The sequence below is a fragment of the Bacteroides sp. AF29-11 genome, assembly GCF_003602895.1.
Classification (GTDB): Bacteria; Bacteroidota; Bacteroidia; order Bacteroidales; family Bacteroidaceae; genus Bacteroides; species Bacteroides uniformis.
The window spans coordinates 173,387-288,729 of record NZ_QTLY01000006.1 but is presented as its reverse complement, the minus strand read 5'-3'; the positions used below and the strand labels follow the sequence as shown (position 1 = coordinate 288,729).

Annotated in this window: 75 protein-coding genes, 1 tRNA gene, 2 pseudogenes and 1 riboswitch (2 of these 79 running past the window's edge); of the genes and pseudogenes, 43 read left to right on the top strand and 35 right to left on the bottom strand. The window is 44.1% G+C overall.

Annotated features, from left to right (window positions below; genetic code table 11):
• From DWZ03_RS12105 to radA, 5 genes are all read right to left on the bottom strand, one after another.
• A protein-coding gene (locus DWZ03_RS12105) for a TonB-dependent receptor (protein WP_061412073.1) crosses the window boundary here: on the bottom strand, positions 1-617 show its beginning. Its footprint begins 1,840 nt before the window's first position; 617 of the gene's 2,457 nt are visible here — the first part of the coding sequence; its start codon is at positions 615-617; the stop codon falls past the left edge of the window.
• A 264-nt stretch (positions 618-881) separates the two neighbouring features.
• A complete protein-coding gene (locus tag DWZ03_RS12100) occupies positions 882-1,493 on the bottom strand; it encodes a helix-turn-helix transcriptional regulator (RefSeq protein ID WP_005828517.1) in 612 nt (203 codons plus the stop codon).
• Positions 1,494-1,583: 90 nt separating this feature from the next.
• On the bottom strand, positions 1,584-5,576 hold the full coding sequence (locus tag DWZ03_RS12095) for a two-component regulator propeller domain-containing protein (protein ID WP_057097260.1): 3,993 nt from the start codon (positions 5,574-5,576) through the stop codon (positions 1,584-1,586).
• Between the two features lie 93 nt (positions 5,577-5,669).
• Positions 5,670-7,292 carry an NAD(P)/FAD-dependent oxidoreductase gene (locus DWZ03_RS12090; RefSeq protein WP_120130141.1) on the bottom strand — a complete coding sequence of 541 codons (1,623 nt, stop codon included), beginning with the start codon at positions 7,290-7,292 and terminating at the stop codon, positions 5,670-5,672.
• Between the two features lie 5 nt (positions 7,293-7,297).
• Positions 7,298-8,665: a DNA repair protein RadA gene (radA, locus tag DWZ03_RS12085; protein ID WP_044467715.1), complete on the bottom strand. Its 1,368-nt coding sequence runs from the start codon at positions 8,663-8,665 to the stop codon at positions 7,298-7,300.
• Positions 8,666-8,786: 121 nt separating this feature from the next.
• Here radA and DWZ03_RS12080 point away from each other — a divergent pair.
• A pseudogene (locus DWZ03_RS12080) lies at positions 8,787-9,327 on the top strand (beta-class carbonic anhydrase).
• 10 nt (positions 9,328-9,337) lie between these two features.
• Here the strand turns inward: DWZ03_RS12080 and DWZ03_RS12075 are convergent.
• Positions 9,338-10,375: an asparaginase gene (locus tag DWZ03_RS12075; RefSeq protein ID WP_005834979.1), complete on the bottom strand. Its 1,038-nt coding sequence runs from the start codon at positions 10,373-10,375 to the stop codon at positions 9,338-9,340.
• 448 nt (positions 10,376-10,823) lie between these two features.
• Here DWZ03_RS12075 and thrA point away from each other — a divergent pair, with 448 nt between their 5' ends.
• The 4 genes from thrA (at position 10,824) to DWZ03_RS20010 (ending at position 16,358) form a co-directional block, all read left to right on the top strand.
• Complete coding sequence (gene thrA / locus DWZ03_RS12065; RefSeq protein WP_005828504.1) at positions 10,824-13,256, top strand: bifunctional aspartate kinase/homoserine dehydrogenase I; 2,433 nt, start codon at positions 10,824-10,826, stop codon at positions 13,254-13,256.
• Positions 13,257-13,277: 21 nt separating this feature from the next.
• Positions 13,278-14,537 carry a cofactor-independent phosphoglycerate mutase gene (locus DWZ03_RS12060; protein WP_008665992.1) on the top strand — a complete coding sequence of 420 codons (1,260 nt, stop codon included), beginning with the start codon at positions 13,278-13,280 and terminating at the stop codon, positions 14,535-14,537.
• Positions 14,538-14,607: 70 nt separating this feature from the next.
• On the top strand, positions 14,608-15,909 hold the full coding sequence (gene thrC, locus DWZ03_RS12055) for a threonine synthase (protein ID WP_035450267.1): 1,302 nt from the start codon (positions 14,608-14,610) through the stop codon (positions 15,907-15,909).
• A gap of 311 nt (positions 15,910-16,220) precedes the next feature.
• A complete protein-coding gene (locus DWZ03_RS20010; protein ID WP_165859861.1) occupies positions 16,221-16,358 on the top strand; it encodes a hypothetical protein in 138 nt (45 codons plus the stop codon).
• A gap of 36 nt (positions 16,359-16,394) precedes the next feature.
• Here DWZ03_RS20010 and DWZ03_RS12050 read toward each other — a convergent pair whose 3' ends face one another.
• Both DWZ03_RS12050 and DWZ03_RS12045 read right to left on the bottom strand, forming a co-directional pair.
• Complete coding sequence (locus tag DWZ03_RS12050; protein WP_120130138.1) at positions 16,395-16,718, bottom strand: type II toxin-antitoxin system RelE/ParE family toxin; 324 nt, start codon at positions 16,716-16,718, stop codon at positions 16,395-16,397.
• The gene (locus DWZ03_RS12045; RefSeq protein WP_165860120.1) at positions 16,703-16,870 is read right to left on the bottom strand and encodes a hypothetical protein; all 168 of its coding nucleotides are present in this window, start codon (positions 16,868-16,870) and stop codon (positions 16,703-16,705) included. Before DWZ03_RS12045 ends, DWZ03_RS12050 begins: the two co-directional genes overlap by 16 nt.
• A 69-nt stretch (positions 16,871-16,939) precedes the next feature.
• On the opposite strand from DWZ03_RS12045, the gene DWZ03_RS12040 reads away from it, so the two are divergent.
• Positions 16,940-17,848: a DMT family transporter gene (locus tag DWZ03_RS12040; RefSeq protein ID WP_005834988.1), complete on the top strand. Its 909-nt coding sequence runs from the start codon at positions 16,940-16,942 to the stop codon at positions 17,846-17,848.
• Here DWZ03_RS12040 and DWZ03_RS12035 read toward each other — a convergent pair.
• The 3 genes from DWZ03_RS12035 to DWZ03_RS12025 are packed head-to-tail and all read right to left on the bottom strand — an operon-like array spanning position 17,808 to position 21,455.
• Positions 17,808-18,485, bottom strand: a complete 678-nt coding sequence (locus DWZ03_RS12035) for a thiamine diphosphokinase (RefSeq protein WP_120130136.1) — start codon at positions 18,483-18,485, stop codon at positions 17,808-17,810. The two genes, DWZ03_RS12040 and DWZ03_RS12035, sit on opposite strands and share 41 nt — an antisense overlap.
• Positions 18,486-18,492: 7 nt before the next feature.
• Positions 18,493-19,143, bottom strand: coding sequence for a nicotinamide riboside transporter PnuC (gene pnuC, locus DWZ03_RS12030; protein WP_005834990.1), 651 nt, complete (start codon positions 19,141-19,143; stop codon positions 18,493-18,495).
• Positions 19,143-21,455 carry a TonB-dependent receptor gene (locus DWZ03_RS12025; RefSeq protein ID WP_005834991.1) on the bottom strand — a complete coding sequence of 771 codons (2,313 nt, stop codon included), beginning with the start codon at positions 21,453-21,455 and terminating at the stop codon, positions 19,143-19,145. Before DWZ03_RS12025 ends, pnuC begins: the two co-directional genes overlap by 1 nt.
• Before the next feature lie 33 nt (positions 21,456-21,488).
• A riboswitch (TPP riboswitch) is annotated at positions 21,489-21,585 on the bottom strand.
• 105 nt (positions 21,586-21,690) lie between these two features.
• On the opposite strand from DWZ03_RS12025, the gene DWZ03_RS12020 reads away from it, so the two are divergent.
• Positions 21,691-22,560 carry a mechanosensitive ion channel family protein gene (locus DWZ03_RS12020; protein WP_034528887.1) on the top strand — a complete coding sequence of 290 codons (870 nt, stop codon included), beginning with the start codon at positions 21,691-21,693 and terminating at the stop codon, positions 22,558-22,560.
• Between the two features lie 127 nt (positions 22,561-22,687).
• Here DWZ03_RS12020 and DWZ03_RS12015 read toward each other — a convergent pair whose 3' ends face one another.
• A complete protein-coding gene (locus DWZ03_RS12015; RefSeq protein WP_005828479.1) occupies positions 22,688-22,930 on the bottom strand; it encodes a hypothetical protein in 243 nt (80 codons plus the stop codon).
• A 129-nt stretch (positions 22,931-23,059) separates the two neighbouring features.
• Between DWZ03_RS12015 and DWZ03_RS12010 the strand changes: the two genes are divergently transcribed.
• On the top strand, positions 23,060-23,602 hold the full coding sequence (locus DWZ03_RS12010) for a hypothetical protein (protein WP_005835008.1): 543 nt from the start codon (positions 23,060-23,062) through the stop codon (positions 23,600-23,602).
• A gap of 48 nt (positions 23,603-23,650) precedes the next feature.
• Here the strand turns inward: DWZ03_RS12010 and DWZ03_RS12005 are convergent, their stop codons facing one another.
• Both DWZ03_RS12005 and DWZ03_RS12000 read right to left on the bottom strand, forming a co-directional pair.
• Positions 23,651-24,058 (bottom strand): pyridoxamine 5'-phosphate oxidase family protein, encoded by a 408-nt coding sequence (locus tag DWZ03_RS12005; protein ID WP_005835009.1) that lies wholly within the window; start codon positions 24,056-24,058, stop codon positions 23,651-23,653.
• Between the two features lie 76 nt (positions 24,059-24,134).
• A complete protein-coding gene (locus DWZ03_RS12000; protein ID WP_057097257.1) occupies positions 24,135-24,950 on the bottom strand; it encodes a helix-turn-helix transcriptional regulator in 816 nt (271 codons plus the stop codon).
• A gap of 127 nt (positions 24,951-25,077) precedes the next feature.
• Between DWZ03_RS12000 and DWZ03_RS11995 the strand changes: the two genes are divergently transcribed.
• The 3 genes from DWZ03_RS11995 to DWZ03_RS11980 all read left to right on the top strand — a co-directional run bounded on the left by DWZ03_RS11995 (position 25,078) and on the right by DWZ03_RS11980 (position 27,984).
• Entirely contained in the window at positions 25,078-25,527 is a 450-nt protein-coding gene (locus tag DWZ03_RS11995; protein WP_057282188.1) for a hypothetical protein, read from the top strand.
• Positions 25,528-25,761: 234 nt separating this feature from the next.
• Complete coding sequence (locus DWZ03_RS11990; RefSeq protein ID WP_005835016.1) at positions 25,762-25,971, top strand: winged helix-turn-helix domain-containing protein; 210 nt, start codon at positions 25,762-25,764, stop codon at positions 25,969-25,971.
• Positions 25,972-26,607: 636 nt separating this feature from the next.
• On the top strand, positions 26,608-27,984 hold the full coding sequence (locus DWZ03_RS11980; protein WP_044468692.1) for an MATE family efflux transporter: 1,377 nt from the start codon (positions 26,608-26,610) through the stop codon (positions 27,982-27,984).
• 49 nt (positions 27,985-28,033) lie between these two features.
• Here DWZ03_RS11980 and DWZ03_RS11975 read toward each other — a convergent pair.
• From DWZ03_RS11975 to DWZ03_RS11965, 3 genes are all read right to left on the bottom strand, one after another.
• Positions 28,034-28,109 (bottom strand) — tRNA-Lys (locus DWZ03_RS11975).
• Between the two features lie 94 nt (positions 28,110-28,203).
• Positions 28,204-29,319: an AI-2E family transporter gene (locus tag DWZ03_RS11970; RefSeq protein ID WP_057282121.1), complete on the bottom strand. Its 1,116-nt coding sequence runs from the start codon at positions 29,317-29,319 to the stop codon at positions 28,204-28,206.
• A 22-nt stretch (positions 29,320-29,341) separates the two neighbouring features.
• The gene (locus tag DWZ03_RS11965) at positions 29,342-29,947 is read right to left on the bottom strand and encodes a thymidine kinase (protein ID WP_005828444.1); all 606 of its coding nucleotides are present in this window, start codon (positions 29,945-29,947) and stop codon (positions 29,342-29,344) included.
• Between the two features lie 244 nt (positions 29,948-30,191).
• Here DWZ03_RS11965 and DWZ03_RS11960 point away from each other — a divergent pair, with 244 nt between their 5' ends.
• From DWZ03_RS11960 to DWZ03_RS11940, 5 genes are all read left to right on the top strand, one after another.
• Positions 30,192-33,473: a SusC/RagA family TonB-linked outer membrane protein gene (locus tag DWZ03_RS11960; protein WP_243634960.1), complete on the top strand. Its 3,282-nt coding sequence runs from the start codon at positions 30,192-30,194 to the stop codon at positions 33,471-33,473.
• Positions 33,474-33,488: 15 nt separating this feature from the next.
• Positions 33,489-35,525 (top strand): RagB/SusD family nutrient uptake outer membrane protein, encoded by a 2,037-nt coding sequence (locus DWZ03_RS11955; RefSeq protein ID WP_117689282.1) that lies wholly within the window; start codon positions 33,489-33,491, stop codon positions 35,523-35,525.
• Positions 35,526-35,658: 133 nt separating this feature from the next.
• Positions 35,659-37,548 (top strand): FAD-dependent oxidoreductase, encoded by a 1,890-nt coding sequence (locus tag DWZ03_RS11950; RefSeq protein ID WP_117689281.1) that lies wholly within the window; start codon positions 35,659-35,661, stop codon positions 37,546-37,548.
• On the top strand, positions 37,548-39,353 hold the full coding sequence (locus DWZ03_RS11945; protein WP_120130130.1) for a heparinase II/III family protein: 1,806 nt from the start codon (positions 37,548-37,550) through the stop codon (positions 39,351-39,353). The genes DWZ03_RS11950 and DWZ03_RS11945 overlap by 1 nt, the downstream gene beginning before the upstream one ends.
• A 33-nt stretch (positions 39,354-39,386) precedes the next feature.
• Positions 39,387-40,565, top strand: coding sequence for a glycoside hydrolase family 88 protein (locus DWZ03_RS11940; RefSeq protein ID WP_117689279.1), 1,179 nt, complete (start codon positions 39,387-39,389; stop codon positions 40,563-40,565).
• 156 nt (positions 40,566-40,721) lie between these two features.
• Here DWZ03_RS11940 and DWZ03_RS11935 read toward each other — a convergent pair whose 3' ends face one another.
• Both DWZ03_RS11935 and DWZ03_RS11930 read right to left on the bottom strand, forming a co-directional pair.
• Positions 40,722-41,858: a glycoside hydrolase family 43 protein gene (locus tag DWZ03_RS11935; RefSeq protein ID WP_120130174.1), complete on the bottom strand. Its 1,137-nt coding sequence runs from the start codon at positions 41,856-41,858 to the stop codon at positions 40,722-40,724.
• 12 nt (positions 41,859-41,870) lie between these two features.
• Positions 41,871-42,278 (bottom strand): LacI family DNA-binding transcriptional regulator, encoded by a 408-nt coding sequence (locus tag DWZ03_RS11930; protein ID WP_120130128.1) that lies wholly within the window; start codon positions 42,276-42,278, stop codon positions 41,871-41,873.
• A 137-nt stretch (positions 42,279-42,415) separates the two neighbouring features.
• Between DWZ03_RS11930 and DWZ03_RS11925 the strand changes: the two genes are divergently transcribed.
• On the top strand, positions 42,416-46,366 hold the full coding sequence (locus DWZ03_RS11925; protein WP_120130125.1) for a hybrid sensor histidine kinase/response regulator transcription factor: 3,951 nt from the start codon (positions 42,416-42,418) through the stop codon (positions 46,364-46,366).
• Between the two features lie 10 nt (positions 46,367-46,376).
• Here DWZ03_RS11925 and DWZ03_RS11920 read toward each other — a convergent pair whose 3' ends face one another.
• Complete coding sequence (locus DWZ03_RS11920; protein WP_120130122.1) at positions 46,377-47,669, bottom strand: acetylxylan esterase; 1,293 nt, start codon at positions 47,667-47,669, stop codon at positions 46,377-46,379.
• Positions 47,670-47,702: 33 nt separating this feature from the next.
• Complete coding sequence (locus DWZ03_RS11915; protein ID WP_119958174.1) at positions 47,703-49,124, bottom strand: sialate O-acetylesterase; 1,422 nt, start codon at positions 49,122-49,124, stop codon at positions 47,703-47,705.
• A gap of 255 nt (positions 49,125-49,379) precedes the next feature.
• Here DWZ03_RS11915 and DWZ03_RS11910 point away from each other — a divergent pair, with 255 nt between their 5' ends.
• From DWZ03_RS11910 to DWZ03_RS11870, 9 genes are all read left to right on the top strand, one after another.
• Complete coding sequence (locus DWZ03_RS11910) at positions 49,380-51,380, top strand: glycoside hydrolase family 97 protein (RefSeq protein WP_119958175.1); 2,001 nt, start codon at positions 49,380-49,382, stop codon at positions 51,378-51,380.
• Positions 51,381-51,388: 8 nt separating this feature from the next.
• On the top strand, positions 51,389-53,185 hold the full coding sequence (locus DWZ03_RS11905; protein ID WP_117689285.1) for a glycoside hydrolase family 2 protein: 1,797 nt from the start codon (positions 51,389-51,391) through the stop codon (positions 53,183-53,185).
• 4 nt (positions 53,186-53,189) lie between these two features.
• Positions 53,190-55,397, top strand: coding sequence for a glycoside hydrolase family 3 N-terminal domain-containing protein (locus DWZ03_RS11900; protein ID WP_120130120.1), 2,208 nt, complete (start codon positions 53,190-53,192; stop codon positions 55,395-55,397).
• A gap of 60 nt (positions 55,398-55,457) precedes the next feature.
• The gene (locus DWZ03_RS11895) at positions 55,458-57,605 is read left to right on the top strand and encodes a polysaccharide lyase family 8 super-sandwich domain-containing protein (protein ID WP_229081974.1); all 2,148 of its coding nucleotides are present in this window, start codon (positions 55,458-55,460) and stop codon (positions 57,603-57,605) included.
• A 189-nt stretch (positions 57,606-57,794) separates the two neighbouring features.
• Positions 57,795-58,337, top strand: coding sequence for a hypothetical protein (locus tag DWZ03_RS11890; protein WP_034523325.1), 543 nt, complete (start codon positions 57,795-57,797; stop codon positions 58,335-58,337).
• Positions 58,338-58,350: 13 nt separating this feature from the next.
• Entirely contained in the window at positions 58,351-59,025 is a 675-nt protein-coding gene (gene rsmI, locus DWZ03_RS11885) for a 16S rRNA (cytidine(1402)-2'-O)-methyltransferase (protein ID WP_008665787.1), read from the top strand.
• Positions 59,026-59,059: 34 nt separating this feature from the next.
• Positions 59,060-59,938 carry a hypothetical protein gene (locus DWZ03_RS11880; protein WP_005835026.1) on the top strand — a complete coding sequence of 293 codons (879 nt, stop codon included), beginning with the start codon at positions 59,060-59,062 and terminating at the stop codon, positions 59,936-59,938.
• Positions 59,939-60,024: 86 nt separating this feature from the next.
• Positions 60,025-60,723, top strand: a complete 699-nt coding sequence (locus DWZ03_RS11875; protein WP_120130117.1) for a YjjG family noncanonical pyrimidine nucleotidase — start codon at positions 60,025-60,027, stop codon at positions 60,721-60,723.
• Between the two features lie 52 nt (positions 60,724-60,775).
• Positions 60,776-61,441 carry a MarC family protein gene (locus tag DWZ03_RS11870; protein WP_008665785.1) on the top strand — a complete coding sequence of 222 codons (666 nt, stop codon included), beginning with the start codon at positions 60,776-60,778 and terminating at the stop codon, positions 61,439-61,441.
• Between the two features lie 59 nt (positions 61,442-61,500).
• On the opposite strand, the gene DWZ03_RS11865 is transcribed toward DWZ03_RS11870, so the two are convergent.
• Together DWZ03_RS11865 and DWZ03_RS11860 are read right to left on the bottom strand one after the other, a co-directional pair.
• The gene (locus DWZ03_RS11865) at positions 61,501-63,018 is read right to left on the bottom strand and encodes a RagB/SusD family nutrient uptake outer membrane protein (RefSeq protein WP_117963565.1); all 1,518 of its coding nucleotides are present in this window, start codon (positions 63,016-63,018) and stop codon (positions 61,501-61,503) included.
• A 17-nt stretch (positions 63,019-63,035) separates the two neighbouring features.
• Positions 63,036-66,071 carry a SusC/RagA family TonB-linked outer membrane protein gene (locus tag DWZ03_RS11860; RefSeq protein ID WP_243634959.1) on the bottom strand — a complete coding sequence of 1,012 codons (3,036 nt, stop codon included), beginning with the start codon at positions 66,069-66,071 and terminating at the stop codon, positions 63,036-63,038.
• Positions 66,072-66,524: 453 nt separating this feature from the next.
• Between DWZ03_RS11860 and DWZ03_RS11855 the strand changes: the two genes are divergently transcribed.
• The 4 genes from DWZ03_RS11855 (at position 66,525) to DWZ03_RS11840 (ending at position 74,146) form a co-directional block, all read left to right on the top strand.
• Positions 66,525-67,715: a site-specific integrase gene (locus DWZ03_RS11855; protein ID WP_008665770.1), complete on the top strand. Its 1,191-nt coding sequence runs from the start codon at positions 66,525-66,527 to the stop codon at positions 67,713-67,715.
• A gap of 859 nt (positions 67,716-68,574) precedes the next feature.
• Complete coding sequence (locus DWZ03_RS11850; protein ID WP_081027245.1) at positions 68,575-71,541, top strand: SusC/RagA family TonB-linked outer membrane protein; 2,967 nt, start codon at positions 68,575-68,577, stop codon at positions 71,539-71,541.
• Between the two features lie 31 nt (positions 71,542-71,572).
• Positions 71,573-73,162, top strand: coding sequence for a RagB/SusD family nutrient uptake outer membrane protein (locus DWZ03_RS11845; RefSeq protein WP_117713634.1), 1,590 nt, complete (start codon positions 71,573-71,575; stop codon positions 73,160-73,162).
• A gap of 30 nt (positions 73,163-73,192) precedes the next feature.
• Positions 73,193-74,146, top strand: coding sequence for a hypothetical protein (locus DWZ03_RS11840; protein WP_005824271.1), 954 nt, complete (start codon positions 73,193-73,195; stop codon positions 74,144-74,146).
• 95 nt (positions 74,147-74,241) lie between these two features.
• Here the strand turns inward: DWZ03_RS11840 and DWZ03_RS11835 are convergent, their stop codons facing one another.
• A complete protein-coding gene (locus tag DWZ03_RS11835) occupies positions 74,242-75,462 on the bottom strand; it encodes an ATP-binding protein (protein WP_120130172.1) in 1,221 nt (406 codons plus the stop codon).
• Between the two features lie 417 nt (positions 75,463-75,879).
• Here DWZ03_RS11835 and DWZ03_RS11830 point away from each other — a divergent pair, with 417 nt between their 5' ends.
• The 6 genes from DWZ03_RS11830 to DWZ03_RS11805 all read left to right on the top strand — a co-directional run bounded on the left by DWZ03_RS11830 (position 75,880) and on the right by DWZ03_RS11805 (position 87,103).
• Positions 75,880-78,897 carry a SusC/RagA family TonB-linked outer membrane protein gene (locus tag DWZ03_RS11830; RefSeq protein WP_262483733.1) on the top strand — a complete coding sequence of 1,006 codons (3,018 nt, stop codon included), beginning with the start codon at positions 75,880-75,882 and terminating at the stop codon, positions 78,895-78,897.
• 28 nt (positions 78,898-78,925) lie between these two features.
• Positions 78,926-80,566, top strand: a complete 1,641-nt coding sequence (locus tag DWZ03_RS11825; protein ID WP_044468828.1) for a RagB/SusD family nutrient uptake outer membrane protein — start codon at positions 78,926-78,928, stop codon at positions 80,564-80,566.
• 409 nt (positions 80,567-80,975) lie between these two features.
• Complete coding sequence (locus DWZ03_RS11820) at positions 80,976-81,560, top strand: zeta toxin family protein (protein ID WP_034523328.1); 585 nt, start codon at positions 80,976-80,978, stop codon at positions 81,558-81,560.
• Positions 81,547-81,738, top strand: a complete 192-nt coding sequence (locus tag DWZ03_RS11815; protein ID WP_005835040.1) for a hypothetical protein — start codon at positions 81,547-81,549, stop codon at positions 81,736-81,738. Before DWZ03_RS11820 ends, DWZ03_RS11815 begins: the two co-directional genes overlap by 14 nt.
• Positions 81,739-82,541: 803 nt before the next feature.
• Positions 82,542-85,484, top strand: coding sequence for a SusC/RagA family TonB-linked outer membrane protein (locus DWZ03_RS11810; RefSeq protein ID WP_120130111.1), 2,943 nt, complete (start codon positions 82,542-82,544; stop codon positions 85,482-85,484).
• A 20-nt stretch (positions 85,485-85,504) separates the two neighbouring features.
• Positions 85,505-87,103 (top strand): RagB/SusD family nutrient uptake outer membrane protein, encoded by a 1,599-nt coding sequence (locus DWZ03_RS11805; protein ID WP_120130108.1) that lies wholly within the window; start codon positions 85,505-85,507, stop codon positions 87,101-87,103.
• A 324-nt stretch (positions 87,104-87,427) separates the two neighbouring features.
• Here the strand turns inward: DWZ03_RS11805 and DWZ03_RS11800 are convergent, their stop codons facing one another.
• A complete protein-coding gene (locus DWZ03_RS11800; RefSeq protein WP_005835055.1) occupies positions 87,428-88,747 on the bottom strand; it encodes an ATP-binding protein in 1,320 nt (439 codons plus the stop codon).
• Positions 88,748-89,359: 612 nt separating this feature from the next.
• Here DWZ03_RS11800 and DWZ03_RS11795 point away from each other — a divergent pair.
• The 7 genes and pseudogenes from DWZ03_RS11795 to DWZ03_RS11760 all read left to right on the top strand — a co-directional run.
• Positions 89,360-92,371: pseudogene (locus tag DWZ03_RS11795) on the top strand (SusC/RagA family TonB-linked outer membrane protein); the annotation flags it as partial.
• A 25-nt stretch (positions 92,372-92,396) separates the two neighbouring features.
• Positions 92,397-94,025, top strand: a complete 1,629-nt coding sequence (locus DWZ03_RS11790) for a RagB/SusD family nutrient uptake outer membrane protein (protein WP_225982625.1) — start codon at positions 92,397-92,399, stop codon at positions 94,023-94,025.
• A 31-nt stretch (positions 94,026-94,056) separates the two neighbouring features.
• Positions 94,057-94,833 carry a hypothetical protein gene (locus DWZ03_RS11785; RefSeq protein WP_118275138.1) on the top strand — a complete coding sequence of 259 codons (777 nt, stop codon included), beginning with the start codon at positions 94,057-94,059 and terminating at the stop codon, positions 94,831-94,833.
• Between the two features lie 187 nt (positions 94,834-95,020).
• A complete protein-coding gene (gene hflX, locus DWZ03_RS11780; RefSeq protein WP_009037207.1) occupies positions 95,021-96,277 on the top strand; it encodes a GTPase HflX in 1,257 nt (418 codons plus the stop codon).
• Positions 96,278-96,378: 101 nt separating this feature from the next.
• The gene (locus tag DWZ03_RS11775; protein WP_165859860.1) at positions 96,379-98,370 is read left to right on the top strand and encodes a DUF4954 family protein; all 1,992 of its coding nucleotides are present in this window, start codon (positions 96,379-96,381) and stop codon (positions 98,368-98,370) included.
• Between the two features lie 132 nt (positions 98,371-98,502).
• Entirely contained in the window at positions 98,503-100,143 is a 1,641-nt protein-coding gene (locus DWZ03_RS11770) for a fumarate hydratase (RefSeq protein ID WP_005824254.1), read from the top strand.
• Between the two features lie 371 nt (positions 100,144-100,514).
• Positions 100,515-101,672 (top strand): acyltransferase, encoded by a 1,158-nt coding sequence (locus DWZ03_RS11760; protein ID WP_118275136.1) that lies wholly within the window; start codon positions 100,515-100,517, stop codon positions 101,670-101,672.
• 47 nt (positions 101,673-101,719) lie between these two features.
• Here the strand turns inward: DWZ03_RS11760 and DWZ03_RS11755 are convergent, their stop codons facing one another.
• From DWZ03_RS11755 to DWZ03_RS11710, 10 genes are all read right to left on the bottom strand, one after another.
• A complete protein-coding gene (locus tag DWZ03_RS11755) occupies positions 101,720-103,360 on the bottom strand; it encodes an amino acid permease (protein ID WP_044467866.1) in 1,641 nt (546 codons plus the stop codon).
• Positions 103,361-103,408: 48 nt separating this feature from the next.
• Entirely contained in the window at positions 103,409-104,734 is a 1,326-nt protein-coding gene (locus tag DWZ03_RS11750; RefSeq protein WP_117689245.1) for a TolC family protein, read from the bottom strand.
• Positions 104,731-107,763, bottom strand: coding sequence for an efflux RND transporter permease subunit (locus DWZ03_RS11745; RefSeq protein WP_117689244.1), 3,033 nt, complete (start codon positions 107,761-107,763; stop codon positions 104,731-104,733). Before DWZ03_RS11745 ends, DWZ03_RS11750 begins: the two co-directional genes overlap by 4 nt.
• Positions 107,764-107,803: 40 nt before the next feature.
• A complete protein-coding gene (locus DWZ03_RS11740; RefSeq protein WP_005835084.1) occupies positions 107,804-108,886 on the bottom strand; it encodes an efflux RND transporter periplasmic adaptor subunit in 1,083 nt (360 codons plus the stop codon).
• 121 nt (positions 108,887-109,007) lie between these two features.
• Complete coding sequence (gene rsgA / locus DWZ03_RS11735; protein ID WP_120130102.1) at positions 109,008-109,940, bottom strand: ribosome small subunit-dependent GTPase A; 933 nt, start codon at positions 109,938-109,940, stop codon at positions 109,008-109,010.
• Between the two features lie 106 nt (positions 109,941-110,046).
• Positions 110,047-110,607: a ribosome recycling factor gene (frr, locus tag DWZ03_RS11730; RefSeq protein WP_005824243.1), complete on the bottom strand. Its 561-nt coding sequence runs from the start codon at positions 110,605-110,607 to the stop codon at positions 110,047-110,049.
• A gap of 113 nt (positions 110,608-110,720) precedes the next feature.
• Complete coding sequence (gene pyrH, locus DWZ03_RS11725; protein WP_005835090.1) at positions 110,721-111,431, bottom strand: UMP kinase; 711 nt, start codon at positions 111,429-111,431, stop codon at positions 110,721-110,723.
• A gap of 83 nt (positions 111,432-111,514) precedes the next feature.
• Positions 111,515-112,030 (bottom strand): nucleoside 2-deoxyribosyltransferase domain-containing protein, encoded by a 516-nt coding sequence (locus DWZ03_RS11720; RefSeq protein WP_005824239.1) that lies wholly within the window; start codon positions 112,028-112,030, stop codon positions 111,515-111,517.
• Positions 112,031-112,052: 22 nt separating this feature from the next.
• Positions 112,053-112,991 (bottom strand): DMT family transporter, encoded by a 939-nt coding sequence (locus tag DWZ03_RS11715; protein ID WP_005824237.1) that lies wholly within the window; start codon positions 112,989-112,991, stop codon positions 112,053-112,055.
• A gap of 88 nt (positions 112,992-113,079) precedes the next feature.
• Positions 113,080-115,343, bottom strand: the 3' portion of a protein-coding gene (locus tag DWZ03_RS11710; RefSeq protein ID WP_120130099.1) for a heavy metal translocating P-type ATPase. 259 nt of this gene lie beyond the right edge of the window; the window shows 2,264 of its 2,523 coding nt (coding positions 260-2,523); the start codon falls outside the window, past its right edge — the gene reads right to left on this strand; the stop codon is at positions 113,080-113,082.

Genomic DNA, 115,343 nt, shown 5'->3' with positions numbered 1-115,343 from the left:
AAGAATCCTCCTTGATAATCGTAAAAACCTCCGGTGGAAAAGGCGAACCGTTCCGAAAGGCGGTGATAGTGGGTCAGCGAGGTATTATAGGCATTGTACGTACCTGCCCCCATGCGGAAGTCCGTCCCCTGGTAGGAGAAGGGCGATTTGGTGTGCACCTTAATCAATCCGCCCATGGCATTGCGCCCGTAGAGCGTGCCCTGCGGACCGCGTAGCACGTCGATGCGCTCTACGTCGGCATAGCTGAAGTCGAAGGCTGACTTGTCTATATAAGGTATATTGTCTACATAAAGTCCTACGGAGGGAGTGTTGATGCGCGAGCCGATGCCGCGGATATAGACTGCCGAAGTCAGTCGCGAGCCGTAGTCGGGGATAAACATATTGGGCACTACGGATGTCAGATTCTTGATGGAGTTCACCTGTGCGTTCTGCATGTCCTGCTGCGAAAGCAGGGTGACGGCGGCGGGCTGCTCGCGCAGTTTCCGGTTTTCTTTGGGGGCGGCAATGACGGTTATTTCCTCTACATCCACCACTTTCAAGGTGTCTGCCTCTTCGGCAAGTACGTTGCCGGTTGCCAGGAGGCAGAAGATACCGGTCAAAATTCTATATCTATTCATAAACTGGTTTTTTAGCGCCTGCAAAGTAAAGGGATTCTTGCGGAAGGGACAATCCTCATTTATTAGGATTTCGTTCCTGGAGTGCTAATCTTAAATCGTTCCATCATGCGGAAAATATCGTTCCTCCGTGGGGTAAAAATCGTTCCACCATGGTGGAACGATTTTTACCCCACGGAGGAACGATTAGATGTTGGCACATTAGCACACTAATTGGGGCGAAGTTTTTCTGAAAAGACTTCGCTTCTGATGTATCCGGTTGTAGGATTATATTCTGTCCGCTTCCACATATCCGTGCATCACGGCATAGATAGTCAGCCCGGACACGGACTTGATACCCAGCTTCTCGGTGATATTCTTGCGGTGTGAGATGACGGTGGTCAGGCTGATGTTCAGTTTGTCGGCAATCTCCTTGTTGATGAGACCTTTGGTAATCAGCACCAGCACTTCTATTTCGCGGGCGGAAAGGTCGTGCCCGGCGGCTGTATTTATTGCCATATCCGAGTGTCTGGCGGGTGCCGGCTTTCCGTGGTTTTGTCTGTATTGGTTTCCGTATTGGCGCAGCTGCAGAATGTTTTTTGCCAGATTTTGTTCGTCCTGATAGATGTTTAGCGTCGGCATGCCCGACAGTTGGGGGACGGTTTCACCATTGACCAGCACAATGGTTTTGGGCTTGCGCTCCAGAAAGAAAGCGGTATGCTCGAAGTAAATCTGTGAAGAGATGAAATAATGTACATACATGTCAGGCGTATCATCCATCAGTTCGCCAAAGGAACGGAAAGAGCGGATGATGGCTGTCGGGATGATTTCCTCCAGCAAGTTCTGCAGTCCCAGACAGGAGAGGGTGTTGGAGTCGACGATTGCTATTTCAGGAGTCATTCTCGTTTTTTTTGTTTCTGCAAAAATACGGATTATTTTTTAGGGTTTGTCTGTGCGGGGCTGCAAAATGAAAAATTCTCCTATGCAGAACTATTCTCCCTCTCCTTTTGGGGAGCGGGGAGTGTCTCCTTTCGCATATTGGCTGGGGCTGACATTGAAATATTTCTTAAAGACTTCCCGGAAGTATTTCCCATCGCAGAAACCGGTTCTTTCTGCTACTTCAGTCACGGAATATTTCCCTTCTTTCAACAGCTCGGCAGCATGTTTCAAACGGATATTCCGTACGAAATCTGCCGGTGCCTGGCCGGTCAGCGCTTTCAGTTTACTGTAGAAACTGGTACGGCTCATATTCAGGAGCGAGCACAATACGTCCACTGTGAAATCGGGATTATCCATGTTCTCCTCGATATGTCTCTTTACATTCGACATGAATTTCCAGTCGAGACTGTTGGAGCAAGTGGTAGTTGTGGAGGGCTCTTCTTCTGTATTGATTTCCAAATTCGCATATCTCTTGCGCAGCAATGCGCGGTTGGCAAGCAGATTGGCAATGCTGGCTTTCAGTATGTTTATGCTGAAAGGTTTTACAATATATTCGTCCGCACCGATATGGAGTCCTTCGAGAATGTTCTTTTCATCTCCCAGTGCCGTCAGCAGTACTACCGGGATGTGGGATGTTTCAATATCGTTCTTGATGGCGATGCATAATTCGTCGCCTCGCATTTCCGGCATCATGATGTCGGAAAGAATCAGTCCCGGCCAGAATTGTTTTACAATGGTCAGCGCTTCCTTGCCGTTGTTGCATACTTGTACATTGTAAATCGGAGAGAACGACTGGAAGAGATAGTTGCGCAGCTCGTCATTGTCTTCTACAATCAAGATGCGATGCAGTTTGTCATTGTCTTCAGTCCGGAGTTCTCCGGCAAGTTTCAAAGGAACGGTGGGGACATCCGGTTCATAGAAGGTCTTCTTATCCTTAACGGACAGAGTGAAGTTCTTGAACTGTTCTTTCTCTTTGGGAAGGATGATTCTGACAGTACTGCCTTGGCATTCGGTGCTCTCAATGTATATTTTTCCATTGTGCAGGCTTACCAGCTTCCGCACCAGCATCAGACCGATACCGCTTCCCGTTATTTTGGAGTTGATGGCATTTGTTCCACGGAAGTGCATCTTGAACAGTTTTCTTTGTTCTTTGGCGGGAATTCCTATTCCATTATCTTTGACTTCTAGTCTCCAGGAGCTTTTCATGTCATAAACAGAAATGAGTATATCGCCATTTTGGGGAGTATACTTCAGAGCATTGGATATGACATTTTCCAGGATAGAGTCCATCTTCTCTTTGTCGAACCATACATTCATGTAGCTGAAATTGCTTTCGTATCTGAAAGTGATATGTTTTATGGTGGCATAGGTCTGGAAATTGTTGTATATCTCCTTGATGTAAGTATTCAATTCATATTCTGCTATGTACAGATGAGGGGAATATACTTCTGCCCGTTCAAAGTTTATCAGATTGGTAGTCATGCGCAGGAGGGAGTTGACATTTCTCAGTGCCATGTGCATATTGTTGGTCTCGGCTTCGTTCAGTGTCTTGTTTTCAAGCATTTCTTCCAGAGGTGCCTTTATCAGTGTCAATGGCGTGCGGATATCATGCGCGGTATTGACAAAGAAACGGGTTTTCTCATCGGATATCTTTTTCTGTTTTCTCAGTGCCATGACACGGAAACCGACAACGGACATCAGTACTGTCAGCAGGACATAGCAGGCTATGGCCCAAAAACTGAACCAGACGGGGCGCGCAATGCTGATGTCGATGCTTCGCTCTTCAAAATAAAGATAAGGCTCTTCCTTGGATACCGCCCGTATGTAAAGTTTGTAATCGCCCGAGGCAAGGTTGGTGAAGCGGAGATGCCCTTCTTCACCCAGGCGGTTCCAGTCATCGTAAAAGCCTTCCAGCTTCCAGTAGAAAGTGACATTGTCCGGCGCGTCATAATTGATGGATGAAATACTGAGGGAAAAAGTGTTCTGGTTATATTTCAGCTTTAACCGGTCTGTCTGGTTGATGTTTTCCTTCAAGGGGGAATTCGGACTGCCGGGAAAGACTGTCTGATAGAGTATCTGAAAATCGCTGAGTATCATAGGAGAGTAGATGTACTTGGGCAAACGGGTTCCTTCGGGAAACTCGATGGCTCCGTCTGTGCTGCCAAAGACAAAACCCTTGTTCTTGCGTAGCGTTCCGGAAGAGGCACTGAAGCAGGAGGACATCAGCCCTTGCTCTTTAGTCCAGTTGTGGAATGTCTTCTCCGTAGGGTGGAAACAGCTGATTCCGTTTTCGGTACTCATCAGGATATGCCCGTCCGACTCGGGGAGTATGGTGTAGATGTTGTTTGAAATCAAGGCACAATTGTCCTTGTGATAATGCTTGAACGTACTGTCCTTTGCGTTGTAGACAACCACTCCGGAGCCGTTTGTTCCTATATATAGAGAGAGGTCTTCCGCTTGGTAAAGTGTGTTGATGTAGGTCGTCTCTTCCTGCAAGGCGACATATTGGAATCTACCCGACTCTTTGTCCAGCAGATACAGTCCGGCACTTGTCCCAATCCACATGTGTCCGTCGTCCTTTTCTGTAATGGCGGTGACGGAATTTATTCCGGGATACAGACGGACGGAATTCAGGGACAAATCGAAGCACTTCAGATTATAGAACCCTCCGGACCAGATATATCCTTTGGAGTCTTTTACAATGTCGCGGATATACTTGTCAGGACGAATGTTGTCCGGATTGAGCAGGTAAGGGGAGAAATATTCTACCGAGAGTGTCCTTTTATTTATTTTGTATACTCCCGAAGTATATCCTCCTGCCCAAATAATGCCGGGTGATACCTCGCATAGCGTAATGAAGATGTGATTCTTGTTTTTCAGTTGATGGTCGAAGGAGCTCAGGAATGAATGCCACTGCCCGGTTTTCGATTGATAAAGGCTGATTCCGTTACTTGTTCCGAACCATAGGTCTCCGTCACTGTCTTCAATGACAGAGTGTACCTGGTCGTTGACCAGCGATTGTCTGTTTCCGATAGAATGCTTTATCCAGTTGTAGCTTTTGTACCGGTTGTCTATAATGGTAATTCCTTCCGGGTAGTTGGCTATCCATATCCGCTTTTCTTCATCAATATAAATGTCATTGATGTTATTGCTGTTCATCTCATTGTGGCTTTTGTAGCTGGAGACGATGTACGGTTCCGAGATACACGAGTTCATGTTGATTTTGTGTATACCCATACCTTCTGTCGCTATCAATAGCTCTGTCTGGTTCAGAGGCTTGATTCGGGCAATGTTTACATCGCTCAAATCCGTATTGGAGTGTATAATCCGTTGTTGCCGTATGTCGTAGGCAAAGACGCCTTTTTCAAAAGTACCGATGAAAAGTCTTTGTGATTCTTGGTGGAAATAGAGTGAACTGATTTGGGCCTGGATTTTGTCAAGAGGTTCAAGAGGGACAATCTGCAATGTCTCATTTTCGAGTTTGACATATCGCAATCCCTTGTCGGTACCCATGAAGAAGTGGTTATTGTCCACTTGTTCGATACTTGTAATGCTGCTTTTCAGTTCATTGGACATTTGATGGACCTCTCCGGTTTGTGTGTCGTAGAGAGCGATGCTGTATCTGCTGCAGAGCCAAATCCTGTGATTGCAGTCCATATAGCCGTAGCTGATATTGACCGGTGTCTTGGGCAGTTTATATACTCTGTTGAACACATCGTGTTCTTGGTTGTATTGAAAAATGCGACCGGCTTTACCTATGACCCATAATTTCCCTTTCTCTTCAAAATATAGCCAACCGAGATGGATGGGGAAACTTGACTCTTTGTTTTCTTCTATTAATTTATAATGCTTGATGTCTTTTCCATTGTACCGGTCTATGCCTTCGTTGGTGAGGAACCACATGTAACCTACCGAATCCTTTTGAATGTCGAAGATTCTGCGGTTGCTCAATCCGTTTTCCACCCCTATGTATTTATATGTTTGCGCCGTAGCTATGAGAGGCAAAAGGAATAGAAAGCATACAATGTTTATGATGAACCTCATAATAAATACAATATAACAACATATATGTGATAATAGTTTACAAATTAAACGAGAAAAAGTGAAAAATCAAAATTTGGATGTAAATATTATAGCTTAATCAAAGAATGCCTTTGCCGCTTCCGCACATCGTTCGCCGTCAATTCCGGCAGAAACAATGCCTCCGGCATATCCGGCGCCTTCTCCGCAAGGGAACAATCCTTTTACGCGTACATGTTGCAGTGTCTCCTTGTCTCTTGTTATGCGTACCGGCGCCGAAGTACGGGTTTCCACTCCAATCATTGTCGCCTCGTTCGTCAAGAAACCACGGCTGTATTTCCCGAATAGCTGGAAACCTTTGCTCAGGCGTTCTGCAATGAAAGAGGGCATCCAGAAGTGGAGAGGTGAGGAAACCAGTCCCGGTGCATACGAAGTTTCCGGCAGGTCGTAACTCAGTTTTTTCTTAGTGAAGTCTGCCATTCTCTGTGCCGGTGCTGTCTGCTTCATATTGCCTTGTTGCCAGCAGAGGCGCTCCAGATACTCTTGAAAATACATCATGCTTAATTGGGAATTGACGGTTGGCAATTGACAATTAGCCGCGCTGTCGTGCTGCATAGAAATTGTAAATTGTAGATTGTCAATAGTAAATTGCTCTATGTCTTCCGGGCGTAGCTCTACCACCATTCCCGAATTGCTCCAACGGGAACCGCGGTTGCTGGGACTCATCCCGTTGACTACAATCTGCTCGGGACCGCTGGCGGCGGGCACAACGAAGCCGCCGGGACACATGCAAAAGCTATATACTCCTCGTCCGTCCACTTGGTTTACAAAACTATATTCGGCGGCAGGCAGATATTTTCCCCGTCCGTTCCGGTTGTGATATTGTATTTGGTCTATCAAGGTGGCAGGGTGTTCTAGTCGTACGCCTACGGCAATGCCTTTAGCTTCAATCTCTACATTGTTGGCGGCAAGCCAGCGGTATACGTCCCGGGCAGAGTGACCGGTGGCAAGTATCACCGGGCCAAGGAAAGTCTTGCCGGTATTTGTTTCAATGCCTTTGACTTCATCCTTCTCTATGAGCAGGGCGTCCATGCGTGTTTCAAAGTGGACTTCGCCACCGCACTGGATGATAGTGTTCCGCATGTTTTCAATAACACGCGGCAGTTTGTCCGTACCTATGTGCGGATGTGCATCTACCAGTATGGAAGTGGAGGCTCCATGTTGGCAGAAGACGTTCAGAATCTTGTCTACATTGCCACGCTTCTTACTGCGTGTGTACAGCTTGCCATCCGAGTAAGCTCCGGCACCTCCCTCTCCGAAGCTGTAATTGGACTCCGGGTTGACGAGTTGCTGGCGGCTGATTTGCGCCAAGTCTTTCTTGCGTTCCCGTACGTCCTTTCCACGCTCCACAATGACGGGGCGCAGACCGAGCTCTATCAGTCGCAGGGCGGCGAAGAGTCCTCCGGGACCGGCGCCTACCACTACTACTTGGGGCTTTCCTTCTACATTATTATATAAGGTATGTTGGTATTCATCCTCTTTTGGCATTTCGTTCAAGTAGGCACGCACGTTGAGGTTGACGTAGATGGTCCGCTGGCGGGCATCGATGCTACGCTTCAAGATACGCGCTGCGGTTATCTCCCGTGCATTCAGTCCTTTTTCGTGTATTAAGTACTCTTTCAGGCGTTGCTCGTTTGCCGCTACTTCGGGCAATACGCGTAGTTGGTATTCTTGTATCATAACGATTATCCGAATAAGGCACGGAATGCCTCTTCTACCTTCCGTACCGGTATTAATTCTATTTTTATCTTTTGGGTATTGAGTCCCTGCATATTATACTTGGGAAGTATAAAACGCTTGAAGCCAAGTTTCTCTGCTTCTCCGATGCGCTGCTCAATGCGGTTTACCGGGCGTATCTCTCCCGACAGACCTATTTCTCCTGCCATGCACACCTCTGGCTCTATGGCCGTGTCCATGTTGCTGGAGAGGATGGCGCTGATGACGGCAAGGTCTATTGCCGGGTCGTTCACTTTCAATCCACCGGCAATATTGAGAAATACATCTTTCTGTGCCAGTTTGAAGCCTACACGTTTTTCCAATACGGCCAGCAGCATATTCATGCGGCGGATGTCGAACCCTGTGGCAGAGCGTTGTGGGTTACCATATACGGCACTGCTGACCAATGCCTGCGTTTCGATGAGGAACGGTCTGATGCCTTCTATCGCGGAGGCGATGGCTATGCCGCTCATACCTTCATGGTCCTGGCTCAGCAGTAGTTCGGATGGGTTGCTCACCTGCCGTAATCCATCTTGCCGCATTTCGTAAATACCCAGTTCGGCAGTGCTTCCGAAGCGGTTCTTGATGCTACGCAGGATGCGGTACATGTAGTGCTGGTCGCCCTCGAACTGGAGTACGGTATCCACGATATGTTCCAGTACCTTGGGGCCGGCTATGCTTCCTTCCTTATTAATATGCCCGATGAGGATAACCGCCGTATGCGTTTCCTTGGCAAAGCGCAGGATGGAGGCGGAACATTCCCGTACCTGGGCGATGCTTCCCGGCGACGATTCAAGGGTTTCGGTAGAAATCGTCTGTATGGAGTCGATGATGACGATGTCCGGGCGGATGTTCTTGATATGGACGTAAATCTGTTCCAGGGAAGTTTCGCATACGATGAGGCAATCACTGGAAGCACTTGTCAAGCGGTCGGCACGCAGTTTCAATTGGCGGGTACTTTCTTCGCCGGAGACGTAGAGGATGCGTTTTTCCGGTATGCGGAGTACGGTTTGTAGCACCAGGGTGGATTTCCCGATGCCCGGTTCGCCGCCAATCAAAACAAGAGATCCTTGTACAAGACCACCACCTAGTACCCGGTTCAGTTCGGCATCATGGAGGTCGATGCGCGGTTCGTCATCGGCTACAATTTCATGGAGGGTTATGGGTTTGGCTTTGGCGGTCTCTATGCCCGATACGGGACGCTTGTTCACCACTTCTTTCCGTACCACCTCTTCCACATACGTGTTCCACATTCCGCACGACGGACACTTGCCTACCCATTTGGGAGAGTCTTGTCCGCAGTTGCTGCATACATAAACCGTCTTCTCTTTAGCCATAGTTGTGCATTCTCTTCTAAAATGATTGCCCAAAGGTACAATTTTTCGATGCAGGGCTTGCAGACTCCCATAGAGTTTTTTTATTTTTGTGAGTAGAAAACAATAACATGTTATAAAAGCCATGATAGAAGATATTCTTGCATACAACAAGCGTTTTGTAGCCGAGAAGGGGTATGAGAAATACATCACGAATAAATACCCGGATAAGAAGATTGCCATCCTCTCTTGTATGGATACCCGTTTGACCGCTTTACTGCCGGCAGCCTTGGGCATCAAGAACGGCGATGTGAAGATGATAAAGAATGCGGGTGGAATCATTTCACATCCGTTCGGTAGTGTCATTCGTAGCCTGATGGTGGCCATTTACGAGTTGGGCGTGACGGAAGTGATGGTTATTGCCCACTCCGATTGCGGTGCGTGCCACATGAGCAGCGCCCAGATGATAGAGCATATGAAGGCCCGGGGCATCAAGCAGGAGACGATTGATATGATTCGTTTCTGCGGAGTGGATTTCGAGTCTTGGCTGTAGATTCGAAGATACGGAGAAATCGGTAAAAGGTACGGTGGAAGCTATTATCAATCATCCGCTGATACCGAATGATATCAATGTCAGCGGTTTCATAATAGATTCTGTGACGGGAGAATTGACCCCGGTGCAGTGATAGTTGTGCTTCACACGGTAATTTCCCCTGCCAGCGGTCGTCCCATCAGTTCGCGTATTTCGGCAGGTGGATAATCGTGCCCCAGAAGGAACATCAGCTTGGTTACGGCAGATTCCGTTGTGCTGTCATATCCGCAGACAACTCCTGCCTGCATCAGTTGGTAACCGGTTTCATAGCGCTCCATTTCAACAGTGCCGGCACTGCATTGGGTGACGTTGACAATGATGATGCCTTGTTCGCAGGCATCATGCAGGCGGCGTAGAAACCATTCCTTTCGGGGAGCGTTGCCGGAACCGTAGGTTTCGAGGACTACGGCCTTCAGTCCTTTAGTGGCAAGTATGGCTGCCACGACATTTTCCTGAATACCTGGAAAAAGCTTCAGTATGGCGATGTTGGTATCAAGCAGATAATGAGGCTCCAGTTCGTGGGGAGTGCCGTGCGTATGAATTTGCACATTATTATATTTAATATGTATACCGGCGGAAGCGAGTACCGGATAATTGAAGGAACGGAAAGCATTGAAGTTCTCCGCGTTCATTTTGGTGGTACGGTTGCCGCGCATCAGGTGGTTTTCGAAGAAGATGCAGACTTCGGGTACGATGGGCTGTCCGTTGGAGTGGCGGTCGGTGGCTATTTCGATGCTGGTCAGCAGGTTTTCCTTGCCGTCTGTGCGGAGCACGCCAATGGGCAGTTGCGAGCCGGTTAGGATGACGGGCTTGTTCAGCCCTTCAAGCATGAAGCTGAGTGCAGAAGCTGTGTAGGCCATGGTGTCTGTGCCATGCAGGATGACGAAGCCTGTATATTGGTTGTAGTTGTTGCTGATGATGCGTACCAGTTTGCGCCAGGCATCGGGGTCCATGTCCGAGGAATCCATGGGCGGGTCGAATTGATAAGTGTCGATACGGAACGCAAATCTCTGAAGTTCGGGAACATGTTTCTGCAACTGCTCGAAGTTGAAGCTTTCCAGGGCGCCGGTTTCTGCATTCTCTATCATTCCGATAGTTCCACCGGTGTATATTAGCAAAACGGAAGTGTTTTCTGGGTTCATGCGCACTTTTCTTTCATGTTTTCCATGCAAATATAATGATATATATTGAGAATGATAGCAAAATGTTAGAAAAGAATAAACGGATATACAGAAAAAAGGTATGGAAAGTGTGAAAGTGTAAGCCGTAAGTTGTGCATATTTCTTGCCTTTTTAGAGGCTTTCTGCATTTTTATCGCAAAAAAGTCGCAAAAAGTGATAGATTGAATGTTTTTATTGTTACTTTTGCAACACTTATCATAAATGATAGAAACAAGAGACTATGAACAAGTACTATCAACATACAGTCACATCCATGTGGACCATGACCCTTAGGGGTTAGGGATAGTATTTTGTGTTTCTACGTGTTACACCATTTTCAAGCAGTTTTTCCATTTAATTAAAGTCAATGCAAGCCGTAGCAGCTTGTTTCCGACACATTGTATCAACCATCTCAACAATATAAAGAGAAATGAAAGTAATGAAATTCGGCGGAACGTCCGTAGGTTCCGTGAACAGTATTTTGAGCGTCAAGAGAATTGTAGAAGCAGTCGATGAACCGGTTATCGTGGTGGTGTCCGCATTGGGCGGCATCACGGACAAGTTGATAAACACCTCTAGAATGGCGGCAGCCGGTGATGCTTCTTACGAGAATGAGTTCCGGGAGATTGTCTATCGTCATGTGGAAATGATTAAGGAAGTGATTCCGGCAGGCGAGGCGCAGGTTGCCTTGCAACGCCAGATTGGTGAGCTGCTCAACGAGCTGAAGGACATCTTTCAGGGCATTTATCTGATAAAGGACCTTTCGCAGAAGACGTCCGATACGATTGTGAGCTATGGCGAACGTCTTTCATCTATCATCGTTGCCCAGTTGACGGGAGCGGAGTGGTTTGACTCACGCAAGTTTATCAAGACGGAAAAGAAGCATTCCAAGCATGTGCTGGATACGGAGCTGACAAATTCGTTGGTGCGCGAGACATTCAGTAGCCTGCCCAAACGCGTATTGGTTCCGGGTTTTATCTCCACAGACAAAATGACGGGAGAGGTAACGAACCTGGGTAGAGGTGGCTCTGACTATACGGCGGCAATCATTGCTGCTGCACTGGATGCCGACAGTCTGGAAATCTGGACGGATGTAGACGGATTCATGACAGCTGACCCGCGTGTGATTTCCAGGGCATACACTATCAATGAATTGAGCTATGTGGAAGCTACGGAGCTTTGTAACTTCGGTGCGAAAGTGGTCTATCCGCCTACAATCTATCCGGTTTGCCACAAGAATATCCCCATTCTGGTGAAGAATACCTTCAATCCGGAGGGTGTGGGAACTGTCATCAAGCGAGAGGTTTCCGACCCGCAAAGCAAGGCCATCAAGGGTATTTCATCCATCAATGATACGAGCCTAATTACAGTGCAAGGCCTTGGTATGGTAGGTGTCATCGGTGTGAACTACCGTATCTTCAAGGCGCTGGCAAAGAATGGCATCAGTGTGTTCCTTGTGTCCCAGGCTTCTTCGGAGAATTCAACGTCTATCGGTGTGCGCAATGCGGATGCTGATCTGGCTTGCGAGGTGCTGAACGAGGAGTTTGCCAAAGAAATAGAGATGGGAGAAATTTCTCCTATTCAGGCAGAAAAGAACCTGGCTACCGTGGCCATCGTAGGCGAGAACATGAAGCATACGCCGGGTATTGCCGGAAAGCTGTTCGGTACGTTGGGGCGTAACGGTATCAATGTGATTGCTTGTGCGCAGGGTGCTTCGGAAACCAACATCTCGTTTGTAGTGGACAGCAAATCATTGCGCAAATCGCTGAATGTCATCCATGATTCTTTCTTCTTGTCGGAATATCAGGTACTGAATCTTTTTATCTGCGGCATAGGAACCGTAGGCGGCAGCTTGATAGAGCAAATTCACAGCCAGCGCCAGAAGCTGATGCAGGAGAACGGCCTGCAGCTGAATGTAGTGGGCATTGCCGATGCAAACAAAGCCATGTTCAGCCGCGAAGGTTTCGATTTGGGACGTTTTCGTGAAGAACTGCAGGAGAAGGGAAAGGACAGCTCTCTGGAAACGCTGCGTAATGAGATTATCGGTATGAACATCTTTAACTCTGTCTTTGTGGACTGTACGGCAAGTGCAGGCGTGGCTTCCCTTTACAAGGACTTGCTGCTGCACAATGTTTCGGTAGTGGCTGCTAACAAGATTGCTGCTTCTTCCGAATACGAGAACTACCGTGAACTGAAACAGATTGCCCGCCAACGCGGTGTGAAGTACTTGTTTGAAACCAATGTAGGCGCCGGACTCCCCATCATCAATACCATTAACGACCTTATCCATAGCGGTGATAAGATATTGAAGATTGAAGCCGTGCTGAGCGGTACGTTGAACTATATCTTCAATAAAATCAGTGCCGACATTCCTTTCAGCAAGACCATTAAGATGGCGCAGGAGGAACGTTACTCCGAGCCCGATCCGCGTATCGACCTCAGCGGAAAGGATGTTATCCGCAAACTGGTGATTCTGGCACGCGAGGCCGGTTACTGTTTGGAACAGAGCGATGTTGAGAAGAACCTCTTTGTGCCCGATGACTTCTTTGAAGGCTCCCTGGATGACTTCTGGAAGAAAGTGCCGAGCCTCGATGCCGATTTCGAAGCCCGCCGCAAGGTGTTGGAAGCCGAGAACAAGCATTGGCGTTTCGTAGCCAAACTGGAAAATGGCAAAGCATCTGTCGGTTTGCAGGAAGTCGGCGCCAACCATCCGTTCTACGGGCTGGAAGGCAGCAATAACATCATCCTGCTGACCACGGCACGTTATAAGGAATATCCGATGATGATACAAGGCTACGGAGCCGGTGCGGGTGTAACGGCTGCGGGGGTATTTGCGGATATTATGAGCATTGCAAACGTTTAATCCAAATCGTAATATAGAAAGATGAAACACATCATTATATTGGGTGATGGTATGGCCGACTGGCCCGTGAAGGCTCTGGGAGGCAAAACCTTGCTGCAGGCGGCTGCAACTCCCTATATGGACAAGCTGGCACGCATGGGACGTGTGGGAAGGCTGGTGACGGTGGCCGAGGGATTTCATCCCGGCAGTGAGGTGGCGAATATGTCCGTTCTGGGCTATAACCTGCCGAAGGTGTACGAAGGCCGCGGTCCATTGGAGGCGGCGAGTATCGGTGTGGACTTGCAGCCGGGTGAGATGGCGATGCGCTGCAACATTATCTGCATCGAGGGAGACAATATCAAGAATCATTCTGCCGGGCACATTACTACAGAGGAAGCGGATGTGTTGGTAAAATACCTTCAGGAGCATTTGGGTGATGACCGCGTGCATTTCCATACGGGCGTGCAATACCGCCATCTGCTGGTAATAAAAGGAGGGGACAAGCGCATTGACTGTACGCCGCCCCACGATGTCCCTTTGAGGCCTTTCCGTCCGTTGATGGTGAAGCCGATGGAGGGTACGGAGAATATTTCGGTCCCCGAAGGCGGTGCAGAGCTTACTCCGAAGCAGACTGCCGATTTGATTAATGATTTGATTCTCCGTTCGCAAGTGTTGCTGGAAAACCATCCGGTCAACATGAAGCGGAAGGCCGAGGGTAAGGACCCTGCCAATAGCATCTGGCCGTGGAGTCCCGGTTATCGTCCGCAGATGGAGCGCCTTTCAGACAAGTTCCCGCAGGTGAAGCGTGGTGCTGTGATTTCTGCCGTGGATTTGATTAACGGCATCGGCTACTATGCCGGATTGCGGCGCATCACCGTAGAAGGTGCGACGGGGCTTTATGATACCAACTATGAGAATAAGGTGGCTGCCGCCCTTGATGCATTGCGGACGGATGATTTTGTCTACCTGCATATCGAGGCCAGTGATGAGGCCGGTCACGAAGGAAATGTCCCCTTGAAGATTATGACGATTGAGAATCTGGACAGCCGTGCCGTAGGTCCTATCTACGAGGCTGTGAAGGATTGGGAGGAACCCGTTGCTATCTCCGTATTGCCCGACCATCCCACTCCCTGCGAACTCCGTACGCATACGGCCGAACCTATCCCGTTCCTCATTTGGCATCCGGGTATCGAGGCTGACGAAGTACGGACATTTGATGAAGTGGCAGCCTGTGAAGGCAGTTACGGACTGATGAAAGAAGACGAGTTTATTAATGAATTTATGAGTTCCACCACAGAGTAACACAGAGTTTCACGGGGTTTTATTTATAGAGAATTCTGTGAGACTCTGTGGTGAATAAAAAAATACCGCAATGAAATATTATAGCACCAACAAACAAGCCCCCGAAGCCACTCTTGAAGAGGCCGTGGTAAAGGGGCTTGCCGCAGACAAGGGGCTTTTCATGCCCTTTACAATCAAAACTCTGCCACAAGAGTTTTACGATAGCATCGATACACTCAGCTTTCAGGAGATAGCCTATCGCGTGGCAGATGCTTTCTTTGGCGAGGATGTTCCTGCCGATACGCTGAAACAGATTGTTTATGACACACTCAGTTTCGATGTCCCTCTGGTCCGGGTGACAAAGAATATTTATTCGCTTGAGCTGTTCCATGGTCCGACGCTTGCCTTTAAGGATGTAGGCGGTCGCTTCATGGCGCGTTTGCTGGGATACTTTATCAAGAAAGAGGGCAAGAAGCAAGTCAATGTGCTTGTTGCTACCTCCGGTGATACGGGTAGTGCCGTTGCCAATGGTTTCCTCGGTGTGGAAGGCATACACGTCTATGTGCTCTACCCGAAGGGAAAAGTCAGTGAAATCCAGGAGAAACAGTTTACTACCTTAGGGCAGAATATCACGGCCATTGAGGTCGATGGCACGTTCGACGATTGCCAGGCTCTGGTTAAATCCGCTTTTATGGACGGGGAACTCAACGAGCACCTGCAACTGACCAGCGCCAATTCCATCAACGTGGCGCGTTTCTTGCCGCAGGCATTCTATTACTTTTATGCCTATGCTCAACTGAAGCGTGCCGGTAAGGGAGACAATGCCGTCATTTGTGTACCCAGTGGTAACTTCGGCAATATCACTGCCGGCCTCTTCGGCAAGCGTATGGGACTACCCGTGGAACGCTTTATCGCTTCCAACAACCGCAATGATATCTTCTTCCAATATTTGCAGACGGGTGTTTATACACCGCGTCCCAGTATCGCTACCATTGCTAACGCGATGGATGTGGGCGACCCGAGCAACTTTGCCCGCGTACTCGACCTTTACGGAGGCAGCCATGCCGCCATCTCTGCCGAAATCAGCGGTGCCACTTATACCGACGAGCAGATTGCCGAAACTATGCGGGAAGTGTGGAAGAAAGACCATTACCTACTCGACCCGCACGGAGCCTGCGGCTTCCGGGCCCTGGCCGAAGGACTGAAACCCGGCGAAACGGGTGTATTCCTGGAGACGGCCCATCCGGCGAAGTTCAAGGATACAGTGGAGAAGATTATCGGTGAAGCGGTAGAGATACCTGCCAAGCTTCAGGCTTTTATGCGCGGTGAGAAGAAGAGCCTGCCAATGTCGAAGGACTTTGCAGACTTCAAGCAATATCTGATGCATGTATAAAGAATGGGACGTCAGTAAAGAAAAACACCGGATTGCTTGACATTGCCTTTCGGATGTTGTATCTTTGTAACTGCAATCTTAGTTCAGATTCAATTTTAAATTAGCATAAAAGGAGAGGCGTCGCTTCTCCTTTTTTGTTGTGTTCTTCCGTCACTTCATTAGCCAAAGCTTAGGGTTTACTCTCCTAAACCGGTGCTTTACAGATTTAATCCTCCACTTCAGCAAGCGGAATGGCAGGCATTTGCTTGGAAAATCCCGGCGGTTTTGACGAAAAGCTCGGATGTTTTTGACGAAAAGTCCGGATATTTCGGATGAAAAGCTCCGAGCTTTCGGATGATATGTTCAGCGCCGACAGATGGTGTGTCGAGGATAAACAGATGATATGTTCGGGACGGATACATGGTTTGTTCCGGCTATATGAACGGACGATCATGCGTCTGTTCCGTTAATCTTCCATAAATCTGCTCTTGACAAGATTGACTGCTTTATTCTGTATCGGGTTCTTCCCGGATGAGGTCTATCATGCTGCCCAACTTATGATGGTTGTTCCATAACACAAGCACTTCTATCTTCCGGAGACTGTGCCGGTAAAGAAGCGTATAGTCGGGATGCGGGATGGTGTACCGTATGTTCTCTGCTTCGGTGGGCTGTCCGATAAACGGATTCAGCGTGACACGGTACAATGCATTTTGGAACAAGGTGTACAGAGCCCCGCCACACCGTTTGTTGCCATCTCTTTCTTGCGAGGAAATCAGCAGGTCCTTCAGAGCTTCTTTGGCAAGTGGCGACCAGATTATTTGTTTAGCCATGCTTCCACCTCCTTACTGATTGTGACATCCTCTTGTCCTTCTCCCTCATCCAGTTGCCGGCAGGCTTTCTTAAGGTCATGGCGTAGCCGGGTGGAGAATGCGAGGACTTGCTTTGTTTGCTGGGACGATTGCTCTTCTTTAACTTTTGCCATAACGTTATCTCCTTTTTCCTTAAAACATTTCAAAGTAATGAATTGTTTGAGGGGAAAAATACGAAGCTGATGAAAGATAAGAAACTGGAAGCCAATCTCAGTATGGTTGCATCGCGCGTCATGGCGGGGTTGAATATGAATGGATTGAAATTTCTGCTCCCTTTGTGGCTGGGTGCATTGACAGGTGTCACGGTGCGTTGTGTCTTTGCTGCCGTGGCATTTTGGATAACAAGCTGGTTTGTAAAGGAGGCACCGGTCACAAGGCGGCAGCGGATAGGGCTGTTCTGTCTGGGAGCTTTCGGACTCTACGGGTTCATGTTCTGCTATCTGCTGGGCATCAGTAAGACGACTCCGGTTTCCAGTGCCATCTTCAACTCCATGCAGCCCATTTGGGTCTTTCTGATATCTGTCTTTTTCCTGCACGAAAAGGCTACGCTGATGAAGATAATCGGCATAGCGCTGGGTTTTGGCGGTGCGTTGTTGTGTATCCTTACGCAAGGCAGTGATGACCTGGCGCACGATGCGTTTACGGGCAACATGCTCTGTATGGTGAGCTCGCTGGTCTTTGCCGTTTACCTGATTGTGAGCAAGAAACTGCTGGAAGAGGTCGGGGTAGTGACGATGATGAAGTACATCTTTGGCGGTGCGGCAGTAACGGGATTGATTGTGTCGTCCATTATAGGCTGGGATGCACCCTTGCTTACGGATGCCTTGCATGGGGAGTGGCACTGGGTGCCGTGGGCGGTGCTGGCGTTTGTGCTGGTTTTCCCTACTTACCTCAGTTACTTTCTGGTTCCGGTGGGCTTGAAGTATCTCAAGACGACGGTTGTAGCCATGTACAGCTATCTGATACTGGTGGTGACTACCGTTGTTTCCCTCACCTTGGGGCAAGACCGTTTCAGTTGGACGCAAGCCGCTGCCATTGCCATGATTTGTATCAGCGTGTACTTTGTTGAAGTGGCGGAAGCGAAGAAGTAGTGACGAATACCAGGTATTCCCCTTCCGCCTCGATGGTGAATTCTGTACTGGTGCATTCGTTGAGTGTGCCTTGCCACCAGTTGGTGAAATCGCTGAGGGGATAGACCAGTCCTTTGCCATGCAGACCGTGTGCAGTGAAGTTGATGATGGATACTTGCTGTCCGGGATGGCTTGGGAAGGTGCGGGTACCCCGGCAGGGGATGAAGATGCCGTAATCGGTATAGGTACGTACATCGGCTCCGGCACGGAGATAGTCGATGAGCAGGCTGATATTTCCCAGTGTATGGTCTTCACGTTTGCCCGTGGCACCGATGATGGCGATACGGCGTTTGCCTTTCGCCAGCAGGAAGTTGACGGCTTTAGTCTGGTCGTTGGTCTCCTGGTCGCTGATACGGTGTAGGATATGTCCGAACTCCCGGCGGTTTTCATCACTGAGGGAGTCACCGTCGCCGATGATTACGTCGGGAGTATGGCCCCGGCGGATGTATTCGTCCGCTCCGCCGTCGCAACAAACCACGTAAGGCGCTTCCGCCAATATCTTTAAAGGTAGGGGACTTGCAGGATATTCCCCATTCGCCAAAACTACGGCATCAATAGTTAATAATTGCTCGTTGCTCGTTGATAGTTCGTCTTTCATGTCTTTCTTAATCCCTAATCTCTAATCCTTCATCCTTGTTCATCATTTTCCTCCATTTGAAGTAGCCAAAGATAGCTATAATTGTGTAAAGGGCATATAGTCCGGCTGTAAAATCAAGTCCTTTGTAGATGTACAGTCCGGCGCTAACGGCATCTACCGCAATCCATGCCCACCATTGCTCTACATATTTCCGTGCCAGCATCCACATGCCGGCTATGCTCAGTGCGGTGGTGAAGGAGTCCAGCCAGGGCACATTGCTGTCCGTGAAGTTTATCAATATCCAGGCAATGCCAAGCAGAGCGGCGATGAATACGGCGGTAAGCGGCAGCAAGTAGCGCGCCGGCATATGGGTGATAGGAAGTTCCAGTTTTTGTTCTTCTGTTCTTGTGTCCTCTCCTTTCTGTCCTGCACCTTTCCGCCGCAAGATAGTCCGGCGCAGAAATGCTCCGTACTTCCACATCATCCAGCCGTAGATGGCAGCACCCAGATAATAGATGTTGATGCCGAAGTCTGCATACAGCCCCGCATCATAGTAGACAAAAATATAGACGGCAGGCATAATGATGCCCGCTATCCAAAGATAAATGCTTGCCCGGTACTCCAACCAGAGATAGAGAATCCCGACCACAGTGCCTATAATCTCAAGAGTATGTTCCATCAGAAATTGATTGCTATATGTCCCAATACATTCGTTCCCGCCTGGGCAGCGTAGCCGGCATAGTTGTAACGGACTTTTCCTCCGTTGTCGTCGTGATAGTATCCGCTGCCTGCGTATCCGTTGTTTTCGTATTCTTCATTGAACAGATTGTAGATGGTGCACCCTACGGTTACCGACTTTACTTTAGGCAACTTGAAGGTATAGGACAGATTCAGGTTGCTTACGAAATAAGCATCCAGTGTGCACTCCTCTCGCTTGGCGTTACTCATGTATTGCTTGCTGATATATTGTGACTGCAACGAGGCCTCGAATCCCTTGAACGTATAGCCGAAGCGGTTGTTCAGTATGAAGTCGGGAGAGAATGCGATGGGGGTATCCCCGTGTTTGATGACCCATGCTTCCGACCCAGCCTCCTCGTTTTCAAAAAGTGTCTCGGTAAAGTTCTGCACACGGTTCTTGCTGAGTGTGGCATTGATGTCCCATTGCAAGCCGCAGTCCAGTTTGATGCCAGCCATCAGTTCAATACCCGTACGGTAGCTGTCGGGCACGTTGCTGGCCATGGCTTCGCCTATCTCGTTCAGCTCTCCCGTCAGTACCAGCTGGTCTTTATAGTCCATATAGTAGAAGTTGGCACCCGCATGGATCCATGAGTTGGCGAAGGTATATCCCAGTTCGTAGTCGAACAAACGCTCAGCCTTGGGATGTTCGGTGAAGTAGCCGTCGGTGTAGTTGTTGCGCGTAGGTTCTTTATGGGCTACGCTGAACGAACCGTATAGGCGGTGGTTGCGGTCGATTTGCCAGGACAGTCCGGCTTTCGGGTTGAAGAAGTCGAAATCTTCGTCAATGTCCAATTTTTGCATTCCCGGAGTGGCGGCAGTCCAGTTGTACTTGTCGTTCAGTCCGTTTATCTTGTAGTTGATGTGGCGGTATTGCAGGTCGAGGTAGGCGCTGAGGCCGCTTACCAGTTCATAATTGACTTTCAGATAAATATTTCCGTCGTTCTTTGTGGCGTTGTTGCGGTAGTAGTCGTGGTCGGGGTTCAGTTCGCCGATATAGTTCTTTACCCAAAGCACTTTTCCGAAGTGGTCGCCGTCATAGCGGTTCAGTGCACCGCCTAGCGAGGCATGCAGACGGTCGGCTTTGTAGCTTACGGAGAAGATTCCACCGCCAAACCAGTTGTCCATTGCCTTCTTGCGGATAAGGTCGCTTACTTCTACCTTGCCGCCATTGTATTCGAAAGGAGACATGCCGTACTCTGCTAACGAGCGTTCACCTTTATATTCTTGATAGTATCCGTCGCCTTTGGTGTAGTGCAGGCCGATATTCAGGTTCCATTGTGGGGTGAAATTGTGGTTGAATAGCAGCTGGTAATTCTTTTGCGTATAGTTGTCGGTCTGGTCGTCATAGAAATGCAGTGCACCTCCTTCGTCCGTGAGGTAATGCTTCTCGCCGTTGTCGTCTTTATAATATTCTTTGTTGTATACATGGCCGTCCCGGTCGGTGGCGTACATGAATCCGCAGGAATTATAACGCCGTCCGTAACGTTCCATCTCTTCCTTGCTGGCATAGTTCCATGCGTGGTAAGTGCGCTCTTTGCCGGCAAAGGTTATCAGCTTGATAGAGGTGTTGTCATTGTAGTACCCTCCTTGCAGGTAATAGGAGTTCAGTCCCACAGACGCCCGGTCTATATATCCGTCTGTACTGATGTTGGAGAGCCGCGCGTCGAACGACCAATGATTGTTGATGAGTCCCGTTCCCACTTTCACCGTCTCCTTGTGCGTATGGAAGGAGCCGTAGGAACCGTTGAATTCTGCATAGGGTTTCATGGAGAAATCACCCGTCTGCATGTTGATGCTGGCACCGAAAGCTCCTGCACCGTTCGTTGAGGTACCAGCTCCGCGTTGCACCTGCATATCCTTGACGGAGGAGGCGAAATCCGGCAGGTTGACCCAGAATACCGTGTGGCTTTCCGCATCGTTGATGGGAATACCGTTAGCGGTGACGTTGATGCGTGTGCCATCTGTTCCGCGGACTCTCAGTGTGGTGTAACCCACCCCGGCACCGGCGTCGCTGGTAGTAATGGCGGAGGGTGTCATACTCAACAGATACGGCAGGTCTTGTCCGAAATTCTGTTTTTTCAGTTGTTCTTTGCCTATATTGGTGAATGCCACCGGTGTGCTGTTTGTGGCACGTGTGGAGATGACTTCCACTTCCTGCAGGTTTATCACCCGCAGACTGTCTTGCTCTTGTGTCTGCGCACAGACACCCAGTGCTGCCATAAGGAGGCAGGTCGCCATTGCATGTCTCTTCATTTGCAATTGTTTCGTTTAGATGAATACAGAAAAGGGGAACTTTTCTTCTTTTCCCTCCGCCGGCATTACCCGGATCAGGTTAATGGGTATGATCTCAGCCCGTCGTATTAGGGCACCCCTTAGTTGAAATCGGGAGCAAAGGTAGGAGTTTTCGTCGAAAGTGGCAAGTTAAGTGAACGAAAGTCAGAGTTATTTGTTAATTTTGCAGCATTAATTTTAAAAAAAGAGTATAGTTATGTTATCATCTTTATTCATGGCAGCCTTTGCTGCCCAAGTTGCTGACGATGGTTTCAGCAAACTGCAGATATTCCTTCAGCAATTGATAGATTGGGGCGTAAGTGCCGGTGGACGTATTATTGGAGCTGTCATCATCTTTGTGGTAGGACGGTTCTTGATTTCCTTTCTTAGGAAAATGCTGGCGAGGTTATTGGCAAAAAGACATGTGGATGCCAGTATCCAGAGCTTTGTGAAAAGTTTAGTCAATATCTTGCTGACCATTCTGCTGATTATTGCCGTTATCGGCAAATTGGGAGTGGAAACTACTTCTTTTGCAGCTTTGTTGGCATCTGCCGGTGTGGCTATCGGTATGGCACTTTCCGGAAACTTGCAGAATTTTGCGGGTGGATTGATTGTACTGTTGTTCCGTCCTTTCAAGGTAGGCGACTGGATTGAAAGCCAGGGAGTGTCCGGAACGGTACGTGAGATTCAAATCTTCCATACGATTCTGACCACAGCCGACAATAAGGTAATCTATATCCCTAACGGTGCGTTGAGCAGTGGTACAGTGACTAATTACAGCCGTGAGGATACGCGTCGTGTAGATTGGGTGATCGGTGTAGAATATGGTGAGAATTATGACAAGGTAGAGAGCACCGTGCGTCGTATCATCTCCGAAGACAGCCGTATCTTGAATACTCCCGAACCGTTTGTAGCTCTTCATGCCTTGGATGCCAGCAGTGTGAATGTGGTGATTCGTGTTTGGGTGAAGAGCGGAGACTACTGGGGCGTTTATTTTGATATGAACAAGAAGATTTACTCCGTATTCAATGAGGAAGGTATCGACTTCCCATTCCCGCAGTTGACGGTGCATCAGGCGAAAGACTGAGTGGGCTACAAGTTTCAATTTATTAGCTATCAGCCACTATAAGTTACGGGCTACAAGTTGTCCTGCAGTATGATAATGCAGGACAACTTGTAGCCCGTAACTTAATAGTAGTCGGTAACTCCGTAGTTTATTTATAACTTAATTCTGCCTCTATTTCTTCGCAGACATCTTGTTCCAGGTTGAGCAGCTGATTGATTTCTTTTCGTTTTTCCAAATCCGTGAAATAGCTCTCCACTACTGCATAGATGTTGAAGCCGGTTGTGGAACCCGCAGCCAAATCCAATGACTCAACCATTTTCTCTACTGCTTGATGAATGCGTTTCTTACTGATAAAATGCAGTTCATTACTATGAATTAAGCTCTTTTCCATGATATTTTCTGTTTTAGTTATTGTAGTTATAACATTCTATCAAGCAAGTTAGTTCATGTAGATTGAACAGACTTGACAGTCGACCGAACGATATTTCTTTTTATATTTGCCAAAAATATAAGCGCGGCAATGAAAGAACTGTTTATAAAAATACTCCGTTTTCTGATGTTTGTACTGGTCGTAGCTTTGGGCTGCATCGGATATAACATCTATGAAGATACGTTGGCTGCTGTGTGGATACCCGTAGGGGTAGGACTTGTGGTGGCAGTCGTTACACTTCCTCTATATAAAAAATGGATATGGCTGACAACGATGGAGCAAAAGGCAGTGAATATATTGTGTCATGTGGTGTGCGTGGGTGTCATCAGTTGTTCGCTTTTTCTGGTAGGGAATTATCAGATGGCGGCTCCTGCTTCGACAAAGGAGGTGACGGTCACCGTACTTGAGAAGCTGATAAAAGAACATGAAAAGAGACGTAAAGTAGGCAAGCATCGTTATGTGTCGGACGGAGTACGTAAGGAGTATTACTTAAAGGTGGCTTTCGAGGATGGAGCGATAGAGACCTTGCATGTTTCCACAGCCACATACAACAAAGCACGAAAAGGCAAACCGAAAGTTCTGACTTTGCAGAAAGGAGGTTTCGGATTGCCGGTGATAACGAAGGGGCTATAGTTTTCATCCCCCCATGCAAGACATCAGATGAGGAACTGAATGCTCTTCTTAAAGATTTCTGCGTACAAAATGTCCGTCAATCCAAATGGTGGCATGGTGTCCTTTGAATTTCAGTAATACATAATTGGGATCTGTCGGGCCTTTGCTGAAGTGTGCGCTGAACCACTCTTGCCACATTTCCTGCTTGGTGGCTTCGTCTTCTATAATCTCCACCTCACCGGTGAGCACTACGCTGTTTCCTTTTTCCTGAAAGCACAAACCTGCTTTCGGATTGGCTGCAAACTCCTTTGTTTTAAGACTGTCTTTGCCGGTCGCCAACCATACGGTTGTGGCCCCTTCCGACTTGATGTTGCTCATTGGAACGGGGCGGGGATATCCCTCTTGGTTGATGGAAGTGATGACGACGGTTTCGCATCTTGCCAAGATTTCTGCTGCTTTCTCGATTAATGTTGCCATATTGGATGTTTTTATTGATTTGATTGCTGCAAATATGGGCATGGTAATAGGAAGAGCTATTGTAAAAAATCGACTTTTATGTTTTCACATAACTCAAAGTCCCTTCTTCCAATGGAGCGGAAGTGAGAAGCTGGCTTGGCGCGTTGCCGGACATCTTTTTGATTTCTTTTGAGAGATGGGAAACATCATAATATCCTGCTTTGATGGCAACGGACAGCAGATTGTCGAAAGAGGTACTTCGCAACAAGTCTACAGCATGTTTGAACTTCATAATCCGACTGTACTCTTTGGGTGTAAGTCCGGTGTGCTGCTTGAATTTCCGTTCGAAATGGCGTTGGCATAGGCAAGTCTCCTCCGCTAACCGGAGGAGTGACAAGTCACCCTTGCATCGGTTGATTTGCTGTATGGCGAACAGCATGCTCCGTTCTGTTTTTGGACTGTATCGGCATAAGGCTTGAAGCAGGAAGTTTTCAATAAAGACCAAGTGTTCTTGAATGGTTCCCAGTTCACCCAGTCTCTCTGCAAAAGAGTGGGTAAAGAGGCTAGTAAGCTCATCGGCGTTTAACCGTAAGTTGGTGAGCTCCTGCAAAGGGAGGTCCATGAAGCGAAGTATTCCGCAAGGCAGAAAACGGATTCCCAGCATATGGACTGTTACCGTATGGGTCACCAATTCGGAATATTTGGTCATGGCTCCAATGAAGTAGGCATGGTAGGGCTGCATAACGAGGCTGTCGTGTACGGCCTTAGGAGCTTCACCCAACGTGAATATAAAGTCAGTGCATCCGTCCGGCAGGATATTGATGTGCATGCCGTATCCGGGTTGTCCTTTAAACTCCCAATATTTGTCAATATAGGGGGAGAGCAGGGGGCTGGGATGATATTCTTTGTACATAGGTTGTAAAGATAGGAATAAACTTCGAAGATAGGGAAATCCCTATGTATAAATAGAGAGAATCACGGAAAAGGAGATTTTTATCATACTACATTTGCTGTATGGATAAATACTAAAACTTTCTATTATGAAAAAGATGTCAGTTGTTTTAGGCTTGTTACTCGCTGTCTTGGTGATGGGCTGTGGCATTTATGAGAGCTACGGGTTTGATTATAAGCAGTTGAGCAGCATTGAACGTGGTATGAGCTTTAAAGAGGTGTGTACCATTTTAGGAGAGCCTGCATTTAGAGATTTGAATAAGGAGGGAGAGGCTTGGACATTCCGTGCTTATACTCCTGCGGGGTGGTCGGCTGTCAAGGTGTGGTTCAAAGACGGAAAAGTGGACGAAATGAAGAGCTATCTGGAGGATACTTATCCGGTTACCACTTCGCGGGACAAAAGTTTCATGGACGAGAAAAAAGAATCTTCCGACAAGAGTAGCGAAACAAAGGTAATAGTTTCGCCGGAAGGGAAACATTACATCAAAATGGGCTCGGTAGTAGTCACTCCCGAAGGCAAGCATATAATAGTACCTTGATTATACCAGCATAATCGTTTCCGGATATAGTATAATGTGAATATACCTTTCTATAAAGTGCTGATATTTATAAAGTTCTATATTTTTTGCAGATTTTAGGTATATGTAGTTCAAAGAATGTTATCTGAAATGAAAAGAATGGGCAATGTTTGTCATTGCTCTGTCTTTATCTTATATTTGAGTAGATAATATAGGATATCATTTTAAGAAAGGAACTAATAATAAGATAATAATATGAAGAATATTGAGAAGGCGACCAATAATATGAAAATGGTATATTCCATTCTGTGCAATCTTAAGAAGTGTACAATCTTTGAATTACAGAAACTGACGAAGTTCAGGGATGTGGATTTGTGTTTGGCCTTGGGGTATCTGCTGCAGAATAACCAGATTTATCAGAAGCGTATTGATAACATGGTTTACTATGGAGTCGTCGCAAAATGAAAAGATATACAATAGGTTTACCACACATTTTGCTTACATGCTTGCATGGTGCTTTCTAATTGTTTGTTATATCGCGTTTTACGGTATGTAAGCAGACGCTATGCAAGTATGTAGGCAAACTTTGCTTGCATGCTGTTTTTTCTTGTGCAAATGGCTGGTCTTCTTTCCGCAAAGAACGGCTCTTTCTCCTACTAAAAGCTTATTAATGACTATTGTGCACGGTTGTGATGCAGTTTCTTCACTATTGTGGTACGGCTTCTTCATGCTTGTGGAGAAGTCGTACCACAATAGTGCGCATGCCTAACTATCATTTATTCAGTGTATTGACAGCCTATGTTAGAGCAATGAAAGACTGATAGACTGTCTTTCATTGGCTGTGTGTCTACCTTCAAAAGAGTGATATGGTAGTGGATAATGTTCATGTTTTGCTGCTTTTTCAGTGAAAGAAATCATGAATATTTGGATACTTGAAAAAGAAGTCCCACCTTTGCACGCGAATTAGAAAACCAAAAGAGTTTTGTAATCCTCATCGGAGGGCTGTAAAAATGCCGGATAAGATGACTGGGTAAAACCAATCATTTTATCCGGCATTTTTTTGCTTTTGGGCAAGACAATAACCTATAAATATAGTTGAACATGAAAAGAGATGCAATTGATTTGAGTACACTGAATGTGTTTACATTGTTTCGGAAATATTTTGTTCCTACGTTGCTGGGTATGCTCAGTATGTCGGCCGTAACAGCGATTGACGGGATATTTGTCGGGCATGGAGTAGGTAGCGACGGGATTGCGGCCGTAAATATCTGTGTCCCTTTACTGATGCTTTTTACGGGAATCGGGCTTATGGTTGGTGCCGGGTGTTCTGTGGTCGCTTCTATCCAATTGTCGAGAGGCAAAAGCAAGTCTGCTCGGTTGAATGTGACACAAGCATTACTGTTTGTAACGATTGTTGCTTTGATACCCTCTGCTTTGATGATGGCTTTTCCGGCAGAAACAGCCCGGATGCTCGGCTCTTCCGAACATCTGTTGCCTATGGTGACGGATTATCTGCTGTGGTTTGTTCCGTCATGGGTCTTTCAGATATGGATAACGGTGCCGCTGTTCGTCATTCGTCTGGACGGTGCTCCAAAGCTGGCTATGTTGTGCAGCCTGATTACGGCTGTAATCAATGTGGTGCTCGACTGGCTGTTTATCTTTCCTTTTGGCTGGGGAGTCATGGGAGCAGCATTTGCCACTTCCATCAGCATCATGGCCGGCGGACTGGTGGCGATGGTCTATCTACTGTTTTATGCTCGGCATTTGCGTTTACAACCACTCAAATGGAGTGTCAAGAGCCTGCGGCTTTCCGTGCGGAATATTGGTTACCAGTGCCGTATCGGTCCTTCTGCCTTATTGGGAGAGGCAACGCTTGCTGTTCTTATGTTCGTCGGGAACCAGGTATTTATGTCCTATCTGGGGGACGATGGCGTAGGGGCATTCGGTATAGCGTGCTATTATATTCCTTTTGTTTTCATGGTAGGTAATGCTATTGCACAATCTGCCCAGCCTATTATCAGCTATAATTTCGGACTGGGCTACAAGGAAAGAGTGATGGCGGCGGAACGTATTGCGTTGCTGACGGCTGTGGTCTGCGGTGTGGTTGCAACGGTGGCATTCACTGTTTATCCTTATCTGCTGGTTGGCCTTTTCATCAGTCTTGACAGTGAAGCGGCGAAGATAGCGATACACGGTTTCCCCTATTTTGCAAGCGGCTTTGTCTTTTTCATTGTGAATATTGCTGTGGTAGGTTATTTTCAGAGTGTTGAAAGAATAAAGCCAGCTACGATTTTTGCTTTGTTGCGTGGCTTTGTTTTCCTTATTCCGAGTTTTATTCTGTTGCCGAAGTTCTTGGGTGTGTCGGGAATCTGGTTGGCAATGCCACTCTCGGAGGCTTTGACAATCATTGTGATTCTGCTTTTTGTTCTGAAGCATCGGTATGCTTATAAAGTTTCCAGCCAACTCATTACGTCGTAGGTGCCTTTAAAAGAAAAGCAATTATCTATTTTAGATAATTGCTTTTCTTTGGTGAACCGCTTGGGGCTCGAACCCAAGACCCCAACATTAAAAGTGTTGTGCTCTACCTGCTGAGCTAGCGATTCAGACCTTATTGCTGTTAAGCGGGTGCAAAGATAGGTACTTTTGTTTAAAAAACAAATGGATTAAGGGAAAAAGTTTTGGGAACGACTTCTGTTTTTACTCTTCTTGTTGATTATCAGTCTGTTCAAACTTATGAATTTTTTCTCTGTTTATGATGAAACGTTGATAGTAGGAGAGCATAAGGGTGGTAAGCGGAAGTGCTATAATCATACCCAGCATACCCATCAATGAGCCCCAAATTGATAAAGACAGTAGGATGATGGCAGGGTTCAGGCCCGTAATCTTCCCCATGACACGCGGTACGATGAATCCGTCTTGAATGACTTGTACTATTATGAATACAGCAAGGGCTGATGCAATGATAATCCAGAAGTTCCCTCCCGTATCCGCTGCTTTCAGTATGGCCAGCACGATGGTAGGTATAAAGCCGATAATCTGCAAATAAGGCACTAGGTTTAAAGCGCCGATGAACAAGCCGAGCCCAATGGCCAGTGGGAAATCAATAATCAGAAAACCTATACTGAACAGAATACCTACACACAATGCCACGAATGCTTGTCCGCGGAAGTATCTGTTCATGCCGTCTTTTACATCGTTCATCACACTGACTACGAAAGGCCGGTATTTTTGCGGTACCAGGTGGGTCCATCCTTCGGCAATGCTTTCGTAATCCAGCAATATGAAAACTATATAGAGAAGAATGAGGAAGAAAGTGAAGAAGCTGAACAGCAGATTGACGGATTCTGACAACAAGGACCAGAGCCGGGGAACGGTTTCCTTGATGGCGTTCAGCATATTCTCTTCCTTGAACAATTGGGTGACGAACTGGGTGTCTATGTTCTCACGGAGGAATTCAGAGAGTGTTTTGGGCACATTGCCGTCGTGGGTTCCGTTGGAAAAGTAGTCTATTACCAAATCTTTTACCCTGACGAATTCGTCCATCATGGGAGGCACAAGCAGATAGAAGGCGGTTCCTCCTACAATCAGAATACTGAACAAGGCGCAGAAAATGGATATGACCCGGTTCTTGAGCCTTAATCTGTACTGGAAGAAGGTGACCAGGGGGTAAATCAGATAGGCTATGAGCCATGCGATGAAGAATGGCAGCAATACGCCGCTCAAACGCTTGAAGAGCATAAGGATGCCGATAATGATGACACCGAGTATGACACCGCGGATAAAACTGTCGAATGTAATCTTTTTGCGTTCCATAATGCTCTGTTTTTTGTATTTGTTAATGACCGCTTTCCTTTTGGTCGGCTTGGATGGCTTGCTGATAGCACTCTCGGCATAGCGGTTCATACTCTTCGGTTTCCCCCAGCAGTACTTGTTTGTCGTTCTTGACGGTACGGTGGGAGAACGAGGCGAGTTGGCCGCATTTCACACAGATGGCATGTACTTTGGAAACTTCGTCTGCAATGGCACACAGTCCCGGCATAGGACCGAATGGAATACCCCGGAAGTCCATGTCCAGTCCGGCAACAATGACGCGTATACCATTGTTGGCAAGCTGGTTGCATACATCAATCAGGCCACTGTCAAAGAACTGGGCTTCGTCAATGCCCACTACATCTATCTCTGAAGTGAAGAGCAGAATGCTGGCAGACGAGTCGATGGGAGTGGAGGCTATGGAATGACTGTCATGCGATACGACATCGGCTTCGGAATAACGGGTGTCTATGGCAGGCTTGAATATCTCTACGCGTTGTTTGGCAAATTTTGCCCGTTTCAGTCTCCTTATCAGCTCTTCGGTTTTGCCGGAGAACATGGAACCGCAAATGACCTCAATTCTTCCCCTGCGTTTGGTTTCCTGTATATGATCTTCTGAAAATAATACCATGTTTTCAAGTGTTATATTTAAGCGCAAAAGTAATCTTATGCACTTTAAGTTGAGCGTGGCAAAGATAATAATTCTTTTTCATCTATAGTCTAGTCGCATCGCTTTATAAACTCTTTACGGTTTTGGCTGATATATTTTACAGACTTTTCTTTTGAAAACGTTCCCGGTGATTTAACTGGAAATTCTTTTATTTTATCGGCAAAGATTAGACATTTGTGGCATCATTAAATCATATAAGATACTTATGAAAGAAAATTTATGGCATTGTCTGATAAAAGCACGCAGACAGAAATTAGCGCAAACATTAGTTTGGCTGGCTGTATTGGGGGCAACTCCCATGCTGGCGGCAGAAACATCGACTACTGGAGTTGCAACCGTAGAGCAAGCTGGTACCATTACTGTAAAAGGGCATGTTGCAGACTCCGCAGGAGAGGCATTGATCGGTGTGTCTGTGGCAGTAAAGGGAGGAAGTACAGGGGCCATCACGGATTTGGATGGTAATTACTCTTTGAATGTCCAAAAAGGAAAAACGCTGGTATTTTCTTATATCGGTTATAAGGTACAGGAAATTGTAGTAACCGGGAATGTTCTGAATGTTACGATGAAAGATGATTCGCAAACATTGGACGAGGTGGTTGTTGTGGGTTTCGGTACACAGAAAAAGGTGAATCTGACAGGCTCGGTAGGAGTCGTAGATTCCAAGTCTTTAGAAGCGCGTCCCATTACTAACCTTTCTCAAGGGTTGCAAGGGGTAGTTCCTGGATTGCAGATCTCATTTACGAGTGGTGAACTGAATCAGAGTGGGAGCATGAATGTACGTGGCACCGGTACAATCGGTGATGGTTCTTCTGGCAGTCCCTTGGTGCTGATTGATGGAATGGAAGGAGACTTGAATTCCATTAACCCTCAGGATGTAGAAAATATCTCTGTTTTGAAAGATGCTGCAGCATCATCCATTTATGGTTCCCGTGCACCGTTTGGTGTTGTCTTGGTTACTACTAAAAGTGGTTCTAAGGGAAAGGCTAAGGTGAATTATAATAATAACTTCCGTTGGGTCACTCCGATTGTAGTTCCTGAAATACTGGATTCTTATTCGTTCGCTGCGTATTATAACGAAGCGGCTCTCAATAATAATGGAGGAGCTCGTTTTGATGACCCTACCATGCAACGTATCTTGGATTTCCAGAATGGTATACTGAAAGATCCTGTTCCGGTTAAATCAGATGGAGTAAACTGGGAAGATTCCTGGTCAAAAGGTAATGCCAATACTGATTGGTATGATGCTTTATGGCAGGATCATGCATTCTCTCAAGAGCACAATCTTAGTTTCAGTGGGGGTACGGATAAGATGAATTACTATGTATCCGGTAATATCTTGGATCAGAATGGTCTGTTGAAAGTTAATCAGGAAAAATTCCAACGTATGTCTGTCAATGCCAAGATGAATGTCAGCTTGACAAAGTGGGCGCGTTTGAATGTAGGTACCCGATTTACTCGTACTGAATATGGCAAACCTACTAAGATGGGGTCTGCCTTCTTTGAAGATATGCCACGCCAGACCTGGCCGGTTCTTCCGATATATGATAGTAACGGTTATCTGTTTGGTAATTCCAACCCAATCTTAGCATTACAAGATGGTGGGCGTACTACTTCACAGACAGATTATATGTATCAGCAGTTGGGGTTGGTGCTGGAGCCTATTAAGAATTGGGTGACACATATTGACTTTAACTATAGGTCAAAAAGATACGATTGGCATGAATCTACTTATTATACCTATGTGCATAATGCTTTGGGTGAAGCAACGATAAACTCTAAAGGAAACACCTCCGGTGTGCGTGAGAATACGGAAAGAACAGATTATGTTAATTTGAATGCTTATTCAGAATATGGTTTTAAAGTGGGAGATGACCATAACTTTAAGGTAATGGCTGGTTTCCAGATGGAGCACAACAAATGGCATGCTTTCAGTGGAGGAAGACAAGGGATTATAGTAAATGGTTATGATGAGATTGATATAACGACAGGAGTGGATTATAAGGGAAATGCTGTTACTCCTACAATTGGTGGTTCTACCACTCGCTGGTCCACTGCTGGTTTCTTCGGTCGTATCAACTATGATTATAAAGGACGTTATTTGGCTGAAATCAATTTACGTTATGATGGTTCTTCCCGTTTTCGTAGTGACAACCGCTGGAATGTGTTCCCTTCATTTTCTTTGGGATGGAATGTCGCCCGTGAAAATTTTTGGGAATCATTGGCACAAACTGTGAATACATTAAAACTGCGTGGTTCTTATGGGGAATTGGGTAATCAGAACACTTCAAAACCTTATCCTACGTATCAGGTATTGAATATAAGCACTAATGCCGGTACGTGGTTGCAGGATGGCAAAAAACCTAATATTGCCAAAATGCCGGGTCTAATCAGTTCTACATTAACATGGGAACGGGTGAAGAGTTGGAATGTAGGTTTGGATTGGGGAGTATTTAATAATCGTTTGACGGGTAGCTTTGATTATTTTGTACGTAAAACAACGGATATGGTAGGCCCGGCACCGACATTACCGGAGATTTTGGGGACAGATGTACCTAAAACAAATAATACAGACTTGAAAACTTACGGATTTGAATTCAGTTTGACCTGGAAAGATCGGTTGAAGAATGGTTTGGGATATAGTGCTACTTTCCTGTTGTCTGATTCTCAAACGAAAATTCTGAATTATCCTAATCCCAATCTGACAATCGGTACCTATACTTCCGGTCACTTGACAGGTGAGATATGGGGTTATGAAACTATTGGTATTGCAAAATCTCAGGAGGAAATGGATGCTCATATCGCCAGTTTGCCCAATGGGGGACAAAGCAAACTGGGGACTAATTGGAGTGCTGGTGATATAATGTATGCTGATTTGAATGGAGATGGTAAAATTGATCCGGGTGCCAATAAATTTGATGATCATGGAGATTTGAAGAAAATAGGTAATTCCACTCCCCGTTTTCAGTTTGGCCTTGATTTGAGTGCAGATTGGAAAGGTTTTGATTTCCGTGCTTTCTTCCAGGGAGTTATGAAACGTGATTATTGGCCAACAACAAGAAACTCTTACTTCTGGGGGGCTACTTGCGAAAATGTATGGTATGCTGTTGGATTTAAACAACATCTGGATTATTACCGGGCAGAACCTTATTATGGCCTTGATACTAATATTGACTCGTATTATCCACGTCCTTTGCAAGGAAATTCTAAGAATGTCCAAAAGCAGACCCGTTATTTGCAAGATGCCTCTTATATTCGTTTGAAGAATTTGCAGATAGGCTATACCTTACCGTCCAATTTGACCAGTAGATTTGGAATAGCGAAACTTCGCGTATTTTTCTCTGGTGAAAATCTTTGGACAGGTATCAAATTGCCGGATATGTTAGACCCTGAGACTATTTTTGGCGGTGTTTCGACAGGAGCAGGCCTTAATGGACAGGCTTATCCGATTTCGAAATCTTTATCAGTAGGTGTTAATGTAACATTATAATTATTTAGAAAGACTATGAAGTATAATATGATAAAAAATGCAGGAGTTGTGTTGGCGTTTGGTTTGTGTGCAACTTCTTGTAATGATTTCTTGGATGAGAAGCCGACATCTAATATATTTCCGGATGTTTATTTCTCGGATGCTTCTCATTTGGAAGCTTATGCTAATAATTTGTATGTGGATTTTTTGCCTTCTCATACGACTGCGGCAGATTATGGGATACATGGAAAAGATAAAGATACCGATAATCAAGCCGCAAGAGGTTCAAGTAGCCGTTACACATTGGATCGCTGGATGGTTTCACAGCAGAATACGTCGGATGGATATTATTTTGATAATATCCGTAAATGTAACTACTTTCTGGAACAAGTCCTACCTAAGTATGAAGCAGGAGCCATCGGAGGAAATGAGGTGGATGTTAAGCAATATATAGGTGAGATTTATTTTCTTCGTGCCCATGAATATTTTAAGCGTTTGCAGCTGATGGGGGATTTCCCGATTGTGACCTCTGTCCTTCCTGACCAGGAAAGTGCATTGATTGAGGCCAGCAAACGTGCTCCACGCAATGAAGTAGCCCGTTTCATAATATCTGATTTGGACAAGGCTGGCGAGTTGATGAAAAGTACAAGTAAGATTGGCAGAAAAACTCGTATAAGTCGTGATGTTGCTATATTGTTGAAATCCCGTGTAGCTTTATATGAAGGTACTTGGTTGAAATATTTTAAGGATACTCCTTTTGTTCCTAATGGTCCGGGATGGCCGGGAAAGGCAAAGGACTACAATGCAAATTATGAATATCCTACTGGAAGTGTAGAATCAGAAAGCCTATATTTTTTGAAGATCGCTATGGAGGCTGCTAAGGAAGTGGCGGAGACTTACAAAGGAAGCCTGACTGTTAATACTGGAGTGGTCCCCCAGGATGTAAGTGAACCGGAAAATCCGTTTATGGCGATGTTCTATGATACCGACCTTTCAAAATACAAGGAAGTTTTGCTATGGAGGGAGTATAGCCAGGCTTTGGGAGTATGTCATAATGTGAATGAGATGGTAAATAAGAGCAATTATGGAGTAGGGGTCACACGTGGTTTAGTGGAAGGCTTCTTGATGGAAAATGGTATGCCTATATACGCTGTTGGTAGTGGTTATCATGGAGATTTGACTATTGCTGATGTGCGTAAAGACCGTGACTCTCGTCTAAGTCTTTTCTTGAAAGAACCGGGGCAGAAAAATATTCTGGTAAAGAACTCGGCCGGTACGCAAGCTGTGCCTGTTGAACCGATGCCGGACATTTTGGCAAGTGTGGATAATGGGTGTTATTCCACAGGATATGCTCTTCGTAAAGGAGGTTCTTTCGATCAAATTCATTGTATGCAAAGCAAGGGATTTACTGGTTGTCCGATATTCCGTGCGGCTGAAGCATTGTTGAACTATATGGAAGCAAGCTATGAAGCGAATGGAACAGTAGATGCCACAGCTGCTGAATATTGGAAGATTCTGCGTAATCGGGCTGGGGTAAGTGCTGATTTTGAAAAGACTATCGCCATGACTGATATGCAGAAAGAAAAGGCAAACGACTGGGGAGCTTATTCTGCAAATGTAGTAGTTGATGCTACTCTGTTTAATATCCGTCGTGAACGTCGCTGTGAATTGATGGCGGAAGGTTTGAGAGATATGGACTTACATCGCTGGAGGGCAATGGATCAGATGATTACTACCCCTTATCACATTGAAGGTATAAACTTCTGGGGGGGTGAAATGCATAATGATCCGGCTTATAAGAATCCAAAGACAGGGGAGAGCTTATTGATTTGGGGAGCAGATAACAGAACTTCAAATGTGTCGTCACCTGAATTGAGCAATTATCTTCGTCCATATGAGAAGACTAATACATCCACAGTATTTGATGGATACCATTGGAAAATGGCTCATTATTTGTCTCCTTTGAGTATATATCATTTTGATTATACAACAAAAAGTGGGAACATAGAAGATTCTCCTCTTTATCAGAATCCGTATTGGCCTACTGTTCCTAATGAGGTAGCGATACAGTAAACGTTTTGTGAAACTGAAATTTTTCATTCCTTTATTTGAAAGTAGGAAGAAAATAATATTTTTCTTCCTGCTTTTTTCTTATAAATAATACTTCTGGCGTTTAAGGATGCCATAATATAATATCATTTTGAAGATGGATATAAAACGTAGTTTATTCATATTTGTTACATTGGTTGCTTCTCAAATAGTAATGGCTTCTCACCTTTGGATAGAAGCTGAAAGTTTTGAAAATAAAGGCGGCTGGGTTGTTGACCAACAGTTTATGGACTTGATGGGCTCTCCTTATCTGATGGCTCACGGAATGGGTATACCGGTTGAGGATGCATCTACAACCATCAACTTTCCGGAAGATGGAACTTACTATGTGTATGCCCGTACTTATAACTGGACTTCTCCCTGGAGCAAAGCGAAAGGACCTGGCAGGTTCATTCTGAAAATAGATAATAAGAGACTTATGCCAGTATTAGGTGATGAAGGTGAACAATGGCAGTGGCAAAGTGCAGGTAAGGTATCTGTAAAAGCGGGAAAAAGTATCCTCTCCTTGCATGACCTGACTGGTTTTAACGGTAGGTGTGATGCTATTTATATGACCACAGATATGGGAAAGCTACCTCCTGAGCCAAAAGAAGAATTAGAGGCCTTTCGGAGGAATATGCTGGATTTACCATTTGAGCCGATAGAGTCATCTGAATATGATCTGGTAGTGGTTGGCGGTGGTATCGCCGGTATATGTGCTGCAACCGCAGCTGCACGTTTAGGCTGTAAGGTCGCATTGGTGAATGACCGTCCGGTATTGGGAGGAAACAATAGTTCTGAAATTCGCGTCCACTTGGGAGGAACCATTGAAGTGGGACCTAATAAAGGTTTGGGACGGATGATACGCGAGTTTGGTCATTCTATTGAGGGGAATGCGCAATCAGCGGAAAATTATGAGGATGAGAAAAAATCAAAAATGATTGCTGATGAAGAAAACATTACCTTGTTTGCTAACTGTCGGGCTATCAAGGTTGAGATGAAAGGTGAAAAAATTGATGCGGTTGTCATTAAGCATATAGAAACTGGGGAGGAACAAATTTTAAGCGCTCCTCTATTTTCAGATTGTACTGGAGATGGTACGATAGGTTATCTGGCAGGGGCAGACTATCGTATGGGGCGTGAGGCCAGAGCAGAATATGGAGAGGATTTAGCTCCGGAAAAGGCTGACAAGATGACGATGGGAGCATCTGTACAGTGGTATTCTGTTGAAACCAGCAAGAAAAGCTGTTTCCCAAGGTTCAATTATGGAATTACTTTTAATGAGGATAACTGCGAGAAAGTGACTATGGGTGAATGGCAATGGGAAACAGGAATGAACTTTAATCAGATTGATGATTTTGAGCGGATTCGTGATTATGGTTTATTGGTGGTATATTCCAATTGGAGCTTCTTGAAGAATGAGTTGAAGAATAATCATGAATATTTAAAACGTAAATTGGGATGGGTTGCTTATATTGCAGGTAAACGTGAGTCAAGGCGCTTACTAGGAGATTATATCTTGAAGCAGGATGATATTGACAAGAATGTATTTCATGAAGATGCGTCCTTTGCCACTACCTGGAGTCTTGATTTGCACTTTCCCGATTCAACAAATGCAAGCCATTTCCCAGCAGCTCCCTTTAAGGCGGAGACCGAACATATACATATATATCCTTATGCTGTACCTTACCGTTGTTTATATTCCAGGAATATTGATAATCTTTTTATGGCTGGACGTAATATTAGCGTAACCCATGTGGCCTTGGGTACTGTACGTGTGATGCGTACAACGGGAATGATGGGAGAAGTTGTAGGTATGGCAGCTTCGTTATGCAAGAAACATCAGGTATTACCGCGTCTGATTTATCAGCAACATTTGCCTGAGTTACGCTCACTAATGCAAAAAGGAGTAGGTAGAAAAAATGGTATTCCTGATAATCAGAATTTTAATCGGCAGGCTCCTTTGGATAGACCCCGAACGTTTTATCTGCAACAATACGTGAAGTGATGAAAAAGGTCTGTATATTTTTTATTGGTATACTTTATTTTGTATGTTTATGTGCACAGTCCTTTAAATATGAAAATATAGCGGTTCATCCTCGCCTATTGTGGCCTTTAGGTGGAAGTGAGGCTATTAAAGAAGCAATGGCCGAATATCCTCAGTTGGCAAGTGTCCATGAACGTATTTTGCGTGAATGTGCTGCAATGTTTTTTCAAGAACCGGTAGAATGTATTTTAGAGGGGAAGCGCTTATTGGGAGTATCTCGCATGGCGTTTAAACGTATTTTTTATCTTTCATATGCATATCGTATGACAAACGATGAAAGATATGCACAACGCGCCGAACGGGAGATGTTGGCGGTAAGTCATTTTAGTGACTGGAATCCTTCTCATTTTCTGGATGTTGGTGAAATGGTGATGGCATTATCCATTGGATATGATTGGCTTTATGATTATTTAAGTCCGGAAACACGTAGTATTATTTGCGATGCTATTATAAGGAAAGGGCTTGATGCAGCTGCTCCAGATGCGAGTTTTTACACTTCAGCCAGTAATTGGAATTCGGTATGCAATGCGGGATTGACTTATGGGGCGATAGCCCTATACGAAGAAATTCCAGGTAAGGCCTTGGCGGTCATAGAGAAGTGCCTGAAGAGTAATCTGAAAGTGCTGGGTGTATATGGACCGGATGGAGGTTATCCGGAAGGCTTTCATTATTGGGGATACGGCACCAGCTTTCAAGTCATGTTGATAGCAGCCTTGGAAAGTGCCTTTGGTGACGATAAGGGGCTTGCCGATGCCCCGGGTTTTTTGAATTCTGCTTATTTTATGGAATATATGATGGCACCAAGTGGAGAGTATTTCAATTTTTCGGATGCAGTTAATGGAGTAAAGTGCAATATGATGATGTTTTGGTTTGCCAAAAGATTAAATGATTTATCTTTGCTGTGGCTGGAGAATCAGCATTTGAAAAATACATCTGTTGAATTTGTTGAAGAGCGTTTATTGCCATGTTTGATGATTTTTGCTCTGAACCAGGATCTGAGAAATATTCAGCAACCGGTACGCCGTTTTTGGTGTAATCGTGGGGCGACACCTGTTTTCATCTATAGAGGTGGATGGGATAGTCAGAAAGATAGTTATCTGGCTGTAAAAGGAGGCTCCCCTCGTACCCCTCATGCGCATATGGATGCTGGATCGTTTGTTTATGAGAAGAACGGTGTGCGTTGGGCAATGGATCTTGGAATGCAGAATTATTTCAGTCTGGAGAGCAAGGGTGTGGATTTATGGAATCAATCTCAGGAAGGACAGCGTTGGGATGTATTTCGTCTCAACAATATGGCGCATAATACTCTTACGATAAATGGTAAACGGCATTTGGTTAATAGCCATGCTACTTTTGAACAGACGTTTGAAACCAATGAACGGAAAGGTGCAAGAGTTGATTTGACAGATGTCTTCGCTGGTCGTATAAAGAAAACGACACGTACTATTTATCTGGATAAAGGAGATTGCTTGATTGTAGAGGATGAATTGACTACAGGTGAGGAACAGGCCATGGTTACATGGATAATGGTAACTCCGGCAGATGCTAAGATTGTTGGTAGAAATCAGATAGAACTGAATAAAAACGGACAGAGGATGTTGCTAACTGTTGAAGCTCTGGAAGATATTGAGATGAAAATCTGGTCAAATAATCCTCTTCATGATTATGACGAACCTAATCCGGGGAGCATACGCGTAGGATTTGAAACGCAACTTGCTGCAAATAGGAAGTCTTTGCTGAAAGTTATGTTGGTGCCTGTTGGATAAATTGCTTATTTATAAATCAATAAAAACAAACTTATGAAACAGAAATTGCTTTTATTTAGTTTACTTGTTGTCCTGGTTTCTTGTTCAAAACAAGAATCAATGGATGAGATGATAGATCGTGTGTTTTATGTGGCTGAACAGCAATATATTGAAATGGATACACGCTTGGATAATAAGACTATGCCACAATCCATTGCCCGGGATAGTACATTCAAACCTTCTACAATTTATTGGTGGTGTAGCGGCTTTTATCCTGGTTCCCTCTGGTATATTTATGAATATACACAAAGCGACGCTGTTAAGCTGTTAGCTGAAAAAAACACATTGAAGCTTGATTCTATTCAATACGTAACCCATGATCATGATGTTGGTTTTCAGTTGAACTGTAGTTATGGCAATGGCCTTCGCCTGACGGGAAATGAAGATTATAGGAAAGTGCTTTATCAAGGAGCAAAGTCGTTGGCTACTCGTTTCAATCCGCTCACGGGTGTTATTCGCAGTTGGGATTTTGTTCCGAAAACTCGTGATTGGAAATATCCTGTTATCATTGATAATATGATGAATCTGGAATTATTGATGTTTGCTTCCAATACTTTTGGAAATGATTCTTTGGGCTATATAGCTAGAACCCATGCAGATACTACTATGAAAAATCATTTTAGAGATGATTATTCTTCTTACCATCTGGTTGATTATGACCCGGCTGACGGACATGTACGTAATAGACAAACTGTACAGGGATATGCGGATGAATCTTCTTGGGGGCGTGGGCAGGCATGGGCTTTATATGGCTATACTATGATGTATCGGATGACAAAGGACCGGAAATATTTGACTCAGGCTGAATGCGTAGGAAATATGTTACTTTCACGCTTACCTGCCGACGGTATTCCCTATTGGGATTTTGATGCACCTGACGGTGATGAATATCGGGATGCTTCAGCTGGTGCGATTATGGCTTCTGCCTTTGTTGAATTGAGTACTTTTACAGAAGATGCAAACGCAGGAAAAAGTTATTTGTCTATGGCAGAGAAGCAGCTTCGTACACTTGCTTCGCCAGACTATTTGGCAGAACCGGGCTCCAATTGTAATTTTATACTGAAACATAGTGTAGGTAATTTCCCGGAAAAGAGCGAGGTGGATGTACCTCTTTCTTATGCTGACTATTATTTTCTGGAAGGATTGTTGCGTTATAAAATGCTACTGAAATAAGAGGGATGGCAGGTTCAGGCATATTGAAGTTCTGGAGTTATAATCTTACTCTATAAAAACAGAATACTCCTCAAAAGTTGGAATAGAATAACTTTTGAGGAGTATTTTTATATTGGATATGTCTGTGTGTATACTTACTTTAGGAAATTGTAATAGCTATTTGCAATCGAAATATTTTAGGTCCCATTCGTTATGCCAATGAATATTGAATCTGTTATCTTGAAAATCAATAGGTAACCATATGTATCGCCCATCAATGGCATTTTGAGGATTCCAACGGTCTCCGATATATATGAAGACATTTTTTCTACCGGACACTGGAAGGATATAAGTACTTTGCGAGTGAAAAGTGGTTTCGCTATTTTCCCCTTGGCAAGGATTGCCCAATTCTGTCCATGGTCCCCATATGGAAGGAGCGACAGCACTACGCGCTGCATTAGGTTTCCATCCGGTACAACCAGAACCCATAAAATAATATAATCCGTCCTTTTTGAAAATGGCAGGTGCTTCCATATATCTGTTAACAAATGCCCGGACATATTTGCCTGTATAATCTAGGAAATCATCAGTAAGTTCTGCTATATGTATTGTGCTGTTGGTCTCTGAGGCAAAAATATGATAAGCTTTTCCATTATCATCAACAAATAATTGCATATCACGTGCCATCTGTCCTTCTTTAAAGTTCCGCCCAAGAATATTCAGTGTATCAGGATGTTCCCCGTTTAATCCACCACCATATAGTTTCTTGTCAATTGTGCTTTGTTTTACAGGACATTTGTGTAAGTCCAGGACATTTACGGGATAACATCCTGGGGTTGTGCGGGTACTCCTGATAAAAGTGTATGGTCCCGTAATTTTATTAGCTGTGGCGATTCCGCTTAATGCTCCGGTGTATCCTTTTCCTTTAGGTTCTAAATGGAACCACATAACGAATTTTTTTGTATTGGGGTTATAAATTACTTTAGGACGCTCAAGGATACACCCTTGTGCAATATCGCTATTCGGTTCTGAGCTGACTTTTAATGCTATGCCTTCATCATTCCAGTTATATAAATCGGAAGATGAATAACAATGTACCCCTACCTGGGCATAATTTCCCTTTTCTCCTTCTATTTTATGCTCCCCAAACCAATAATACTTATTGTTGTAGAAGATAAAACCTCCACCATGAGCATTGATATGTACCCCATTATTATCTAGCCATAATTCTCCAGGACGAAAGGAATGATACTTTTGTGAATATGCAAGTAAAGGCCATAAAAGGCAGATTATGCAAAAAAGTTTTTTATTCATCATTTATTGTAATTATGCGGATGCGCGTTTTGTATGTTGTTGTTTTAAAACTATAGCAATAGGATTGGGATAGTAATGAAGCTTTTTAGCCAAGGCTTGTACCTTTTTACGAGTATTAAGACTGATGTCTTCTTTATTGGCCAAAGCACGTGAAACTGTTGAAGGAGCGATGTTGAGTTGGCGAGCAATCTCCTTAATTGTGATTTTAGGTTGTTTTTCTGCTTTGGAGTTGTTCTTCTGGCATTGTTTGAGTTTTACAGCCATAATATTAGGTTTATAGTTTAGTTCGATGGCTAAATCTGTAACAATTTTCTTTGTCTGGGAGTTAACGTCCCATTGGTCTGCTAAAGCTCTGGATACAGTAGAGGTTGACAGATTCAACTTTTGTGCAATCATTTTAAGAGTTACTTGAGATTTCATAGCTTGTGTATTATTAAAGTTAATAGTTTCTTTTTTTATATTCGCAAAGTTAGAATAGGTTGAATTATAGAACTTTATGTTATGTCTCAAAAACTATCTGATTTGTATCTTTGAGGAATAAACTGTATATTTGTACCATGTTTAACCGATATATATTGCTGATATTAGCACTTGTTTGTTACTTGTCCGGAAACGCCCAACTTTCAACAAGTAAACTGTTCTTCGATCACTTGACTACCGAAGAGGGTCTTGCGCATAATTATATATTATCCATTTTTCAGGATGAAGATGGATTTGTCTGGTTGGGGAGTGATAATGGTCTAAATCGTTATGATGGGCAGCATATTGATATCTTGTCCTCAAATACCAAACCGGCTTTAGGGGGGAACAGAATACGGCGGATTATCCAGGATAAAAGCAAGACTTTGTGGATTCTTCATGAAAATGGACTTGATATGATGGATCATTATACTCAGCATATAAGGTCTTTTTTATATGGGAGGGAGTTAAAGAAACATATCTTGGGATTTGGACTGGACGATAATGGTGATTTGGCTGCATTTACTGAAAGTGATATTTTACTGTATAATTCAAATTCAGGTTCTTTTGATATAAAGCAGACAGCTCCAGCTAATTTCCTTTTTTCCGCATTTGTGAAGTGTGGGAACAGATATTATTTAGGGACCAGACGCCATGGTATTATTGTATATAACGAAAATTGGAAGTTGCTTGAACATATTTATCCGATATCTATTCAAGGAGGGATACTTGAAGATGGCCTGATTAGCCTATTGAGAGTGGATTCCAATGGTTCTATCTGGAGTGTTATGGCAGGTTTATGTATTCAGAAATATGATCCGGTTACGCGTATTGTACAGACTTATCCATTATCTGCGCACTCTGTTATCAATAGAGAAGTAAGGGATATTATTGAATTGAATGCAGATTATATGCTGGTAGGCACATTCAATGGGCTTTATAGATTGCATAAAAGAACTTTTCAAGCTATAGTTGAAGAAGGAGAATTAGGTGAAAAGGGAGCTTTGAACCATTATTCAATATATTCATTATATAAAGATAGTCAAGGGATAATATGGGTTGGTACATATGCAGGAGGGGTGAACTATAGCCATAGTTATAATCAGCGTTTTCAATACTTTGCGCCACCTCATTTCTCGGGCCGTATCAGTATGGCTCGTGAAGATGGGAAGGGGAATATCTGGTTTGGAACGGAAGGAAACGGGTTGCTTTGCCATAATGCAGGAACAGATAAGATTGTACAGTATTGGCTGGAGGGAAAAGGAAGACATTATAGTGATAATATCATTAAGTCTATATGCATAGCTGGAGATACAATCATGTGTGGGAATTGGCGTGGAGAGGTTTATCTGTACTCTATCAAGAAGAATAGTTTCACCTTATACAAAGCTTATGAACGGAACAATGTTTTATATATTTATAGAGATTCACGACAGAATTGGTGGGTATCCATACAAGACTATGGTGTTGTTTGTATTGGTGATGATTCTATTAAATTCCCAAGTTCAAATTTTATTCAAGAGATTAGACCGGGAATATTAGTGTTTGCGACTCAGAAAGAAGGTCTTTACATTTATGACTTGAAAAGGGGGCAGGTTAGGAGTGTGGGTTCAGAAGAATTGGGGATGTCAAAAGACCAGTCGATTAGTGTGACCTCTTTCTATCAAGATACAGACAGGAATTTATGGCTGACCACAGAAAATTCGGGGGTTCTGGTTTTGGATGGAAACTGGAAGCTGAAGCAGCGCTTTTTGGAACCGGAAAGAGGGTATTCTGATAAATTATATTTTGTTGCTGAACAGAAAAAAGGTAAGTATTGGATTGTGGGTGCTCATAAGTTATATTTACTCGATTACGCCAAGAACCAAATACATCCTTTTGATAAGAATAATGGATTACAGCTAACGGATATGGATGCTTCAGCTTGTATTGATTCCCGAAATTATTTCTGGTTACCGGGAAATACAGGCTATGTAAAGGTTGATAATTCAACTTTTGCCTTAAATGAAGAACCTTCCTCTGTTATTTTTACAGGATTACGTATTAATAACAAGTTGCAGATGCCTAATGAAGAAAATTCGGTATTGAAGAAATGTCTGTCTGAAACGGAGGTTGTGCGTCTAAGGCATAATCAGACTAATATTTCTGTAACATATGCCAGTGATAATCATATTTACGCTAACAGTAATTGTTTTTTCTATAAGATGGAGGGAGTTGATCCGGATTGGGTGGATGCGGGAAATCGCCGTGAGGTTTTCTATAGTAATCTTGCTCCTGGTAATTATACTCTGAAAGTGAAGGCTCTTAATAATGATGGAGCAATGGGACTTGAGGCTCGTTTGAAAATAGAAGTCTTGCCTCCTTTGTGGGCTCGTTGGTGGGCTTTTATAATTTATGCTGTTATTCTATTTTATATTTTACAACGCTATGTTGCTTATAAACAAAGAAAACAAAGGCTGGAACATGAGCTGTACTTGAAACAAATAGAGAAAGATAAATCGGAAGAACTTAATAAGGAGTTACAAACCTTTTTTACTCAAGTTGCTCATGAATTCCGTACTCCTTTAACATTGATCCTTAATCCTTTGGATGAAATACAAAATAGAATTATACATATCTCCGGGGTAAAAGATGAAATTCTGCTAATTCGTCGTAATGCCAAACGACTTCTGGCATTGGTGAATGATTTGATGGATTTGAGAAAGATTGAGAATGGTAATGGAAAATTAGAATTGTCTTCTTCCGATTTTAATGATTTCATTCAGGAGGTCTATTACTCTTTTCAGACAATGGCACGACAGCGGAGTATCACTCTGCAACTTTCATTGCCTAAGAAACCTATACTGGCCACGTTTGATAGAGAAGGACTGGAAAAGGTATTCTTTAATTTACTTTCGAATGCGTTGAAATTTACACCGGAAGAGGGTACTGTGAGTTTGGTGGTGACTATTACTGAGGGGGAATCTCCCCAAATACATATTGAAGTTAGAGATACGGGAGAGGGCATTTCAGATGAAGATATTTCTAAGGTCTTTAAGCCTTTTGCCCTGTCCCATCAAGATTTGCACGGTCAAATGGGAGGCAGTGGAGTAGGATTGGCTATTGCAAGAGCTATTGTGGAAAAACATGGAGGCGTAATTTCTGTCAGCCGGGTAGAACCGCATGGTACATCTTTTTCTATTGACTTACCTTGGAATTATGATAAGCGTTATGAGGTAACTTCGCCAATTTCTATAGAAGACAATGAAGAAATTTTGAATGAGACACCTTTTAAGGTAGCATCTATTTCGGATACCGTTTTACTGGTAGATGATAATATAGAAATTCTTGCATATTTGCAAAAGGAGTTATCAAGAGGATTTAGGATACTTACAGCACAGAATGGACGCGAAGCATTGGAAGTGTTGGGAAAAGAGAATGTTTCTTTGGTGGTGAGTGATGTAATGATGCCAGAGATGGATGGTATGGAACTGTGTATGCATATAAAGGATAATCCCTCTTTTTGTCACCTTCCGGTTGTATTGTTGACTGCTAAATCAATGACTATGCATGTTGAGGAAGGTTTTCAGGCTGGGGCGGACGATTACCTGGTAAAGCCCTTTAAGATTTCTACTTTAATTATCCGCATTAATAATATTTTAGCCGGGCGTAAGAAATTAAAAGAGATATATGGAAAGCAGCTTTCGTTGAAAAGTGTAGGGATTGAATTGGAACCTGCTGATAAATCTTTTGTTGACCAATATGAGTCCATTGTAAAGAAGCATCTTTCTAATCCAGACTTTGATGTGGAAATGTTGTGCAAAGAAATGGGTGTAAGCAGAGCTAAACTGTATCGGAAGGTAAAAGCAATAACAAATCTGTCTCCGGCAGAGGTGATTCGTAACATCAGATTGGAATGTGCTGCAGAAATGCTTCGTACTTCCGGTCAGACAGCTACAGAAATAGCTTATCTGACCGGTTTTGGAAGCTATAATCATTTTAGTGATTATTTTAAAAGTATATATGGAGTTTCTCCTAAAAATTATAAGGATAAATATAGAAATACTTGATATTGTGATTTTATTCGTGCAATAAGTTTAAGGCCCATGATACAGCTGCTTCTCTTTGTTCCGGATACATGAAATGATAGGAATCTGGAACGATGAAAGGAGTTATCGGACAGGTCATCTTGTTCATAACAGAGTAGGAAGTGGTAGGAGGACACGTGGTGTCATTATATCCAAAGGACATAAAAACTGGCACCTTAATGTCGGTGACAAAGTTGGCTACGTCGTAATAACGTATTGTCTCTATAGCTTTGGGATGGCAGTATTGAGGCTTTTTGAACATATGAGGCCATCCTCCAGCTCTTCCGTGAGTATATCCTTCCATATCACATAAGGCAGGATAGAAACAGACAGCTCCTTTGATGCGTGGGTCAATGGCTGTTGTTACGAGGGATAGAGCACCACCTTGACTTCCGCCGAAAGTTACAATGTTTGTGCCATCAAACTCGGGAAGGGAAAAAATGAAGTCAACAGCACGTTTGCAACCTATATAAACTCGTTTGTAATAATAGTTTTCTTTGTAGTCTAAACCTTTGTCATGATAGTTTAAGAGAGGACCTCCTCCTATTGTATATGCTTCATTAGGAAGATTTACAGGTATTCCATGAATGCCGATTTCCAAAGTGATGACACCTTGTGATGCCAAGGCTATTTCTCCGTGATAAGCGCGCATTCCTGCTCCAGGAACTTTTAGGATGGCAGGATATTTCTTTGATGTATCTTTGGGCACGCAGAGAATGCCATACATGCGCGAACCAGCCCAGTTGTTTCGAAAGCCTACATGATAGACATTTACGGTGGAAGTACATTTTTCTGGAATCAAGGTTATTCGTGGGTCAAGAGGTTGCTCTGCTACTTTTTTCAGTTCTTTATCCCAAAAATCTTTGAAATCTTTAGGGCGTTGTGTTGTCGGTCGGAGTTCTTCCGGGGAAAAACCGATTGTAGCTGCGTCTTCATATTTATGCTTTTGGTAATTGACGGTTACTTTGCAGCGTAAGAAACCTGCTTTTTTGAGGGTACCTAAAGGTAATTTGAATGTTCCATCTTTTAAGACAATATTGCCTGTCTTGTGAGGTTTCATTAGGTCTTCTGATATTTCATAGTATATTGGGACATCTTTCATGGGGACTTGGTCCTTCCATACACAGATGGAGACGGCGGCATTTTCTCCTGTTTTATATAGCCAGTCTGCGTGATTTGGAGAAACGGTTATTTTTATTAGCTTTTCCGGAGGTTGTGGAAATGCATACATTGCCTTCATTAGAAATAAAGACAATAAGACTGAGAAAATAAGTGTCTTATTCATATTCTGTAATATTAAAATTTATATTGAATTCTATTACCAGTTGTCCGTACGGAATAAACAGGCAGGTAGTCCATCTTTGTTATATAAATTTCCATCTGGATTATTTTCCCAATTATATCGTACTGCAATTGGATGTGTCACATTGGGACTCCAGACAATTACTTGGTTACCCTTAAGTTGGGCTTGTGCCCAATGAAAGGTTTTATCTTCTCCAGCTATGGAAAATCCTTGCAGGCATCCATATCGGCTGCGTATTTCTAATCCAGAACCTGTATTCTTGAATGTAATGACTACTTTATTTCCTTTAATCTCCATCTGTTGATACATGGGACTTTCGCTAAATATATCTGTGCGATTATACTCGTGGTGTAATACTTGTAGCGCTACTCTCATTCCAATGTCTTGTTTGTTGTGCGGATGAAGGTCATGAGGCTCTCCTAAGTCACTGGTGACAATGAGATGTGTATCAGAGACGGATAAGGCTTTATATTGTGCTTCTCTTATTTCTGCCCAAAGCGGCTTCTTATTGATAGAGTCAAAATTCGGGAGCTGAATAATATAGAATGGAAGTTCAGTTTTCCAGCGTTGTCGCCAATCTCCAATCATGCAGGTGAGCCAATCGGTATAGGGTTCGGCATTCCCCACGTTATTCTCTCCTTGATACCATATTACTCCCTTTATTGATAGAGAAAGAAGAGGATGGATCATTGCATTATACACCAGTGACGGATAGTCATTACGAGCAGCTTTTTTATTCTTTAGTGCAAAATATTTTGTTGGAGGCAGCAACTTGTCTTCTTTTGTATAGCAATTGAGGTGTTCTGAAGAAATGGAATTGGAGGCTTCCAAACTAGTCCAGGTTTCTATAATAGTACCTCCCCAAGAGGAATTTATTATACCAATGGGAATATGGGTTTCTTCATGAACCTTTTTCGCAAAAAAGTAGGCTACTCCGGAGAAGCTTCCTACGGTCTCTGGAGAGCAAACTGTCCACTTTGCATTTATAGTATCTATAGGGACTAATTCCATGCGGCGTGGAACATTTAATGTACGGATTTGAGGATAGTTGGCATTTTTCTTTTCAACTTCAGCATTAGTTACATTGTTTACTACCCATTGCATGTTGGATTGACCGCTGCATAGCCAGACATCTCCAATAAGAATGTCTTTTATCTCTATCTGGTTTTCTTTGCCAAGAACTTGTAATTCATAAGGACCGCCTTCTTTTAGTGGAGATAGTCGGGTTTCCCAATGCCCATCGGTATTCGCGTTTACAACTTGTTGTTGCCCGGCAAAAGTAACTATGACTTTTTCTTTGGGGGCTGCTTGCCCCCAGATTCGGATAGGTTGGTTACGTTGTAATACCATTCCATCTGAATAGATGGTGGGCAATACCACTTTTGCCTGTACATTTAAAGAATAAATAAATAGGAATATAAATAGTATCTGTTTCATGATAGATTGTTTTGTGCGAAATTAGAAGGATAAAATAGGAAATACAATATTCACAGCTAAAACTGTCGGAAACGTTTCCGTTTATGAATTTTCTGCTTATTCTTTTGAATATGAGAAGACTGGCCCTGTTCTCTTATTTGCAATCGTTCCCGGTGATTTTATCTTTGAATGGCTTACAGAAGTTTATTGATCTTTTATATTTGTAGCAGATAAACTGCTTTTTAATACACTGTAAAAACAATAATAAATCATTTTATGAGAAGATTCTTTTTAACACTTACACTTTTGAGTAGCTTTTGGGGTTTTTGTATAGCTCAAAAGCACTATCTATTGAAATCGCCGAATGGGGAACTTATAATTAATATTGAGGTTGGTGATAAGATTAGCTATTCTTTACAGCATAAAGGGAAATCGGTGATTGTCTCTTCCCCTATTTCTATGTTATTAGACTGTGACAAAACTTTAGGGGAAAAATCCAAAGTTAAAAATGTACATATGCGCAAAATTAATGAAACGATATCCACGGCATTTTATAAGCGTAACCAGATTGATAATTTCTGCAATGAGTTAGTCATTACTTTTAAGGAAGATTTTCAGTTGAATTTCCGAGCTTATAATGAGGGGATGGCATATCGTTTTGTTGTTACGCAGAACAGACCTTTTATTGTAATAAATGAAGAGGCTACATTCAATTTTGAGAAGGATTATATGGCTTATGTCCCTTTTGTGAGAGGGGGGAGGGATAAAAGGAAAGAAGAACAGTTTTTCAATTCATTTGAAAATGTTTATACTCATCTTAGTTTGAGTGAGATGCCCTCTAACCAAATTGCATTTACTCCAGTCGTCGTTGAGTTGGAAGAGGGAAGAAAAATTTGTATTGCAGAATCTGATGTAGAAAGTTATCCGGGAATGTTTGTCTACAATGAAGAACAATCAACTTCTTTGAAAGGCGTTTTTGCACCCTATCCAAAGAATTTATTACAGGGTGGACATAACAATCTGCAAATGTTGGTGACAGAACGTGAGAATTATATAGCTAAATGTTCTGGTAAGCGAACTTTTCCTTGGCGCATAGCTATTGTTTCTTCAGATGATAAAGAATTGCTTGATAATGATTTGGTTTATAAATTGGCAGCACCATCACGCATTGATGATACAAGTTGGATTAAACCAGGAAAGGTCGCCTGGGAGTGGTGGAACCATTGGGGATTATCTGGTATTGATTTCAAAGCCGGTGTGAACAATGCCACCTATAAAGCTTATATTGACTTTGCCGCCAAACATGGAATTGAGTATGTAATTTTGGACGAGGGTTGGGCCGTGAATTTAAAGGCTGATTTATTCCAAGTTGTACCGGAAATCGATTTAAAAGAGCTGGTGGCTTATGCTGAGTCTAAAGATATTGGGCTGATTTTGTGGGCAGGATATTATGCTTTTGAACGGGATATGGAAGATATATGTCGGTATTATTCGGAATTGGGCATAAAGGGTTTTAAAGTGGATTTCATGGATCGTGATGATCAGCCAATGGTTGATTTTCATTATCGTGGAGCTGCTATAGCCGCTAAATATCATTTGCTGTTGGATTATCATGGCACATATAAACCTACGGGATTAAATCGTACTTATCCAAATGTTGTTAATTTTGAAGGCGTACATGGACTGGAACAATTAAAATTTGCCGGTAGCGATAAAGTGGACCAGGTTACTTATGATGTGACTATGCCGTTTATCCGTATGGTAGCTGGACCAGTTGATTATACTCAAGGTGCTATGCGAAATGGAACCAAACGTACTTTTCGACCGGTCAATGAAGCTCCGATGAGTATGGGGACACGTTGTCGTCAGCTTGCAGAATATGTAATATTTGAGTCTCCATTATCTATGCTGTGTGATAGTCCGGTATTTTATGAACGTGAGTCAGAATGTACATCTTTTATTGCAGAGGTTCCTACTGTCTGGGAGGAAACTGTTGCTTTGGACGGTAAAATTGGTGAGTATATCTCTATGGCTCGTCGTAAGGGAGATATTTGGTATTTAGGTACACTTACTAATTGGGAAAAGCGTACGATGGAGATTGATTTGAGCTTTCTGGGAGATGGAGAATGGAGTGCTGAATTGTATAAAGATGGTGTAAATGCTGGTACTGTTGCTTCCGATTATATCAAATCGATAATAGCTATTCCTCAAGACCGGAAACTATCTGTTACAATGGCCGAGGGTGGAGGATGTGCACTAAAAATCTATAAAAAGTGAATATGAGTATGCTTGCACAGATAAGGACTTTAAGATGGTGGATATGGGGACTTGTATGCATTTGTAATATACAGTATGGTAGTGCTCAAGAATTGCTTGTCAATGTATATGGAAGGCAATATACATTGTTGAACGGTAAATGGAATGCTATAATTGATCCCTATCAGCAGGGACGCAAAACTGCGATTTATAGGAATAGGGCTTTAAAAGATAAGGCAGATTTCAAGGAATATGCTTTTGAAGGAGGTTTGCGTCTGAATGTTCCTTCTGATTGGAATTCACAAATTCCAGAACTTAAATATTACGAAGGAACGATGTGGTACGCACGTAAATTTGAGATAAATAAAAAGTCTGACGAGAATTTATTTCTTTATTTCGGAGCAGTTAATTATCGTTGCAGAGTGTATTTGAATGGAACTCTGATTGGTAGTCATGAAGGAGGCTTTACTCCTTTCCAGTTCAATGTAACTAATGTCGTGAAAGAAGGAGGGAACTTTCTGGCAGTAGAAGTAGACAACACGCGTACTGCAGATGCTATTCCAGCACTTTCATTTGACTGGTGGAATTATGGTGGAATTACTCGTGATGTCATGCTGGTACATACGCCTAAGAATTATATTCGTGATTATTTTATACAGCTGGATAAGTATGATTCGGATCGTGTTCATGCTGAAGTACAGCTATCTGCACAGAATGCAGGTCAGTTGGTGAAGATTGAAATACCAGAGCTGAAAATAGCCAATAAAGTTTTTACTGATGGAACTGGTTTGGCTAAGGCTACTTTTCGGGTTCGGAATTTGGAACGCTGGTCTCCTCAGGCTCCTAAACTATACCAGGTGATTGTCTCTTCTGAAGTAGATGAAGTAAAGGAGAATATCGGCTTTCGTAACCTTTATGTGAAGAATACGCAGATTTATCTGAATGATTCTCCAGTTTTCATGAAAAGTATTGGTTTACATGAGGAAATATCTCAACGCCAAGGGCGTGCTTATTCAGAACAAGATGCAATTGCATTATTATCTGAAGCGAAAGGATTGGGAGTAAACATGATTCGTCTGGCCCACTATCCGCAGAATGAGTATATTGTTCGTTTAGCAGAACAAATGGGACTTATGTTATGGGAGGAAATACCAGTCTGGCAGGGCATTGATTTTAAAGATAGCAGTACGCGTCTGAAGGCACAAAGAATGTATACGGAAATGTTGTTGCGTGACCGGAATAGATGTGCTCTTACTTTTTGGGGAGTTGCCAATGAAACAGCTCCTTCCGAATCTCGTAATGCTTTTCTTAAAAGTCTCGTTGAACTATGTCATAAGATGGATACCACTCGTTTGATAACAGCGGCTTTTGACCTACCTAAATTAAATTCCGAGACGAATGCCTTTGAAATGGAAGATGACTTTATTGAAAATCTGGATGTCGTTTCTATTAATAAATATATGGGATGGTATCATCGGTGGCCTATGTCTCCATCTGAGATTCGTTGGAATGTCGCCCTTGATAAGCCGTTGATATTTTCAGAGTTTGGTGGGGAAGCGCTTTATGGTCAATCTGGCGATTCGACAGTAACAAGTTCCTGGAGTGAGGAGTATCAGGAAAAACTGTATAAGGATAATTTGGAAATGTTTAAGTATATACCTAATCTTGCCGGGATTTCGCCTTGGATTTTATTTGATTTCCGTTCTCCTTATCGTTTTCATCCTACAAACCAGGAAGGATGGAATCGAAAAGGATTGATTTCGGATCAGGGGTATAGAAAGAAAGCGTGGTATGTGATGAAAGAATATTATGAATCTATAAAATAAGGATATGGATAAATATAGGCTTCTATACGTATTGGTTTTGAGTTGTGTAACAACAGTGTTGCCTGCTCAATTAAAAGATTATAGCTCTCAGGTAGATTCAGTATTGAACCTTATGACTGTTCAGGAAAAAGTCGGGCAAATGATTCAATATTCGAATAATAAACTTCTCACAGGACCTGCCCTTGACACGAGCAATCGTACCGAAGAAATAAAAAGGGGAGAGGTGGGCTCTGTTTTCAATATTATAACAGTAGAACGGGCTAAACAATATCAGGATCTGGCTATGCAATCCCGTTTGCGTATTCCTTTGCTTTTCGGACTTGACGTTCTTCATGGCTTGAAAACGATTTTTCCAATTCCGTTGGCGGAGGCTGCAAGCTTTAACCTGGATTTGATGCGTAAAACGGCAAATGTGGCTGCAGCAGAAACTTCCTCTTTGGGTATTCATTGGACTTTTGCTCCTATGGTAGATGTTTCTAGAGATGCTCGTTGGGGGCGTTCAATGGAGGGAGCTGGTGAGGATACTTGGTATGGCTCTCAAGTGGCAAAAGCACGTATAGAAGGTTTTCAGGGCTCTAACTATGATGAGAAGCGAACAGTATTGGCTTGTGCTAAGCACTTTGCTGCTTATGGTGCAGCGGTAGGAGGTCGGGACTATGCTGAAGCAGATATTTCAGAACATACGCTTCAGCAGGTTTATCTACCTCCATTTCAAGCGGCAGTAGAAGCTGGTGTTGCTACTTTTATGAATGCTTTTAATGAAATAAACGGTATTCCGGCAACAGCTCATAAAATTTTGCAGAGAGATGTTTTGAAAGGAAAATGGGGATTTAAGGGATTTGTTGTCAGCGATTGGGGCTCTGTGGGTGAGATTGCTAAGCATAGAATGGCGAAGGACAATAAAGATGCAGGACGATTGGCAGCTATTGCCGGTTGTGATATGGATATGCACTCTATGACCTATGCCAAGCATCTGGTTGATTTGGTAAATGAGGGAGAGGTGGATATTGCTCTGATTGATGACGCTGTAAGGCGTATTTTGACCAAGAAATTTGAGCTGGGGCTCTTTGATGATCCTTATTGTTATAATAATAGGGCAAAAGAAATAGAGGATAAGAAAATTGTAACAGCTAATAGAAAGATTGCTCGTGAGGCTGGTTCAAGTTCCATTGTGCTTCTTAAGAATGAGTCTGCTTTACCGATTGCCGCAACGGCAAGGCGAATAGCATTGGTTGGCCCTTTAAATAAGGCTCATAAAGATATGCTGGGCAATTGGTCTGCTTTAGGAAAAGCTGAAGATGTAATAACAGTTTATGATGGATTGCGAGCCGCTTTACCTCATGCTGAAATAACATATATAGAAGGATATGATTTAGAAACCAATGAGTTGAAAGTATTGCCGAAACTGACAGGATATGATGTGATTATTGTGTCTGTCGGAGAACGTGCAATGGATTCTGGAGAAGCAAAGTCCAAGGTAGACATTAATGTTGATGCCAATCAGCAGCGAATGGTGAAAGAGATAAAGGAGGCAACGCAGAAACCGGTAATAACTTTAGTGATGGGGGGACGTCCGTTGATATTTTCTCAGATGGAACCCTATACGGATGCTATTCTTTTCACTTGGTGGTTGGGTACGGAGGCCGGCAATGCAATAGCGGATGTACTTACCGGAAAATATAATCCATCAGCAAAGCTGCCTATGACTTTTCCTCGTAATGTAGGTCAATGTCCTTTGTATTATAACCATAAAAGCACCGGTCGTGCATGGGCTCCCAATAATCCTTGGGTAAGCGGCTATATGGATGAGAGCGTGTTACCTGCTTATGCTTTTGGTTATGGATTGAGCTATACAACATTTGATATCGCAGCTCCTGCACTAATCAAACAGCAATATAAATCGGGAGAATATATTATATTGACGACTATGGTTAAAAATACGGGAAGTTATAGCGGAAAAGAAACGATTCAACTATATTTGCAGGATGTTGTAAGCTCTCTGACACGTCCAGTGCTTGAACTTTGTGGGATAAAACAAGTAGAATTGGCTCCGGGAGAAATTGAAGAAGTAAAATTCATTTTGTCCACAGAGGAACTTGGATTTTTTAATGCAGAAAAGAAATTTGTCACAGAACCGGGTGAGTTTAAACTTTTTGTCGGCAATAGTTCAGATAATCTGAAGGCTGTAAGTTTTGAACTTATAGAGAAATGATACTATTTTTGTTAAACTTCTAATAATAATCTTTTTAAAAGGATGAAACGAATGTTGCGTATGATACGATTTATTTTCTTTCTATTGTTTCTATGCATGACAGTTGGAGTAAAAGCAGACGATTTATCTGTGATAAAAAAGAAATATATAGAAAGTATTCTTTGTACTAATTCTGATTCTCTGCTTACAACGCTGATGTGTCAAACTCCTCGTGAAAAGATTGTGGGGGACCAGATGATTGTTGAATTGATGGAGCGTTATCCTATAGAAGTGGAGTATGTTCAGAATTTAATTCATAAACTGAGTGTAGAAGGTTGCTGGTCCGATTTGGATTTTGCAAGTAATGCAGCAGGGTGGGCTCCAAGAGTACACGCTTCTCGAGTTCTTGAATTATCTAAAGTATATAGGAACCCGAACCATGTTCTATATAAGTCTCAGGAAGTGGCAGAGGCTATTCATAAAGCATTAGCTTATTGGTTTCAAGTAAAGCCGATTTCTTCTAATTGGTGGTATAATGAGATCGGTATTCCTAAGGTATTAGGAGCGGCATTCATATTGTTTGAAGATCAGATGTCTGAACAAGAAAAAAGTGAAGCCCTTGTGGTAATGGATAAAGCTAAAATTGGTATGACTGCCCAAAATAGAGTATGGCTGGCTGGCAATGTAATTGTAAAAGGCTTGTTATTAGGGGATATTCAGATGATACAGAGAGCGAGAGATGTTATAAATAGTGAGATAAAAATGGCTTATGGAAAGGCTGAAGGCATCAAGGCAGATCAAAGTTTTCATCAACATGGGCCTCAGCAGCAGGCGGGGAACTATGGTGCAGCCTATTTGGCTACAATGAGTTTCTGGGCATATATTCTGGATGATACGTCATTGGCTCTTGAACAAGAGCATTTTAAAATTATCAGTGATTATGTGAATACTGGTGTTAGGAGAATCTTGTGGAAAAATAAGATGGATATCAATAATCTTGGCCGTCAACTTTATAGACAGGCACAACGGCATAAAGGCTTTTCTACATTATTTTCAGTAAATACATTAGCTGGCATCAATAGCAATAATAATAATGTTTATCAAGCACTTATTAATGAGAATTTGGGAAGGACGCCGGTAGGTCTATTGGGACAATATCATTTTTGGAAATCGGATATTACTATTCATCGCTGTTCGGATTGGATGGCGTCTCTTAGAATGGCATCTGATAGGGTAATTGGTACAGAATCAGGTACTGATAATGTGAAAGGCTATTACTTGGCAGATGGTGCGCTATATACTTATGTGGATGGAGAAGAATATACAGATATATTTCCTTGTTGGGATTGGAGAAAAGTCCCAGGAGTAACTTGTTATCAAGAGGATAAGCGTGTGCATGTGATGGGGTGGCTTGAAAAACAAAATAAAGGTTCATTTGTAGGTAACGTGAATGATGGTAATGTAGGCATGACTTCAATGGAATTGGTTCGTGATGGACTTTATGCAAAAAAGGCATGGATATTTACTCCGGATTATGTCTTGTGCCTTGGTGCAGATATTCATTCGGATAGCAGCTATTTGGTAAATACGTCTATTGAGCAGGCGCTACTAAAAGAAAAACTCTTGCATTTGGAAAAAGGTAAATGGAATGCGGTGAAAGATGTCTGTTTTTCAGCAGATAAACCCGAGCGTTTCTTTCATCATCAAACGGGGTATATTGTGCTTGATGGAAAAGGGAGAGCTTTTTCCGAAAAGAGAACTGGCTTGTGGAATGATATTATGAAGATTTATCCTAAAAGTGAGCAGGTAACGCAAAATATCTATACGCTTTATTTCGATCATGGAACATTTCCACAGGATGCTTCTTATCAGTACATGGTACTTCCTGCCAGCTCTCTTGAGCAAGTCAGACGTTTTGATTTGTCTTCTTTTAAAGTAATAAGTAATACATCACAATGCCAAGCTGTACAGATTGATAAAGAAACTTATTTATTGGCGATGTATGATAAGGGAGAAGTTATTTTATCCAAGAAAGTGAAATTTGAGAGTGATAGGAGGGGACTTTTTATTTTACGTATCAATGCTAACGGTTGGAAGGTGTACGCATCAGATCCTACTCAACGTGAAAATATTTTAGTAGTGGCGGTTAATGGAGAGAAGAAAGAAGTAAAGTTGCCGGATGGGGAATTAAAGGGAACTGTTATTCAAATAGGAAATGAATTCCAATAGAATAGTTAGCTTTAATTATAAAGTATTTCTATGGGAAAAGGTTGTGCTAGGAGAATAGTCATAACCTTTTCTTTTGGATGTATTCAAATTCGTCTTTTCCGGATAATGGTAACACTTTTGTTCGCTTTCCGATATTTTTTCATTATTTATTTCTACATTTGTAGCGTTAACACGGACTGTGTAAAGGATATGCAAACCCTATTAAACGACATAGAATTAGATATTCAGGAATTGAAATGTTTGATGCAGGCCATTTCAAGTGATGCCAATCCGACATTGAAGATTGTGGCAAAACGGAATATCCAGCAGATGAAGGCACGCTTGGAGGCGTTGCAAGAACTGCTTGAGGAGGCGCCAACGGCTGTTGTGTCGCCCCTGGAGGAACCCCCTGCTGTTACTACTCCTTTGACCGAATCGGTTTCTCCGGTCGAATCGGTTATTCCTGATACAGTGAAGATGGTATGTGAGGAACCGGAAACAGTTCCTATTTTGGCAGAACGCATCAAGCCTGCCAAGGATTTGAAACATGCCATCAGTCTGAACGATTCATTCCGTTTTGTCCGCGAACTGTTCGCAGGCGATGCTGCACGGATGAATGAAGTGGTACGACGTTTGGGTGAGGCTCCTTCTTTGGACAAGGCTATGGATATTTTTGCTTCGGAAGTGCACCCGGATGAAGAAAATGAAGCCGCCGTCGATTTTATGGAACTCCTCAAAAAATATTTCAGCTAAACGACCGATAAGTATGGGAAAACTTTATGTAGTGCCTACCCCGGTAGGAAATTTGGAAGATATGACATTCCGTGCTATCCGGATTCTGAAAGAAGTGGATTTGATACTTGCTGAGGATACACGTACCTCCGGCATATTGCTGAAACACTTCGAAATAAAGAATGCGATGCAATCTCACCATAAATTTAATGAACATAAAACGGTTGAAAGTGTTGTTAATAGAATAAAGGGGGGAGAAACTGTAGCTTTGATTTCGGATGCAGGTACGCCAGGTATATCCGACCCGGGCTTTCTGGTAGTCAGAGAGTGTGTGCGTAACGGCATCGAAGTGCAATGCTTGCCGGGAGCGACAGCTTTTGTACCGGCATTGGTGGCTTCCGGACTGCCGAATGAGAAGTTCTGTTTTGAAGGTTTCCTTCCACAGAAGAAAGGAAGGATGACCCGCCTGAAGGCATTGGCCGAGGAGTGTCGTACCATGGTGTTCTATGAGTCTCCCCACAGATTGGTAAAAGCTTTGACGCAGTTTGCCGAACATTTCGGTGCCGAACGTCAGGCTTCTGTTTCGCGGGAAATCTCAAAGATGCACGAAGAAACGGTGCGTGGAACGCTTACAGAATTGATTGAACATTTCACGGCGAACGAACCGCGCGGTGAAATTGTGATTGTAGTAACAGGAATAGACGATTAAATAACTTCATTAACCAAACGTAAAACGAAAGCGTATGAAAAAGTTAGCAGTTTTAATTGTATGCGCGGCTGTAATGGCTTCGTGTGACAGCTTCTCTGGTGGCAGTAAGAACCAGCTGAAAGCTGAAAATGATTCTTTATTGATGGAACTGACTCAGCGTAATGCTGAATTGGACGAGATGATGGGCACTTTCAATGATATTTCAGAGGGATTCCGCCAGATTAATGCAGCAGAGAGCCGTGTGGATTTGCAGCGTGGTGCTGTGGCAGAAGGCTCTTTGAATGCCAAGCAGCAGATTGCGTCGGATATTGAGTTTATCCGTAAGCAGATGGAAGAGAACAAGGAACAGATTGCCAAATTACAGTCCATGCTGAAGAACAGTAAGAATAACTCTGCCCAGTTGAAGAGGGCTGTGGAGTCCCTGACTCAGGAGTTGGTGGCAAAGACCCAGCGTATTGAGGAATTGCAGGCTGAGCTGGCTTCCAAGAATATCCGTATCCAGGAACTGGATGCTGCCGTAACCGGTTTGTCTACTGAGAAAGAAGAATTGACTGCCGAAAATGAGGCGAAGGCTCAAACCGTTGCCGAACAAGATAAGGCACTCAATACGGCTTGGTTTGTATTTGGTACGAAGAAAGAGTTGAAGGACCAGAAGATATTGACAAATACCGGACTTTTCAAAAAAGGCCAGGTGCTGAAAGATTCTGATATCAACAAGGACTACTTTACACAAGTGGATATCCGTACGACAAAAGAGATTAAACTATACTCTAAAGATGCTGATATCTTGACTACTCATCCTGCTGGCTCTTATGCGTTGGAGAAGGATGATAAAGGACAGTTGACTTTGAAGATTACAAATCCGAAAGACTTCTGGAGTGTGTCCAAGTATTTGGTAATCCAGGTAAAATAATACTGTTATAGACTGATACAGAACGGACGCAGGTTATTGGAATTGATAATCTGCGTCTATTTTTATATATCCCTTTCCTTTAAATTATGGCATCCCAATATAAGAACCTATTTTTTGACCTGGACGATACGCTTTGGGCATTTTCCCTTAATGCACGCGATACATTCGAAGAGATGTATCAGAAGTATGATTATGACCGTTTCTTTCGGTCTTTCCAGCATTTCTATACACTTTATCAGTATCGCAATGTAGAGCTATGGGAAGAATACGGTAGGGGGCAGGTCAGTAAGGAAGAGTTGAACCGCCAGCGTTTCCTATATCCTCTGGAGGCAGTAGGGGCGAGGGATGCAGCTTTGGCCGAGGCTTTTTCTGATGATTTCTTTTCGGTCATTCCCACAAAAAGCAGGCTGATGCCGCATGCGTATGAGGTACTGGAATATTTGGCAGAGAAATACAACCTCTATATCCTTTCCAATGGTTTCCAAGAGCTGCAATGTCATAAGATGCGTTCGGCGGATATCGACCGCTTTTTTAAGAAGATTGTTCTCTCTGATGACATCGGTGTCTTGAAGCCCTGGCCCGAAATCTTTCATTTTGCACTTTCTGCCACACAATCCGAAGTGCGTGATTCTTTGATGATAGGCGATAGTTGGGAGAATGATGTGGCAGGAGCCAAAGGAGTGGGCATGCACCAAGTGTTTTATAATGTAACAGGGAAGGAAGAACTGCCTTTCCAACCGACTTATCATATCAGTAATCTGAAAGAATTGATGCAGATTTTGTGACATTGAAATTTTTAGTTGTACTTTTGTCTGCAGAAACGTATATTATACAGCTATGGACACAATCTTACCTTTCGCTTTACTTTGTTTTACCTCCTTCTTTACGTTGACAAACCCTCTCGGCACCATGCCGGTGTTTTTGACCATGACGCATGGAATGACAGACCGTGAACGGCAGTCGGTAGTATCGCGCGCCACTTTGGTTGCCTTTATTACGATTATGGTTTTTACGTTTGCGGGACAGTTCCTCTTTAAGTTCTTCGGTATCTCTACCAATGGTTTCCGTATTGCCGGTGGAGTTATTATCTTTAAGATTGGCTTCGATATGCTGCAAGCCCGTTATACCCCAATGAAGCTGAAAGACGAGGAAATCAAGACTTATGCCGATGATATTTCCATTACTCCTCTTGGAATTCCGATGCTTTGTGGTCCTGGTGCCATAGCCAATGCCATTGTGCTGATGCAGGATGCCCATACCATTCAGATGAAAGGAGTTCTTATAGGAATGATTGCCTTTATTTATCTGATTACCTTTTTCATATTGCGTGCTTCCACGCGGTTGGTCAAAATCTTGGGTGAGACGGGAAACAATGTGATGATGCGCCTGATGGGACTTATCCTGATGGTTATTGCCGTTGAGTGTTTTGTCAGCGGAGTGAAACCGATATTGGTGGATATATTGAAAGAAGGAGGCATACCATCACTGGCACACCTCCTCTAAACACTTTATTTATAAAAACACATTGGGAGAATTCCCAAGTTTCTTTAGGCTACTATTGATTAATAGCCTGGATTTTGTTCTATGTTCGGATTGGCATTGATTTCACCGACGGGAATCAACGGGAGCGCTTTCTTGGAGTCGCGGTTGAATGTACGCGCTTCTTCGCTCAATACGTCGTGCCATCCTCTGTCATTAACGTCCGTGTAGCGTGTAACGGTTTCACCTCGGCGCATAACATCGAAGTAGCGCTGTCCTTCACCTACAAGTTCCTTGCGGCGTTCGATGTAGATGCGGTCTAATGTGATGTTTCCGCTGGTTACTTGTTTGCTTTCATTCGTTGTGCGGTTGGAGATGATATCGTTCAGCAAGTTGGCAGCCTTGTTCTTGTCTCCGGCCTGGAAAGCTGCTTCTGCTGCTGACAAGTAAACTTCTGACAAGCGCAGCAATGGGACATTGGAGTAACGTACATCTCCGTTTACAGCAGGCATTTTGTTGATGTAAACTTTACGTTTGCCAAATCCTCCTGCTGCCGCTGCCAGTAATATGTCGTTACGGATGTCTGCCGGGTCGGATGTAAGCATGTCAGAGAAGTCTTTTGTGACAATTACATCTCCATATCCGGGAGAAGCGCCAGCCTTGTCTGCATATAAGTAGGCAATACCTTCACGGTCTGTCCAGTCAGTATTGTTGTTGATGGAAATCTCGAACATGATTTCTTTTGAATGATTGGCATCACTTTTGCTCCATGCAGCAACATATTCTGACGGTTCCCAAAGTTTGTAAGACGAGTTTGATATGATGTCTTCAGCTACGGATAAAGCCTTGCTCCATTCGCCTTTTGTCATATATACACGTACCTGCAAGGCTTTGGCAGCCCAAAGGTTGACATAACCCACTTCATTAGTTTTGGGCAGTGCATTTGAGTTGATTGCATCTGTCAAATCCTTTTCAATTGCCTCATAACATTGGGCTACCGTGCTGCGGCTTGGCTTTTCTGTCGATTCCAGCGGGGAGGTAGCGATGGGCACACCGAGTGAGCTACCTTGATCTACCGTATAAGGTTTACCGTAGATACGTGTAAGGTCAAACAGTGCCATGGCGCGCAGAACTTTTGCTTCTGCATCATATTGGTCAATAGTGGCTTTTGCCTCTGCCGCGTCGGTCAGGTTGCCACTTTCTGCTGCCTGAATCAGACGGTTGGCGCGTGCAATGACTACATAAGGCATCTGCCATACGGCTGTTGAGGTGGTGAAATTGTCTGCAGTTGTATATTCCATATAGTAGTAGAAGTTTGCTCTTCCACTTCCCCCGTTATATTCATATTGGATATCTTCCCCTCTCATGTCACCGTATACGAACATGAGGCGTCCATAATAATTAATCAGGCTACTGTTACCTTTAACGGCAGCATAAAGTCCCGTCCGCACATTGGCCAAATCATCGCTGTTCTTGATTGCGGTTTCAGCATCTATTCCGTCTGCGGGTGACTGATCCAGCCAACTGTTGAGGCATGATGAAGTGCTGACTGCCATAGCTGCGCAAAGCGTTGCTGTGTATAATGTCTTTAATATTTTCATTTTCGTATCTTTATTAGTTAGAAATTCAATTCTATTCCGAATGTATATGTTCTCAATGCCGGAGTCTCAAATGTGCATAGTCCGTCTACACGCATTTCCGGATCTACAAATAAGTCTTTAGACTTCCATGTAAGCAGATTGGAACCAGAGAAGTAGATTCTGGCTTTGCTGAGCCCAAGCTTGCTGATATAGTTTTGCGGAATGCTTACACCTAATGTGAGGTTCTTCAGACGTAGATAATCAGTAGGCATCAGCCAGCGTGAAGACAGTGAAGCAGCGCTTCCATATTCAAATTTAGGCAATGTGGCATTCGTGTCGCCCGGGCCTGTCCACATCTTTGAGATGTCATAGTATGTCGGTACGGCACCACCGTATAGATATGAACCGCCATTGGAGTGCTGCCAAGTGGAGTAGTCAAAAGCATCACCACCCAATGAATAAGTGAAAGTGAAGCCCAAGTCGATAAACTTCCATTTGAGGTTGTTGGTAAGACCGCCTTCTATACTAGCCTGATGCTTGCCTACAATAGTTTTGTTGGCTTCAGAGATATTTGTAGTTGTCTTGCGGGCATTCTCTGTTCCGTCATTCAGATAGAACATTTCTTTACCGGTCTCGGCGTCGACTCCGGCGTATTCATAAACATAGTATGAATAGTAAGGTTCGCCTACACGGTGAATCAGCGGTCCTGATACGATTTCATTCTGCTGGCCATCCAATTTGGTCAGTTTGTTGCTGTTGTGTGCCATGTTCAGAGAAGTGGTCCACGTGAAATCCTTGTTTCTGAAATTGGTTGATGTAATGGTCAACTCAAAACCGGAGTTCTTCAGTGAACCGATGTTTTGCGGGGTGGTATACCCATAATTGCCATCATAATATCCGCCGACTTGTGATACGGGGAGGTCGTATATAAGGTCGCTGGTTTTACGCTGATAGTAGTCGAATGTTACAGAGATACGGTCAATGAATGAAAGGTCGAGACCGATATTCCATGTTTTGTTCTTTTCCCATTTCAGGTCTGGGTTTGCAATTCCGACGATTGACATTCCTGACTGTCCATTGTATATGATTCCATATTTATAAAGATTCATATAAGCGTAATAGTCTGAAGGTTGCGTTCCGTTTACACCGTATGACACACGGAGCTTTCCATCTGTCAATACACTCTTGACGGGATTTAGGAAACTTTCGTCTATGAATCTCCATGCTCCAGAAACCGACCAGAAACTTCCCCAACGGTTTTCTCTTGCCAGACGTGAACTTCCGTCGGTACGATAGCTGAGACCGAGATAATATCTGTCTGCGTAGTTATAATTGGCACGTCCGAGGAACGAAGTCATGCGATAGCTCTGTCTGTTGGTCTCGGCACTTGTTGAACCGGCATTTGTCAATTCGTACAAATCACCCGGATAGTCTTGGCCTGCCATGTAGTTGAAAGCATATTCCGTATCTTGTGTTTCAAAACCAAGCAGGGCATCAATATTGTGCAGACCGAAAGAGTTGATGTAAGAGAGCTGGGTTTGTGTATTCAGCTGGTCATTACGATTGACAATACGCTGCATGACACCACCCGGAGCGCCGTTGTTTGAGTGTCTGTCCCAAAGAACATCATTGGTACCTTGTGCGTAATCATAAGCAATCTTTTCACTTAAATTCAACTTGTCCCAAATATTGTAGGTCAACTTGATTGTATTGAATGCCTTCATCAAGGTATAAACATCAGAACTGTGTTCTCTTTCATACAAGGGATTGACTCCAAATAAGCCGCAGCCATTGTTTAATGTGCCGTCTTCATTATAAGGAGTTGATGAGGGGCTTTGGAAGAATGCGTAATTGGCCACAGGTCCATCATAGGAGGTACCTTCATTGGTTTTGTTTTGTCTTACTTTTGAGAATTGGCTTGTAACCTGAACCTCAAAGTCTCCAAACTTATGAGTGAGGTTTGCATTACCGGTGAAACGTTCCAAACCTTGTTTATAAATGATACCTTCCTGATTGGTATAAGCAGCTGAGGTGTAGAACTTGGTACGGTCGTTACCGCCAGATACGCTCAACTGGTAGTTCTGATGAGAACCGTTACGGAAAAGCAGGTCTTTCCAATCCGTCCATCCGGTTGAGGGTTTTGAAGCAAAGTCCTCGATGTTCTGGTCTGCAAAAGTTGCGGCATCTGCATCAGACATGTTTCCGGTGTATAACCCGTAATTCTTGAGACCGGTCCATAAGAGTTCGCGGCGCGAGTCACCGTCGAGCATAGGACGATAATCTATTGCCATGTTTGAGAAACCCCAGTCGGAACGGAAACTTACATTTGTTTTGCCTTGTTTTCCGCTTTTCGTCGTAATGACCACAACACCGTTAGCAGCACGCGAGCCGTAAAGAGAGGCAGCAGCCGCATCTTTGATAACTGTGATAGACTCGATGTCATTGGTATTGAGTGAAGACAAAATATCAGTTCCTGCATCACTATAAGTGAACTCGGATAAGTCTCCACTTGTGACCGGTGTTCCGTCAATAACATAAAGCGGATTGTTTCCGGCATTGATGGAACCCATACCACGTACACGGATACTGCTTACAGAACCCGGATTACTTGAACTTGAGCCAAAAGTAACACCAGCGACATTACCAGAAAGTTTGTCGGCAACAGAAAGAACAGGTACATCTTCCAAGGTGGAAGTGTTTACAGTAGAAGCAGCTCCAGTAAATGATGCTTTTTTAAATGTACCGTAACCGGTAACCACAACCTCTTCAAGCAGCTCAGAATCGGATTTCAAAATTACCTTTACATGAGGTTTAATCGTTACTTCTTGGGTTTGCATACCAACAAACGAAATCACCAGAGTTTTCGCGGAACTTGGTACGTTTGGTAATGTAAAATCACCATCTACACCGGTAATAGCACCAATTTGTGTACCTTTTACCAATACAGAGGCTCCAATAACTGGCTGCCCGTCTTCTTCAGAAATTACAACACCTGTAACCTTCTGGGTTTGGGCAGTTACTAGGCCTATTCCGACAAAAAGACAGGCCAATAACAGCATTAATTTTCTTTTCATAAATTCTCTCTTAAAGTTTAACTTTACATTAATTGTTTCTTTACTCTAACAAAGTGCAAATATATTAATAAAACTGAAACGAACAACTATTTTATTGAAAAAACCTTGTAAATCTATCAATTTGTTAATTAAACATGTCACTTTATGCTTAATAACAGATTTTCCACACTTAAAAAACCTAAACTGGCTTATGTTTACTATCACTATGATTCTCTCTTTTAGGATGATTTTTCCAAGAAATACACATATTTTAAAACAAAATGGTTAATAAATAAGCCGCTAAAACAGAGAACGGACCTGATTTTGAAACAAATTGAGAGTTCCCGGAGGCTAAATACCGATTAATAGCTAAACACAAAAAGACACTTTTTAGAGATATTAATTCTTATTCTAATCCCATCGAGCACAGAATATCGTCTTATTTGTTATTGGTATTAATTAAAATCAAGTAAAATGAGTAAGATTATTTACAATCTAGTGTACAACAGAAAAAGAAGCCTGAATAAAAAAGGAATGGCATTGGTACAAGTAGAAGCCTATTTGGACAGAAAGAAAAAGTATTTTTCAACCAAAGTTTATTTAAAGCCAGAACAGTGGGACAATAAAAAGCTTATTGTGAAGAATCATCCTAATGCAGATGCGCTGAATAGATTGATATATGAGTTCATGGCTATGATAGAAAAAAAAGAGTTGGAATTGTGGCAGCAAGGAAGGCGTATTTCATTAGAGTTACTAAAGGATGTTTTGAGCACAAGCGAAAACAAAACCGCTTTTATTCCTTTTTTTAGGCAAGAGATAGCAAACTCTACTCTAAAAGAAAGCACAAAACGAAATCATCTCTCCACTCTTTCATTATTACAACAGTTCAAAAAGGATGTAACCTTTTCTGATTTAACATTCGAATTCATATCCTCCTTTGAATATTTCTTGCAATCAAGAGGTTATCACACAAATACGATAGCCAAACATATGAAGCATCTGAAGCGACATATAAATGTCGCCATCAACAAGGATTATATGGAGATACAAAAATACGCTTTTCGAAAGTACAAGATTAAAACTATAGAAAACAAGCATACGCACTTATCTCCTGAAGAGTTGGAGAAGTTGGAGAAATTAAGCTTGGCTGGCAGATATACTAAATTGCAAAAGACTTTAGATGCATTCTTGTTTTGTTGCTATGCAGGAATGAGATATTCTGATTTTATCAGTTTATCACCCGATAACATCGTGGAGATTCGTCAAGAAACCTGGCTAATTTATAAATCCATAAAGACGAGTACAGAAGTCAGATTACCTCTTTATCTCTTATTCGAAGGAAAAGGGCTTGTTATTCTGGACAAATATCGGGATGACTTACAAAGCTTCTTTCATTTAAGGGATAACTCTAATGTGAACAAGGATTTAATTGTGATTTCCCGCCTAGCTGGTTTATCAAAAAAAATTTCATTTCACACTGCTCGCCATACTAATGCAACACTATTGATTTATAATGGAGTAAACATCACAACGGTGCAAAAATTATTGGGGCATAAAAGTGTTAAAACCACACAAGTGTATACAAATGTAATGGATATGACTATAGTGCATGATTTAGAAAAGAACCATGCACTCATGCCTTTGCCTAAAAAAACACGAACTTAGCATAGCCAATACTACACTTTCATATCGTTAGTCATATACTTCTCCTTTAAAGTCTGTTCATTCACTATTCAGTTTCAGTTTGCTCGCTGCAAACTTACTGCATACGTTTTGCAGTACCACTGCATATTGTTTGCAGTATCACTGCATATTGCTTGCAGCCGCGCTGCATATTAGTTTGCAGTACCACTGCAACAGCTTTGCAGTATCGCTGCAATAGGTTTGCAAAATTTTGCAGTAAGAAACTACTGAGAATCAATCAGGTATAGTGTAGTGCTAATAGAAGATTGACATTGGTGTGTTATCAATATTTAAGGCTGGTTGGAGGTGTGGAAGCAAATTTTGCTTCCACACTTTTGAGTTGCTTCCACAGCACTTGTAATACCGATGAATAAAGGAATACAAGGAGTGGGTGGAAGTGTGGAAGCAGAAATGATGAAAACTCTTATGAAGAAACAACAGTTGTCTTGATTATTTGGCTAATCACAAAGTTTTGAGTTTACTGTTTTTTGAAGCTATTGAAATATTCTTTTACATAGACTTTAGTACTTTCGCTAATAAAATGACAATGTAGAGTAAATGCTTCATCGAAAGCAGTTAGGATGATAGATGTTGACAAAAGATATTCTTCATATAAGAGAAATAATCATTTAAAATCTTTAAGCAACGTATTAACTTTATGATATACATATGATAACCAAGTCATTAATTCAACAAATAGTATCACAGCAGTAAGGTTTTATGCATTGTACCCCTATACACATACCTTGTGAGAAAGGAAATTTCGCTATAGTGATTTCTATTACATGGTATAATTGCTTGATTATTAATAAAATAAAAGAGTTGTAGTTCCGCGAAAACTTTGGTGATTTCGTACATTGGTATGCAGACTCAAGAGGTTGATATTAAGCCGAATATAAAAGTATTCATGCGTTCCGATTCTGAGATGCTTGATGAGGTAATGGTGGTAGCTTACGGTACAGCAAAGAAGTCTGCTTTTACAGGTTCAGCCTCTGTGATCAAGTCTGAGACATTGGAGAAACGTCAGGTCTCCAACTTATCGAATGCACTTTCCGGTACTGTATCTGGTGTGCAGACACAAAGTACAAATGGCCAGCCGGGTACGAGTGCGACAGTTCGTATTCGCGGTATCGGTTCTATGTATGCCAGCAACAATCCTCTGTATGTAGTGGATGGTATTCCTTATGAAGGAGATATCTCCGCTGTCAATTCACAAGATATTGAATCAATGACCGTATTGAAAGATGCCGCAGCTGCTGCCTTGTATGGTGCACGTGGTGCAAACGGTGTTATTTTGGTTACTACAAAGAAAGGTAAGAGCGGTGATACGCAGATTTCTTTAGACGCCCGTTGGGGAGTCAACTCCCGCTTAGTGAAAAACTATGATGTATTGCAGAATGCAAATACCTATATGGAGACTGCATATTCTGCTTTGTATAACGGATACCTATATAATAGCGGATATACAGCAGAACGGGCTTATCAATTGGCCAATGCAGACTTGTTTCCAAAGCTGGGCTACCAAGTTTATACCATACCTGATGGACAATATCTTATTGGCCGGAACGGCAAGTTGAACCCTTATGCAACTCTGGGATATAGTGACGGTGACTATTATTATACACCGGATAACTGGTCTGATGAGATGTTCCAAAGTAATTTGCGCCAAGAGTATAATCTTAGTGTTTCTGGTGGTTCGGACAAATTAAGCTACTATCTGTCTGCCAGTTATTTGAATGATGAAGGTATTATTGAAAATTCAGGTTTCGAACGTATCTCCACTCGTATGAACGTGGATTATCAGGCTAAAAAGTGGTTGAAGCTCGGAGTTAATCTTAGCTATTCAAATGTAACAAGCCGTTCACCGGGCGATCAGGATACCGATGCTGCTACTTCTTCCGGTAATGCGTTCTTTGTTGGTAACTTTATCGCACCAATCTATCCGATGTATGTACGGAATGCAGACGGCAGTTTCCAATATAATGCCAATACTGGCTATCATGTATATGACTATGGTGATGGTTCAAGTACAAACTTCACCCGTAATTTTATGAGCATGTCCAATCCTATGAGCGGTTTCCTTTATGATACTGAAAAATATCTGATGGATATTCTGAATGGGAAATGGTATGCAAAGATTGATATCATTGACGGTTTGTCATTGACAGCTTCTTTGGGCTTGCATATTGACAACACACGCCAGCATAGTGTGGGTAACAAGTATTATGGTCAGTCGGCTTCCTATGGCGGTTCTGTTATGCAATACTCCTCACGCGTTTATTCGCTTGACCAACAATATCTGTTGAATTACAAAAAGACATTCGGCAACCATAACTTGGATATTCTTGCCGGCTATGAAAGTATGGACTTCAACACGGAAAGTCACTATATTTTAGGATATAACATGTATAGTGACAAGAACTGGACTGCATCTAATGTTATCGACCGCAAGAATGGTTCTGGCAGTTACAATGAATATGCCACAATCGGTATCATTACACGTGCCAGCTACGATTTCAATGAAAAATATTATGGTAGTGTTTCTTATCGTCGTGATGCTTCTTCACGCTTCCATCCGGATAACCGTTGGGGTAACTTCTGGAGTGTGAGTGCAGCATGGGATATGGCAAAAGAAAACTTTATCAGTCAATACGATTGGATCAACATGCTGAAGCTGAAGGCTTCTTTCGGTCAGCAGGGTAATGACAACCTCTATTATAAGGGATATACAAACTACTATCCGTATCTGGATCAGTTCACGGTTAGCGGGTCTGACGGTGTATTCTCTGATGGTGTGCTCTACTACAAGGGGAGCAAAGATATCACTTGGGAAACATCCAATTCATTCAATGTAGGTGTGGATTTCGCTCTTTTGGGAGGACGTATTGACGGTACAATCGAATACTTCAACCGCCAGACTAAGGATATGTTGTATTATAAACCGGTAGCGATGTCTAACGGTTATACCCAACTTCCTATGAATATCGGTTCGGTACGCAACTCCGGTGTGGAAATTGAATTGAACTATACTCCTATTGAAACTAATGATTTAAAGTGGGTGATCAATTGGAATGGAACATTGATGAAAAATAAGATTCTTGAGCTGCATCCGGATTTGAAAGGAGAGATGATTGATGGTTCCTATATTTATCGTGAAGGTGAATCTTTGTACCAGATGTATTTGACAAAATATGCAGGGGTAGATCCTGATTCCGGCGAAGCTCTGTATTGGGCAAAGGACGAAAACGGTGTAGAGTATAAGGATAAAGATTGGTCTGCTGCCTACAATTCCAATAGACAAGCTTCCGGTGACCTGTTGCCTACTATCTATGGCGGTGTCGGTACAACATTGGAGTTCCGTGGCTTTGATTTCTCCATCCAGTGTGCTTATCAGTTGGGTGGTACGATTTATGATAGTGGCTATCAAGCTTTCATGCATGGCGGTGACTCCCACTACATGGGATATAACTGGCACAAGGATATCTTGAATGCATGGACACCGGAGAATAGAAATACCAATATTCCGCGTGTAGATGCCATTGATAAATACACCAACTCTTCATCAGACCGTTGGTTGACAAGTTCTGATTATTTCTCTATCAACAACATCACCCTGGGCTATACTTTACCTAAGAGATGGTTGAGAAGTCTGGGTATCGGAAGCTTGCGTATTTACGGTGCGGCTGACAATGTGGCTCTTTTCTCTGCCCGTAAAGGGCTTGATCCACGTATGAGCTACACAACAGCTTCTACAGATAGATATACGCCTATACGTACTATTTCCGGCGGTTTGAAAGTAACATTCTGATAATAGTTCAATAATAAAATACAGAAAAAATATGAAGAAATTATATAAGATAACACCGTATGTTATGCTCGGTTTGATGGTAGCTGGATGTACAGATCTGGATACAGAACCGCTGAGTTCGACTATTACATCTAACCAAAAGGAAGAAGTTGTTGAATCTGATCCTTCCAGATTGGAAGCCAGCGTAGCAGCCGTGGCTGCAAATTTCACCCAATATGCCAAAATCTACACAGAAGATGACAATGTGCATAGTGATATAGGTTATCCGACCATTATGCTGGCCACGGAATCAAGAGGTACGGACATGGTGGCAGATATTACTGGTTATAACTGGTATTCCAATTCAGCCGATTACAGTGACTGCTTGAATACAAGTACAGCTACCATTGAATTCTGGGGTACATTGTACAATCAGATTTTTACAGCCAATAACGTAATCGGTACTGTAGATAACGAAACTGAAGATCCTACGTTACAATATTATCTGGCGCAGGCATTAGCTGTCCGTGCTTTTGACTATTTTACGTTGATACAGTTGTATCAGTTCAATTACAAAGGACATGAGAGCGCTATGGGTATGCCTTTGATTACAGAGCAGAATGCAACAGAAGTTGCAGCCAATGGCTGCGCCCGTTCTACTGTGCAAGAAACTTATGATTTTATCTTGGCAGACCTGAATAAAGCTATTGAGCTGCTGACAGCCACTACAAAAGAACGTGATGACAAGCGCTATGTCAGCTTGGATGTCGCTTACGGTATCCGTGCCCGTGTCTATCTGGCAATGCACAACTATGCGGAAGCTTTAAAGGATGCGGAAGCTGCACTGGCCAAAACTACTGCCACTCCATACTCCCGTGCTGATGTAAGCAAGCCTTCATTCATTAATATCGAAGACAATTCATGGATGTGGGGTATCTTGATTACAGAACAGGACCGTGTAAGTACAACCGGTATTTGTAATTTCCCTTCACATATGGGCTCTTTGAATTATGGTTATGCTTCTGTAGGTGGATGGCGTAGAATCAGTCCGAAACTCTATAGTGAGATTCCTGCCAGTGATGTCCGCAAGGGATGGTTCCTGAACGGTGAAGGTGTATCTGCCAATTTGCCTGCTGCGGCCCAAACATACATTACTGGGAAAAAGGCACCTGCCTATACACAAGTAAAGTATGGGGTGCTGAATGACCAATGGGGAACTGACAACAATGCTACGGATATAATATTGATGCGTGTTGAGGAAATGTATCTTATCAAGGCTGAGGCACAAGCTATGAGTGGTAATGTTAGTGGCGGTGTATCTACCCTTAACTCGTTTGTTACTGCATATCGTGACCCGTCTTATCAGTGTACAGCCACTACACCGGAAGCTGTGCAGGAAGCTGTTTGGCAACAACGTCGTCTTGAATTCTGGGGAGAAGGTATGGCATATTTTGATATTATGCGTCTGAACAAGGGAGTCAACCGTTTAGGCTGCGGCTTCCCGACTACTGCCGTATTTAATATTACAGCAGGTGATCCGGTTCAGATTTACAGTATTCCTAATAAGGAAGTACAATATAACCCATTATTGGAGAACAATCCGCTGGTTTCGGCACCTACACCAATACCTGATGTAGAATAATGTATATGTTAACTATTAAAAATATGGAATATGAAATATATAAATAAGATACTTAGTCTGTTTGTCATCGCACTGATAGCTACCTCTTGCGATCCTGATGCAGAAAGTTATACTCCGGGTGAACTGGAAGACGGTAATCAAGGCATCTGCTTTGTGGGCAATTACACCCAAACAGTGGAAGTTGAGCCGGGAATAACCTCTTTTGATTTAACTTTGACACGCTCCTTGACAGATGCTGCCGGTACGGTTGATGTTACTGTGATAAATAATGAAGAGAATATATTTGTATGCCCTTCCACTGTATCATTTGCTGCTGGAGAGAAAACAGCCAAGTTGACAGTTGAAACACCGTCAGCTGCCGAGGGTATCACTTATAATCTACAACTGGCTTTGAGTGGTAATGATGTCAGCAACTATTCTTCCGGATACCATGAAATATCAGTAAATTTTGCTATCTTGAAGTGGGAATCTATCGGTACCGGATACTATTTGGACGGTACAGTTGCTAATTTCTTTGGCGTAGATCCGTCTGTTCCGATGGCTGTGGAAATTGAAAAAACTACAACTGCTACCAGTACACGTTTCCGTTTTGACAGTCCGTTTGCCAAAGTTGCGACTGCACAAGATGAGGTTGGCGGTTTCAACGGTTATCCCTTTAATGAAGAGGCTGATGTAGTTCCAGGTGAATATACTTTCGTAATTGATGTGACTAAAGAAGGTGCTTCTTTGAAACCGGTTCAATATGGTATGGATTGGGGATATGGTATGTTCAGCGGTGGTTCTGTATATGGCAACCTATCTACTAATATAAATTCTTATCCTTTGGGAGTTTATAATGAAAAGGCCGGTAGTATTACCTTCCCAGCCAATTCGTTGTACGTAAGTATGGCTGACTATCAAGACGGTGGTGCATATCCTTGTACCAACCCGTCTTATCTCTACTTGAGTGCGGAAGCATACCTTAACTCTTTGGAGACAGAGTAATTTGAAAATTAAAAAAATTACATAAGAAAAGCCGGTTCACACAAAGGGCCGGCTTTTTACTTTAAATATTGATTCGTAGAGATTGAATCGTTAATTTACAGTTTTTCTTTATCCTCTGCCAACAAAAAGTTTCGCAGTGAAATCTGTTTAATTCCTTTGTAATTTCCCCCGCTTTGCATTTCATCCATTGTTACCACATATTTGGGGTAATTGTCTGCTATTTCCAAAAGATTGCCAAATTCTCGCCTAACAGTTGCATCATCGGGAAGCATATACGCTACTTGAATATAGATTTTATGGTCGTCTTTGGAAGCAATGAAATCAATTTCTTTATTACCACTCTTTCCGACATATACTTCATATCCATATCTTAACAAATCAATGCATACTACATTTTCCATTAACTTGTTGATGTCTTTTCGAAAATCGAAATGCTGTATGGAATTATGCAATCCTAAATCTTCAAAATAATATTTCTCACCAATCTCAAAGATTTTCATCCCTTGGATTTCAGCTCGTTGAATTTTGTAAATAAAGAAACTATTGCACAGTGCCTTTAGATAGTTCAGAATTGTCTGCGTAGGAATGTTGACGTGTTGCGACTTTAAATATTTACTAATATTCTGGGCAGAAAAAAAAGAACCGGTATTATCTATCAGATAAGCTACGAGATTTTCCAAAAAAGAGACATTCCGGATTGATTCACGTGCAACCACATCTTTTAGTAGGATAGTAGAATAAACGTTTCTCAAATACTCGAATATGACATTCTTGTCCATTGTTAGATTATGAATGTAGGGCATACCTCCGAATGTAAGATAGAGTTTTAGACTTTCGGTGGAGTCTTGGCATTGATTGAAAGTTAAGAATTCCCCATAGCTAAGTGAATGAATGGGAAATTCTATATATCTTCCTGCCAATTGAGTAGCAAGTTCACTGGATAGCATTTTAGCATTACTTCCGGTGCAATAGATATCGCATTTATTTTCATTCAATAAACTCCGCAGACACAATTGGAATTCTTCAATCTCTTGGATTTCATCTACAAAGAGATAGTTATGATTATGCCCAGTAACCTTCCTTAAAACATATTGATAAAGATCCATGTAGTTCCTAATTTCCGTGAAGGAAAGTTGCTCTTTATCTACAAAAATAATATTGGCTTCCGGTATGTTTTTCTTTATGATATCTGATATCTGTAAAAGAATGTAGCTTTTACCTATCCTACGTTGGCCGGTTATTACTTTTATTATACTTTTATCAATAAACGGTTCAATTCTCTTTATGTATAAAGGACGGGAGATATAATTTTTCATATTCAAACATGATTTAGTTTATATACAAAGATATAAAATATTTCAATTATAATTGAATCTTGCCGTATATATTATATATTCATCAATTATAAATAGCATATGTAAAGCAAATATTTCTCAACAAAAAAATATTTTGGAACTTTCATGGATAAAATTTATCTTTCAAGATAAATTCCTCTATATAATCTATCGTTATTCTTGAATAAAAAACATTTATTGGGTTAATTAGTACATCACCAATTAAAAGAGTAGAATGAAATGTTACAATAACGCGCTCATTATCAGCTTTTAATTATTCAAAACGGTATGAAATGGGTACTTCGAGCCACTTACCTCCCTTTGCCATATACCTTTATAGATAATATACAATAGAATAAACTCTGTTCTATAGCAAACGTAAACAATTGTTTTTTAGCAATATACACTTATTGTAGTTCCGCGAAAACTTTGGTGATTTCGTATATTGGTATGCAGACGCAGGAAGTGGCGATTAAGCCGAGTGTAAAGGTGACAATGAGAAGCAATGCAGAAGCTTTGGATGAGGTTGTGGTAGTGGCATACGGTACTGCTAAAAAAGAATCGTTGACCGGTTCTATCTCGGTGGTTGACAATAAGAAAATAGAGAAGCGCATCACAACCAGCGTAACCGGTGCACTTGAAGGTGCCGCACCGGGTGTACAAGTGAACAATACATATGGTGAACCCGGTTCTGCCCCCAGCATCCGTATCCGTGGTTTTGGTACATTGGTTTCAGGTGCTTCAGATCCTCTGTATGTAGTGGACGGAGTCCCTTTCGATGGAAACATGGCCGAACTAAACTCTAATGATATTGAAAGCATGTCCATCTTGAAAGATGCTGCTTCGGCTGCATTATACGGTAACCGTGCTGCCAACGGTGTTGTCATCATTACAACCAAGAGCGGACGAAACACTCATAAACCGAGTATTACGCTGCAAATGAATCAAGGTATGTATAACAGAGGTATTCCCGAGTACGACCGTCTGGATGCAGACCGCTGGATGGAAGCTACCTGGATGGCCAAGAAGAATGCCATGATGAGCAATGCCGGCATGTCGGCAAGCGATGCTGCCGCATATGCCACGGGACACGTGGTTAGTGAATCTATCGGTCGTAATATCTACAATGCCGCTGGTGATAAGTTGTTTGACAATAACGGAAAACTGATTGCCACTCGCTTGGCTGGCTATGACGACTTGGACTGGCAGAATGCCATCGAACGCACGGGACACCGTCAGGAATACAATCTTTCCGCCGCCACTTCGGGAGAGAAATACAACGTGTATTCTTCCATAGGCTACTTGAATGAGAAAGGATATGTAAAAGCCACAGGTTACGAACGTTTCTCCGGGCGTATCAACACTACTTATACACCTAACAAGTGGTTCAAGGGTGGCGTGAACTTGACTGGCTCGTGGACCAAGCGTGACTATAACAGTAATGCCAGTGGCAACTATTACGCCAATCCGTTCTACATTACTCGTTATATGGCTCCGGTCTATCCGTTGTTTATGCACAATGCCGACGGTACATACCAACTGGATGCCGATGGTAACAAAATTTATGACACCACTTCATCTTATCTGAGTAACCGCAACATCGCTTACGAAATGTTGTATAATAAGCAGGAAAGTGTGCGTAACGTATTGGGCGGACAAGCTTTTGCCACCATCTCGTTGCCGTATGGACTTTCATTAACTGTAAAAGGTGACCTGAACAACAGCACTTCGAACAATAAGAAATATGACAATCCCGAAATTGGAGACGGTGCTACGAATGGCGGTCGTTTGACAAGTTATGCCTACCAATACAAGACTGTAACCTTGCAGGAAATTCTGAGCTGGAACTATCAATTTAATCAGGTACACAACGTGGAAGCTATGGTGGCTCACGAGAACTATAGTTGGGAGCGCAAGTACACTTCCGGAATGAACACCGGTATGGCTGTAGACGGAAACCTTACTATGGGCAATTTCCTTAACAACTCTTATTTTTCCGGAAGTGATGATGAGGACAAGACGGAGTCTTATCTGGCACGCGTAAAGTATAATTATGACAACCGTTATTTCGTAGAAGGTTCGTTCCGTCGTGACGGTTCCTCACGCTTCCACAAGGACAATCGCTGGGGTAACTTCTATTCTGTTGGTGCCAGCTGGAACATGAAACAAGAAGCTTTCTTGCAAGATGTAGATTGGGTGGATGCCTTGAAGTTGCGCGCGTCCTATGGTGAAGTCGGTAACAATATGGGCGTAAGCCTTTATGGTCACATGGCTCTTTATACCATTGACAAGAACGGTGGTGAAGCCGCTTTGGTAAAACAATCACTTTCAGCACCGGACATCAAGTGGGAAACTACACAGACGGTGGATGTTGCCGTAGAGGGGCGTCTGTTCAACCGTCTGAACTTCCAAATAGGCTATTTCGACAAACGTTCCAAAGACCTGCTGTTTGAGGTACGCCTACCGCTTTCTGCCGGTTCTTATCCTTGGGTCGATGATACTGCCCCGATGAACCTGACGCAATACAAGAATATCGGTACCGTGTCCAACCGTGGCTGGGAAATCTCTTTGAATGCCGATGTCATCAACAACAATGACTGGAAATGGAACATCGGCGCAGACGCTACTTTCCTGAAGAATAAAATCGTGAAACTGCCCGATGGAAAGGACATCTTGCATGGTATGCAAAACTACTCCGAAGGACACTCCATCTACGAATGGTACACTTACCACTTCGAAGGTGTGGACCAGATGACCGGTACTTCTCTCTATACACTGGATCCGGACAAGAAAGCCGCCGCCCAAGAAGCCGGTGCATTGACTACCATCAACGGTACGGACTATGCTACCGCGACTTCATACGCCAAACGTGACTGGGCCGGCAGCGCACTTCCTACGGTTTACGGTTCTATCAGCTCAGCTCTTTCTTGGAAAAACTGGGATTTGAACATGCTGTTTACTTATTCTTTAGGCGGTAAAACATACGATGGTAGCTATGCCAGCTTGATGGGTGTGTCTGAATCCGGTGCTGCCGGCAGCGCTTACCACAAGGACATCCTGAATTCTTGGAAAGAAGTTCCTGCGGGAATGACAGAAACTTCTGCCAATCGCATTGATCCGAATGGAACTCCGCGCGCCGACTTTTACAAATCGTCCGACCTGAATGCCACCAGCGACCGTTGGCTGACAAGCTCTTCTTACTTCGTATTCAAGAACCTGAACCTCTCCTACAGCTTGCCCAAGCGTTGGCTGAAAAGTGTAGGTATAGAAGGCCTTTCGCTGACTGCCGGTGTAGAGAACCTTTTTACATTGACTTCACGCAAAGGATTGAATCCGCAGTATTCCTTCAACGGAGGTTCGGACGATACGTATGTGACAGCCCGTGTTTATAACTTCGGACTGACTGTGAAATTCTAAAGGTATAACCATATAATTTGTATTAGAAATGAAAAAGATTATCAATAAATTGTTCGCAGGAAGCCTATTGGCAGGTATGATGCTGGTGTCTTCTTGCGCCGGTGACTATCTGGATACAGCACCTACAGACTCAACCGGAGCAACCGATGCCGTAGGTACCACGGCCAATGCCATGAAGGCATTGAACGGTATCGCCAAAATCATGACAACACAACACTCCTATTTTGGAGGTGGATTTGCTGGTGAGAACAACATAATGATTCAGTATGAAAGCTACCCGAGTGAAAATTACAATTACAACCTCTACGCATCCGGTTGGTCTCCTATCTTCAATCAAGAGTTCCACACACGTGCCAACTCCATTTACGATGCTTACGCATGGTATTACTATTATACCATAGCAGGTAATGCCAACACCATTCTTGCCAATATAGACAATGCCGAAGGTACGGAAGCGGAAAGGGATTTTGTCAAGGCATCTGCACTGACTTTTCGTGCATACGCTTTCGAAAAACTGGTACACTATTATTGCTGGCGCTGGCAAGATTCCAACAATGGTGCTTCGCAGGGGATAGTACTTCGTTTGGACGAATCTACCGGTGGACAAGGTTATGCCACATTAGCTGAAACATACGCACAGATTTATAAAGATTTGGATGAAGCCATCATGCTGTTTGAGCAAAGCGGTATGGACCGTAATGCCTCACAAGTATGGATGCCGAACATCAATGTGGCACATGCCATCTACGCCCGTGCCGCTCTTACCAAGCAAGATTATACCAAAGCATTGACAGAAGCCAAGCTGGCTCGTCAGAACTACCCACTTATGAGCAATGCGGAATATCATGCAGGGTTCTGTAATCCGACTAGTGAATGGATTTTCGGAAGTTTTGGTAGCTCACAAGAGAATAATTGGTATTGGAGTTATGGTACTCAATATGCATGTAACGGATATTATGCGAGCACTCAACAGACCGGTGCAGGCTCTATCGGTCGTGAACTGATTAATCGCATTCCCAACGACGATGCTCGTAAGGCACTGTTCCTAACCGAAGACAAATTCCCCGGCTATAACTTCAATGACGGTTCAGCCATGGATTTAGGCTACGGCATTCTTGGAATGGGAGATGATGAGAAAAAAGCAGATGCTCTTTGGGAAGAAGCAGCTGCCTATTGCCAGAAAATGGCGGTCAGTGGCCTGGAAGCTCCTTATCAGGCTGGTTATATGTATCTGGGGGGACAACTGAAGTTTTATGTATTCGACACTCCGGGCGTCAGCTACCTGCCTTTCATCCGTTCATCGGAAATGGTATTGGTAGAGGCAGAGGCTAATTATTTCTTGAATGACGAGACTGCTGCTCGTGCCGCACTGGTAGAACTGAATGCCACTTCCGGACGTAATCCTGAATACACTTGCGACAAGAGTGGCGAAGCTCTTTGGAATGAAATTATGGACTATCGCGAATTGGAACTCTGGGGTGAAGGTTTTGCATGGAGCGACTACAAGAGATGGAACCGCGACATAGTCCGTCACAGTTTTGCCGAAGGTGGTAATGCTCACATTTCCGTTGCAAAAACCATTCCTGCCTCCGGTGTCAACAAATGGACATGGGATGTACCTTTGAATGAAACTGATTACAACGATGAGTTGAATCTTGGAGGAAAATAATTCTACCGGAATTATTCTATAAATAAAGTGTTTTTTGAGAGAGGGGATGCTATAAAGCATTCCCTCTGTTATTAGAGGAGAACAATAAAAGCGTTTCCACACTATTCTCAGGATATTTGCCTGCCATTTGGTATTCATCAATGATCACTAGAGGGGAGGGCTATCTATATAGCGCAAGTGGGAAAGGCAAGTACTTTGCTCCACCTCAATTCGTAAAACGTACTTTGGTAAACAGATATTTCATCAAGAAGAAAATAAGGATAGATGATATGTGAGAAATGTGGAGTTCTCAAAAGAGTCCTGTACTTCTCATACCTGCGGAACAATCAACTTTTAAAAAACAATAACTATCAATTATCCATAATCTTATAAAAATATCGTATGTTTGCAATTAGATAAATGCATGAATATGGATTCTAAAAAACAGCTCTACATCATTAGTGGTTGTAATGGTGCTGGTAAGACTACGGCATCTTACACTGTGCTACCGGATGTTCTGGAATGCAAGGAGTTTGTTAATGCAGATGAAATAGCTCGTGGATTATCTCCTTTCAATCCCGAAAGTATGGCTATTGAAGCCGGACGGTTGATGTTACAAAGGATTAATGAATTGCTGAGAAATCAACAAAACTTTTCTATAGAAACCACACTTGCCACAAGAACTTACACCCGCCTTGTCCATCGTGCGCAAGAGCAAGGATATAAAGTCAATTTAATATATTTCTGGTTGAGTTCGCCCGACTTGGCTATTCAGCGTGTAGCCCAACGTGTACGTAATGGTGGGCACGACATTCCCAAAGAGGTTGTGATTCGGCGTTATCAAGCAGGTATCAATAACTTTTTCAATATTTATATGCCCTGTGTGGACTATTGGCTATTGGCAGATAATAGCGAGACACCCCGTATTATTGTTGCTGAAGGCGGACGGGGGATGGAGATGCATATACATCATATTGAACGATTTAATAAAATACAAAGTTATGTCAGAGAATGAAAGAAAAGAACTGAGCGAAAAGTTACATTTCGGTTTGGCATTAGCCGAACGCCGTATGCTTGAAGAAAAAGCATTGCGCAATGAATGCATTATACAAGGCTTGCCCAATGGAGAAATTAAAAGTGTACCTGCACGTATCATGCTGCGTAAACTTTATGGAGAAGAACTGAAACAATAGGAGTATCCTTTCTTCAATAAGCAGCAAACCTGGATTGCCCGCACGATATGAGAGCTAGAGTGGGTCACAAAAGCATATTCTGCATTTCCTGATTATGATAAAAATATCTCCACCCAAGCGACGTAATTTCATGTAGACTATATTTTCTCATAATAGGTATTCCTCATCAGAAAAATATAATCCCAAACAAGAAACCAAAAACATTGTTTACTACATAAATCTTTGGGGAATTAAAGAACTAAACCTTGACTGAACAATCGTTTTTCCATCCGAAAAGGGCAGGTTTACATTTTTGACATACTTCCAATAGTAGTTTTTCGCAGTTACAGAGTTCTTTACTTCAATTACTTTTGTATTTGGAATAAACAAACGGATATCTCCATTTAAAATAAGGACAATTGCATAGTGTTCTATGCATAAAATGGATAAATGGGTAAGATGGTATCTATGTAACCTTTATAATTTCAATAATATTTTATATAATGCTTTACGTTTTCATGGATGTAACAAACAATACAAGTAAATAATTGACAAAAAACAACTAAACGATAGATGTTGACATAAGCATTCATTCTTAAAAAAAAGAAATCCTAACGTTATGATTATAACATATTAGTACAGAATCAGACTATTATAAATCAGCACATTACTATTACAAATAGTATCATATAAGTAGATTGTCATGTATAGTGAACATGTATAGAGTATCTCCCAAAGGGGAACACTTCCTTTTGAAACTTTCTTGAATTATTGTACCTCCTTTATTACCAACAAGATACACATATTGTAGTTCCGCGAAAACTTTGGTGATTTCGTACATCGGTATGAAGACTCAAGAAGTGGTAATCAAACCGAGCGTAAAAGTGGTTATGATGCCTGATACAGAGATACTTGATGAAGTAACAGTAGTGGCTTATGGCACTAAACGTAAACAAGATTTGGTGGGTTCTATCAGCAGTGTAAAGAATGAGATTATCAGTAATTCACAAGCTACATCCGTGTCCAATGCATTAGAAGGAGCTGTGGCTGGTTTGCAAGTTGTAAGTTCTTCCGGCCAGCCGGGACAAGATGCCAATATCGTATTACGCGGTATCGGTTCTATTTCGGCCAGCAACAATGCACTGATTGTAGTAGATGGTGTGCCCTTCAACGGCAAGTTGTCGGACATCAACCCTACAGACATTGCTTCAGTGAACGTGTCGAAAGATGCTGTATCCAACTCTTTGTATGGTTCCCGTGCAGCAGGTGGTGTGGTCATGATTACTACCAAGACCGGACGCAAAGACAAGGTGGCCATCAACTTTAACGGCTCCTGGGGTGTGGCACAGCGTGCGTACAAGGACTATGATATGGCTACTGATCCGGGAGAGTTCTACCGTTTGTCTTGGTATGGTCTTCGTAACACCTATTGGGCGGCTGGAAAATCCATTGAAGACTCTAATTTAGCAGCCAGTCAGGATTTGCTGGGCGAACTGGGTAATTACAATGCTTATATCATCCCGCAAGGAGAGTATCTGGTAACACCAGATGGAAAACTTAACCCCAATGCACGTCTGCGTTATAATGATTCGTTTGCCGATGCCTTGTTCGACAATGCCTTCCGTCAAGAGTATAATGTATCTGCATCGGGTGGTAATGACCGCACAGATTACTATGTATCTATGGGCTTTCTGGACAATGACTCTTATGTGCTAGGTTCTTCTTATGAGCGCTTTACGGCTCGTGCCAACGTTAACTCTCAGTTGAAATCCTGGTTGAAGGTAGGTACCAATGTAGGCTATTCCAAAGCAACTCAGAATGGTGTACAAGAGAATGCCGGAGCTGCCTCCAATCCTTTTGAGGTGGCACGTTCTTGGGCTCCCATCTTCCCGGTTCATGCCTATGATGCAGAAGGTAATATGAAATATTATGAGGACGGAAGTCCTATGTATGATGCCGGAAACGGTGAGACAGACGGTACATCTAAACGTCCTACGGCTACTAACCAGAATGTGATAGCCAATATGAAAGAGGATATTCGTGAAACTGTGTACAATAATCTGACTTCACGCTCGTATCTGGAAATCTCGTTCTTGAAGAATTTCAAGTTTACAGCAAACTACAGTTATGATTTCACGAACAGTAGCCAGACAGTATTCTACACTCCGCTCATCGGTGACGGACAGTCTTTCGGTGGTCGTGGTACAAAAGGAAGCTACAACACTACGACTACCAACTTCAACCAGATTCTGGCCTACAGCAATGTTTTTGGCGATAACCACCACTTGTCGGCCAAGATAGGTCACGAGTACTATAAGTATGAATATCAGTATTTAGCAGGACAGAAGACCAATTTCTTTAATCCGAACAATCCGGAACTGGACAACGGTGGACAAATGCAATACATTAACAGCTACACGGCAAACCATAACATCGAGGGGTATTTCGGTATGGCAGACTACGACTATAGCAACAAATATTATCTTTCTGCAGCCTTCCGTCGCGACGGTACTTCCCGCTTCTTGGACCGCTGGGGTAATTTCTGGTCGGTAGGTGCCGCTTGGCGTATTTCCAACGAAGCATTCATGGAGGGAACGGGGTCTTGGTTAAACGATTTGAAATTGCGTGCATCTTATGGTACTCAAGGTAATGAAAGCATCCTTTCGGAGTATGACTATGCCTATGTGTACACGCCTTATCAAGACCAATACACAGTTACTTGGAATGGTTCAGAGTTGGGTTATTCACCGGAATTCTACGGTAATCCGGACTTGACTTGGGAAAAGCAGAAGACTTTTGACGTGGGAGTAGATTTCCGTCTATTCGACAGAGTATACGGTTCATTCGAATATTTTTATCGTCGTACAGACGATATGCTCTTCAAGCGCCCTGTAGCTTACTCTACAGCCGGACGTCCGTATAATTGGGAAAACCTGGGTGCGATGAAAAACACTGGTATAGAGTTTGAAGTGAATGTGGATATTTTCAATCAGCCCGACCTAAAGTGGACGGTATCGCTCGTGGGATCTCACTACAAGAACCGCATCGTGACACTGCCCGAAGAAAACCGTGAAAATGGTATCACTTCCGGTCCGTTCAACCTGCGCGAAGGTAAGAGCCGCTTTGAATACTATACTTATATGTATGCCGGCATGGACGAAAAAGGAAATGCCATGTGGTACATGGATGAGACAAACGAGAAAGGGGAAGTGACAGGCCGTACTACCACCACCACTTATGCAGACGCAACCCGCTACTTCATTGGAAAATCTGCACTGCCCGATTTCAACGGTGGTTTGAGCACTACTTTCTCTTACAAGGGAATTGACCTTTCTATAGCAACGGCTTTCCAAATTGGTGGCTATGCTTATGACTATTCTTATCTGTCCGGCATGAGCTCCTCATTCTACGTAGGTCATAATAAGGATATGTGGAAAACATTCAACCCTGAGACCGGTCAAGGTTCACTTCCTATTTGGAATGCTAACAATGCTTCCAATTCTTTCACCCAACAGTCAGACCTCAACCTGATAAAGGCCAGCTACTTCAGCATCCGTAACATCACTTTGGGTTACACATTGCCAAAAAATCTGATGCAGAAATTCGGTGTCGAGAAACTGCGTATTTATGCTACGGCAGATAATCTTGCCTTGTGGTCCAAGCGTCAGGGATTCGACCCTCGCGTAGCAATGTCTGGTTCTGATAAAGAATATGGAGGCTATTCTCCGATGCGTGTGATTTCCGGAGGTATCAACCTTACATTCTAAACTAAAAAATAAAATTGTATATGAAAATTATGAAATATATGATGCAGGCACTCCTTGTCGGAGGTCTGCTTACATCCTGCGTTGAAGACGCTGATGTTACCGCTTATTTGACTGAAGACCAACTGGGTAATGTGGCTCAGGAAGATCCTGACAAGGCTTTTTCTGCTGCTGTAGCAGGCATGTATTCTGATATGCAGCAGTTTGTTGACACCGATATGAGTCACAACTATTTCGGTCAGAAGAGCTTTGATTACTTGACATCACTGATGGGCAACGACATGATTATGACCGGACGTTTTGCCATGAGTCTGTATCATTATTTGCTGGATTACTGGCAACAGAACTATACTCCGACCAACAACCGGTGGAAAGAATACTATCGTGTCATAGCCAATGCCAATAACATTCTTAAGCTGATTGACCCCAGCAGTGAAGATCCTGCCAATTTAAAATATCGTGCCATCGCCCTTGGTTTCCGGGGCTATGCCTACTTGCAGTTGAGTTATCTATATCAGCATTCCTACTATACCGGTGCAGATGGAACAAAATGGGGGCGTGGAGAAAAATATGATTTCTCGCAATCCCCGTGTGTACCGCTTATTACAGGGGATACAGAAGGCGACCAACCGCGTGCTACTGTAGCTCAAATTTATGAACAAATCAAGAGCGACCTTACTACTGCTTTCGACTTGTTCAAGGGTTTGAATATGACGCGCACTTCCTCACCCACTGATATGGATGGCTGCGTAGTAGCCATGCATTTGGCTCGCGCAAACATGGTTATCCATGAATGGGATGAAGCGATAAAGTATGCGCAAGTGGTGATTGATAATTTCCCTATATTGCAAAGTGAAGACCAGATACTGCAAGGATTCAGCAACATCAGTTTGCCGGATGTAGTATTCGGCAGCGATATTACAGCAGATAATAGTACGACTTATATGTCTTTCTTCTCGCAGATGGATACTTATGGCGATGGATATGCCGGCATCGGCGTATGGCGTGCTGCCTTTAAGCCGTTAGTAGATCGTATCGCGGATACTGATATTCGTCTGCAATGGTTCTGCTGCGACCGTTCTACAGGTGTAACAGATGCATCTGGTAAGCGTGTGACATTGATCCGTGATACTAAGTATCCGGTTTCTGTGGAATATCAGACTGTGAAATTTATCGGTACGGGCCGTGATAACATTAAGGCCGGTGTGTTCAGCGGATGGGAATTGGGAGATTATATTTACCTGCGTTCGGAAGAGGCTTACATGATAAAGATGGAAGCCTTGGCTCACAAGGGCTCTGCTGATGCGATAACTGAACTGAATAGCTTCATGAAGACCCGTCAGCCTGACTATAATTACACCTTTACAAACAAGGCCGACTTGATAGAGGAAATCATTTATCAGAAACGTGTAGAATTCTGGGGCGAAGGCTTGGAATACATCGATAATCGTCGTTTGAACATTCCTGTAGACCGTACGGACGAAACTTGGGGTGCAGAAAACAATAATCATTTCTCTGCCGGTAAGTTCCGTTATAATCAGGAAGAACGCCCGTTCCTTTATCAATTACCTCTCTCGGAAATAGAGAACAATTCTCAGCTTTCTCCGACCGATCAGAATTAACACCTCAAAGGACATGTCATAAAAAATCGGTAAAAGTAGTTTGCCTTTACCGATTTTTCTATATGAATCAACAAAAGAATGATACGGAAGTACTCTCTCTTTCATTTAAGTGCTCCTTCATTTTTCTGTCAAAAGAATTATCTGCGCAGACTAACTAGTTGCATTACCCAAACAATAATAATGTGACAACTATGATGATGATTCATCCGGTTGAATAGACCGGAATTTCATAATAAAGTGTTTTTAAGAAGCCACTCATTGTGAAATGAGCGGCTTCTCTTTCTTTAATCCTGCAAAAGACTTTAAGGGAAGTATTATTTAAGGTTACATATCTTCCAAAGAAAGTCCTTTATAGGAAACAGAGCAGTTTTTCCATTCTTTATTGATAGTGAGAAAATATTCTCCTTTCTTCTTCAACATCCCCCAATCTATCCGTTCCGGATTACGTTTAATCTCTACGAATTCTATGGTTCGCTCAAATTCATTAACAGCAATTAAATCTATCTCATTCTCTCCCTTTCTATCCCAAAATCCTCCGATGTCTGTATATCTTCCGGCCTCTATGTACATCTCTTTGAAATAACGCTCCAACATCAATCCTGAAAATGTAGGGAAATCCCGTTCTATAATATTACGCAGATAGGCTAAGTTTCCGGCCTCTATCAAATTCTGATACTTGTAAATAAATCGAAACCAAAAAGATAGAAAATTGTCTTCAATAATGTATCTGACTTGTTTGGAGGATGGACGAGCAAAAATAGGTTTACGCTGACTGATTACAGAGAAATCTTTCTCCATACGTGAGAGATAACCGCCTATTTCTACTCCGTTCAATGCTGTTTCTATATCTCCACGAGATGTCAGTCCGCGAGAAATACATTCTAATATAGAAAAATAAACGGTATATTCTTTACCAAACTCTTCTATCAAAAGATTCTTTCCTTCAGTCAAAAACAAAGAGTTCTCTTCCGTCATGAAATGAATCATTTTTGTACGGGTAAAAGCCTTATTTTTCATGAACAAATCAATATACCAAGCTACCCCCCCTGTAAAGGTATATAGCGCCAAAAGGTCATCGGGAGTGTAACCTGGGTGAAAATCTGCCAATATTTGCTTTATGACAGAGACCCTGAATGGTTGTAAACGTATAATTTTTCCCGCACGGCTGAAAAGTGGCTCTTTATTATTCTCAAAAATTTTATGCATCAATGAGTAAATAGAGCCGCTTATAAGTAAATTCATTCGGCTACTGTCTTTATGCAAATCCCATACTTTCTGAATCTCTCCAAACACCGAAGGATTTATTCTATCCAATTCTTGAAATTCATCAATAATAAGATTGAAGGGCCGTTCTTTTGAAAGTAACATTAAATGTTGGAATAGCTTTCCTATGGAAGAATATTCTCCTATAGGAAAATTCAACTTCATTTCTGCCTCTTCTATAAAGTCACGGCATAGAAGATTCTCTGCCTTGCGTAAGATGAAAAAATACAATGTCGGCTTTCCATCCGTTGACTTCAATAAGAGTGAGGTCTTACCGATACGCCTTCTTCCTACCAAAACCGTCATTTGCGATTCTTCTTGAGACTGTTCTGCTATATTCTTTAAAATAGCCAATTCTTTTTCTCTATTATAGAATTTCATAATACACCTTTTATTTTATATCAACTCTTTCGTTATCGTAATGTACATTACCGTAATGCACATTACGATAACGCAAATATAATGATAATGGTATTATAATACAAATAAGAGACAATATTTGTATAGCATGAATTTCCCTTTGAACTTTTACACAAGAAACTATGGTTCCTTTAGAAACGATCTCATAAGTTCATTAGTTTTATACAAGGAATACAGAATATTTCTATGTGAAATAGGAATAAACTAATGTTTATCTCTATTCGAAATGAGAATGGTATTTTATAATTTTAAATAGTATTTACATGAAATACAACATTCTTATGGATGTGATAGACAATATAAGTAAATATTCAACGAAAAATGTTCAAATGATAGATATTGACATAATCATTCATTCTTTTAAAAAAAAGAAATCCTAATTTTATAGCCACAATATATTAATGCAGGGACAAACAGCTATTAATCAAAACATTACAGCTATTAATGGTATCACATAAGTAGAGCATTATTTATTGTGGACGTATATAGAATAACTGTGGAAAGAGTATTCCCTGTTTTAGCGTTTTGGAGCTTATTATATATTACTTATTATCAACAAAATACAGTTATTGTAGTTCCGCGAAAACTCTGGTAATTTCTTATATTGGTATGCAGACCCAAGAAGTGGCAATAAAACCCAGCTTAAAAGTGGTGATGAAGTCTGATACTGAGATGCTTGATGAGGTAATGGTGGTTGCTTTCGGTACAGCAAAGAAGTCTGCATTTACGGGTTCGGCTAAGGTGGTTGGTACCGAAAAGCTGGAGCAGTCGCAAGTGACGAATGTTACTGATGCCTTGGCAGGTGCTGTGCCGGGTGTGACACTGACTTCCAATGACGGTGCTCCAGGTTCAAAATCATCCATCAAGATTCGTGGTTTTAGTTCTATCAATGCAAAGAATGACCCTTTGATTATTGTGGACGGCGCTCCTTATAGCGGTGATATTAATAATATCAATCCTAACGACGTTGAGTCAATGACGGTATTGAAGGATGCGGCTTCCAATGCTCTTTACGGTGCTCGTGGTGCCAATGGTGTAATTATCATCACTACCAAAAGAGCCAACATATCGGGAGAGGCTAAGGTGACTTTTGATGCTAAGTGGGGTGCTAACACTCGAGCGTTGCAGAAATATGAAGTGATTGACAATCCTGGCATGTACTACGAGATGCATTATCGTGCCATGAACAATTATTATAAGTCAACGGGAATGAATGACCAGGCTGCATGGCTTGAGGCAAACAAGAATCTGTTTGGCTCCAACGGTGGATTGGGATACAATGTATATACAGTTCCCGATGGGCAATTCCTCATTGGTCAGAACGGTAAACTTAATCCCAACGCCACATTGGGTAGAGTTGTGAATTATAAAGGACGTGACTATCTGCTGACTCCGGATGATTGGGAAGATGTGGGAATGCGTACCGGTCTGCGTCAGGAATACAACTTCTCGGTGAGCGCAGCCAATGAAAAGTCCTCTTTCTATGTTTCTTTAGGTTATCTTGGAAATGAGGGTATCACTGAAGGCTCTGACCTGAAACGTTTGACAGGCCGTTTGAAAGCCGACTATCAAGCAAAGAAGTGGTTGAAGATTGGTGGTAATATGGGATATGCACGTTTTGATTCCAACTCGTTGAGTAACAATGGTACCAGTTCGTCTACCGGTAATATATGGGCGTTTGTTACCCAAATGGCTCCCATCTATCCCGCCTACGTGCGCAATGCTGACGGCAGCATCATGGTGGATAATAATGGTATTGGAATGATGGACTACGGTAGTGGTATCAATGCAGGTATGCAGCGTCCTTTCATTGCTGATGCCAACCCTATTCTAGACAATAAACTAAATACCAGAAACTCTGAAGGAAATGCCATTAACGGCAACGCCTTTGTAGATATAACTCCTATAGAAGGCCTAAAGGTGACATTCAATGGTGCTTTCAACTTGGATGAGACACGTCATAGTTACGTTTACAATCCTTACTACGGGCAGTTCGACTCCACTGGCGGTACAGTGAGTAAGTATCATACACGTACTTACGATTACAACCTGCAACAACTTGTTTCTTATGCCCGTTCGTTTGGCGACAATAACTTCGATATTCTTTTAGGTCACGAATATTATGATTATCGCTACTATGAACTTGGGGCCAGCAAGTCGCAGATGTTCTCTCAAGGCAATAAGGAATTGGATGGTGCCATTATCGACGGACAAGGTGCTTCTTCCTATAAAGAGCGTCGTAACAATGAAGGTTTCTTCGGCCGTTTGCAATACAATTATGACGAACGCATCTTCGGCTCGGCTTCTTTGCGTCGTGATGCTTCCAGCCGTTTCCATCCGGACCATCGCTGGGGTACATTCTGGTCGGTAGGCGGTGCGTGGCTTATCAACAAAGAAAGCTGGTTTGATGCTTCATGGGTGCAGGAACTGAAGCTGAAGGCTTCTATTGGTTCACAAGGTAATGACAATATCGGTGACTTCCTCTATACGGATAGATTTAACATTATCAACTCTAACAACAGCCTTGGTACTTCATTTAAATCTAAGGGCACTAAAGACATCACTTGGGAAACCAACACTAACTTCAATATCGGTGCAGAGTTCCAGTTGTGGAACCGTGTAACCGGTAGCATCGAGTACTACAGACGTAAGACTTCGGATATGTTGTTCTCATTTACCGTGGCTCCATCATTGGGTTATGCTTCCTATATGGACAACGTTGGTAACATGGTCAATAGTGGTGTGGAAATGGACTTCAATGTGAATATCTTCGATACACGTAACTTTACGTGGGATGTGAATGTGAACATTTCAACCTTGAAGAACCGTATTACGATGCTTGATCCTGATAAGTTGATTACTACTGAGTATACAGCTGATGGAAAAGGATATAAGGGCTATTCTAACGGAAGCTTCTTCATTGGTGAGGATTTGTCTATGTTTACATGGCGCTTGAAGGAGTATGCCGGAGTGAATGAAAAGGGTGAGTCTTTGTTCTATAAGAATGTCAAGGACGAGGCCGGCAATATCACCGGACGTGAAACGACTACGAATCATGCTCAGGCTGACTATTACATCACAGAGGAAAGCTCAATACCTAAGGTGTATGGTGGTTTCGGTACCAAACTGAAAGTATATGGCGTGGACTTCGGCATAAACTTCACTTACCAGATTGGTGGTAAGCAATATGATGGTACGTATGCTTACTTTATGTCGTCACCTTATGGTACGGCTGGTTACAACTACCATAAGGATTTGCTGAACTCATGGACTCCTGAGAACACAAATACTAATATCCCTCGTTTCCAGATGAACGACCAATATTCAGGGGCAATGTCTACGCGCTTCTTGACAAATGCAAGCTTCTTGAATATCCAGAATATTAATGTGGGCTACACGTTACCTTCCAAGTGGACAAGAAAGTTGGCCATCAACTCATTGCGCGTGTATATGTCGGCAGAAAATGTTTTCTATTGGTCTAAACGTAAAGGGTTCGACCCACGTCAGTCATACGACGAGACAACCAATGCTACTTTCTATTCACCGATGCGTACCATCTCCGGTGGTGTGTCATTTGAGTTCTAAACCTAATATATAGATTACAATGATTATGAAGAAGAATATATTCAAACTATTTTCGGTTATGGTCGTATCGGCCACGGTATTGACCGGCTGTATAGAAGAGGTTTTTCCCGAAGATTCTACAGCGACCTCCGATCAGATTGGTGCATCGGCAACAGCGATTGAGGCTTCGCTTAATGGCTTGCCATCGCAAATGGTACAAGGCTATCTAGTGTACGGTAAGCAAACACATGAGACCGACCTTGCTTATCCCTCATTGATGTTGGCCCAGACAGAACTGCTGGGTGATGTCGTGGCTACGGATTACGGATATGACTGGTGGTGGCGCTTCAATGCCAATAATGGTATGAACGACACCGGCTATTATTCATATTTGCCTTACTTCACCCTATATAAGTTCGTTAAATCGGCCAATGACGTGATTGCGGCCGTTGATGTGACTGATCCCACAATTACCGATGAAATGCGTGGGCTTGGAAGTATAGCCCATGCTTTCCGTGCATTGGACTATTATACGCTGATGGTACTTTTCGAACCGGTAGAAAACATCTATACCGATTGTAGCAAGGTACTGGGGCTGACGGTGCCCATCGTGACTGAGGCAACAACTAACGACATTGCGAAGAGCAATCCGCGTGCAACCCACGAAGAATTGGTGAATTTCATTCTTGCCGACCTTGACAAGGCAGAGATAGGTCTGGAGTCTTATACACCTGTCAGTAAGAACTTCCCTGACTTGGCGGTCGTATATGGTCTGAAGGCCAAAGTATATATGTGGGATGGTCAGTTTGCTAAAGCTGCCGAGTATGCCCGCAAGGCTATTGATAAGTCGGGAGCAACACCTATGAGCGAATCACAGTGGCATAATCCCACTACCGGTTTCAATACGGCTACTTCTGCATGGATGTGGTACCTTCACCCCACGGCTTCCAATATGGGTAATCTTGCTAATTTCATTGGTCACATTTCCAATGAAGCGGATTGGGGATATGCTTCTTTGTCTAAGCTCCAGATGGCACGTTCACTTTATGACGCGATTCCTGCTACCGATTTCCGCAAATATTCTTACCTTGACCCGGACAGAAGTACTTACGCTTACCAGTCAGTGAGAGGCAATGCATGGCTGGATGAACAACCGGATTATATGTCATTGAAGTTCCGCCCCGTGGGTGGTGACTATAACACTTATTCTGTGGGTGCGGCTGCAGATATTCCCGTGATGCGTGTGGAAGAGATGTATCTCATAGAGGCTGAAGCAGTAGGTGCCAGCCAGAATGTGGCAGCAGGCGTACAGTTGTTGAATAACTTTATGAAGCAGTACCGCCAGAGCAATTACAATTTCAGTACGGGTGATTTGCGTAATTTCCAACTTGAGGTGTTGAAACAGATGCGTATCGAGTTCTGGGGTGAGGGAATCGCATTCCCCACGGCTAAACGTCTGAAACCGGATGTCATTCAGAATTATGAGGGTACCAACTTTATAGAAGATATCTTCAAGATAAACTGTAAAGGTGTGAAGCCCAACTGGACATTGATGATTCCTAAGACCGAGGTCGATTCAAATACTGCCCTTCAGGGAATGAACAATCCGGACCCGTCCGGTGCTATTGCTAAACGTCCTACTCCGATAGGGGAGTTTGCACCGGGTAACAATTAACCAATGAACTAACTTTTAATAGAATTTGTATATGAATAAGATATTCAATAAATTGTTTTTGGGCTTGGCCGTATGCGGTTTGGCTATGACGGCTTGTTCAGACGGTGTGGAGTGGGAGCCTTCTCCGGTTCCTACCGAGGGTGTACAAGCTTATATTTATGCTGATAACTCTGATTTGACTTATTATCCGAATGATGAACAGGTTTTTGTGGTCAAAATCGGCCGTCAGAAAACAGATGCGGCTGCATCTATTCGCTTGACTACAGATGCGGAGAACGTAACAGTGCCGACAACGGTTGATTTTGCTGCCGGTGAAGCACTCAAAGAAGTAAAGATTGCGTTTGACATAGCTGTGGGTACTACTGCATCTTATACTATTACCATTCCTGAAGAAGATTCCTACGTTTATGGTTCACCTAAGGTGACGGTCAATATAAAGCGTGACTATACTTGGCTCAATATAGGTACAGGCTACTATGCATCTCAATTATTTGGCGAGGGTTGGGATCAACCTGTGCTGAAGGCTAAAGAGGCTAACATCTATAAGCTGGAAGATTGCATTACGAAAGGATATCCCATCATGTTTACGCTAAGCGATGACAATCAAGAACTGATAGGTTGGGATCCTCAACCTACTGGTTATGACAAGACGGATTATGGTATGCTATACTTTGCAGCAGCAGGTATGGAGCGTAAAGGAAACGTGTTGTCTTTCCCGATGCAGGGCTTAGTAGTGCTTGACGGTGGTAAATGGGGAGTACTGTATCAGGGATTCACGGAAACGCTGGAGATGCCGGAAGGGTTTTGATTATCCTGGCAATTAGATAATATGTAATTTGAAATGGCATGTAAGATGAAGTTCGACTTCATTTTACATGCCATTTTTCTATTGTGTCTGTTTTTATTTTATTCCGCTTTTTAAGGCGCTTCCGCCAAAATTATTTATATTTGCTGCCCGAACCAACAATACATATATATAATAAGGTATAGAAACTATGAAAGAATTTGTAATTTCCGAAGTGCAGGCAGAAACAGCGGTATTGGTAGGTCTCATCACTAAAACGCAGGATGAGCGAAAGACGAACGAATACCTGGACGAGCTGGCATTCTTGGCTGAGACAGCCGGGGCGGAAGTAGTGAAGCGGTTTACCCAAAAGCTGGATGCAGCGCATTCCGTGACTTATGTCGGCAAGGGCAAGCTGGAAGAAATTAAAGAGTATATCCGGAATGAAGAAGAAGCCGAACGCGAAATCGGCATGGTGATTTTTGATGATGAACTCTCCGCCAAGCAGATACGCAATATAGAAGCTGAACTCAAAATCAAGATACTGGACCGTACGTCCCTGATTCTCGATATCTTTGCCATGCGTGCCCAGACTGCCAATGCAAAAACGCAGGTGGAGCTGGCGCAGTATAAGTACATGCTCCCCCGTCTGCAACGTTTGTGGACCCACTTGGAACGCCAGGGTGGTGGCTCCGGTGCTGGTGGAGGTAAAGGTTCCGTGGGACTTCGCGGTCCGGGTGAAACGCAGCTGGAAATGGACCGCCGTATCATCTTGAACCGTATGTCATTGTTGAAGGAGCGTTTGGCTGAGATTGACAAGCAGAAGTCTACCCAGCGGAAGAACCGCGGACGCTTGATTCGTGTGGCATTGGTGGGATATACCAATGTAGGAAAATCCACATTGATGACTTTGCTTTCGAAAAGTGAAGTCTTTGCAGAGAATAAGCTGTTTGCCACGTTGGATACTACGGTGCGTAAGGTGATTATTGAGAACCTGCCGTTCCTGCTATCCGATACGGTGGGCTTTATCCGTAAATTGCCGACGGATTTGGTAGACTCCTTCAAGTCTACTCTGGATGAGGTACGCGAGGCGGACTTGCTGTTGCATATCGTAGACATCTCTCATCCGGATTTTGAAGAACAGATAGAAGTTGTGAACAAGACGTTGGCAGATATCGGTGCCGCCGGTAAGCCCATGATTCTTGTATTCAATAAGATAGACGCTTATACTTATATAGAGAAAGCGGCTGACGACCTTACCCCCAGAACCAAGGAAAACTTGACACTCGAAGAACTGATGAAGACGTGGATGGCTAAGATGGAGGATAACTGCCTCTTTATTTCTGCCCGCGAAAAAATCAATATGGAGGAACTGAAGAGTGTAGTTTATCAGCGTGTGAAGGAATTGCACGTGCAGAAGTACCCCTATAATGACTTTCTTTATCAGACCTACGAAGAAGAAGTTTAATTTTAGTTATGAGTTATGAGTTATTTGCTGGCAGCGGTTTGAATCGGTAGTGCCGGCAAAGGCAATAACTTATAACTCATAACTCATAACTCGTTATAAGGATGAATTACAGAAGACTGACCGAAGATGAAATTCTCCGGTTGAAGAGCCAGTCATGTCTGGCTGATGATTGGGGGAAAGTAACCGTTGCAGAAGAGTTCTCAACGGAATTTGTGCATCATACCCGTTTTTCGGGTGAGGTGTGTTTGGGAGTGTTCCATTCAGAATTTATGTTGCCGGGAGGAATCAGGAAGCATTCCGGTTTGCGGCATGTGACGCTGCATAATGTAACGGTGGGAGATAACTGTTGCATTGAGAATATCCAGAACTACATTGCCAATTATGAAATAGGGCATGACACCTTCATTGAGAATGTGGATATTATTCTGGTAGACGGTGTGTCGAAGTTCGGTAACGGGGTAGAAGTGTCTGTCCTGAATGAGACGGGAGGCCGTGAGGTGCTGATTAATGATAAACTCTCCGCACACCAAGCCTATATTCTGGCGCTTTACCGCCATCGCCCGGAGCTGATTGCACGGATGAAGGAAATCACGGATTTTTATTCCAACAAACATGCTTCTGCTGTAGGAAGCATCGGGAACCATGTAATGATATTGAACACCGGTTCCATAAAGAATGTGCGCATCGGTGATTATTGCCGCATCTGTGGTACATGCCGTCTGTATAACGGAAGCATCAACAGCAACGAGGTGGCGCCGGTACACATCGGGCATGGGGTGATTTGTGATGATTTCATCATCTCTACCGGGTCTCATGTAGATGACGGAGCTATGCTGAGCCGCTGCTTCGTGGGGCAGGCATGCAAGTTGGGACACAACTACTCTGCCTCGGATTCTTTGTTTTTCAGCAACTGTCAGGGAGAGAACGGGGAGGCGTGCGCTATTTTTGCCGGACCTTATACGGTGACACACCATAAATCCACGTTGCTGATTGCCGGTATGTTTTCCTTTATGAATGCCGGTTCGGGGTCCAATCAGAGCAACCATATGTATAAGTTAGGGCCTATCCATCAAGGCACTTTGGAGCGTGGTGCCAAGACGACTTCCGATTCGTACATCTTGTGGCCTGCAAGGGTGGGAGCGTTTTCCTTGGTAATGGGGCGCCATGTCAACCATTCTGATACTTCGAACCTGCCGTTCTCTTACTTGATAGAGCAGAATAATACCACCTACCTTGTACCCGGTGTCAACCTGCGTAGTGTGGGTACCATCCGTGATGCCCAGAAGTGGCCGAAACGTGACGGGCGTACCGACCCGAACAAACTGGATTACATCAACTATAATCTTCTCAGCCCCTACACGGTGCAGAAAATGTTCAAGGGACGGGAGACGTTGCAGAATCTGCGTCATGCCAGTGGCGAGCTTTCGGATATCTATTCTTTCCATAGTGCGAAGATACGTAACTCGGCTTTGGTGAAAGGTATCCGCTTCTATGAAATAGCCATTCATAAGTTCCTCGGAAACTCTGTCATCAAGCGCTTGGAAGGCATTGACTTCCGGAGCAATGAAGAAATACGTGCCCGTTTGAAGCCCGATACTGCCATTGGCAGCGGCGAATGGGTGGATATTTCCGGATTGATAGCCCCAAAGAGTGAGATAGATGCGCTGATAGACGGTATTGAGTCCGGCAAAGTCAATCGCTTGAAGTCTATCAATACCGAGTTTGAGAAGATGCACAACAACTACTATACCTACGAATGGACCTGGGCGTATGAGAAGTTGGAAGAGTTCTATGGTATCAAGCCGGAAGGTATGACGGCAGAAGACGTCATACATATTGTCGAAAAATGGAAAGAAGCAGTAGTTGGCCTCGACCGCATGGTGTATGAGGATGCTAAGAAAGAATTTTCACTGGCTTCCATGACGGGCTTTGGAGCTGACGGCTCACGCTTGGAAAAGGAACTCGATTTTGAGCAGGTACGCGGCGACTTTGAAAGCAATCCGTTTGTAATGGCTGTGCTGAAACACATTGAGGTGAAGACGGCGCTGGGCGATGAACTGATAGGGCGGATGCAGCGGGTGTCAGAAAATTAATTATGATTTGTTGCGTTTTTACTCTAATTAAAGAATTATTTCAATAATAGTTTTTACCTTTGCTCGGTAAAGGCGGTTTTGTGCTGCCTTTGCTACCCGAATCACTTTTAAACATTAAATATACGAGTAATTATGGCAACAACACCTCCGTTCAAGTATCAGCCCATGTTCGAGAAGGGGAAAGATACTACTGAGTATTATCTGCTTACAAAAGATTACGTGTCAGTAAGCGAGTTTGAAGGAAAACCTATCCTGAAGATTGAAAAAGAAGGTTTGACGGCAATGGCCAATGCGGCTTTCCGTGATGTATCGTTCATGTTGCGTCGTTCGCACAACGAGCAGGTTGCTAAGATTCTGAGTGACCCCGAAGCAAGCGATAACGATAAATACGTGGCACTCACCTTCCTGCGCAATGCAGAGGTAGCATCCAAGGGGGTACTTCCTTTCTGCCAGGATACGGGTACGGCAATCATCCACGGCGAAAAGGGACAACAAGTATGGACCGGCTACTGTGATGAAGAAGCTCTCTCACTGGGTGTTTACAAGACTTATACCGAAGAGAACCTGCGCTATTCGCAGAATGCTCCCCTCACCATGTACGATGAGGTGAATACGAAGTGCAACCTTCCCGCACAGATTGACATCGAAGCTACGGAAGGTATGGAGTACGAGTTCCTCTGCGTAACCAAGGGTGGTGGCTCTGCCAACAAGACTTATCTCTACCAGGAGACAAAGGCTATCCTCAACCCCGAAACATTGGTTCCCTTCCTTATCTCAAAAATCAAGACTTTGGGTACGGCAGCTTGTCCTCCCTATCACATCGCATTCGTTATCGGCGGTACTTCTGCCGAAAAGAACTTGCTGACTGTGAAACTGGCTTCCACCCACTTCTACGATAACCTACCCACTACCGGCAATGAGTTCGGCCGCGCTTTCCGCGATGTGGAACTGGAGAAGCTGGTACTGGAAGAAGCTCATAAGATTGGCCTCGGTGCCCAGTTCGGCGGCAAGTATCTGGCTCACGACATCCGCATCATCCGCCTGCCGCGTCACGGTGCGTCCTGCCCCGTGGGTCTGGGTGTTTCCTGCTCTGCCGACCGTAACATCAAGTGTAAAATCAATAAAGAAGGTATCTGGATTGAAAAGCTCGACAGCAATCCGGGTGAACTGATTCCCGAAGAACTCCGTAAGGCCGGTGAAGGCGACGTGGTGAAGATTGACTTGAACCAGCCGATGGCCGATATTCTGAAGGAACTGACCAAGTATCCGGTTTCCACCCGTTTGTCTCTGAATGGAACCATTATCGTAGGCCGTGACATCGCACACGCCAAGCTGAAAGAACGTCTGGACCGTGGCGAAGACCTGCCGCAGTACATCAAAGACCATCCCATCTACTACGCCGGTCCTGCCAAGACTCCTCAAGGCATGGCTTGCGGCTCCATGGGCCCGACTACTGCCGGACGTATGGACCCGTATGTAGACCTCTTCCAAAGCCACGGCGGCAGCATGATTATGCTTGCCAAAGGTAACCGCAGCCAGCAAGTGACAGATGCCTGCCAAAAGTATGGCGGTTTCTACTTGGGCTCTATCGGTGGTCCTGCCGCTATCTTGGCACAGAACAACATCAAGAGCATTGAGTGCGTGGAATATCCCGAACTCGGTATGGAAGCTATCTGGAAGATTGAGGTGGAGAACTTCCCTGCATTCATCTTGGTGGACGATAAGGGCAACGACTTCTTCAAGCAACTGAAGCCCTGGAATTGCAGCAAGTAAAACAGAAGCCTTTTAGAAAGGCATAATATAAGGAAAGCCGTAACGGAGAAAATCTTGTTACGGCTTTTTTGTTTTGTAGAGGAAAACAAAGTGTTTCGCGGCATAGAACACTCTGTTTCATCAAGCAAAACAAACTGTTCCTTTATGTTGAAACAAATTGTTTCAATAGGAAGAAACAAACTGTTCTTTCATGTTGGAACAAAGTGTTCTTCCCTATTGGAACACTCTGTTCTGCCTTGATAAAACAGATTGTTTTCTATAGTAGAATAAAACTGAAACTCGTTTGTTGTCGTATTTTTGTTACATTCTCCTTTTCATTTCTCGGTTAACTTCTTTATCTTTAGCCCTCCAAACAACCAATTTAATAAAACATGGAACCAACTCTTACACGACAAACTCCGGCACAACACGTCGTATGGCTGGATGTGGTACGCCTTGTTGCAATGTTTACAGTAGTTTGCTGCCATTGCACAGACCCTTTTAACTTCTATCCGGGCACATCGCCCGACATTGCGGACATCAAGTTTTGGGGAGCTGTCTACGGTGCGGCGCTCCGTCCTTGCGTACCGCTTTTTGTAATGATTACCGGTGCATTGCTGTTGCCGGTACGGGGTGACGCCTCGGCATTCTACAAGAAACGTATCCCCCGCGTATTCTTTCCTTTCCTCATCTGGTCTGTGATTTACAATCTGTTCCCCTGGATAACGGGACTGCTGGGAGTGGAGCCGAAAGTGATTCTGGATTTCTTCCCTTATTCGGGTGAGGAAGTGATGCGCCAGTCTCTGGCAGTGAGCCTGGGATATATTGCAGAAATGCCTTTTAATTTCTCTCTATTGGATGTACACATGTGGTATATCTATCTGCTGATAGGGCTTTATCTCTATCTTCCGATATTCTCGGCATGGGTGGAGAAGGCCTCGGAACGTGCCAAACTATGGTTTCTTGCAGCATGGGGAGTGACACTGCTGCTGCCTTATTATACCGAGTTTGCCGCTCCGTACCTTTGGGGGACTTGCTCGTGGAACTCGTTCGGTATGCTGTATTACTTTGCCGGTTTTAATGGCTACCTATTGTTGGGCCATTATCTGAGGAACCATAACTGGACGGGCCGGCAACTCTGTGGCATCGGCATTCCCATGTTTGCCATTGGCTATGCCGTAACATTCCTTGGTTTCCGTCGTATGACCTCCTTGCCGGATTTTACGGATGAGATGCTCGAACTCTTCTTCACCTACTGTTCGCTGAATGTAGTAATGATGACCATCCCCGTGTTTATGCTTTGCAAGCGGGCCAATTTCCGTTCGGAGCGCATCAAGAAAGCATTGGCAAACTTGACGCTCTGTGGTTTTGGAGTCTATATGATACACTATTTCTTTACCGGACCGAGCGTAGTCCTGATGCGTGCTATCCATGTTCCTATCTATCTTCAGATACCTTGTGCCGCAGTCGTCGCTTTCTGTACTTCCTGGTTTCTGGTGGCAATGGCATACCGTTGTTTCGGGAAACGGACCAAGTGGGTGCTGGGGTAGTTTGGATGAAAGATTGTTTATCTTTAAAGGAGGAGATTTAGGGCTTATTATCTCCTCCAGATTCTCCACATATAGTAAGCGCAGTGCGTGAATGCGAAAACAAACGAGATAATCAGCAGCACTTTGCTTTCTCCCCATCCCACAGTCTGTTGGTGCCACAGTCCGGTGATGACACAAAGAACGGCAAGGATAAGTCCAATCATGTTCAAGGTCACCTGCCCGTGGCGGGTGTCGCCTCCATGCTCCAGCTTACTGTGCTTCATGCCGTAGCCCACGTAGATGTCCAGACCGATGAGCATCCACAGCACCAGGCGTATCCATGTATCGGCAGGAAGGAACAACATCATGCAAAGGCAAGTAAGAATACCCAGTATGGGGATAAGTGGAACAAGTGGGGTTTTAAAGGAACGGGGCACGTCAGGCATGGTTCTGCGTACTACCAGTACAGCGGCACAGACCAGCGTGAAGGCCATCAGCGTGCCGATGCTTGTCATCTCTCCGGCCAGCCGTGCGGGTACAAAAGCTGCCAGCAGGCCCACAAGTACCATGAAGAGCAGGTTGCTGCGTGCCGGAGTACGGAACTTTTCGTTGATATGCGAGAAGAAAGGAGGCAGCAGCCCGTCATGGCTCATGCTTAGGAATACGCGGCTCTGTCCCAGCAGTGTCACCATGATGACGGAGCAATATCCGAACAGAATGGACAGCACGATGGCACGGTTCAGCCAGGGATAGTCCGGCTGGATGATACCTGCAGCATCAGCCTGCCCCATGTGCTCTATGGCTATGGCAACGGGAGCAATGCCTTGCTGTCCGCTGAAGGCGGTGTAGTGTGCCACTCCCGTCATGACGTGGGCAAAAACCATATAGAGCACGGTGCATACCAGCAAGGAGACCAGAATGCCGATAGGCATGTTCCGCTTCGGGTTCTTCGTCTCTTGGGCGGCTGTGCTCACAGCGTCGAACCCGAGGAAGGCGAAGAATACGATGGCCGCCCCTCGCAGGATGCCGGAGAAGCCATATTCGCCCAGCACGCCCGTATTGGCAGGGATGTAAGGTGTATAGTTGTCGGTATTGATGTATTTCCAGCCGAGTATGACAAAAATCAGTATGACGGAAACCTTCAGGAATACAATGAAGCCGTTGAAGATGGAGCTGCCTTCCGTACCCCGTATCAGGAAGAGGCTCATCAGCACGACGATAAGGAAGGCGGGGATATTTACGACTCCACCATCCCAGGGACAGGCGGTGAGGACTTGCGGTAGATGTATGTCCAGTCCCTCGAGAAAGACGACCAGATAGCGGCTCCAACTGATGCTTACCGTGGTTGCGGCTACGGTGTATTCCAATACCAGGTCCCACCCGATAATCCAGGCGATGAGTTCGCCCATCGTGGCATACGAGTAGGTGTATGCGCTGCCGGCTACGGGTATCATGGATGCAAATTCCGCATAACATAGTCCGGCGAAGCAGCATCCCAGTGCGGCAATGGCAAAGGACAGTGTGATGGCCGGTCCCGTATAGCCTGCCGCCACCGTTCCGGTGATGGAGAATAGACCCGCTCCGATGATGACTCCCACGCCCAGGGCAACAAGGCTCCACGGACCAAGTACACGTTTCAATGTTTTCTTTCCGGAGGCATTCGCCTCCGCTTGCAGTGCCTCGAATGGCTTTCTGATGAATAATCCCATTGTGCTTTAATTCTGATAAATCGGGCGTAAAGGTACGGATTATATTGCTTATTCCATATAGCGCGCTACTTTTCCACTGATTTGCAGTAGGGAGATTTCACATAATTTGGTATCATATTCCGCGGAGAGAATACGTTCTTCTGCATCCAGCAGACTCTTTTGGGCTTCGCGCATCTCGATTCCCGAGAGGTTGCCCAGCATATATCGTTCCATGGCAATCTCGTGGTTCTCCTTGGCAGCCACAAGGTTCTGGCGTTCCAGGTTCAGCATTTGCAGGTTGTTTTGGTAGGCCTGCCATAGGTTGCTGAGGTCGGCGCGCAGGGCCTGCTCCAGTTGCTCCCGTTCCAGGCGAGCATTCTGTACGGCAATGCGGGCATTCTTGCGTTCGCGGCGCCGGTTGCCGTCGAACAGATTGAAGCCGACCGTGACGCCGAAGTTCAGACCGAGGTTGCTGCGGCGGCTGTTGGCAGAGATGTCATACTTGTTGAGGGTGTAGCCGTATCCGCCGTTCATCTTCACGTATGGGTAGTCGCGCGAGCAGACTTTCTTGTAGTCCAGACGGGCCAGGGTATTGTTCTGTTCGGCACGTAGCAGTGAGGCGTTGATGGTGAGGGTGGCGTTCCACAGCTCCTCGAAGTTCAGGGAGGCGGTCACGTTGATGAGGCTGTCTTGTATGATAAACGGCTGGTCTACATCTTTGTTTGCCATGAGTTCGTTCAGCTGGATACGTGAGGTGTGCAGCAGTTCCTGCTGTTTCATGTATTGGGCACTGTCGGCATTGAAGTCCACTTTGGCCTGCTGGTAGTCCAGGCGCGAGAAGTTACCGATGTGGTAACGCTCTTCCACAATGCGCAGGCGCTCTTTGGATAGCGATACGGCATAACGGAAGTTCTTCAAGCGGATTTTCTGCTGCACATAGTTATAGTATTCGGCGGCTATGTTGGCTATCAGGTCCTCGATGGCGATGCGCGTATTGGTCTCGCCTTGGCGTTCCAGCTCCTTGAGCCGTTGGTAGTTGGCGGTAATGTTGAAACCGTCGAAGATGGTCCAGTTCAGGTTGATACCTGCATCGAGAGTTTGGTCAAACACTCCGTTGTCCTTGGTTGTCTCTCCGGTGGCTCGGGCTTTGGTCTCGGTATTGTCTATGGTTCCCTTGTAGCCGGCGGAGAGGTCCAGTGTGGGCAGGTAGCCCGCATTGCCCAGTGTGGCGTTGTTCTTGCTGACCTGCTCTTCATTGCGGATAATGCGCAGGGAGTAGTTGTTCAGCAATCCCTGCTCCAGACAGGACTTCAAGGTGTAGGTAGGCGCAGGCTGTGCATAAAGGCCCAGCGCTGTGCAGGCAGTGGCTATGAAAATTAAAACAATGCGTTTCATTCGGTCTTCAGTTTACTTCGGTTCGTTGATACATAACTATATATGGCAGGCACGATGTACATCGTCAGCAGTGTGGAGATGAGCATGCCGCCTACGACGGCAGTACCCATGGCGATGCGCTGGTTGCAGCCTTCGCCGGTGGCGTAGGCAAGCGGTATCAATCCCAGGATGGTGGAGGCACTCGTCATCAGGATGGGGCGCAGACGTTGCAGGGAGGCGTCCTTGATGGCTCGCATCTTGTCTTCACCCGCTTCCTGCTTCTGATTGGCAAATTCCACAATCAGGATACCGTTCTTTGCCACTAGACCAATCAGCATGATAATACCAATCTGGCTGAATATATTCATCGTAATCCCCCCGAAATACATGAACACCAGTGCGCCGGCAATGGCGAGAGGCACCGTCAACATGATAATCAGCGGGTCCTTGAAGCTTTCGAACTGGGCGGCCAGAATCAGGTAAATCAGCACGATGGCCAGAATGAAGGCGAACATCAGACTGGAGGAACTCTCCCTATACTCTTTGGAGTCTCCGGTCAGTGCGGTGCGGAAGGTCTCGTCCAGCGTCTCCTTGGCAATCTTGTCCATTTCATCCAGACCTTGTCCGATGGTCTTGCCGTCCGCCAGTCCCGCGGAGATGGTGGCAGAAACGAAACGGTTGTAACGGTACAGTTTCGGAGGTGCGATGCCGCCGGTAAGCTCAATCAGGTTGTCCAGCTGTACCATGTTCCCGTTGTCGCTTCGGATATAGATGCCTTTCAGGTCGGCGGGCTTGTTGCGTTGCTGGCGGTTGATTTCGCCTAATATCTCGTATTGCTTTCCGTTCATGTAGAAGTAGCCCATGCGCTGTCCGCTCAAGCCGTATTGCAGGGTTTGGGCAATGTTCTTGGTGCTTACGCCCATGATGCTCGCTTTATCTCGGTTGATGTTGATGCGCGCTTCGGGCTTGCTGAACTTGAGGTTTACGTCTGCCATCTGGAATACTGGATTCTCGTAGACTTTCGTCATGAACTTGGGGAGCACCTCCTGCAATTTCTCGATGTTGGTTGCTTGTAATACATACTGCACGGGCATACCGCCGCGCCGTCCTCCGAAAGAGGAGGACTGCTGTACGAAAGAGCGTGCCATGGTCTTTTTCTGCACTGCCTTCGACAACTTTTCGGCAACTTCCATCTGGGTATAGTCACGGTCTTTCATGTCTTTCAGTGTAATACGTACGTTACCGCTACCACTGGACACACGCGCTGTTACCGCTTCTGCATCCGGGATAATGGAGTCCACCAGATGGTTGATGTCTTCGGTATAGTCGCGGATATACTCGTATGTCACCCCTTCGGCACCCATTGTATTGATGCTGATTTGTGAACGGTCCTCCAATGGAGCCATTTCAGCCGGAATAGTATTCCAGAGGAATCCGATAAGTAGGATGGTGACCACGGTGAAGGGCAAGGCAATCCAGCGCCGTTTCAGGAAGGCGGCCAGTGACTTGCTGTATACCCGGTTCATTCCTTCGAAGAAAGGTTCGGTCTTGCGATAGAACCAGCTTTGCTGTTCGCGCTTCACCAGGAGCTTGGTGGCGAGCATCGGTGTAAAGGTCAGTGCGGCAAACGAAGAGATAACCACCGAACCGGATACCACAATACTGAATTCGCGGAACAGACGTCCCGTCATGCCGTCCATGAATACAATGGGGAAGAACACGGCAACCAGTGTGATGGTGGTGGAGATTACGGCGAAGAATATTTCTTTGGCTCCCTCGATACCCGCTTCTTTGGGTGGCATCCCTTTCTCTATGCGGACGTAGATGTTCTCTGTCATTACAATGGCATCGTCCACCACCAGTCCCACGGCAAGCACCACCGCCAGCATGGAAAGCACATTGATGGAGAAGCCGGCTAGATACATCACGAAGAAAGCGCCGATGAGCGAAACCGGAATCACGATGCACGGTACCAGTGTCACACGCCAATCGCGCAGGAAGAGGAAGATGATAATGATAACAAGCACAAATGCCTCGTATACCGTCTGCTTCACCTCGTTGATGGAGGCACGGATAAACTTGGTATTGTCGAAACCGTAGTTGTAGTGGATGTCTTCGGGCAAGTCTTTCTTCATCTTTTCCATGCGGTCGTATACGGCATTGGCTATTTCTATGTGGTTGGCGCCCGGTTGCGGAATGACTACGATACCCACCATAGGCACACCGTTCATCTTCATATAACTCTTGATGTCGGCAGGACCCAATTCGGCACGTCCTATGTCGCTGAAACGGACGATACGGTTGCCATCCTCTTTCAGGATAAGGTTGTTGAACTCTTCTGCCGTATGCATCAGCCCCAGTGTGCGGATGGTGAGTTCGGTGGTATTTCCTTCGATACTGCCGGAGGGAAGTTCCACATTTTCCTGGTCTACGGCATTCTTCACATCCATGGGGGTGATGCCGTAACCGGACATCTTGATGGGGTCTAGCCAAAGGCGCATGGAGTAGCGTTTCTCTCCCCAGATGCTTACGCTGCTGACATCGGAAATTGTCTGTAGCTGTTCCTTTACGGTGAGGTCGGCAATTTCGCTCAACTCCAATAGCGAGCGTTTGTCACTCTGGAGTGCCACCATCAGGATGGGCATGGCATCGGCATCCGCCTTTGAAACGGTAGGCGGGTCACAGTCACGAGGCAGATAGCGCTGTGCACGCGACACTTTATCACGTACGTCGTTGGCGGCGGTTTCCAGGTCAACGGAAAGCTCAAACTCTACTGTAATGCGTGATGAGCCTTGCTGGCTGACACTGGAGAGGGAGCGTATGCCGGGAATACCGTTGATGTTCTGCTCCAGAGGCTCCGTTATCTGGTTCTCGATGACATCGGCGTTGGCACCCGGATAGGAGCAGGATACTGATATGATGGGATTGTCTACAGACGGGTACTCGCGTACACCCAGATAATTGTAGCCGATGAAGCCAAACAGCAGGATTATCAGGGTAAGTACTGTCGAGAGTACCGGTCGCCGTATACTTAATTCGGATATATTCATTCTTTACAATTGATAATTAACGGTTGATAATTGACAGTTGTCAATTGATATTGTCCAGTGTTACCGGTAGTCCGGTACGGAGTTGCAGGGTTCCCGAGGTGATGATGGTATCTCCTGCCTGCAAGCCTTGCAATACTTGTACTTCCGCTTCCGTACGGATTCCCGTAGTAATCTCTACCGGCTGGGCTTTTCCCGACTTATAGAGGAATATCTTGTCTTTTCCCATTTCCGGCACAATGGCTTCGGACGGTACGGCAAGGGCGTCCTGAATTTCATCCTTGTTCAGCTTGATGCTGGCATAGCGGCCCGGAAGCACAGCTCCGTTGGCATTGGGATAAAGTGCACGGATTGTCAGGGTATGGGTAGTAGGGTCTATCTTTGATTCGCGTGCATAAACCGTGGCGTGGAAGGTATTTAGCTTTCCTTCGAGAGTGAAGTCCAGTCCGGCGCCGGTCTTTACGTCATTGGCATACCGCTCGGGTACGGCAAATTCCACCTTCAACGGCGAAATCTTGGTGAGTTTGGCTACAATGGTTGTAGGGGAAGCGTAAGTACCCACACTGACTTGGCGCAGACCGATGACACCGTCGAAAGGAGCACGCAGCTCAGTTTGTGCGATGTTCGATTCTATCAGGTCAATGTCGGCATTCAGGGTGGCCAGCTCGGTCTTTACTTGTTCGTAGGCTTCTTTACTGACCGCATCCCTTTCCAGCAGGGCGTTCTGGCGAAACACGCGGTCTTCTGCCAACTTTAATTGGGAGACGAGGCGTTGCAATTGTGCTTGCAGCGGCCGGTCATTAACTTTGGCAAGTAATTGTCCTTTCTTGACGAAGCTGCCTTCTTCAAAATTTATCTCTATGATTTTGCCGGATGTCTCGAAAGAAAGGTCCACTTCCTCATCCGGCAGCAGGCTGCCGCTGATTTGTATTTCATCCTTCAGCAGTTGCGGTTTGATTATTTTTGCGTTTATGTTTAGAATTTTCTTACCGCTACGTTGACCGGTCATCACCTTGTCTGCAGCGGCTAATTCTTCATTCTCTTTAGGTAATTGGGAGTAGATTCCTCCTCCAATCAGTCCGGCACCAATCACGATAATGATGCCCCATTTAACTCTCTTATTCATGTTGTAGTATTAGTAGTAATAAAATCAGCCTTAGATTAGACTACGGGAAAAGAGAATAGTTTAAAAGATAAAGAGTTAAAAAGTGTAAGAATATGGATTGGAAAGGTGATAAAATGACAAATCAGTAAGCAGCCCGGTATTTTCCCTCCTCCTTGTCCTCCAGCATGTTCAGATAAGAAGCGTAACGGGATTCGCTGATATAGTGCTTCTCGACAGCCTCGCGTACAGCGCATCCGGGTTCGTGGCGGTGGGTACAGTTGCCGTAACGGCAGTCGGCAGATACCTTGAATATTTCCGGGAAGTAGTGGCCTATCTCTTCTTCTTCCATATCGAATGTTCCGAAACCTTTGATGCCCGGAGTGTCAATGATATATCCGTTGCCCGGAACCGGGAACATTTCTGAGAAGGTAGTGGTGTGCATACCTTTATTATGATAGGCGGATATCTCTCCGGTTTTAATCTCTATATCGGGCAGTATTGCCTTGATGAGTGTCGATTTCCCTACTCCGGAATGTCCGGAAAAGAGGGTTATGCGTCCTTTGAGTTCTTTCTCGATAGTGTCGATGCCTTCCCCTTTTCTGGCAGAAACCTTGAAACAAGGATAGCCGATGGTGGTGTAAAGGTTGATGAGACTGTCCAGATAGTGCAGTTCCTCTTCATTGTAGGCATCCACTTTGTTGAATATAATCTTGACGGGAACACGGTATGCCTCGGCAGAGGCGAGAAAACGGTCTATAAAGGTAGTGGAGGTCTCGGGATAGTTCACCGTCACTATGAGCATGCACTGGTCGAGGTTGGCAGCAAGAATGTGCGATTGCTTGGAAAGGTTGGAGGCGCGGCGGATGATGTAATTCTTCCGGTCCTCTATCTCGCTGATAAAGGCCGTACCTTCTTGGTTCAGTATGATGTTCACATAATCGCCTACAACCACGGGATTAGTGCTTCGTATGCCTTTCAGCCGGAAGTTCCCTTTGATTTTACATTCAATCTCCCTTCCGTCGTCAGTCCGTACCAAGTACCAACTTCCGGTGTTTTTTATAACGAGTCCCCTCAAAATAATTGAAAGTTGAAAGTTGAAAGTTGAAAATGGAAGGTTGAAAGGCTTCTATACTTGGTATATCGGTTTATTTTCAACTTTCCATTTTCCGTTTTCAACTTAATTAAACGGTCATGATTTCTTTATCCTTTGCAGCCAGCATGTCATCAATCTGCTTGATGAACTTGTCGTGAATCTTCTGCAGCTTTTCTTCACCGCCTTTCTGGGCGTCTTCGGCCAGTCCGTCCTTTACGGATTTCTTCAAGGCGTCGATGGCATCACGGCGTGCATTACGTACACTTACCTTGGCAGTTTCTCCTTCTCCCTTACACTGTTTGGCAAGTTGTTTACGGCGTTCTTCCGTCAGTGGCGGGATGCCGATACGGATAATCTCACCATTGTTTTCGGGCATGATGCCGAGACTGGAGTCAATGATGGCCTTTTCAATGACGCGGAACATGCTCTTATCCCATGGCTTGATGGCAATGCTGCGTGCGTCCGGAGTGGTTACTGCTGCCACATTGTTGATAGGAACCATACTTCCATAAGAATCCACACGGATACCGTCCAGCAAACGGATATCGGCTTTTCCGGCGCGGATATGAGCCAGTGCCTCGTCCAGATACATGATGGCCATGTCCATACTTTCTTGCGCTTCGTCTAAGATGTCTTTTACGTCTCTCATATTATTTTCGTTTTGAAATAGCTTTGATTTGAAACTTTGCAAATATAATTATTAAATTGAAAATTGAGAATTAAGAATTAAATAACATTCATTTTTTATTCTCCATTTTCCATTCAATTGTGCACCAGTGTACCGATTTCTTCTCCTTGCATCACTTTTTTCAGATTACCCACTGTGTCCATGTCAAAAACGATGATGGGCAGGTTATTCTCTTTGCACATGCAGGTGGCAGTGAGGTCCATCACTTTCAGACCGCGCTTCAGCACTTCGTCGTAGGTGATGTCGTGGAACTTCGTGGCTGTCGGGTCCTTCTCCGGGTCGGCGGTGTAGATGCCGTCCACACGGGTACCTTTCAGCATGACATCCGCCTCAATCTCGATGCCGCGCAGACTGGAACCGGTATCGGTAGTGAAGAACGGATTGCCTGTACCGGCGGACATGATGACTACTTCGCCTGCTTCCATACATTCGATGGCACGCCATTTATTGTAGAATTCACCGATGGGTTCCATACGTACGGCAGTCAGCACGCGGGCCTTCACGCCGGCAGCTACCAGAGCCGAACTGAGTGCAAGGCTGTTGATGACGGTTGCCAGCATTCCCATCTGGTCGCCTTTCACACGGTCGAACCCTTTGTTGGCACCGCTCAATCCGCGGAAAATGTTTCCACCGCCTATCACGATGCCTATTTGTACTCCCAATTCGTGGATTTCTTTGATTTGAGCTGCGTACTCGGCAAGGCGTTTCTCGTCGATGCCGTATTGCTTTTCACCCATCAGGCTCTCGCCGCTGAGTTTCAATAAGATTCTTTTATAGGTTGCCATAATATATAGTTTTGTTACATTGCTTTGCAGCAAAGATAAAGAATTAAACTGAAAAGTGCAGCAGAATGTGGTAGGATAGTTGCCTAACGCACAGTCTTTAGGAACTCGTCCATGCTGTGATATAACGGAACGCCATAGCGGTTGCAAGTAATCCGCACATTGTCGTAGCGGTAGAAACCGGGTTCACAGATAACGTGCAGTTTGCCCGAACGCATGTGCAGTCCCATCTCCAGCAGGGTGATGGGGGACTTGCTGCTTGCCAGGATATTCATGATTATCAGGTCGGCTTTTTCCAGATGTTCCAGTTCCCAGTTCACTTGATGTTCAAAGTCGGACATTTCGCCGCTGAGTCCCTTGTCCCTTCGGGGATTGTATAGGATGTATTTACCTTGGGGGCGTGCGCGGAACCAGTCGCAGGTTGCCTTTTGCCAGTCTATGCTTTTGCCCATGTCGATGGTGCCTGCCAGGAAAATTCTGGTGTATTCGGCTTCGTTCACTTCGGCTTTGCCTTCATCCGGGTGGAGTACTATAACCTCGGACTGAGCCTGCAGCCCGATAGGAAACAACAGCAGTAAAAGCAGGTAGAGACTTTTCTTCATGGTTGATGATGGTTTTATAGGATTAGTTTCTTTTTTTGCTTCTTATCGGGAGTCTTGGGAACAGTTTCCTGAAGCGGACCAGTTGGCTTGTAATATTGCCTCCTGCGATGACGAACGTTACGGCTACGATAATCATCACCAGTCCGAAGCTTTCTCTGACTGTCAGGCTTTCTCCAAAGACGGCTATTCCGAAGAAGATGGCTGTCACGGGCTCCAATGCGCCGAGAATGGCGGTCGGGGTGGAGCCGATATATTGGATGGCACCGGTAGTGCAGAGGAAGGATATGGCGGTGGGGAAGACAGCCAATGCAAGCAGATTGGCCCACAGATACCACTGGTCCGGTGTGTTCAGTACGCCGGAATAGAGCAGGCGTGCCACAAAAAGCGATAGGCCGAAGAGAAGGACATAGAAGGTGACTTTAAGCGTAGCCACATTTTTCAACGATGTCTGGTTGATGCCCACGATGTATATGGCATAGGAAAGGGAAGACGCGAAAACCAGCAGTGTCCCTATCAGGCTCAGTGTGCTGCCGTCCTCGCTCTTGTAGAGCAGTCCGATACCTCCCAGTGCAAGCAGCATGCAGACGATGGTTTGCAGTGCCAGCTTCTCTTTGAAAACCATGGCCATAATAAGCGCCACCATGATGGGATAGACGAACAGCAGTGTAGACGCTATGCCGGCGGCCATGTAGTTATAGCTCAGGAAAAGCGTCAGTGAGGAGAGGGCCACGAGCAATCCCATGATGATGAGCGGAAATGTTTCTTTCCGCTGTATCTTGAATGACCGCCCTCTCGCCTTTATCATAATGCCCAGCAACGGGATGGCGAAGAGGTATCTGAAAAAAAGTACCGAGTCCGGGTCCATGCCGGCCTTGTACAACGGGAGGGCAAACAGTGGATTCATGCCGTAGGAGGCTGCGGCGATGGAACCTAAAATATATCCTTTGGCTTTTGCGTTCATATCTTTATCTGTAAATTAGCGCGCAAAGGTAGATATTTACTTTGATTTCCTCCTTCTTTTCTGTATGAAAACCGTATGAATTCTACACTTATGCCTTCAGTGTGTAGTCGCCGGCTTCTTTCGTCACTACTTTCTGCAGTTCTTCGAGCGTCTTTTCACCGTCCGAAAACTCTACGGTGGCTACCGGAGGGTTCAGGGTTACGGTGGCGTGTATGCCTTCCATACTGTTCAATGCTTTCTCTACATGCATGCGGCAATGGTTGCACATCATGCCTTCTACTTTGAATTCTTTCTTCATGATTGTTTCTGTTGGCGGTTCAACTTCTTTGTTTTCTTCTCCTTCATGTATTCTTTTCCGTTTCAGCAGCAGGCTGTTGCTCACCACACTGACACTGCTGAATGCCATGGCCGCACCGGCTATCATCGGGTTCAGCAGGAAGCCGTTGATGGGATAGAGTATTCCGGCCGCAATGGGTACACCTATTATATTATATATAAATGCCCAGAAGAGATTCTGCCGGATGGTCCGGACGGTGAGACGCGACAGACAGAGAGCTTCCGGTATCTTAGCCAGGTCGGAAGAGATGATGGTCATTTTGGCTACATCCATGGCGATGTCGCTGCCTCCACCCATGGCGATGCTTAAGTCGGCTTGGGCAAGGGCGGCGCTGTCGTTGATGCCGTCGCCCACCATGGCAACCTTCCGGCCTTCTGCCTGCAACCGGCTGACGAAGGCAGCCTTGTCCTGCGGCAATACACTGGCCTGGTAGTGGGCGATGCCTGCTTTGCGGGCAATCTCACGGGCGGTGGCCTCATTGTCTCCGGTCAGCATGTGGACTTCGATGCCGGCGGCGTGCAGCTCGCTGACGGCACGGATGGAAGTTTCCTTTATCCGGTCTGTAATTCCGGCTATTGCCAGCACGTTTTCTTCATCGGCAAACCAGATGACGGTCTGTGCTTCCGATGTCAGTCGGGTTGCCTCTTCCTGCAGGGAGGGGGGGATGGCGATATGGTTTTCTTCCAGCAGTTTCCGGTTCCCGGCGAGGTAGGTCCGGCCTTGTGCCCGTCCTTTCACGCCTTTTCCGGTGATGCTTTCAAAGTCTTGAATGTCTATGGAGGCCGACTCCTTGAGGTGGTTCACCACGGCTTCTGCCAACGGATGTTCCGAGAGCTTCTCCAGACTATAGAAAATGTCCGACAGCGCATTGCCTGCAGTGGCGCCAGTACCGGGCGTCATTGCCTGCGTATTCCATATCAGCTTGCTGACTACCGGTTTTCCTTCAGTCACCGTTCCGGTCTTGTCGAGTACCACGGTGTCTATCTTCTTGGCAATCTCCAGGCTTTCGGCATCTTTTATCAGAATGCCCCTTTCGGCGCCCTTGCCGATGCCTACCATGATGGCGGTAGGAGTAGCCAGTCCCAGTGCACACGGGCAGGCGATGATGACCACCGTGACAAATGCCAGCAATCCGTGGGTGAATCCGCCGGTTCCGTCCAGTAGCATCCATGCGATGAAGGCAAGCACTGCGATGCCTATAATGGTAGGCACGAATATCCCGGCTATCTTGTCCACCAGCTGCTGCACCGGTGCCTTGCTTCCTTGCGCGTCCTGCACCATGTGTATAATCTTCGCCAGCAGTGTATCCGTGCCGATTTTCTCTGCCCGGAAGCGGAAACTTCCCTTCTGATTGATGGTACCTGCAAAGACCTTGGCGTCTTTGTGCTTGGATACTGCTACCGGTTCGCCGCTCAGCATACTTTCGTCTACGTAGGAGCTACCTTCCGTCACGATGCCATCCACGGCAATCCGTTCTCCGGGCTTCACCAGGACGATGTCTCCGGGGCGAATCTGCTCGATAGGGATAACGCGCTCAAAGGAAGAGTGAGGGACAGCGTGTCCTTCATCCACAATGATGGTCACAGTCTTGGGTTGGAGCCCCATCAGTTTCTTGATGGCGGTTGAGGTGTTTCCTTTCGCTTTTTCTTCCAGCAGGCGGCCCAGCAGGATAAAGGCTATGATGACACTTGCCGCCTCAAAATATACATGCGGATGGATGCCTCTGGATAGCCAGAAGTCCGGAAATAGCATGTTGAACAGGCTGAACAGATAGGCGGTCCCCGTACTGATGGCTACCAGTGTGTCCATATTGGCGCTGCCATGCTGCAATTGTTTCCAGGCGCTGGTGAAGAATCCCCGCCCCAGCCAGAATACGACGGGAGTGGACAACGCCCACATGATGGGATTGGCATGGGGCATATCCATGAAGAACATGCCTATGATGACAACGGGCATAGACAAGATGATGGCCCAGGTTGTGCGGAATTTCAATGCGCTGAATTTCTTGTTGTGGG

Coding starts and splice junctions, on each gene's coding strand:
- DWZ03_RS12100 (WP_005828517.1), bottom strand. CDS start 1,493: ATGACTCCTGAAATAGCAATCGTCGACTCCAACACCCTCTCCTGTCTG.
- DWZ03_RS12095 (WP_057097260.1), bottom strand. CDS start 5,576: ATGAGGTTCATCATAAACATTGTATGCTTTCTATTCCTTTTGCCTCTC.
- DWZ03_RS12090 (WP_120130141.1), bottom strand. CDS start 7,292: ATGATACAAGAATACCAACTACGCGTATTGCCCGAAGTAGCGGCAAAC.
- radA (WP_044467715.1), bottom strand. CDS start 8,665: ATGGCTAAAGAGAAGACGGTTTATGTATGCAGCAACTGCGGACAAGAC.
- DWZ03_RS12075 (WP_005834979.1), bottom strand. CDS start 10,375: ATGAACCCAGAAAACACTTCCGTTTTGCTAATATACACCGGTGGAACT.
- thrA (WP_005828504.1), top strand. CDS start 10,824: ATGAAAGTAATGAAATTCGGCGGAACGTCCGTAGGTTCCGTGAACAGT.
- DWZ03_RS12060 (WP_008665992.1), top strand. CDS start 13,278: ATGAAACACATCATTATATTGGGTGATGGTATGGCCGACTGGCCCGTG.
- thrC (WP_035450267.1), top strand. CDS start 14,608: ATGAAATATTATAGCACCAACAAACAAGCCCCCGAAGCCACTCTTGAA.
- DWZ03_RS20010 (WP_165859861.1), top strand. CDS start 16,221: ATGAAAAGCTCCGAGCTTTCGGATGATATGTTCAGCGCCGACAGATGG.
- DWZ03_RS12050 (WP_120130138.1), bottom strand. CDS start 16,718: ATGGCTAAACAAATAATCTGGTCGCCACTTGCCAAAGAAGCTCTGAAG.
- DWZ03_RS12045 (WP_165860120.1), bottom strand. CDS start 16,870: ATGGCAAAAGTTAAAGAAGAGCAATCGTCCCAGCAAACAAAGCAAGTC.
- DWZ03_RS12040 (WP_005834988.1), top strand. CDS start 16,940: ATGAAAGATAAGAAACTGGAAGCCAATCTCAGTATGGTTGCATCGCGC.
- DWZ03_RS12035 (WP_120130136.1), bottom strand. CDS start 18,485: ATGAAAGACGAACTATCAACGAGCAACGAGCAATTATTAACTATTGAT.
- pnuC (WP_005834990.1), bottom strand. CDS start 19,143: ATGGAACATACTCTTGAGATTATAGGCACTGTGGTCGGGATTCTCTAT.
- DWZ03_RS12025 (WP_005834991.1), bottom strand. CDS start 21,455: ATGAAGAGACATGCAATGGCGACCTGCCTCCTTATGGCAGCACTGGGT.
- DWZ03_RS12020 (WP_034528887.1), top strand. CDS start 21,691: ATGTTATCATCTTTATTCATGGCAGCCTTTGCTGCCCAAGTTGCTGAC.
- DWZ03_RS12015 (WP_005828479.1), bottom strand. CDS start 22,930: ATGGAAAAGAGCTTAATTCATAGTAATGAACTGCATTTTATCAGTAAG.
- DWZ03_RS12010 (WP_005835008.1), top strand. CDS start 23,060: ATGAAAGAACTGTTTATAAAAATACTCCGTTTTCTGATGTTTGTACTG.
- DWZ03_RS12005 (WP_005835009.1), bottom strand. CDS start 24,058: ATGGCAACATTAATCGAGAAAGCAGCAGAAATCTTGGCAAGATGCGAA.
- DWZ03_RS12000 (WP_057097257.1), bottom strand. CDS start 24,950: ATGTACAAAGAATATCATCCCAGCCCCCTGCTCTCCCCCTATATTGAC.
- DWZ03_RS11995 (WP_057282188.1), top strand. CDS start 25,078: ATGAAAAAGATGTCAGTTGTTTTAGGCTTGTTACTCGCTGTCTTGGTG.
- DWZ03_RS11990 (WP_005835016.1), top strand. CDS start 25,762: ATGAAGAATATTGAGAAGGCGACCAATAATATGAAAATGGTATATTCC.
- DWZ03_RS11980 (WP_044468692.1), top strand. CDS start 26,608: ATGAAAAGAGATGCAATTGATTTGAGTACACTGAATGTGTTTACATTG.
- DWZ03_RS11970 (WP_057282121.1), bottom strand. CDS start 29,319: ATGGAACGCAAAAAGATTACATTCGACAGTTTTATCCGCGGTGTCATA.
- DWZ03_RS11965 (WP_005828444.1), bottom strand. CDS start 29,947: ATGGTATTATTTTCAGAAGATCATATACAGGAAACCAAACGCAGGGGA.
- DWZ03_RS11960 (WP_243634960.1), top strand. CDS start 30,192: ATGAAAGAAAATTTATGGCATTGTCTGATAAAAGCACGCAGACAGAAA.
- DWZ03_RS11955 (WP_117689282.1), top strand. CDS start 33,489: ATGAAGTATAATATGATAAAAAATGCAGGAGTTGTGTTGGCGTTTGGT.
- DWZ03_RS11950 (WP_117689281.1), top strand. CDS start 35,659: ATGGATATAAAACGTAGTTTATTCATATTTGTTACATTGGTTGCTTCT.
- DWZ03_RS11945 (WP_120130130.1), top strand. CDS start 37,548: ATGAAAAAGGTCTGTATATTTTTTATTGGTATACTTTATTTTGTATGT.
- DWZ03_RS11940 (WP_117689279.1), top strand. CDS start 39,387: ATGAAACAGAAATTGCTTTTATTTAGTTTACTTGTTGTCCTGGTTTCT.
- DWZ03_RS11935 (WP_120130174.1), bottom strand. CDS start 41,858: ATGAATAAAAAACTTTTTTGCATAATCTGCCTTTTATGGCCTTTACTT.
- DWZ03_RS11930 (WP_120130128.1), bottom strand. CDS start 42,278: ATGAAATCTCAAGTAACTCTTAAAATGATTGCACAAAAGTTGAATCTG.
- DWZ03_RS11925 (WP_120130125.1), top strand. CDS start 42,416: ATGTTTAACCGATATATATTGCTGATATTAGCACTTGTTTGTTACTTG.
- DWZ03_RS11920 (WP_120130122.1), bottom strand. CDS start 47,669: ATGAATAAGACACTTATTTTCTCAGTCTTATTGTCTTTATTTCTAATG.
- DWZ03_RS11915 (WP_119958174.1), bottom strand. CDS start 49,124: ATGAAACAGATACTATTTATATTCCTATTTATTTATTCTTTAAATGTA.
- DWZ03_RS11910 (WP_119958175.1), top strand. CDS start 49,380: ATGAGAAGATTCTTTTTAACACTTACACTTTTGAGTAGCTTTTGGGGT.
- DWZ03_RS11905 (WP_117689285.1), top strand. CDS start 51,389: ATGCTTGCACAGATAAGGACTTTAAGATGGTGGATATGGGGACTTGTA.
- DWZ03_RS11900 (WP_120130120.1), top strand. CDS start 53,190: ATGGATAAATATAGGCTTCTATACGTATTGGTTTTGAGTTGTGTAACA.
- DWZ03_RS11895 (WP_229081974.1), top strand. CDS start 55,458: ATGATACGATTTATTTTCTTTCTATTGTTTCTATGCATGACAGTTGGA.
- DWZ03_RS11890 (WP_034523325.1), top strand. CDS start 57,795: ATGCAAACCCTATTAAACGACATAGAATTAGATATTCAGGAATTGAAA.
- rsmI (WP_008665787.1), top strand. CDS start 58,351: ATGGGAAAACTTTATGTAGTGCCTACCCCGGTAGGAAATTTGGAAGAT.
- DWZ03_RS11880 (WP_005835026.1), top strand. CDS start 59,060: ATGAAAAAGTTAGCAGTTTTAATTGTATGCGCGGCTGTAATGGCTTCG.
- DWZ03_RS11875 (WP_120130117.1), top strand. CDS start 60,025: ATGGCATCCCAATATAAGAACCTATTTTTTGACCTGGACGATACGCTT.
- DWZ03_RS11870 (WP_008665785.1), top strand. CDS start 60,776: ATGGACACAATCTTACCTTTCGCTTTACTTTGTTTTACCTCCTTCTTT.
- DWZ03_RS11865 (WP_117963565.1), bottom strand. CDS start 63,018: ATGAAAATATTAAAGACATTATACACAGCAACGCTTTGCGCAGCTATG.
- DWZ03_RS11860 (WP_243634959.1), bottom strand. CDS start 66,071: ATGAAAAGAAAATTAATGCTGTTATTGGCCTGTCTTTTTGTCGGAATA.
- DWZ03_RS11855 (WP_008665770.1), top strand. CDS start 66,525: ATGAGTAAGATTATTTACAATCTAGTGTACAACAGAAAAAGAAGCCTG.
- DWZ03_RS11845 (WP_117713634.1), top strand. CDS start 71,573: ATGAAGAAATTATATAAGATAACACCGTATGTTATGCTCGGTTTGATG.
- DWZ03_RS11840 (WP_005824271.1), top strand. CDS start 73,193: ATGAAATATATAAATAAGATACTTAGTCTGTTTGTCATCGCACTGATA.
- DWZ03_RS11835 (WP_120130172.1), bottom strand. CDS start 75,462: ATGAAAAATTATATCTCCCGTCCTTTATACATAAAGAGAATTGAACCG.
- DWZ03_RS11825 (WP_044468828.1), top strand. CDS start 78,926: ATGAAAAAGATTATCAATAAATTGTTCGCAGGAAGCCTATTGGCAGGT.
- DWZ03_RS11820 (WP_034523328.1), top strand. CDS start 80,976: ATGGATTCTAAAAAACAGCTCTACATCATTAGTGGTTGTAATGGTGCT.
- DWZ03_RS11815 (WP_005835040.1), top strand. CDS start 81,547: ATGTCAGAGAATGAAAGAAAAGAACTGAGCGAAAAGTTACATTTCGGT.
- DWZ03_RS11805 (WP_120130108.1), top strand. CDS start 85,505: ATGAAAATTATGAAATATATGATGCAGGCACTCCTTGTCGGAGGTCTG.
- DWZ03_RS11800 (WP_005835055.1), bottom strand. CDS start 88,747: ATGAAATTCTATAATAGAGAAAAAGAATTGGCTATTTTAAAGAATATA.
- DWZ03_RS11790 (WP_225982625.1), top strand. CDS start 92,397: ATGAAGAAGAATATATTCAAACTATTTTCGGTTATGGTCGTATCGGCC.
- DWZ03_RS11785 (WP_118275138.1), top strand. CDS start 94,057: ATGAATAAGATATTCAATAAATTGTTTTTGGGCTTGGCCGTATGCGGT.
- hflX (WP_009037207.1), top strand. CDS start 95,021: ATGAAAGAATTTGTAATTTCCGAAGTGCAGGCAGAAACAGCGGTATTG.
- DWZ03_RS11775 (WP_165859860.1), top strand. CDS start 96,379: ATGAATTACAGAAGACTGACCGAAGATGAAATTCTCCGGTTGAAGAGC.
- DWZ03_RS11770 (WP_005824254.1), top strand. CDS start 98,503: ATGGCAACAACACCTCCGTTCAAGTATCAGCCCATGTTCGAGAAGGGG.
- DWZ03_RS11760 (WP_118275136.1), top strand. CDS start 100,515: ATGGAACCAACTCTTACACGACAAACTCCGGCACAACACGTCGTATGG.
- DWZ03_RS11755 (WP_044467866.1), bottom strand. CDS start 103,360: ATGGGATTATTCATCAGAAAGCCATTCGAGGCACTGCAAGCGGAGGCG.
- DWZ03_RS11750 (WP_117689245.1), bottom strand. CDS start 104,734: ATGAAACGCATTGTTTTAATTTTCATAGCCACTGCCTGCACAGCGCTG.
- DWZ03_RS11745 (WP_117689244.1), bottom strand. CDS start 107,763: ATGAATATATCCGAATTAAGTATACGGCGACCGGTACTCTCGACAGTA.
- DWZ03_RS11740 (WP_005835084.1), bottom strand. CDS start 108,886: ATGAATAAGAGAGTTAAATGGGGCATCATTATCGTGATTGGTGCCGGA.
- frr (WP_005824243.1), bottom strand. CDS start 110,607: ATGAGAGACGTAAAAGACATCTTAGACGAAGCGCAAGAAAGTATGGAC.
- pyrH (WP_005835090.1), bottom strand. CDS start 111,431: ATGGCAACCTATAAAAGAATCTTATTGAAACTCAGCGGCGAGAGCCTG.
- DWZ03_RS11720 (WP_005824239.1), bottom strand. CDS start 112,030: ATGAAGAAAAGTCTCTACCTGCTTTTACTGCTGTTGTTTCCTATCGGG.
- DWZ03_RS11715 (WP_005824237.1), bottom strand. CDS start 112,991: ATGAACGCAAAAGCCAAAGGATATATTTTAGGTTCCATCGCCGCAGCC.